Raw genomic sequence first — 115343 nt, forward strand, 5'->3', positions numbered from 1 at the left:
CCAGCGGCTCGCGAAACGGCCTCTCGTCCGCAACGGGGGTTCCAGGGGGTCGCCCCCTGGGGATTACAGCCTTTCGAGGATGGTCACGTTGGCCTGGCCGCCGCCCTCGCACATGGTCTGGAGGCCGTAGCGGCCGCCGGTGCGGTCCAGTTCGTGGAGGAGGGTGGTCATGAGGCGGGCGCCGGTGGCGCCGAGGGGGTGGCCGAGGGCGATGGCGCCGCCGTTGGGGTTGACCTTCGCCGGGTCGGCGCCGGTCTCCTTCAGCCAGGCGAGGACGACGGAGGCGAACGCCTCGTTGATCTCGACGGCGTCGATGTCGGCCATCGTCATGCCGGTCTTCTTGAACGCGTACGCGGTCGCGGGGATCGGCGCGGACAGCATCCGGATGGGGTCCTCGCCGCGCGCGGAGATGTGGTGGATGCGGGCGCGCGGGGTGAGGCCGTGGTCCTTGACGGCCTGCTCGGACGCGATGAGCAGCGCCGCGGAGCCGTCGGAGATCTGGGAGGAGACGGCCGCGGTGAGGCGCCCGCCGTCGACGAGGGTCTTCAGGCCGGCCATCTTCTCCCGGGTGGTGTCGCGGCGCGGGCCCTCGTCGGTGGCGACGCCCTCGTAGGGGGCGATCTCGCGTTCGAAGCGGCCCTCGTCGATGGCGCGGATGGCGCGCTGGTGCGACTCGTAGGCGAACCGCTCCATGTCCTCGCGGGACAGGTCCCAGTCGCGGGCGATCATCTCGGCGCCGTGGAACTGGGAGACCTCCTGGTCGCCGTAGCGGCGCGTCCAGCCCTTGGAGCCGGCGAAGGGGCCCTCGGTGAAGCCGAGCGGCGCGGCGGCGGTCATCGCGGACGCGATCGGGATCTGCGACATGTTCTGCACGCCGCCGGCCACGACGAGGTCGGACGTCCCGGACAGGACGGCCTGCGCGGCGAAGTGCACGGCCTGCTGGGAGGAGCCGCACTGCCGGTCGACGGTGACGCCGGGGACCTCCTCGGGCAGCCCGGCGGCGAGCCAGCAGGTGCGGGCGATGTCGCCGGCCTGCGGCCCGAGGGTGTCGACGCAGCCGAACACGACGTCCTCGACGGCGGACGGGTCGACCTTCGTGCGGTCCATCAGCGCGGTGAGGACGTGCGCGCCGAGGTCGGCGGGGTGCACGCCGGCGAGCCCTCCGTTGCGGCGCCCCACGGGGGCGCGGACCGCGTCGACGATGTATGCCTCGGCCATGGGGTCTTCTCCTTCGTACGGGGCCTAGCTCGCCTGGATGCCTTCGAGGAACATGGCGAGGTACTGCTTGGCGATGTCGTCGGCGGACAGCCGCCCGCCGTGCTGGTACCAGTTCGCCGCGAGCCACACGGTGTCGCGGACGAAGCGGTACACGAGGGTCCGGTCGAGGTCGGCGCGGAACGCGCCCTCCTTGACGCCCCGGTCGAGCAGGGACAGCCACATCTCCTCGAACCGGCGCTGCGAGTCGAGCAGGTACTGGAACCGCTCGCTGGTCGCGAGGTGCTTGGACTCGTTCTGGTAGAGGACGACGGCGGGCCGGTGCCGGTCTATCGAGCGGAACGACTCGACGACGAGGGCCTCCAGGGTGTCGCGGGCGCTGAGCCCGGCGTCCAGGACGCGGCCGTACCCGGCCCACATCTCGTCCAGGAAGGTCGACAGGATCTCGTCGGCCATCGCCTCCTTGGAGTCGAAGTGGTAGTAGAGGCTGCCGCCGAGGATCCCGGCCGCGTCGGCGACCTTCCGGACGGTGGTGGCGGAGTAGCCCTGGGAGGCGAACACCTCGGCGGCCGTGGCGAGCAGTTCGGCCCGCCGTTCCGCGCGGGCGGCGGCGGTGCCCTCGGCGTCGCGCCGTCGTGGACTCATCGTTCTCCTATGCGTGCTGGGAGGAGACGGAGACGACCTCGCCCGTCATGTACGAGGAGTAGTCGCTGGCCAGGAAGACGATAACGTTCGCCACCTCCCAGGGTTCCGCGTAGCGCCCGAACGCCTCGCCGCGCGTCAGCTCGTCCAGCAGTTCCTCGGAGGTCACCTTGACCAGGTGGGGGTGCATGGCGAGGGACGGGGACACGGCGTTGATCCGGACGCCGTGGTCGGCGGCCTCCAGCGCGGAGCAGCGGGTGAGCGCCATGACGCCGGCCTTGGCGGCGGCGTAGTGCGACTGCCCCTTCTGGGCCCGCCAGCCGATCACCGAGGCGTTGTTGACGATGACGCCGGAGCCCTGGTCGCGCATGAGGCGCAGGGCGGCGCGGGTGCAGCGCATGGTGCCGTTGAGGGTGATGTCGAGGACGCGCCCCCACTGCTCGTCGGTCATGTCGACGAGGTCGGCGGTCCCGCCGAGCCCGGCGTTGTTGACGGCGACGTCGACGCGTCCGAAGCGTTCGGCGGCGAGGCCGTAGAGGGCCTGCACCTGCTCCTCGGACGTGACGTCGCACGGCAGCGAGGCGACGCGGTCGGCGCCGAACTCCGTCGCCAGCTCCTGCACGGTGGCGGTGAGCCGCCGCTCGTGCGTGTCGGAGATCAGGACGCGGGCGCCCTCCTCCAGGCAGCGGCGGGCGGTGGCGCCGCCGATCCCGGCCCCGGCCGCCGCGGTGATCACGACGGCGCGGTCGTTGAGGAGGCCGTGCCCGGGGACGTAGGGGGGCGGGGTCATCCGCGCGCCTCTCTCGGGAGGCCGAGCACGCGCTCGGCGATGATGTTGCGCTGGATCTCGTTCGACCCGGCGTAGATCGTGTCGGAGCGGGAGAACAGGAACAGCCGCTGCCAGTCGTTCAGGTCGTAGGGTTCGCCGTCGGCGACCAGGCCGGCGGCGCCGAGGACGTCCATGGCCAGTTCGCCCAGTTCGCGGTGCCAGGTGCCCCAGACGAGCTTGGAGATGGACGACTCGGGGCCGGGCGCGCCGGCGGCGACGCCGGCCATGGTCCGCACGGCGTTCAGCCGCATGATCTCCAGGCCCAGGTACGACCTGGTCAGCCGGTCGCGCAGCAGCGGGTCGCCGAGGGCGCCGGTGCGCCGGGCGAGGTCGGCGACGCCCTCGAACTCGCGGGCGAACCCGACCTGCTGGCCGAGGGTCGCGACGCCGCGCTCGAAGCCGAGCGTCGCCATCGCGATCTTCCAGCCCTCGCCGGGCGCTCCGACGATGTTGCCGGCGCCGGTCCGGGCGCCGTCGAAGAACACCTCGTTGAACTCGGAGGTGCCGGTGAGCTGGATGATCGGCCGGATGTCCACGCCGTCCTGCCGCATCGGGACGAGCAGGTAGGACAGGCCCTTGTGCCGGGACGACCCGGGCTCGGTGCGGCAGACGACGAAGCACCAGTCCGATTCGAGGGCGAGGGACGTCCACACCTTCTGCCCGTCGACCGTCCAGTGGTCGCCGGCCAGTTCGGCGCGGGTCTGGACGTTCGCGAGGTCGGAGCCGGCGTTGGGCTCGGAGTAGCCCTGGCACCACAGCTCCTCGACCGCCACGATCGGCGGGAGGAAGCGGGCGCGCTGCTCGTCGGTGCCGAACGCGATGATCGTGGGGCCGAGCAGGTTCTCGCCGATGTGGTTGACGCGGGCGGGACCGTCGGCGAGGGCGTACTCCTCGTGGAAGATGACCTGCTGCTCGAGGGTGGCGCCGCGCCCGCCGTGCTCGCGCGGCCAGCCGACGCACGTCCAGCCGGCGGCGGCCATGTGCCGTTCCCAGGCCAGCCGTTCCTCGAACGCCTCGTGCTCGCGGCCCGGCCCGCCGAGCCCGCGGGCGTGCGCGAACTCGCCCGACAGGTTCTCCTGGAGCCAGTCGCGGACCTCGGCGCGGAACGCGCGGTCCTCCGGAGACTCGTTCTGCTTCACGCCGCGAACTCTACCAAACAGTTGTTAGAAAGAATCACCCCCCAGTGCGGGTTCGGCCGCCCGCTCGGCCTCCTGCTCGGCGGCCGGCGCGGGCGGGCGCTCCGGCACCTCCGGCGCCAGGTCCCGGTGGAGCAGGTCGAACAGCCGGTCCCAGCGGGCGAGGACGGCGTCCGGGTGGAACCGCAGCACGGAGGCGCGGGCCGCCGCGCCGAGGGCGCGGCGCTCCGCCGGATCCTCGATGAGCCGTTCCAGGGCGGCCGCGAACGCGACCGTGTCGCCGGGCCGGACGAGGACGCCGCCCCGGTCGTCCCCGAGGAGCGTCCGGACGCCCGGCGCGCAGTCGAACGCCACCGTCGGCAGCCCGTACGCCATCGCCTCCAGCACCGACATCGGGAAGCCCTCCGCGCGCGACGGCAGCGCGAAGACCGACGCCTCGACGAGCGCGTCCTCGACGTCGGCGACCACGCCCCGGAACTCCACCGAGGCGGATATCCCGGCGGCCCGCACGCGCAGCTCCTCCTCGTCCGGGCCGCTGCCGTAGACGTGGAGCCGCCACTCCGGATGGCGGGCGGAGATCCGCTCCCACGCCTCCAGCATCAGGTCCACGCCCTTCTCCTGCGACAGGCGGCCGACGCAGGCCACCACGGGAAGGTCCAGCGTGGGATGGACGGTCGGCGTGACGTGCAGCGGGTTCGGGATGTGGTCGACGTTGGTCATGCCGTCCCTCGCCCAGGCGTCGGCGTCCTCGGCGGTCAGCACCAGCATCCGGTCCGCGTCCGCGTAGTGCTCCTTGACCCGCCGGTACCGCGTCGACCTCCGGGTGGCCTTGTACGACTCGTGGCTCATCGCCACGACCCGCAGCCCGGACGTGTCGGCCAGCCGCACCCACTCCATCGCCCACACCTGAGCCACGATGACCACGGACCCCGGCCCGGCGGCGGCGAACAGCTCCGACAGCCGGGCGGCGCCGCGCCGCTGGGCCGCGGACCGCCGCATCTCCCGCGCGTGCGCCGCCGCGTTCAGGTGCTCCGCCGGCCTCCGCGGACGCCACGCCAGCACCGGCGCGCGCCAGTCGCGGTGCAGCACCTCGACGGCGTAGGACCCGTCGCGGCCGTGGTGGTAGGGCTCCGGCCCGCGGGTGATCCCGACGAGGGTGACGCGGTCGCCGCGTCCGGCCAGCAGCCGCGCCATGTGGTGCGCCCAGCGCTGGAGCCCGCCCATCTCGTCGGCGTTGTTGCACACGATGAAGACGTCACGCGGTGCGGCCATGCCTGCTCCCCCTGCGGCTCGGGCGTCTCGCCCCGTGGCCCGGCCCGGCGGCCGGGAAGTAGCGGTCCGCCACCGTGCGGGCGGCGGTCCCCCGGTCGTGCTCGCCGAAGCGCGCGGCGAACGCGCGGCGCCGGGCCGCGTGGGCGGCCTCCGCCGCGTCCAGCCCGGCCAGCGCCGCGACGAGTTCCTCCTCGCCGCGGGTGACCGGCCCGGGCCCGTGCAGCTCCAGGTCGAAGTAGCCGGTCGCGAGGTCCCGGCCGTCCGGGACGTGCAGGATGATCGGCCGGTCCAGCAGCGCGAAGTCGAACATGATCGAGGAGTGGTCGGTGATCAGCACGTCCGCGAGGAGCAGCAGCGGGGTGACGTCGGGCACCGCGCCGACGTCCCGCATGACCGCGCGGGCTCCGGGCGGGACGTTCGCCCGGCACAGGTAGTGCGGCCGGACGAGCAGCACGTACTCCCCGCCCAGCACCCGCTCGAACACCTCCGGGTCGATGGGCGGCTCCAGCAGCCTGACGGGCCGCCCCTTCGGCCCGGTGGCGAACGTCGGCGCGTACAGGACGGCGCGGCGCCCGCCGTCGAGGCCGAGCGACGCGCGGAGCGAGGCGACCTCGGCGGCCAGCTCCGGGTCGCCGTCCACCCCGTTGACCAGGGCGTCGTTGCGCGGGTAGCCGGCCGGGAGCAGCTCCGAGCGGACCCCGAGGCCGGCGCACAGCGTCTCGGCGTCGTGCGCGGAGCGCACCAGGAAGCAGTCGTAGCGCTCCACCATCCGGCGCAGCCGGGCCCTCTCGGCGGCGGGGCCGCTCTTGAGGCCCGGCTGGTCGAGGCCCATCAGCTTGAACGCCGAGCCGTGCCAGGTCTGGATATAGGTGGTCCCGGGGCGTTTGCGGAGGCCGTCGGGCAGGCCCTGGTTGTCGACCCAGTACTGGGCGCGGGCCAGCGCCAGGAAGTACCCCCACGAGCCGCGCCGGACGAGCCTGGCGTCGTCCGGGAACCCCTTCGGGGAGGACGCGTACGCCCACACCGCCGTCACCGGCCGGCGCGTCCTGCGCAGCTCCCGGTAGATGTACTTCGGGTTGTCCGAGTAGTGGCGGCCGAGGTGGCTCTCGAAGACCACCTGGCCGGCCCGGACGGGCAGCCGGCTCAGCACCCGGTTGAACACGGCGACCTTGGTCTCGCGGGCGGTCAGCCGCTTGCGGACGGACTTCTCCAGGCCCCGCGCGCGGCGCCAGGCGAGCCGTCCCGCCCGCGACCGGGCGGCGCCGAGCGCGGCGGCCCCGGCGAGCCGCGCCCACGGGTTCGCCGTCTCCAGCGCGAAGGCCAGGTGCCCGCCGCCCGTGACGTACGAGCGGAGCCGGTCGGCGGCGATCCGCGTCAGCCGGGGCCGGACGGGCAGCGCGACGCCCGCCAGCGGCGGCGATCCGCGTCCCTCGGCGAGGCGGGTGACCATGTCCTCGCCGTTCACCCGGACGCGGAGCCGGACGTCCCAGACGGGGTCGACGAACCCGATCGGCCTGATCCGGCGGACCGGGTCGAACTCCGCCCGCCACACCAGCCGGTCCCCCTCGTGCCGGACGGCGGCGCGGGCCCGCGCCGCGCGGGCGCGGCGGCGCCGGTCGCGGAACTCCAGGGTCGCGGCCAGCTCGGCGTCCGGGGGGATGCGGCCCAGCGGGTTGAGCACGGTCCCGGCCAGCAGCACGCGGTCGCCGCGCATCTCCAGCCGCGTCACCGTGTTCGCCGGGCGCAGGTCCTGCAGGGGCCGGACGTGGAAGCCGAGGCCCGTGACGTCCAGGACCCGGCGGCCCAGCGTGCCGCGCGGCCCGCCCGCGCCCCAGTAGACCCGCCCGTCCCGCTCCACCAGCCGCGCGCGCAGCTCGGGGCGTTCGGCGGTCCGGTACTCGGCGGCGGCGAGCGCCCCCGCGTGGTCGCCCTCGCGGATCAGGTACGCGGCGATCGCGGGCAGCGGGTTGGCCAGCTCGAACGCGCGCGGGTCCAGCTCGGCCAGGTAGCCGGCCGCCAGATCGAGGAAGCGGGCCCGGTGGCGCGGGTCGCGGTCGCGCAGCTCCCGCAGGTAGAGGACCAGGTCGTGGTTGACGAACTTGACGTCCTTGGCGCGCCGCAGGTCGTGCGCGCCGCGCAGCGCGAACAGCATGTCGATGCGCCGGTGGATCTCCAGCCGGTCGGCGAAGTTGGCCAGTTCGGCCCGCCGGTTGGAGATCGACGGCTCCGCCGCCCGCTGCCGGACGAGCCAGTTGTAGACGCGGTGCGGGATCACCGCGGTCCGCTCGGCCGCCAGGTACGCCTCGGCGGTGAACAGCAGGTCCTCGTAGTGCAGCCGTTCGACGAACCGCAGCCCGTGCTCCTCCAGGAAGCCGCGCCGGTACGCCTTGTTGGTCGAGAGGGTGTCGTAGAGGAGGCGGGGGTTCTCGCTCAGCGATTCGTAGACGGCGCTGCGCTGGTAGAGCCAGGGGTACCAGGGGCGGACGCGGCCCTTCGCGCCCCGGGGCAGGTCCAGGAAGATCCGGTCGCACAGCCCGGAGACCATGTCGGCGCCGGTGTCCTCGGCGGTGGCGAGCAGGTTGAGGCAGGCGTGCCGGTCCAGCAGGTCGTCGCTGTCGAGGAACATCACGTACCGGCCGGACGACGCCTCGATCCCGGTGTTGCGGGGGCGGCCGCAGCCGCCGGAGTTGGACGGCAGGCGGACGGCCCGGACCCGTCCCGGGTGCGCGGCCGCGAGCCGGTCGGCGGCCTCGCCGGTGCCGTCGGTGCTGGCGTCGTCGACGATCACGGTCTCGACGCCGCCCAGCGACTGCGCCAGCGACGAGGCGACGGCCCGGGGGAGCCGCCGGGCGTCGTTGTAGGCGATCACCACCACGCTGACATCCGGGCGCACCCGCATGGGCATCCCCCTTCGCCAGTTCCCCGGGGGCTGGGCGCGCCCCGGGCGCCGGTCGGACGCGTTGCGAGGGATTCCTATCCAGGAACGCCGCACTGAGGTCCAAGGGGGATCAAAGGCTGGTATTGCTTCGCATTACCCGCCTTCAGCGGATGCATGGGACACATCCCCCGAGGAGGCGCGGACACCGCCCCGGAAACGCCCGAAGGCGCCCGGCCGGAGCCGGGCGCCTTCAGGTCTTGCTCGTACGCGTCTTTACGCGTCGTGTCGTTGCCGGGAGGGATCAGGCGGCGTAGTCGGGGTAGCCGTAGCCCACGATCTCGGACTTGTCGCGGACCTTCTTCTGCACCTCGTCGTCGCTGTTGCCCTCGATGGTCTTCACGGTGCCGTCGCCGTTGTCCTTGACGACGAGGCCGACGTGGTCGATGTCACCGATGCCGCCCTTGTTGCCGCCCTGCCAGTCGAAGAACACGACGGCGCCCGGCTTGGCCTTCTGGCCCCAGCGGTCGGTCTTCTTGAACCAGCTGGCGTGCTGGACGGTGTAGGCGTCCCAGCCCATGTTCTTCACGCCGGTCTGGGCGCCGAGCCAGGAGACGAACATGTCGCACCACTGGGCGCCGTTGTACGCCTTGACCGAGAAGCCGCCGTCGCGCTGCGCGGTGGCCTTGGCGTGCGGGGTCGAGACGTACCAGTCGTGGAACTTGGTCTGCTTGCCCTTGCCCTCGCCGATGCCGACCTGCTTCTCGGCCAGCTTGATGACCTCGGTGGCCTGGACGGCGCGCGGCGGCACCTTGTAGCCGGCCTCGCCGGCCTGCTCGGCGGTCATGCCCGACGACGCCTTCGACGCGGTGCCCTGCTCGGCGACCGCCGCCGCGCGGGCCGGGGTCTCGGCCTCGGCGCGGCCACCGGCGAGGGGGTTGAGAACTGCGAGCCCGACGGCTCCCGCGACGACGGCGCTGACGGCGACGCCGACGGCCTTGTCCTCGGGCGAGAAGCGGTTGAGCGAAAGTCGATCGAAACGACCGGTCATGCAGGGAATCTCCTTGTCTTCCATGACGCCTACCGGGTTAGCTGACGGATTCGGGCATGGAAGTAGCCCTACGGCGCGACTCTCGGCGCGCCGATTCACCCCTGGAACATTGGGTCCCCGGCTCCGTCCGGTCGTCCGACCGGACGGACTCGGCCTCGCACCGCACAGGGCGGCGCAGACTATTCGGATTTATCTCAGCGACTGATCTCGATGAGGGGGCGCGCGTCTTCTGGCGCGCATCGCGTGCGGACACCGCTCCGCGATCCTCGGCCGTACGCGGTACGGCCGGCGGCAACGCATGGGGTGCGCTGCGTGATTCTGATAGAAGGTATCAACCCTCCCAGGAAAAGCAAATGAGCCACAAAACTCGGTCTTGCCCGCTCAAAGCCCTTCCAAGGATTCTTCAACACCGCCGGGCCCCCGTGTCTTCCCGATCTTCACCGGAGTGGGCCTCAGGCCCTTGCCTCGCGGTCTTACCGCGTGATGACCAAAGGGTAAAGAACCCCCGGGAGGGCGGCGGCCGGCACCCGTCGCGGGGCCGCGGGCAGGCCCTCGGCGGCCCTTCCCCGCGGTTCAGGTGAGTGCCGGATCACACTCCGCGGCCATCCGAGGGTGCGGGTGCGACAGGTCACTCGACGTGCAGCGCGAACAGCGTGGTGTCGTCCGCGGCCCGGTCGTGCTCCATGCGGGCGAGGACCTCGTCCAGCACCCGGTCCGGGCGCTCCGAGCAGTCCCGCAGGATCACGGTGAGCCGCTCGATGCGCTCGTCCAGGTCCGCGTCCCGGCGCTCCACCAGGCCGTCGGTGTAGAGGAACAACAGGTCCCCGGGGCTGAGCTCGGTGGTGATCGTCGTGTACTGCCAGCCGGGCATGGCGCCGAGCATCGGGTCGCGGACGACCTCCAGCGTCGTCGCATGGGTCCCCCTGACCAGGATCGGCGGCGGATGGCCCGCGCACGTCCACTCCAGCACCCGCCGGGACGGGTCGAAATGGGCGACGATCGCCGTCCCCGTCGCGGGCGGGTCCATGTTGCCGACCAGCTCGTTCAGCCAGCCCACCAGCCGTCCCGCCGGCTCCCCCGTGCAGGCGAGGCCGAGCAGCCCGTTCCGGGTCCGCGCCATCGCGGCGGCCGCCGGCAGCCCGTGCCCGGCGGCGTCCCCGATCGCGAACACGGCCCGCCCGTCCGGCATCACCCGCGTCGCGAACCAGTCCCCGCCGATGCGGGCGGTGCTCTCCGCCGCCAGGCTGCGGACCGCCATGCCGAGGCCCGGCAGCTGCTCCACCTCGTCCTCGTCCGGCAGGATCGCGCGGCGCAGCGTCACCGCCACCTTGCGCTCCTGCGCCGTCCGCGCCTGCTGCTTGAGCATCTGCCGCCGGGTCTCGGCCAGCGCCCGCTCCACCCCCCGCCGCCGGGTGATGTCCTGCGAGATGATGTTGATCGAGACCGGCAGCCCGGATTCGCCCAGCACCGGCTCGGCGAACACCCACAGGTGCCGCGGCGTCCCGTCCTGGCCGATCACGCGGTGCTCGGCCTCCACCGGCTCCCGCCGCGAGAACATCGTCTGGACGGCCTCCTCCATCAGCGGAAGGTCGTCGTCCGCCACGGCCTTCGGCAGGTCGTGCGGCATCTGCGGCACCTCGTCCGGGGTGAGGCCGTAGTTGGCCAGCATCTGCGGCGTCCAGTCCGCCTCCCCGGTCGCGAGGTCCCACTCGCCGAACCCGATCAGCGCCAGCCGCTCGACCCGCTCCATCCGCCGCGCGACCCTGTCCTCCGCCACGTGGTACCGCCACGTGACGCACACCCCGGTCGGCACCCGGACGCACCGCACGCTCATCCGGGACGAGCGGGACAGGCCGCGCTGGGCGGTGGAGTACGGGATCGAGTCGCGTTCCAGCCGGGTCCCCGCCTCCAGGACCCCGACGTACTCGTCGAAGAGCCCGCTGAGCACCGCGCCCGGATCCGTCCGCAGCAGCCGGAGGCCGGTCAGCTCCTCCTTGCCGCGCCCGAACATGTCCCGCGTCGCGCCGTTGGCGTCGGCGTAGAGGAAGTCCGCCACGTCGCCGGCGGCGTCCCTGACCGGCACGAGGTGGACGCAGGAGTCGAGCGTCCCGTCCAGCACCGCCCGCGCCACCGGGTCGTCCCCCATCCCGGCGAGGATCTCGGCGTCCCCCGCCGTGTCCTCGGCCGTCACCCGGGCCAGGACGTCCTCGGCCTCCGACAGCACGTCCTCGCGCTCGGTGGTGCGGCCCTCGGCCCGCGGCGCCCGGCGGCCCGCGAGCACGGCCCCCACCGGCCCGCTCCCGGCGTCCTTGACCAGCAGGGACGCCGCCTCGGCGAGATCGATGTCCAGGTCGCGCGCGAGCCAGATCAGGTGCTGCAGGGCCTCCCCCGGCGGGACGCCGAGCCGCCGGGCCAGCACGACCCGCGCCTCCGCCAGCATCGCGCGGTCATGCGCGGCGCCCCGGAGGTCCTCCGGGTCCGCGACGTGCACACCGGGCTGAATGCCTTCCGCTTCCGCCAACCCCGTCCCCCGTTCGGACTCACCTGCCCCTGGGAGAAAAAAGCTACATACGCCAGCGAAGGACTATTCGCCCACAACCCGGCAACACGCCAGGTCTTTGCCCGGGTTTTCCGTTCTCGTCCGAACTCCACCGCTTCCGCTGACCGTCTCTCGACGGAACCCTTCCACAACGAGTGATCCTCGTCACACCGTCCGGTAGACGTCCCTGGTCAGCGCCGTGATCCGCGCCGCCGCCGTGCGGAACGACGTGCCCGCCGACTGCAGCGTCAGCACTACGACGATCTTGTCGCCGACCACCCCGGTCGTGTGCAGGACGGGCCGCCCGATCCCCAGACCGGGCCCCCACGCCGCGGGCCGCACCCCGCCCCCGCACGGCTCCGCCGGCACGTCCCCGAACCCCGACCACCCCTGCTTGACGGCGCGCGGCCCCTTCACCGCCCGCGGAATCCCGAACGTCTGGTCGAACCCGTCCTTCCCGCACGGCGTCGACCTCCGCAGCTGCTCCATGACGAACTCCCCCGGCGCCGCCTCCAGCAGATACCGGTACGTCTTCACCACGTCCCTGGCACTGAGCGCCGTATACCCCCAGAACCCGGGCTTCTCCGCGGGCGGCGGCGCCGTCTCCGCCAGCCCCACCCTCCGCACCATCCGCTCGATGATCTTCCCCCGCCCGCCCCGCCGCCAGAACTCCGTCGCCGCCTGGTCGTCACTCGACCGCAGCATCGACGCCAGCGACGCCCGATCCGCCGCCGACGCCCGGTGCCGCTCCAGGTAGTCCACCGCGATGAGGATCTTCACCACCGACGCCGACCGGAACGTCCGCCGCGCCTCCCGCTCCAGGACGACCCGCCCCGCACCGCGATCGAACACCGCATAGGAGGCCAGAACCCCCGCAGGCACCCGCACGACCGGCGCCTTGGAAGCCTCCGTCGCCTTCGGCTCCCCCGGCTCAGGACTACCGCTCACCGTCCGCCCCTCTCCCGCACCGGAACCGCCGCCGCCCCCGCACCCGCACAGCAGCCCCACGCACAACACCCCGCCGAGCACCGCCCGCAAAGCCACCATCCGGCCTGCCTATCAAAGATCATCGGGCCCACAACCCGGTACGCACGACCCCGTGGACTGCGCTACAGTAATCAAGCCCGCTCAGCCGGGCACCGGGACGTAGCGCAGTTTGGTAGCGCACTTGACTGGGGGTCAAGGGGTCGTGGGTTCAAATCCCGCCGTCCCGACACAGAAATACCAGCTCAGAGGGGCTTCGGAGATCATTCCGAAGCCCTTTTTCGATCTTGAAGGTCGATGGGGAGCCAAAAGGGGAGCCACCGTCACCCGACCTACGCCGACTCGCCCGTACCGAACACCGTGTCGGCGACCCGCGCGCCGCGGGCCATCACCGGTCTGAGCTGGTGCCGGTACACCTGCCCGGTGACGGCCGGGGAGGAGTGCCCGCACAGATCGGCGATGGCCTCGATGGGCACTCCGCCGTCACTCATGATCGAGACGAACGAGTGACGCAACTCCCGCGGAGACCAGGACTCCCCGATCCCCGCCTTCCTGGTGATGAGCCGGAAACCCCGCCTGTCCCTGCCGAAAACCTCGTCCGCGCAGGTCAAGCGGCATGTTCGTACTCGTTGAGAATCCCTCCCAGCCGTTGCCTTCTTCGGATGTTCAAGTGGGCGATCTGGTTCGGTTCGGTGATCGCTGAAGGCAGCGGATTCAGCGGGCGTGCGTTGGCGATGCCCTGATGAGGCCGATGCTCGTTGTAGAAGGTCTCGAACTCACGGAGGGCATGGAGCAGGTGACGCTGGTTCCAGATCAGAGTCCGGTCGAGCAGTTCACGGCGGCAGGTCTGCACCCACCGCTCCATCACCGCGTTCATCCTCGGCATCCGAACCCCGGAAAGCACCACCCGGGTACCGGCATCGGCCAGGACCACGTCGAACAACTCAGGAAACTTGCCGTCCCGGTCGCGGATCAAGAACCGTGCCCGGCAGTCGGCATCCTCCAGATCCATGACCAGATTCCGCGCCGCTTGGCTCACCCACGCTGCGGTCGGGTGGCCGGTGGCGCCCAGAACCCGAATGCGGCGGGTGTGGTGCTCGATGACCGCCAGCACGTACATGCGGGCGCCAGTGAGAGTCACGGTCTCCAGGAAGTCACACGCCAGCAGCGCCTCGGCCTGCGAGCGCAGGAACCCGGCCCAGGATGTGGCGGAACGCTCAGGCGCCGGATCAACGCCGGCGTCCTTGAGGATCTCCCAGACAGTAGAAGGCGCCACCTTGACACCGAGCACCTGCAACTCGCCGTGCACCCGCCGATAGCCCCAGCTCGGGTTCTCCCGCACCAAGCGCAGAACCAGCAGCCGGATGGTGCGGACGGTCGGTGGACGGCCCGCCCGCTTGGGTCTGGAGCGAGCGGCGTGCCGACCGGCAATCAGGTCACGGTGCCAGCGCAGCACCGTGTCCGACCGCACCAGCAGCCGCGTCCGGCGCAGTGCACCGCGAGGCAGCCGGTTCAGCAGCGCCGCCAGCAGTGCCCGGTCCGGAGCGGTGAACCGCACCCGCGTCCCGGCCAGTTGGCGCTCCAACACGGCGACCTGATGCCGCAACACCAGAATCTCGGTGTCCTTCTCCTGATCGGTCATCGGGAGCAGTCGGAGGGCCGCGAAGGTGTTCGCCACGGTCAAGTAGGCCAATCGCAACAGCACAGCCACCCATCATCCCGCGGCAACCGCCTCGCCGCGGCCTGTCCTTGCGACTGATCAAGCCCCGTGTCGGAGCCCACCTCCTGCACGTCCCACCTGCACGGACGTAGTTTTCGGCAGGCACACGGTCCGCACCACGTACAGCACCGCGTCCACGATCTCGCGCCGCGCGTGCTTTTCCGGGCGGCCGCCGCTGCCGGCCGGCGGCAGCAGCGGCTCTACCAGCGCCCACTCGTCATCGGTCAGGTCCGAGGGGTAACACGACGTCCGAGCCATCGCCACACCCTGCACGAACCCGCGCACGACATCACGCAGCCACACCGACCGAGATCAACTTCTCAAACACGCACTGAGGCCGACCTGGGCCCCGGACACTTCCACCGACACCGGACCGCGCCCCGCCCGTTGGCACCGACAGCGGTTGAGCGGCTCGGCCGGGCAGAACTCATCGCGCAGCGGCCCATCACCGTGGCCGATGCGTATCGTTATCCAGTTAGCCATTCAAATCGAAGAACAAGGACGGGGAGCCCGAGGCTCACACTCGCTGAACGATCGGCTAATCCGCCGAACCCGCTCCAGTGTCGGCGTTCAGCACCGTTGCGGCCGGCCGAGTTGACGTGAGGGATGCGCCAACGACGACCTTGTCTGGGCCGCGCGGGTCTTGTCTCGCCGGCGTTTCCGGCGGCCGGTGTCGCGTCGACGGACCCGGTTGGTGCCGGGCACCAGCCGGCCCTGTCCCTGCCGAAAACCTCGTCCGTGCAGGTCAAGCGGCATGCTCGTATTCGTTGAGGGTTCCGCTCAGACGTTGCGTTCTTCGGACGTTCAGGTGGGCGATCCGGTCTGGTTCGGTGATCGGTGGAGGCAGTGGCTTCAACGGGCGGGCGTTGGCGATGCCCTGGTGGGGCCGATGCTCGTTGTAGAAGGTCTCGAACTCGCGGAGGGGGGAGCAGGTGCCCCATTGCACCACCGGCATGGAGCCGGCATCTGACGTGGGGCCGCCCGCCCTCCTGCGCGGGAGGGCGGGCGGCGGTGGTTCATCCGCCGGCGCGGACGAGTGGTGTGTCGACGAGGTGCTCGGCGAGGAACCACGCCTGCTTCTCTCCGAGGCGGATCACGTCGGAGACGATCAGGTCGTTGGTGCCGTCGTCGCCTTGCTCGGCGACGCGCCGGGCGGCGTCGTGGGCCTCGGCGAGCAGGATCTCGTGCTCTTCGAGCAGCCGGGACAGCATCGCCGGGACCTCCTCGACGCCGTCGGGCGGGCGGGGGATCGCGGTGATCTCGGCGGCATGGCGCGGGTCGCCGATCGCCACGCCGCCGAGCGTCTGCACCCGCTCGGCGACGGCGTCCACCACGGCGAGTTGCTCGTCGGCGTGCTGGTCCAGCAGCAGGTGGAGCTGGTGGAAGGTGTGCCCCCGGACGAGCCAGTGGTGCTTCTTGTAATGGGCGTAGAGGATCTGGGTGTCGGCGAGAAGGCGGTTGAGGCGCTGGCACGAGTACATGCGGGTCTCGTTGGAGAGTGCCAGCGGGAACTGCCGTACCGTGCCGAACGCCTGGATCTCCCGGCCGTGCTGGTGCAGCCACGGCTGGCTCATCGCGGTCCGCGTTTCGTTCGCGGTCATGTGGGGTTCCTTTCGCGTTACTTGTCGAGGAACGTCAGGAGCGCGTCGTTGACTTCGGCGGCGTGGGTCCAGCACAGGCCGTGCGGAGCCCCGTCGATCGCGACGTACCGGCTTCCGGCGATGGCCTCGTGGGTGGGCCGTCCGCACGCCTCGATCGGCAGGACCCGGTCGGCGGTGCCGTGCACGACCAGCACCGGGATGTCGATCTTCGGGAGGTCGGCCCGGAAGTCGGTGTGCCAGGTGGCGACGCAGGCGATCGTGCCGGTGTGCGACGCGCCCACCGCGGTGTTCCAGGCGTCGCGGACGGCCTCCTCGCTGATCCGCGTCCCGAGGTTCTCGTCGAGGTTGTAGAAGTTCTGGTTCCACTCGGTGAAGTAGGCCAGCCGGTCCCTGGTGAGGGCCGCGGCGATCTCGTCGAAGACCTCCTGGGGGACGCCGTCGGGCGTTTCGGGGGTCTTAAGGAGGTAGGGCGGGACGCCGCCGATGATGGCGGCACTGCGCACCCGGTCCGTCCCATAGGTGCCGAGGTAGCGGGCGACCTCGCCGCCGCCCATGGAATGGCCCGCGATGTCGAAGTCGCGGAGGTCGAGGGCCTCGACCAGCGCGGCCAGGTCGGCGGCGAACGTGTCGTAGTCGTATCCGATGGACGGCTGGCTGGACTGGCCGAAGCCGCGGCGGTCGTAGGTGATGACCCGGCGGCCGGCGTTGAGCAGGGCCCGCTCCTGCCGCTCCCAGGCCCGTCCGCTCAGCGGGAAGCCGTGGATGAGCACGACGGGCCGCCCGGTGCCGAGGTCGGTGTAATGGAGGCGGATGTCGGCGGTGTTCTCGTGTCCGACGGTGATGTACGGCATGGTCATTCCTTTCCAGTGCTGTTCTCGGAGAGGGCTCTCCGAGACGCGAAGGGCCAACGGCGGCCGATCGCGACGTGCAGGATGATCGAGGTCGACAGGGCGTTGAGTGAGGCGTGCTCCACCCAGTCGTCCGTGTCCGCATCCGTGAAATGGACGGTTGCGGCGATCGCGTCGAGGCCGGCCGCGAGGAGCGCCGCGGCGGCAGCCGTGAGGACGAGGAGCACGGGGCGTGCGGCGCGGCCCCGGATCCAGCCTTCGAACAGCATTCCGAACAGCAGCCCGGCGGCGGCGAAGCAGCCGGCGAGGGCGGCGATCCGCGTGGCGTCCAGCCCCAGCGCGTGCCCGGCTGCGAAGGTGAGGACGCCGCCGAGCACGGTCACGTGGGCGACGGTCAGGCGCGCCGCGGACCGGTTGATCAGCGAGTACGGCCAACCGCCCCAGACGACGTAGAAGAGCACCTGCCAGGCGCTGATCGAGATGAGCACCGCGCCGGCGCCGGCGCCGGACACCGGCCCGCCGTGCGCCGTCACGTCCGAGCCGGCCGGTGCGTCGATCCGGACGAGCGTGCGGGAGACGGCGAGCGCGATGGCCCAGGAGACGGCCACGGCGAGCAGCCCGGCGGGCAGGCGGGGCAGGCGGTGCAGTGGCCTGCCCTCGCCGACCAGCGTGAGCTGGAGCATCGCGACGAACGCCGCGCCGCCCAGGGTCAGGGTGGCCGGGAAGGTCGGCACGTGGCCCGGCCCCGGGTGCGGGTCGAACAGGCCGGCGAGGTCGAAGCCGCCGACGGCGGCCTGCCCGATCCCGGCCAGGACGACGGCGCCGGCGGCGATCAGCGCCGTGTCGGCCCATCCCGACCATGCGGGCCGCAGCCGTATCCCGGGCCGGCCGTTCCACCAGAACGCGACCATGACGACGAGCGGCAGCGATAAGGTGACGAGCGGTCCGATCACGAGGACCGAGCCGTCGCCGCCCGCGCCGATGGCGAGCGCCACCGCGATGGGGACGACGAGCACCAACCCGCGCAGACCGAGCGCGGGCTGCGCGGGCCGGGCGTCCCGGCATGGGCCGCCCCCGAGGGGCCCATGGCGGGACGGCTCGTCGCCGGACGCCGCCGGGCCGGGTTCCGTCGGATTGATGGACATCATCGCCGTCACTCGCCGTCCGCCGGGTCCATGACCGCCTCGGGTGTCATGGGCAGTGTGCGGATCCGGCGGCCGGTCGCGTGGAAGACGGCGTTGGCGATGGCCGCAGCGACGCCGACCTGGCCGATCTCGCCGACGCCCTTGGCGCCGAGCGGGCCGACCACGGCGTCGTCCACCTCGACGAAGTCGACGGTGACGTCCGGGGCGTCGGCGTTGACCGGGACGAGGTATTCGGCCAGGTTGTTCGCGGTCCAGCGGCCGTAGCGCGGGTCCATGCGGTTGCCCTCCAGGAGGGCCTGGCTCGTGCCCCAGAGCATGCCGCCCATCAGCTGGCTGCGGGCGAGGAGCGGGTTGAGCACGCGTCCGGGCGCGAACGCGCCGGCCAGCCGCCGGACCCGGACCAGGCCGAGCCGGGGATCCACCGCCACCTCGGCGAACTGGGCGCCGAAGGTCAGCAGCCCGTGCGGGGTGTCGAGCGGCGGCGGACGCCACGTGCCGGTCGCCTCGGCGTCGGACATGTGGTTGCGCGCGAGCAGGTCGCTATAGCCGTCGGCGGCGCCGGGACGCTCGGACGAGGTGAGGCGGCCCCCGGCCACGGTCACCGAGCCCGCGCCGACGCCGTGCAGTGGCGACCCCGGGTCGGCGACGGCCAGCGCCACGAGTTGCTCGCGCAACGCGGTGCCGGCGGCATGCACGGCGGAGCCGACCATGCCGGCGCCGGCGGAGCCGACCGCGGCCGAGCTGTTCGGCAGGTCGGTGTCGCCCGCTTCGAACCGCACGTCGCGCAGCGGCACGCCGAGCGCGTCCGCGCCGACCTGGGTGGCCATCGTCAGCACGCCGGTGCCGAATTCCTGCGTCGAGGTCTGCACGGTCGCGCTGCCGTCGGCGAGTATGCGGGCCCGGGCGCGCTGCGGCGGCATGAAGAACGCGATCGGGTAGGCGGCGGCCGCCATTCCGGTGCCGATCAGCCAGTCGCCGTCGCGCGTGGTGCGCGGTTCGGGGTCGCGGCGCGCCCAGCCGAACCGCTCGGCGCCGAGGCGCAGGCACTCGGCCAGCCCGTCGCTGGACCAGGGGTTGCCGTTCGGGTCGGCCGGCGCGCGGTTGCGCAGCCGCAGCTCGACCGGGTCGGTTCCGGTGGCCTGGGCGAGCTCGTCCATCGCCGTTTCGAGCACGTAGACTCCGAGAGTTTCGCCGGGGCCGCGGGTGAAGGTCGGGGTCATCGTGTTGCCCTTGATCAGGCTGTGGACTCCCAGATAGTCGTCGCACGCGTACAGCTGCGCGGAGACGCCGGTCGCGGGTTCGGCCCAGTCGTCGAACGGCGAGGTGATCGACAGTTTCTCGTGCCTGATCGCGGTCAGCCGGCCGTCCGCGGCGGCGCCGAGGACGATGCGCTGCTCCTGCTCCTCGCGGTGCCCGGTGGAGGCGAACGCCTGCGGCCGGGTGAGCATGAGCTTGACGGGCCGGCCGACGTGGCGGGCCGCGATCGCGGTCAGCGTCGTGTGCGGCCAGACCATCGCCTTGGAGCCGAATCCGCCGCCGACGAAGTGGGTGATGACCCGGACGTCCGCGATGGGCAGGCCGAGCAGTTCGGCCACGGTCTGCTGGGTGGCCCGGATCCCCATCGTCGATTCGTAGAGCGTCAGCTGCCCTTCCTCCCAGACTGCGACGGTCGACGGTGCCTCCAGCGCGTTGTGGTGGTTGGCCGCCATCTGGTAGGCGGCGTCGATCCGCACCTCGGCGCCCACCAGCGCGGCGTCGACGTCGCCGCGCTCGTTGCGGCCGGGCATCAGCCCGCCGAACAGCCGATCCGCCTCGTACGCCTGGTCGCGTCCCCGCTCGATCGTGGCGACGGGCGGTGCGGTCTCGTAGGAGAGGCGCACGAGGGACGCCGCGTGATGGGCCTGCTCGTACGACTCGGCGACGACGAGGGCCACCGGCTGCCCGGCGTAGTGGACGGCGTCGTCCTGCATCGGGAAGAAGGTCTCGCCGGGCGCCGCCCGGCCCACCAGCGACGGCAGCAGGGGCGGCTGTGCGGCGATCTTCGGCAGGTTCCGGTGGGTGAGCACGGCGAGGACGCCCTCGGCCGCCAGCGCGGCGGCCGTGTCGGCGGCGGTCACCCGGCCGCTCGCGATCGTCGCGCCGACGATCGCGAGATGGACCGTCCCGGGCGGTGTGATCTCGGCGGAGTAGCGGGCGGCACCGGTGACCTTCGCCGGGCCGTCCACCCTCGTAACCGGCGTTCCGACCGCGGTCATGGCCGTGCCCCCTTCAGGTTGCGGGACAGCGCGCGCACCATCGCGCGCCGCGCCAGTTCGATCTTGAACGCGTTGTGCTCGCGGGCGACGGCGTGCGCCAGTTCGGCGGACGCGGCCCGGCCGAACGCCGCCTCGTCCGCGGGGCCGCCGATGAGCGTCGCCTCCGCGCGCCGCGCCCGCCACGGCTTGGTGCCGACGCCGCCGAGGGCGAGGCGGGCGTCGGTGACGATGCCGTCGTCGGTTTCGAGCGCCGCCGCGACCGACACGAGGGCGAACTCGTACGACTGCCGGTCGCGGAACTTCAGGTAGGTCGAGCGCGCGGCGACCGGCGAACCGAGGAGGGCGATCCCCACGATCAGCTCGCCGGGCGCGATCGGCTGCTCGGTCTCCGGTGTCGTGCCCGGGAGCAGGAAGAAGTCGTCGGACGGGATCGCGCGCTCGCCGTCCGGCCCCATCGTCTGGATGACGGCGTCGAACGCCACGAGCGCCACCGCGACGTCGGAAGGGTGCGTGGCGATGCAGTGCTCGCTCGTGCCGAGGATCGCGTGCCCGCGGTTCCACCCTTCCAGGGCCGCGCAGCCCGAGCCGGGCTCGCGCTTGTTGCAGGGGGAGACGCCGTCGCGCAGGTAGGCGCAGCGGGTGCGCTGGCGCAGGTTCCCCCCGATGGACGCCATGTTGCGCAACTGCTCCGAGGCGCTGAGCAGCAGGGCCTGGGAGACGGCCGGGTAGCGCCGCGCCACACTCGGCGTGCGCGCCACGTCGCTCATCCTCGCGAGCGCGCCGATGAGCAGGCCGCCGCCGGGCCCGTCCTCGACGGCGGACAGCGGCAGGTCGTTGATGTCGACGAGGTGGCGGGTGCCGGACACGCCGGCCCGGATGAGGTCCACCTCGGTCGTCCCGCCGGCGAGGAACGCGCTGCCGGGACGCGCCGCCGCGAGGGCGATCGCGTCGTCGACGCCGGCGGCGCGGCAGTAGGTCAGCGGCCTCATGCGGCACCGTCCCGCAGGTCGCGGACCTCGCGGATCGCCGCGCGGATGTTCGGGTACGCGGCGCAGCGGCAGATGTTGCCGCTCATGAACTCGGCGATGTCCGCGTCGGTCGCGGCGTTGCCCTCCTCGATCAGCTTGATCGCCGACATGATCTGCCCGGGCGTGCAGTAGCCGCACTGGAAGGCGTCGTGCGAGATGAAGGCGCACTGCATGGGGTGCAGCTCGTCGCCGTCCGCCACCCCCTCGATCGTGACGATCTCGTGGCCGGCGGCGGCGATCGCCAGGGTCAGGCAGGCGAGCACCCGCCGCCCGTCGACCCACACCGTGCAGGCACCGCAGGTGCCCTGGTCGCAGCCCTTCTTGCTGCCGGTCAGGCCGAGCTGCTCGCGCAGCGCGTCGAGCAGGCTGGTGCGCGGCTCGAGCTCGACCAGGCGTCGGACACCGTTGACGTCGAGCGGTACCGGTACGGGACCCGGTCCCCGGACGTCGCGCCGGGATTCGATGGCGGTCATGACGGTTGCTCCTCTCGTGTTCGTGGACGATCGGTAGCGGTCAGCCGACGCGGAGGGCGAGGACGGCGATGTCGTCGCACTCGTCGGGACGGCCGAACCGGAGGGCGGCGCGTTCGACCAGCTCGGCGACGGCCGCCGGCGGGAATCCGCCGATCCGCCGCAGCAGCCGGCGGAGGCGGTCCTCGCCGTAGTACTCGCCGTCGCGGTGCGCCTCGGTGACGCCGTCGGTGTAGAGCAGCATCGTGTCGCCGGGCTGCAGGAGGACGTAGCGTTCGGCGAGCCGGGGGTCGGCGGTCACGCCGAGCACGGTCCCGCCCGCGCCGAGTTGGTGGACCGAGCCGTCGGCGCGCGCCACGAGCACCGGTGGGTGGCCCGCGGAGCACACGGCGGCGCGCACACCCCCGGGCCGCAGCCGCAGGTCGACGTAGACGGCGGTGAGGAAACGCTCCCGTTCCGCCATCTCGCTGAGCATCGCGGCGTTGAAGGTTCCGAGGACGTCACGGGGAGCGAGGTCGGAGCCGGCCGTCCGCCGGACGGCGCGGTGCGCCGCGGCGGCGATCGCGGCCGCTTCCGCGCCGTTGCCGCAGACGTCGCCGATCACCGCGGCCCATCCCCCGCCGGAGGCGGGGAAAACGTCGATGAAGTCACCGGACACGCCGTCGCGGGCGGGACGGCAGCGCCCGGCGGCGCGTATCCCCGGAACCCCGTCGCGCGGCCGGTTCAGGCACACGTCGATGAGGGCGGAAGGGCCCGGCGGGGACGACACCGGCGGGCGGAATGGCACCTGCCGGGACGGTGCCGGACGGGATTTCCCCACGTCGGGGCGGAGTCGGGCATCGGTACTGACGGACGACATGAGGCTCCTTGCGGTTCTGACGGCGAGCCGCCGGCTGTGGTTCGACGGTACGAAGGCGCCCCGGAAGCTAGCGTGCGTCACATGACGTAATCGCGAGCCATCAGCGAGGCGAGCTCGGTTCGCGACGCGACGCCGACCTTCGGGTAGATCCGGTAGAGGTGGGTGCTGATCGTCCGTGGTGACAGGAAGAGCCGGCCCGCGATCTCCCGGTTGGTCAGCCCTTCCGCGACCAGGCGGGCGACCTGGAGTTCCTGCGGGGTGAGCTGGTCGACCGTGTCGGACCGGCGGCGCCGGGTCTCCCCGGAGGCGCGCAGCTCGGCGTGCGCGCGGTCGGCCCAGGGCCGCGCGCCGAGAGCGCCGAACGTCTCGGCGGCGGCGCGCAGCACGGCCCGCGCGGCGGACGGGCGGGCGCGCCGCAGCCGGGTGCCGAGGGCCAGCTGGAGGCGGGCGCGTTCGAAGGGCCACTCGGTAAGGTCGGCGTCCAGCGCCGCGCGCAGCGCCCCCTCCTCCTCCGCGTCCGGTGCCAGCAGCGCCTTCGCGCAGTGCAGGTTCGCGCGCAGCAGCGGCGAGGCCCCGGTGGCGCCGATCGGTTCCAGTTCGCGGACGCGCGCCGCCACCCGGTCGCGGCGGTCGCAGTGCGCCCCGGCCTCGGCCATATGGACGAGCACCGAGAACCGGGCGTACGGGTGGTAGCCAGCCGCGGACGGCGTGAAGACGGCGTCGAGCTCGTCGTGGGCTTCGGCATGGCGCCCAGCGGCGAGCGCGGCCACGCCGCGGGCGATCCGGACCAGGCAGAGCAGGGGATGGGCGCCGTTCGCCAGGAGCGCGCGTTCGCATTCCCCGGTGATGGCGCGCACGGCCTCGCCGTCGCCGCGCAGGGCCTCCGCGTGCGCGCGGTTGAGCATGACGGGCACCACGAAGTTGAGCTGGCGGGTCTCGACGGCGAGCGCCTCGGCCTCGGCCGCCGCGGTGCGTCCGAGGAAGGCGTCGCCCCGCTGCACCGCCGACCATGTCTGATGGGCGAGTGCCCAGGTCAGCGAGACGAGGTTGCCCTCCCGGCGGTTCTGGGCCACCCCTTCGGCGGCCAGCCGCGCCGCCGCCCCGAGCGCGCCGACGCCGGTCGCGGCGGCGGTGAGGCCGGCGAGTTCCGTCCCGGTGAGGCCCGGCCGTTCCAGCAGGGCGTCCAGCCGCTCGACGACCACCGCGCCCCGTTCGACCGGCGCGGACAGGCCGAGGGTCGTGACGAGCCGCGGCGCCAGCGCTGGCAGGTCGAGGCGTTCGAGCAGCGCGACGATCTCGCCGCGCAGCCCGTCGTCGGGGTTGGAGAAGTACGTGCGCACCGCGATGCGGTCGAGGACCTCCAGCGCCCGCTCGTCGCGGCCGGACCGCCGCAGCCGTTCGGCGGCGGCGAGATGGCCGGGCAGCCGTGTGGCGCCCGACCAGACGCCGACCTCGATGTCCGACAGCCACTGCAGGACGACGCGGTCCTCGGCGGGCAGGTCGTCGGGGGCGATCGCGCGCAGCAGCCGTTCCACCTCGCCGCGGTCGGCGAGTTCCAGCCTCGCCTCCAGGGCCCGCAGCAGCAGGCTCGCCCGCCGGCCGCGGTTCCCGGTGAGCCGGGCGGCCTGCTCCCAGGTCCGTGCCGCCTCGCCGGACGCGCCGCGCCGGTGCAGCCGGACGGCGAGATCGTCCAGGTCGGCGGAGACGCGCTCGTCCGTGCCGACGGTGGCCGCCGCGCGGTGCCGCACCGCACGGTCGGGATCGGTGATCGCGCGGGCGAGCGCGGCGTGCGCCCGTTGCCGCCGGGACGGCCCGGCCTGCTGCTGGATCGCCGACCGGATCAGGGGATGGCGGAAACGGAGCTGGTAGGCGTCGTCCACGTCGACCAGGCGCGCCGCGACGGCCGGTTCCAGGTCCGCCACCTCAGGGCCGGGGGCCGACATGGTGCCGCCGGCCGCGAGGATCTCGTCGAGCCGGTCGCCTTCGTCGAGCGCGGCCACCAGGAGGAGTGCGCGGGTCGCGGCGGGCAGTTCCGCCACGGCGGCGGCGAAGGTGCGCTCCATCCGGGCCGTCAGCGGCAGCGCGGCCGGAAGCAGGCCCTTCTCGCCGATACGGGCCGCGGTCACCGCGAGTTCGGTGAGGGCCAGCGGGTTGCCGACGGCTTCGGCCAGCACCCGGGCGCGCAGCGGCGGCGCCAGGCCGGGCGCGCGCTCGTCCAGCAGCTGGGCGGCGGCGTCGTCCGGCAGCGGCTCCACCCGCAACTCGGTCACCGGCAGGCCGCCCAGCCGCGACTCGGTCTCGGCGCCGTCCCGCATCGCGAGGATCAGCAGCACCGGGTCCGCCGCCAGACGCCGCCCGACGAACGCCAGGGCCTCCCAGCTCGGCGCGTCCAGCCACTGCGCGTCGTCCACCAGGAGCAGCAGCGGCCCCTGTGCCGCCCGCGCGGTCGCCGCCGTGAGCAGGGCCAGGGCGAGCTGGAAGTGGTACCGCTCCCGGCCGCCGTCCGCCTGCGGCGGCACGGTGCCGCCGAGCAGGTCGAGCAGCGTGTGGGCGGCGGCGAAGGGAAGCCGGAACTCGGCCTGCACGGCGGTGAGGGAGACCGTCTCCATGCCCAGGCTCGCCGCCTCCTCCACGGCGGCGCCGAGCAGGGACGACTTGCCGATTCCCGCGCCGCCGCGCAGGACGAGCACCCCGTCCCCGTCGGGCGGGCCGTTGAGGAGCTTGCGCAGGGAGGCCAGTTCCGATTCGCGCCCGCGCAACCGCGAGATGATCGGCCCGGATTCGGAGAATGTCACGGTTCCATCCAGTTCGTTCCGACGACTCTCCGCCGGCCGACCGGCGGGACGGCGGCTATGCGGAACTACCGCCATGGTCGGATCGGAGCGCCTGGACTCGCATCGGTAAGTGCACAGTGCGACTGGCCAGCCTGTGGCCCGCGGCTAGCTAGCGCAGGGCGCGGTCGAGCTGGGTGCGCGAGGTGATACCGAGCTTTGTGAAGACTCTGCCCAGGTGGTACTGGACGGTCCGGGCGCTGATGAACAACCGGCTGGCGATCTCCGGGTTCGACAGCCCGTCGCGGGCCAGCCGGGCGATCTGCGCCTCCTGGGCGGTCAGCTCGCCCGTCGCCGGGACGGTGCGCTTGCGGGCGGTCTCGCCGGTGGCCAGCAGTTCGCGGCGGGCCCGTTCGGCGAACGCGTCCAGGCCCATCGCCTCCAGCATGTTCCCGGCGGTGCGCAGCTGCTCGCGCGCTTCGACGCGGCGCCGCCGCCGGCGCAGCCATTCGCCGTAGAGGAGGTGGGCGCGGGCCAGCTCCGAGCGCATCCGGGTGCGGCCGAGGCAGGTGATCGCCTCCGCGTACCGGCGCTCGGCGTCCGCGCCGTCGGTGAGCAGCGCGCCCGAACGCGCCTCGACCCCGAGCGCCCACGCGGTGCCGCTCGCGCCGGTCGTCCCGGCGAGCCGGTGGTAGGCGTCGGCCGCCGCCGCGCCGTCCCCGCTGCGGACGGCCGCCTCGATCAGCTCGACCGCGGCCCAGTTCGCGATGCCCAGGTCGCGCGGGTGCGCGGCGGCCCGCCGGGCCGAGGCCATCGCCTCGGAGTAGTGGCCGAGTCCGTTGTCGAGGATCGCGGCCGCCAGCTCGGCCGCGGCGATGCCGATCCCCTCGCCGCGCACCGCCGATTCCCTGGTGGCCGCCTCAACCAGGGCCCGGGTCCGCGCTTTATGCCCGCGCCGCGCCGCGAGGCCGACGGCGCCATAGGGCGTGAGGTTGCCCGCCGTCGCCTCGGCGTGGGCCTGGACCTCGTCCACCAGCGACGCCGCCGCGGCCAGGTCGCCGGTGGACAGGAGCAGCTGGGCGCGCATGCTGAGGGCACGGGGCAGCTCGCTGAGCGCGCCGGCCTCCCGGGCCAGCCGGACGTACCGGCCGGAGAGCGCGTCCCAGCGGTCGTCGTCCCACACCTGCAGCGCCGCGACGCACCCGAGCCACAGGCAGCGCAGTTCCTCGTCCGCGGACATGGCGGCGTCGAAGGCGTCCAGGGCCCGGCGCAGGATCGGCAGGCCCGCCGCGAAGCCTTCGGTGAAGTACGTCGCGAAGCCGTCCAGGAGCAGATCGGACGCGCTCGGGGACGCCGGCCGCGGCAACGCGAGCGCCGCACGGGCGACGTGCGGCGCGTCGCCGCCCGGCCGGGCCAGCCGGCCCGCGAACATCGCCGCGTTCAGCGCCTCCAGGTAGGTGGCCCGGGAAAGGGCGGCGTCGACCGGGCCGAGCCGCTCGGCGGCCTTCATGAGCAGGGGCGGCGCGTCGTCGCCGCGGCTGGCCATGAAGGCGAGCCGGGCCCTGAGCAGATCGGCCCGGGCGTGCTGGAGTTCGTCCAGCGGCCCGGCTTCCGCGACGGCCACCAGGTTGTGGGCCGCGTCGAAGGCGCCGACCTGGAACTTCGCGAGCGCCGCGGCCAGTGCCCGCCGGGCCCGGCGCGGCGGGTCGGGCGTCAGCGCCGCCGCGCGTTCCAGGAACGCCGCCGCGGCGGCGAGGCCGCCCCGTGCCCGTGCCCGGCCAGCGGAACGTTCCAGTTCCCCGGCGACCTCCTCGTCCGGGCCCGGCGCGGCCTGCGCCCGGTGCCAGGCACGGCGTTCGGGGCCGCGCAGCGGGTCCGTGGCCTCCGCGAGAGCGCGGTGGACGGCCTGCCGCTCCCCGGGCGCCGCCGACCGGTAGGCGACCGTGCGCACCAGCGGGTGGCGGAACCGCACCCGGGTTCCGAACTCGGCCAGCTCCGCCTCCGTCACGGGTACCGCGGCACCTGCGGCGATGTCGAGGCGCCCGGCCGCGCGCCACACCAGCGCCGCGTCTCCCGTCGGATCGGCGGCCGCCAGCAGCAGCAGGCGCCGGCTCGCCTCGGGGAGGGTGCCGATCCGCTCCCTGAAGATCGGCTCGGCGCCGCCCGGGAGCGGCGCGGCGCCGGGGAGGCCGAACCCGCCCGCCAGCCGCTCCCCCGTCAGCCACCGGGACAGCTCCAGCAGCGCCAGCGGATTGCCCCGCGTCTCGGCGATGATCTGGTCGCGGATCCTGGCGTCCAGCGGTCCGGACATCACCGACTCCAGCAAGGCCCGCGCGTCCTCCGCCCGCAGGCCGCCGATCGCCAGATCCGGTAGCCCCGCCAGGTGGTCGCCCAGGTCGCGGGTCGCGAACACCATGCCGATCGATTCCGCACCCAGCCGGCGCCCGGCCAACGACAGCGCCTGGACCGAGGCGTCATCGAGCCACTGCTGGTCGTCCACCAGGCACAGCAGCGGGCGCTCCGCGGCCACGTCCGACAGCAGGGCGAGGACCGCGAGACCGACCAGGGACAGGTCGGGCGGCGGCCCCGTCCGCATCCCGAACGCGCTCCTCAGGACGTCCCGCTGGGGTGGTGGAAGACCTTCGAGATGGTCCAGCATCGGCGCGCACAGCTGGTGCAGCCCGGCGAACGCCAGCTCCATCTCCGACTGGACACCCGACACGCGCGCGACACAGCAGCCGGACGCCCGCTCGGCCGTGTACTCCAGCAGCGCCGTCTTCCCGGAACCCGCCTCGCCATGGAGCACCAGCGCCCGGCTCTCGCCCGCACGGACGTCCTCGACGAGACGGTCGAGCGAGCCGCATTCGGCGCTATGGCCCACGAGCCGAACAGCGGGCCCGTTCGCCGGCGGTGTGCGCACACGCCGAGGCTATAACGCGCGCCCTTCGCGGGATCCACCGGTCATCCGGCGGGAACGGGATCGTGGTCGTTCGGCAGTGTGTGCCCGAGTTCGCCGCGGGAGTTGATGCCGAGCTTCGCGAACACCTTGCTCAGGTGGTACTGCACGGTACGCGCGCTGATGAACATCCGCGTGGCGATCTCCGGGTTGGACAGGCCGTCCCGGGCCAGGCGGGCGATCTGGACCTCCTGCGCGGTGAGCTTCCCGGCGCCGACGATCATGGTGCGCCGGCGGGCGGTCTCGCCGGTGGCCCGCAGCTCGCGCCCGGCCCGGTCGAGGAACGGGTCCATCCGCGCCCCTTCGAACATGGCGCAGGCGGTCCGCAGCTGGCCGCGCGCGTCACTCCGGCGGCGCTCGCGACGCAGCCACTCGCCGTAGAGCAGATGGGCGCGGGCCAGTTCCGAGCGGAAGCAGGTCGCGCTCAGCCGGTCGATCGCCTCCCGGTACAGCCGTTCGGCCTCGGCTCCCTCGCCGAGCAGCGCCCGTGAGCGCGCCTCCACGCCCAGGCCCCACCCGGTCCCGGACGGTCGCGTCAACTCGGTGAGCCGCTCGGCGGCGGCGGCGGCCCGTTCCGGACGGCCGCAGAGGACGGCCGCCTCGATCAGCTCGACCAGCGCCAGGCTGGCGAACGCGAGCTCTTCGGGATGATCGATGGCCAGCTCGGCCGACGCCAGGGCGTCCTCGTGCCGTCCGAGCCCGTTGCACATCATGGCGGCGGTGCAATGGGCGAGGCTCACCGCATATCCCTGCCCCCGCGCCTTCATGTCGCGCACATGCCGGTCGATCAGGCCGAGGGCCTCCTCGCTGCGGCCCTGCCACCCCGCCAGCGTCATCGTGCCGAGATCGGGCGCGTTGTTCGCCGTCGCCTCCCTGATCACGAGGATCTCGTCGGCGACCGCCGTGGCCGCCGCGAACTGCCCGGCGCGCAGCAAGGCCCCCAGCCGCTGGGTGAGCGCGAACGGCAGCAGCGAGAGCGCTCCCGCCGAGCGGGCCAGCTCGACCTGCCGGCCGGACAGCTCCAGCCAGCCCTCGCCGTCCCAGACGTCGATGGAGCACCGCGTGGCCGCGAACAGCCAGCGCAGTTGGTCACCGACGGGAAGATCCTCTTCACGGAACACACCGAGTGCCCGCCGCATGGCGGGCGCCCCGGCCGGATACCCGTCCGCGATCAGCGTCGCCATCGCATCGAGGAGCAGGTCGGGCGCCCGGGCGCCGTCCGCCCGCGCCCGCGCGGCGAGTGCCGCCCGCGCCACGTCCAGGCCCCCGACGGCGCTGCGGCGGTCGGCCACCGATAGCGCCGCCGTCAGCGCCTCAAGGTAGGTCTCCCGGGCCGGCCGGGCGTCCAGCTCCTCGAACCGCCGGGCGGCATCGAGCAGCAGCAGCGGAGCGTCACCGCTGCGCACGCTGAACGCCATCTGCCCCCGCGCCCGGCTGAGCCGCGCGCGGCCCAACTCGTCCAGCGGCCCCGTCTCCGCCATGGTCAGCAGCTCGGCCGCGGCGTCCGGCGCCCCGGCCTGATGCTTGGCCTCCCCCGCGGCGAGCGCCCGCACGGCGCGGCGCGCCGGGTCGGGAGTCAGCAGCACCGCGCGCTCCAGGAACGCGGCCGCCGCCGCCAGCCCGCCGCGGGCCTGGGCGCGCTCGGCCGACCGCTCCAGCTCGGCGGCGACGTCCTCGTCCGGGTCCGGGGCCGCCGCGGCCCGGTGCCAGGCGAGCCGGTCGGGATCGGCCGCGGGATCGGTCACCTCCGCCAGCGCGGCGTGGAACCGCCGCCGCTCGTCCGGCGCCGCCGACCAGTACGCCGCCGAACGCGCCAGCGGATGCCGGAACCGGACTCGCGCGCCGAGCCGCAGCAGGTCGGCCTGGACGGCCGGCTCCGCCGCCCGGACGGAGATGCCGAGGGCAGCGGCGGCGCGCCAGACCGGCAACGGGTCACCCGACGGCTCGGCCGCGGCCAGCCGCAGCAGCCGCCGCGACTCGGCGGGCAGGGCGTCCAGCCGGCGCCGGAAGCTCTCCTCGATCCGGCCGGACAGCGGCGCCGCGTCCAGCAGCCCGAACCCGCCGGCCAGCTGCTCGGGCGTCAGCCCCCGCGGCAGTTCGAGCAGGGCCAGCGGGTTCCCGCGGGTCTCGGCCACGAGGAGCTCCTTGACCCGCGCGTCCAGCGTCCCGACGAGCACCGACTCCAGCAGTTCCCGCGCGTCCGCCTCCCGCAGCCCGTCCACCACGAGTTCCGGCAGCCCGCTCAGCCCCTCGGCCGGCACCCGGGTCGCGAACACCAGCCCCACCGGATCGGCCGCCAGCCGCCGGGCGACGAAACCGAGGGTCTGCGCGGACTCGCCGTCCAGCCATTGGTAGTCGTCCACCAGGCAGATCAGCGGTTTCTGCCCGGCGGCCTCCGACAGCAGCCCCAGCACGGCCAGCCCGAGCAGGAACCGGTCCGGCGGCGGCCCTGAACTGATCCCGAACGTCGTCCGCAGCGCGTCACGCTGCGGTTCCGGCAGCGCCTCCAGATGGTCGAGCATCGGCGCGCACAGCTGGTGCAAACCCGCGAAGGCCAGCTCTATCTCCGACTGGACCCCGGCCACCCGCGCCACCCGGCATTCCGATGCCCGCCCGGTCAGGTATTCCAGCAGGACGGTCTTGCCCATCCCCGCTTCGCCGCGCAGCACCAGAACCTGACTGTGCCCCGCCCGAACCGTGTCGACGAGCCCGTCGAGCACACCCCGCTCGCTGAACCGGTCGATCATCCGCTCTGTGCTCTGCTCCGACCGAGAGACGTCCCCCACCAGCCCTCCAAGCGCCCGGCGACCGCTCACACGGGCCCCGCAGGGACACGGACGTGATGCGCGCACCATGTGCGCTCAACCTATCCGTGCACGGAGCTGGTGGGTGCAGGCGCTCCGTGTTTCACCTGCGAGCAGGACGGGCAGGGCCACACGGCTTTCGCCGAGCTATTAGTGGACGGCTCGTCCATATTATGGTTAATATGGACGCACCGTCCACATCCGTCATCAGGGGGCATATCGTGAGCAGCACCGACACCACCACCCGAGTCGCGATCGTGACGGGCGGTTCCGGCGGTATCGGCCGGGCCGTGGTCGACCGGCTGGCCGGCGACGGGTTCGCGGTCGCCGTCCACTACCTCGGCAACGCGCGGCGGGCGCAAGAGATCGTCGACGCGGTCACCGCCGTCGGCGGCCGGGCGATCGCGGTCGGCGGGGACGTCGCCGACGAGGTCGCGATGGCCGGGGTCTTCGACGCGGCAGAGGCCGAGTTCGGCGGGATCGACGTCGTCGTCAACACCGCGGGGATCATGATCCTCTCGCCGGTCGCGACCGTGGACCTGGCCGACCTGGACCGGATGCACCGCACCAACATCCGCGGTGCGTTCGTGGTCTCCCAGCTCGCCGCCAACAGGCTCCGCGGCGGCGGCGCGCTGATCAACGTCTCGACCAGCCAGACCCGGCTCCAGCACCCGACATACGCCCCGTACGCCGCCAGCAAGGCGGCGGTCGAAGCTCTGACGCTCGTCCTGGCCCGCGAGCTGCGCGGCAAGAACATCACCGTCAACGCGATCGCGCCGGGCCCGACCGCCACACCGCTCTTCCTGGAGGGCAAGGACGAGGAGACGATCAGCCGCCTCGCCCAGCTCCCACCGCTGGAGCACCTCGGCACCCCGGAGGACATCGCCGAGGTGGCCGCCTTCCTCGCCGGGCCGTCCCGCTGGATCAACGGCCAGGTCGTCTTCCCCAACGGCGGGATCGCCTGACCCGGCGCGCCGCATTTCGACCCCTCGGCCCCGAAAAACAGATCATCATGACCGAGAAGACCCGCACGTTTCCTCGACACGAATAGGAGTTACGATCATGACCGAGAACAATGTTCCCGAGGCGATCCGCGAGTTCGTCGAGGCCACCAACGACGGCGACACCGAACGGTTCGCCGCCGCCTTCACCGACGACGCCTACCTCAACGACTGGGGACGGGAATTCCACGGCCGGAGCGGCGTCCGCTCCTGGGACCGCACCGACAACATCGGCAAGCAATCGCACTTCGAGATCCTCGGCGTCGAGCCCGGTGACGCCCCGGACTCGTGGGTCGTCACCATGAAGGTCACCGGCAACGGCTTCAACGGCACCAGTCCGCTGGCCTTCGTCCTGCGGTACGGGCTGATCGCCGACCTGCGAATCAGCTGATGACGTCCCCGACACGGCCTCCCGCGAGCCGCGGACGCGGGCGTCGCCCCGCCGAGGAGGTGCGCGCCGACGTCCTCCGAACCGTCGGGGAACTCCTCCTGGGCGAGGGCAGCGCGGATCTCACCTTCGAGCGCGTCTCCCGCCAGGCCGGAGTGAGCAAGACGACCCTCTACAAATGGTGGCCGTCCAAGGGGGCACTCGCACTCGACGGCTATTTCCACGTCGTGGAGGAGACGCTCGCGTTCCCCGACACCGGCGACGTTCGCGCCGACCTCATCAGCCAACTCCACGCCTTCGGCAAACTCATGACCGCGACCCCCGGCGGCCGGGTGCTGACCGAACTGATCGGCCAATCCCAGACCGACGGGGACCTGTCCGTCGCCTTTCGCCGGCTGTATTCATCCCGCCGCCGCCGCCTCGCCGGCGAACGCCTCCAACGCGCGCAGGAACTCGGCCAGATCCGTCCCGAGGTCGACGTGCAGATCATCGTGGACCAGCTCTGGGGAGCCGTGTACCACCGGCTCCTCATCCCGGACGAACCCGTCACCGACCACTTCGTCGACGGACTGGTCTCCAACCTCCTCGACGGCGTCGCACCGACCCCGCGAACAGCCGAAGGAGACCGAAGGCAACGACTGAGCAGGTAGCTGTGGAGCGCCCCGGGTTGGGTGGAGGCCCTGATACCGGGAAAGGTGAGGGGCTGTGGCACCCCCGAGGGGGTACTCCCCTGAGCCGTGTGGACGCGGGGTCCGGATGGTCTTTGAGCTGCGTGAGCAGACGGGTGAGAGGACCGGGTCGATCGCCCGGGTGGCCGACCGGCTCGGGGTGCGTCGTGAGGCGTTGCGGGCCTGGATCCGGCAGGCCGAGGTCGATGGCGGGCTGCGTCGGGGGACCACGGCCGGCGATGCGCAAAGGATCGCCGAGCTGGAGCGTGGGAACCGTGAGTTGCGGCGGGCGGACGAGATCCTGAAGGCCGTCAGCGCGTATTTCGTCCGGGAACTCGGCCCGAAGCTGCCGTGCTAGTCGAGTTCATCGGTTTCCATCGGGAGCGGTTTCGGGTGGAGCCGGTCTGCGCTGTGCTGGAGTGTGCGCCGTCGATGTATTGGGCGGCGAGGAAACGCGAGGCCGAACCGTCGGCTCGTGCGGTGCGTGACGAATGGTTGAAGAAGGAGATCGTGCGGGTGTGGGAAGGTCCGGGCCGGCGGGTGTACGGGGCGCGGGAGGTGTGGACGCATCTGAATCGTGCAGGTGTTCAGGTCGCCCGGTGGACGGTGGAGCGGCTGATGCGCGAGTTGGGCATCGCCGGGGTGTGCGCGTCCCGTAAGCGGCCCCGGGCCACGGTGGCGGGCGCGGATCGGCTGGGTGACCTGCTGGAACGCGACTTCACCGCGGACGCCCCCAACAGGCGGTGGGTGGCTGACATCACCTATGTCGACACCGCCGCCGGGTGGGTGTGCGCAGCGTTCGTGCAGGGCTTGTTCTCCCGGGCCGTTGTGGGGTGGCAGGTCACCGATCACCTGGGCGCCGAACTGGCCTTGGACGCGCTGGAAATGGCGATCTGGTCGCGTGGCGGCATCGACGACGGCTTGGTCCATCACAGCGACAGGGGCGTGCAATATACGGCGATCCGGTACGCCGAGCGGCTGGATCAGATCGGCGCGGCCCGGTCGGTCGGCAGCAAGGGCGATTCCTTCGGCGACGCCGCCGCCGAGTCACTCAACAGCCTCTGCAAGAAGGAACTCATCGACTTCCATGGTGGCTGGGGAAAACATCATGGACGTGACGATCGCCACGATGGAATGGGTGGCGTGGTACAACACCGAAAGGATGCATTCCTACTGCGGGAACATCCCTCCGCGCGAGTACGAGGAAGCGTTCCACCGGTCCCGTGGCACAGCGGCCCGGGCCGGCTGAGAACCAACGATCTGAGCCTCCAACATCGCGGGGGCGGTCCAGACACCACTCTGCTCGCAGTCGCCGCCGTGATGCTGATGGCCATCGCCGGGCAGACCCTCGTGGAACGCTCCGACCTGCGGGGCGTCTTCCAGGCCGAGCCCGGGCACGCCATCCCGGCCACGTTCCCGGCGACGCTGCCCCGGCGGCCGCGGTGTTCACCGCCATGCTCCAACTGACCCTGGTCTGCGAGGATGGCCGCTGGCCGGCCTGGGCCGCTGTCCTCCGGCGTCGCCGCGCTCGTGCTCACCTGTGCGATCGGAGCCGGCGCGTATCTCCTGCTCGTCAACCACGACGCCGTTCCGGCCACAGAGCGGGCCACCGCCGGGCTGCGAAGCCCGGCGGCCCCGTCGCCGCTCCCGACTTCGGCTCGGCACGCACCGTGGTCGGTGCCTGGCAGGCAGTGATCTCCATTACCCTGCGCGGCTGGCCAGCCAACATCCTCGCCCGGCGTGCGCGCCGCGCCTGCTCGCGGGCAACGTCCTCGTCATCGCTCTGGTGCCCTCACCTGCATGGCCCTCCGCGAACTTGCCGGATGGTCGCCAGCGGCGATCAGCGCGGTCTGCGGTTGCGTGATCGGCGCCGTCCTCATCGTCGCCATGCTGTTCGAAGGCCGGCCCGCCCCCCACCTGCCTCCCATGCCCAGCCGCATCGCGATCCTCGCCCTCATCGCCCTGGTCGCACTCGCCCTCGACCGTGCCCTCACCGCCTACGCCGACGGCCCGCACTGGACGCGAGCCACCGCCGAAGACTGGGTCACCACCGCCGCGCTGAGCTTCACGGGGGGGTCCTGCCTTCGGCGATCTTGTTCTTTGTAGTAGATGTTGCCGAGGCTGCCGGGCATTCGGATCTAAGTGATGGCGATCGTGTGCAGCGCCGAGTTCAGTTACCGGTTCCCACTGCGGGACAGCCGGTGGCGTGCCCGATCGGCACTGGCGATCTTGATGGGGGCGACGCCGGCGTAGCTGGCGAAGGCGGCATTGCCGGGAAACTGACCGGGCTTCCCAGCCAGGCCGATGATGCGGATAGCAGTCACCATGTCCGCCGAACGGGGCAACATCACCGGTCCAGGTCTGGGTGGTGCGGTTCAGGCCATGTCGTCCTGAGTCATCCTTCGGGTTCGGCTCTGGGGTTGAAGGGCCAGCGGAGGCCGATGCCCACGTGCAGGATGATGCTGACGCTGATGAAGCTGAGTGCGGCGGTGGTGACCCAGTCGTCCGCGGTGGCCCTCGTCCAGGGCACGGTCCCCGCGTAGGCGGCCAGCGCGCGGTTGAGCACGAGCGCGACCAGCGCGCTGAGGGCGAGGGTGAGGGCGCGCTCCGGCATGGGACGGAGCCGGGTCGCCGGCCAGCACTCGAACAGCATGGCCACGACCAGGACGGCGCTGATGACGCAGCCGCACGCGGCGCTGATGGCCGCCGGACGCCACCCCGCCAGATCGCGGAGCGCCAGATAGGTGAGAGTCCCGAGGGCGATGACGAGGACGTTGCCGGCGACCAGGCGTGGCGTGCGCCGGACGATGGCGTTGACGGGCCAGCCGCGCAGGGCGATGAAGAAGACCGTCTGCCAGGCGCCCACCGCGGCGAGCGCCGATCCGAATTCGGGCGCGGCGACCGGGCCGCCGGGGTTGCGCAGCCCGGCGGCGGCCCGTTCGGCGGCCGGTACGGCATCGTGGTTGACGAACAGGAAGTAGGCGCCGACCCCGATCGCCCAGGAGAGCGCGAGCGCGGCGAGGCCCGAGGTGAGCCGCCCGAATCCCGCCAGCGGCCAGCGTTCGCACACCAGCGTCAACTGGAGCATGGCGGTGAACAGTACGGCCGCCAAGGGGAGCGTCGCGGGGAACGAGGTGGGAACGCCGGCGTCGGGATGGGCCTGGAAGATCCCCCGGAGGTCGGAACGCTCGACGACGGCCTGACCGGCGATGGTCAGCACCACGGCGGCGACGGCGACCAGAACGGTGTCGATCAGGCCCGTCCATGGCGCGGACAGCCGGGAGCCGGGCCAGTCGTGCCACCAGAACGCGATCATGGCGACGGCGGGCAGCCCGAAGGTGGCCAGTGGGCCGAGGACCAGCAGCGACGTCCGGACGCTGCCGGTACCCAGCGCGAGGGCCAGTGCCACGACCGCGGTGAGCAGGACACCGCCCAGCCCCGCCCAGGGCTGGGCGGTGAGACGCCCGCCGGTCCGCGCGTCCGCCGAGTGCGCGGGCCGGAGATGGCGCGGTGCGGTCAGCGACGGCCGTTCGGGAAGCGGTGACGCGGTGCCGCAGATGAGGGCGGCCGCCCGTGCCCGGCGAGGTGCGGTACCGGTCATGCGGGCAGGTGGGGCAGCAGGTGTTCGGCGGTGATCGGCAGTTCGCGGACGCGGTGGCCGGTGGCGTGGTGGACGGCGTTGGCGATCGCGGCGCCCGAGCCCACCTGGCCGATCTCGCCGACGCCCTTGACCCCGAGCGGGCCGGTGACACGGTCCTCGACCTCGATCAGTTCGATGTCGATCTCGGGTGCGTCGGCGTTGACGGGCACGAGGTAGTCGCCGAGGCCGGCGTTGGCCCAGCGGCCGAGGCCGGTGTCCATGCGGGTGCCTTCGAGCAGGGCCTGACTCATGCCCCAGAGCATGCCGCCCATGAGCTGGCTCCGGGCCGTCATCGGGTTGAGGACGCGGCCGGGCGCGAACGCCGCGGTCATGCGGCGGACCCGGACGATGCCGAGGTCGGCGTCGACCGCGACCTCGGCGAACTGGGCGCCGAACGTGAGCAGCCCGTACGGGGTGTCCAGCGGCGGCGGATCCCAGCTGCCGGTGGCTTCGGTGTCGTTCATGAGATGCCGCTCCATCAGGGCGCGGTAGCTCTCACCGGTGCCGTCGGCGACGGCCATCCGCCCGCCGGTGACCGTGATCTCGCCGGGGTCGGCGCCGTGCAGGGGCGACTCCGGGTCTCCTGCGGCCATGGCGATCATCTGGTCGCGTACCGCGGTGGCCGCGTTGTGCACGGCGGCGCTGACCATCATCGCGCCGTTGGAGCCCACGGGCGAGCCGGCGGTCGGCAGGTCGGTGTCGCCGTAGTCCAGGCGCACGTCGCGCAGGTCGATTCCGAGGCCGTCGGCGGCGACCTGGGTCAGGACGGTGGTCATGCCGGTCCCGAATTCCTGCGCGGCGGTGGACACGACGGCGGTGGCGTCGGAGTACAGGCGGGCGCGGGCCCGCTGGGTGCGCATGAAGAACGCGACCGGGTACGCGGCGGCGGCCATCCCGGTCCCGATCAGCCAGTTCCCCTCACGGCGGGCGCCGGGCGCCGGGTCGCGGCCGTCCCAGCCGAACCGCCGCGCGCCCCGCCGCAGGCATTCGTCCAGCCCGCTGCTGGACCAGGGGTGGCCGGTGTTCGGGTCGGCGCCGGTGAGGTTGCGCATCCGCAGTTCGACCGGGTCGATGCCGAGTTCGCGGGCGAGCTCGTCCATGGCGCATTCGAGGCTGAACACCCCGGCGGCCTCGCCCGGCCCGCGCGTGAACGTGGGCGTCATCGTGTTGCCGCGCACCAGGTGATGGACGCCCTCGAAGGCGGGGGCGGCGTACAGCTGGGACGAGGCGCCGAAGGCGGGTTCGGCCCAGTCGTCGAAGGGCGAGGTGACGGAGATCTTGTGGTGCCGGATCGCGGTGAGCGTGCCGTCGGCCCGAGCCCCGAGCCGGACGTGCTGCTCCTGCTCCTCGCGGTGCCCGCAGGAGGTGAACATCTGCTCGCGCGTGACCGTGAGCCGGACCGGACGCCGGACGTGCCGGGCCGCCAGCGCGGCGAGGGTCACGTGCGGCCAGACCATCGCCTTGGACCCGAACGCGCCGCCCACGAACCGGGTCAGCACCCGGACCTTCGACGGGGACATGCCGAGCAGGGCGGCGACGGTCAGCTGCACGGCCTTGATGCCCTGGCAGGAGTCGTACAGCGTCAGGCTGTCGCCCTCCCACACGGCGGTGGTGGTCAGCGGCTCCAGCGCGTTGTGGTGATTGGGGGCGAACCGGACCATGGTGTCGACGCGGAGGTCTCCGTCCGCCATCCCGTCCTCGATGTCGCCGCGGTGCAGCTGGGCCGGCATGAAGCCCCCGAAGATCTTCTCCGGTTCGTAGGCGTCCGCGCGGCCCTGCTCGATGACGGTGACGGACGGGGTCTCGGCGTACTCGACCTCGACCAGGGTGGCGGCGTACCGGGCCTGCTCCAGGCTGCCGGCCACGACGATCGCGACCGGCTGCCCCGCGTAGTGCACCACGTCGTCCTGCATGGGGAAGAACGTCTCGCCCGGTGCCGGCCCGCCCATCAGCGACGGGACGAGAGGCACGCGGGCGACCTCGGGCAGGTCGTGCCGGGTCAGGATCGCGGCGACTCCGTCGGCGCGTTCCGCCGCCGCCGTGTTGATCGAGGTGATCCGCCCGCTGGGCACCGCGGCGCCGACGATCTGCCCGTGGGCCAGGCCCGGCAGCGCGATCTCCCCCGAGTAGCGCGCCGTGCCGGTGACCTTCTCCCGGCCGTCGACCCGCGCTGCCCCCTGCCCGATGGATCCGCTCATCGGTCATCCCCGTTCGTGAGCATCGTCAGCGCCCTGACGATCGTCCGCTGCGCCAACTCGACCTTGAACGCGTTCATGGGCCGTGCGGTGGCCGCCGCCAGTTCCAGCGCGGCGGCCTCGGCGAAGGCGTCCCGCGAGGCGGGCCGGCCGAGCAGGCTCCGCTCGGCCGACCGCGCGCGCCACGGCTTGGTCGCGACGCCGCCGAGCGCCAGCCGGACGTCGGCGACGGCGCCGTCCCGGACGTCCACGGCCGCCGCGACGGAGGCGAGCGCGAACTCGTAGGACGCCCGGTCGCGGACCTTCAGGTACACCGACCGGCGCGCCACCGGAACCGGGGGGACCTCGATCGCCGTGATCAGCTCCCCGTGCTCCAGGGGATGCTCATGCTGCGGGGTCTCGCCCGGCAGCAGGAAGAAGTCGTCGATGGGGACGGCCCGCTCGCCTCCCGGGCCGCGCGTGCGCACCACCGCGTCGACGGCGACCAGCGCGACCGCGACGTCGGACGGATGCGTCGCGATGCACGCGCCGCTGGTGCCGAGCACGGCGTGCCCGCGGTGGAACCCGGTGACGGCGGCGCAACCGCTGCCGGGCTCGCGCTTGTTGCACGGCGAGACGGCATCGCGGAAGTAGCCGCACCGCACCCGCTGGCACAGGTTGCCGCCGATCGAGGCCATGTTCCGCAGTTGCGCGGAGGCGCCCAGCAGCAGCGCCTGCGCGACGAACGGGTACCTGTCCACCACCCCGGCCGCCCGCGCGACGTCGCTCATGCGCGCCAGCGCGCCGATGCGCAGGCCGCCGTCCGGCAGGTCCTCGACGCGGTTCAGCGGCAGGTCGTTGATGTCGACCAGCAGGTCCGGACGCAGCACGTTCTGGCGCACCAGGTCGACCTCGGTCGTGCCGCCGGCGAGGAACGCGCCGCCCGGATGCGCCCGGACCGTCGCGATCGCCGTGTCGACGTCGGCCGCCCGCGCGTAGTCGAACGGCCTCACCGTCCCGCACCGCCCGCCGCGTCGCGGACCTCGCGGATCGCGGCCCGGATGTTCGGGTAGGCCGCGCACCGGCAGATGTTCCCGCTCATCCACTCGGCGATCTCGTCGTCGGCGGCGTGCCCCTCGCCCAGCAGCGCGACCGCCGACATGATCTGCCCCGGCGTGCAAAAGCCGCACTGGAACGCGTCATGGGCGATGAACGCCTCCTGCATGGGGTGCAGGCGGTCGCCGTCCGCGACGCCCTCGATGGTGGTGACCTCGCGTCCCTCGCAGGTGATCGCGAGCGTCAGGCAGGCCAGCACCCGGCGGCCGTCCACCCACACCGTGCACGCGCCGCAGGCGCCCTGGTCACAGCCCTTCTTCGAACCGGTCAGCCCGAGATGCTCACGCAACGCGTCCAGCAGGCTCACCCGGGGCTCGATTCGCAGCTCGCGGACCTGCCCGTTGACGGTGAGCACGACCGCCCCGACCTCAGATCTGCCTGTCAGCGGCCGTGACTCGACGTCTATCCCCATGGGTGCGCTCCCTCAACGATCGGCGCTCGACTACCGTCCACGTCGGCACATACCCATCACGCATCCGCTCTCACAGCGACGTACTTGGTGGTGATGGCGTCGAGGGCGGCGACGGTGGAGGCGTCCCAGACGTGGGCGTCGGTGAGGTCGATGGTGACGTGGTCGGGGTCGCCTGCGTAGTCGAACTGGTAGACCAGGTCGTTGCTGGAGGCGAAGAACAGTTCGCCGGTCTGCCTCGGTGAGCCCGGTGCCGAAGATCACCGAGCACGCCGAACCGGGCGGCGTCAGCTGCACCACTCGGAAGTCCTCGCCGGTGCCGACGTCAGCGTCCTCGCGCCAGCCCAGCGCGGTGTAGAAGTCCTTGGCCCGGTCGGCGTCGGCGACGGGGAGCACGACGACCTCCAGCTTCATGTCCACGATGTCGTTCCCTTCCAGTGCGGCGCCGGTGGCCGGTCAGGCATCCATCGCAGCCGGGAGACCGAGCTCTGGGTTGCACACCCAGCGAGTCGCGTGTGTCAGGTCGTACGACAGTGACCACGCCATCGCGTCCCAGATTGCCCGACCGCCTCCTGATCCCGCCGGGAGACCAGCAGGTCAGGCCCCAAATTCGGAATCTGAAGCCCTACAGCACCAACGTGATTCGTCGGCCTCTGCCAAGGGAAGGCACATGACGAATCGGGCTCCCTTAGTGCTGTCGCCGATGGAGAGAGAGCCGCCGTAGACCTCGCAGATCTCGCGGGCAATCGGCAGCCCGAGCCCCGACCCTTGGGAATCGCGGTTACGTGACTCGGCGAGCCGGGCGAATCGCTCGAAGACGCGTTCCCGCTGGTCGGCGGGGACGCCATGGCCGTCGTCAAGGACTTCGAGGATTGCCATGCCGGCGTCCTGCCGGACGGTGACCTCGATGGCGGACTCGGCATGCCGCTCGGCATTGCTCAGCAGGCTGCTCAGCACCCGCGTCATCCGCACCGGATTCGCGCGGACGAGGACGCCGGGCTCCAGTCGGGCGTTGATCGGAGTAACGTCCGGCCGCCGGTCCACCTCCTGGCGTGCCAGTTCGGCGAGGTCGACCAGCTTCACCGGCTGCGGTGCACGCGAGTCCAGCCGGGACAGTTCCAGCAGGTCGATCACGATGTCGTTGAGCCGTTCGGTGTCGCGCAACGCCGAGCGGACCATCGGCCGCCACTCCTCGCCCGTTTCGTCCAGCGCCAGCTCCAGTTGCATGTGGAGCCCGGAGATCGGGTTGCGCAGGTCGTGCGAGGCGTCCGAAACGAATCTCCGTTCCCGGTTTGTCGCCTCCTCCAGCCGCTGCAGCGTCCGGTTAAGTTCTTCGCCGAGTGCCTGGATCTCCCCATGGGTCTGCGGGACGAACACCCGCTGATCCAGGTCAGTCCCGTCGAGATCCGCCAGTTGCCGGCGGATCCGGTGAATCGGGGTGAACGCCCTTCCGATCGTGTACCACGTCCACCACGCCACGAGGGCTATCAACGCCACCGCAAGCAGGGCCGACGCCAGCGGCAGCGCCCACACGCTTAGTAGCTTTGGGAGCGGAGCGGCCGCGACGATCATGACGCCCGGTCCCCAGGGTGACGAGCGCACCCGCCTGCCGGAGACCCACACACAGCGGGGAATGGACCTCGGGCAAGCTCTCCGGTGGACTATGAGATCGCCTGCGGCGATGTTGGACGCGGCCAGCGGGGTCTTTCCCCGGCCGGCGCCGCTGGCCGCCAGCACCTTGCGACCGTCCGCACTCACGATCTGCACGACCATGCGCGCCTCGCCGTGCCGGGGCGCGATCGCCGAGTCTGGCCCATCGCTGAGCATGTCGAACGCGATCCGCGCGGTGGTTTCTTGACCCTGGAGCGAGGCGCGGCTCTCGAGCCAGCCGCGCACGAGTACCATGCCGAGCACGACCGCCGCCGTCAGGAACACCGCCGCGACCGTGACGGACATGATCGTCGCGCGTCCCCGCACTGACCCGAACAGCCGATCGCGACGGTAGCGGATGCGCTCACGCCTTTCCATGCCTCACGAACTTCCCCCGCCGCGACCTGTTACACCATGTAATGGATCGCTACTTAACGTGAAAGACGTGAATGTCGGGGTGTCTATGGTCCGACTGAATGTCGCCCTCCGGGGTGACTGACTCCGACCGACTTCACCGCCTTCGCCCGCACCACCCCCAGCCCGCCCGCACCGAGCCGGAACTGGCCCTGACCACCAGCCCCTACCGCGGCGGTCTCGTCATTACGATCTCCGCGGAGCTTGTCCTACCGTTCAGGCGAGGGTATCTCCTGAGGGGTAAAAATGATCTTGGTGGGTAGATCAAGGACCGAGCAGATCAGCTATCGAATTCGGGGGATTCGAAGCTGGACCGCCCCGGCGATGTTGGAGGCTCAGATCGTTGGTTCTCAGCCGGCCCGGGCCGCTGTGCCACGGGACCGGTGGAACGCTTCCTCGTACTCGCGCGGGGGGATGTTCCCGCAGTAGGAATGCATCCTTTCGGTGTTGTACCACGCCACCCATTCCATCGTGGCGATCGTCACGTCCATGATGTTTCCCAGCCGCCATGGAAGTCGATGAGTTCCTTCTTGCAGAGGCTGTTGAGTGACTCGGCGGCGGCGTCGCCGAAGGAATCGCCCTTGCAGCTTCGGGTCGAGTTCGCTGGCCGTGGTCCCCCGACGCAGCCCGCCATCGACCTCGGCCTGCCGGATCCAGGTCCGCAACGCCTCACGACGCACCCCGAGCCGGTCGGCCACCCGGGCGATCGACCCGGTCCTCTCACCCGTCTGCTCCCGCAGCTCAAAGACCATCCGGACCCCGCGTCCACACAGCTCAGGGGAGTACCCCCTCGAGGGTGCCACAGCCCCTCACCTTTCCCGGTATCAGGGCCTCCACCCAACCCGGGGCGCTCCAGTTTCAGCAAAGTGCCAACAAAGTTTCGACATCGACTGGCGGAGAGATTTCGGTGACGCATTGCGGGCCTCGGCCCGCACAGCCCCATAGATGGGCCGACTGGCAATGGTAAAACCGCTGTGGCCGGACCTCACCGACCTCTATGCGTCACTGCTCGGGCCAGATTAGGGACATGAGGTGTCGGGCACAGGAGGGAGACATTCCACGGACTCGACCGGCATCGCATCGGTACCTGCGGTCGGCCCTGCGACCACATCGCCCGCAAGGAGGAGACGCTATGAGCACCATAACGGCCAAGGACGGCACCGAGATCTACTACAAGGACTGGGGTGAGGGTCCCGCCGTGACGTTCTCTCACGGCTGGCCGCTGAACTCCGACGCGTGGGACGGGCAGATGCTGTTCCTCCTGCAGCACGGTTTCCGCGTGGTCGCGCACGACCGGCGCGGTCATGGCCGGTCCAGCCAGGCAACCTCGGGAAACGACATGGACGGCTATGCCGACGATCTCGCAGCCGTGATCGAGTCGCTCGATCTTGATGATGTCAGCCTGATAGGCCATTCCACGGGCGGCGGCGAGGTCGCGCGCTACATCGGGCGTTACGGAACGGGGCGAGTCGCCAAGGCAGTCCTGATAGCTGCAGTGCCTCCGATCATGTTGAAGACCGAGGCCAATCCCGAAGGCCTGCCGATCGAAGTCTTTGATGGCCTACGCGAGTCCCTTGTCAAAGACCGCTCGCAGTTCTATCAGGATCTGGCCCTCCAATTCTACGGCGCCAACAGGCCCGGCGCCGATGTCTCACAAGGAATCCTCGACCAGTTCTGGCTCTGGAGCATGCAGTCCGGCCTCCTCAATGCCTACTACAGCATCAAGGCATTCTCGGAGACTGATTTCACCGAGGACCTCGCCAAGTTCGACGTTCCGACCCTGGTGCTGCACGGCGAGGACGACCAAATCGTCCCCGTCAATGACTCGGCGAGGAAGTCCGCCCAACTCATCAAGGGCGCGAAGGATATCTACTACCCGGGCGCCCCGCATGGCATAACCGCCACGCATCAGGACCAGGTCAACACCGAACTGCTGAACTTCCTGAAAGGCTGAGGCCTGTTCGCAGTTCGGATCAGTTGCTGCTGGTCACCATCGAGTGACTGCTCTCACCGGAGCGTGAGCGAGCGGCATCACCGGCGCATGCGCGGCGATGTCGGCCTGGACCTGGTCAGCGTGGACTTCACCACCTCCCGCGCGCATCACCACACCGCCGGATGGCCCTGGAACCGGAACGGCCCGAGGATCTGAAGCATGCCGCGGCCAAGGAAAAGGGGCTGCGCCAAAGTGGCGAACCCGACCCGTAAGCCACGCGACCCGATGACCGGCACGACCCTTAGCAGGATCCCTGGCAGCGGCGGCAACCGGATGCGCCGGCGCCGCAAGGCCCGGTTGAAAGCCGCCGACCTGGGCCGGTCCCAGGGCGGGCTGATGCGACGTCGGCAGGTGGAGTGAATGAGACGGAGTTGAGCGCCATCCGAAGTGCCGGTGCCGTGGCAGGCGATCACGCGGGGAGATGATCGCTTGGCGGGTGACCCGTAACCAGTGCTCCCATTCGGTGGGGCTGGACGGTGGATCGTCGGCGTACAGGCCCCGGCAGATCAGACATCGCTCGTCTTGCGCCCGGAGGAGACTCAAGGTGGCGCGGTTGATCCGGTGGAGGCGCACTACGGCGGCGCCGTTCGGCCCAGTAGGCGGTCAGGGCGGGGTCGTCCGGAGAGGCCGCGCCGTGGACCATCTGGTGTCGGATGATGTTCGTCCAGGCGAACTTCAGTGGGCAGGCGCCGCTGTGGCGGTCGCCGGACACCCATTGATCGCGCCTGGACTTGTTGAACTCGCCGGAGTACCGAGCGGTGACCCAGTGTTCCGGCTTGTTCGGGTGAGCCCGGGGAGCCCTTGTGTAAAGCAGCTTCCACATGTAGTCGTCCAGTCCGGTGAAGACCTCGCTGGCGACCGCACCCCGTAGTAGGCGGCCCAGCCCTGGATGGTGGGATTGAGCCTCTGCAACACCGCGGCGAGATGGCCCCGCGAAGGGACCGCACCTGGTACGCAGCCCGTTCCGGATCAGTCTGACGGCCTCGCGGCTCGGCTTGATCAGCAGTTTGCCGTGGTAGCTCCTCCGCATATCAGGATTGTGCGGCGGCACGACGGAGGTCATCGGGCGGGGTCTCGGCCTTTAGCTTGTTCAGGCGTCGGGGGCGGTGCGCGGGATGCCGAGCTTGGGCAGGTCGAGATGGAAGCTTTGTCCGCGACCGTCCATAGTGCCGTTGTAGACCAGGTCGGCTAGGTCGATGTCCAGGTTCTGGAGTTCCTCGACGAGCATGTGGGCGGCGGTTTTGGCGTGTGCGCTGTTTTCCATGGCGTTGGGGAGGCGGCGTTGCCATAGGGATTGTGCGGGCTCCCAGCCGCTGTCGGCTAGGCGGCTGGAGTCGGCGAGTTCGGGGTGGTGTACGTAGCCGGTGGCCTCGATGACGAGGTCCAAATCCTGGCTCCAGCACTGGACGAGCCGGTCGGGTTCGCGTGCCGACTCCAGGCGCAGGATGAACCTGCCGGGCAAGAACGGGGTGTCGTGGTTGAGGGCACGCAACGCCTCGTACAGGCGCTTTTGAACGTCGTCCCAGCTGGCGCCGCTGGTACGGGTGGGGGATACGGGTAGGTCGGATGGGGCGGAGGCGCGCCAGGAACCGCGGGAGTCGTCCCGCCCGGCTGCGTCAGCGTCCGCGTTGGTGTGGAGTAGTTCGAGGCTGACCTCTCCCCCGTCGTGCGAGTGGACGAGGAAGCTGGTGTCGGGACGCCGCCACAACATCCAGGGGCCGATATCGCCGCCCCAGAGAGTCGGCGGACCGAACTCCTGCTCCATGACCCACCAGGCGGCTCGGACGAGCCCGGCGGCGGTCGAGACGTTCTCGGCGGGCAGGTCGACGACGCGTACGTTCAGCGTGCCTACCTGATCGGGGGTGGAGGGATCGGCTATCACGGTGCCGTATCCGCCCCAGGGACCCTTCCGGGCGGCGAACCTGCGCAAGACCTCCCCCGCGACCTCCTCGGGCGGCTTGAGTTCCCAGCCCAGCGCGGAGGTGGCGCGCTCGAACTCCGGCAGGCTCCACCCGCCAAGGTCCAGCGCGGCGACCTGGTTCAGAAGCTTGCGGAAGGACTCGGCTTCGAGCCAGTTGCCGCGGGGGATCGTGTACTCCATCCGGCAAACAGTAACGATCTCGGCTACCGCCTGCCGCAGCCGGGGCGGGTTCTGGAGGGAGATGAAATCCATTCCCCATGCGGGATCTCCTCCGGCGAAAAGTGGTTCGCCGTCCGGTGATCGGCCGGTGAACTCCGATCCTGTTCCGCACCGGATGGCCAGGCGAAGGTCTATCTCGTCCTGGGCCAGGTCGGCGATCGACTGCGTGTCGTGGTCGTATTTGAAGGCGAACGTGTTAATGACGATTTCGTGGTCGTAGTAGTGGAGGAGTCGAGTCTCCGCTGGAGCCTGAAGGGCGTCGGCGGTGTGCTGATAGGCGTTGACGAACCTGCGGAGGCCCTGGTGGGTCAACGGCAAGTGGCGTACCGGAAACCCCTGTTCCGTTGAGAGGGAGACGAACCATCGATCGCCCGCCTCGTCATGGAGGAAGCCCATCGTGAGTAGGTCGCCGGCGCCGTCGTCGGCGCGAAAGTCGAGTTCGGCGATCGTCGCCGTACCGACGGGTGGCTCGGGGTCGTCCAGGCCGTCGACACGCGCGCGAAGCGCACGCAATGAGCTGAGCAGCCTGCCGCGTTCCTGAGTGGACTCGAAACGGCAGCCGGGCGCGAAGCCGACAGTCTGCGGACGCGCTCCGGTCAGGTCCTGCTGGAAGTCCACGTCCAGGTCGACGGCCAGCCACACGGCATCGTTCCGGAGCGGCGTGACCAGCACTGAGCCACTGACGTGACCGTCATCGAAGAACCGCGCCGCACCCTCGAAGGCTCCTCCCTTGAGCACGCTCAGGCAGGCCCCGATGAACCGCTGGACATCCTGTGACTGGACGGCTGCCCGCCAGACCGGCCAGAAATCGACGTACCACTCATTCCTGGGCACATCATGATAAAAACGCAGGCAGTAACCGCCTTCGCCTGCCCGGAACCCGTCGATCTCGGTGACAAGCACAGCGGTATCAGGGAGTTCCACCCTCCCATCCAACCAGCCTCCGGAGCCAATGGCCGGCCCCGCCCCCAGCCCCACGATGCAGTCCTTGGCCGGCCGCGCGCGGCTGCACGTCGCCTCGCCGGACGAGGCGGGCGATGACGTCCCCGCCGTCCGCATGGCCTTGGCCCGCGGGGAGTATCTGAAAGTCTGCAGACGAGGCGGTGATCATCCTCCAGTTGGGGAGTGTCCTGAAGATCGTGTGGGCGGGGTGGTGATCCGGAAGGCTGGGGCTGGCGCCCTGCCCGGGAAGGATCATCTGTGACCAACGGCGGCAAAGACGAGATCGCTGGCGGGCTGGATGTGCAGCCGGCCGCCGAACTCATCGACAAAGGCCAAGGCCGAGGGGTGTCGCTGGTCGGGCCGGATGGGCTTTGGCCGGGATCACCAAGACCGTGCTGCAGACCGCGCTCGAAGCCGAGATGACCGAACATCTGGGCTATGACCGGGGTGAACGTCCGGCCGAGCCGACCGGTGACCACCGCAATGGGACCTCGTCCAAGACGGTGGCCACCGAGATCGGGCCGGCCGGTGTCCAGGTACCCCCGGACCGGGCGGGCGAGTTCGGACCGCAGATCGTGCCCAAGCATGCCCGCCGGGTGGCGGGGTTCGATGACTCGATCATCTTGCTGTATGCCAAGGGCCTGACCACCGGGGAGATCCGCGCGCACCTGGCCGAGATCTACCAGGTCGAAGTGTCCAGAGATCTGATCTCCCGGGTGACCGACAAGGTCGTGGCCGAGATGGAGTCCTGGCGGGCCCGGCCCCTGGACAGCGTGTACCCGGTCGCGCTGATCGACGCCCTGAATGTCAAGATCCGCGAAGGGAACGTGGCCAACCGGCCGATCCACGTCGCCGTCGGGATCGACTGCCACGGTGAACGCGACGTGCTGGGCCCGTGGGTCGGCACCGGCGGCGAGGGCGCCAAGCACTGGATGACCGTGCTGGCCGAACTACGCAACCGCGGCGTCGTCGATGTGTGCATCGCCCCGGGCAAGGCCGTGGCCGCCAACTCCGGGAGGGCTCGAACCTGTGCAACCCCGGCCCATGTTCGCTCGGTGTTTGCTCGTATGTCGTGGAACGGGCTGGCAGAGGGCAGCACGAAGCGGGAACGAAGGCTGCTGAAAACCGTGCATATTGAGAGAGAGCGACAGGGCGCGACACATTGGCTAACGGAGCGACAGCGTTGGTAGCCGAGTTCTAATCCGATGGCCTATGGGCTCAGGTACAGCCAGACACAATCCACTTAACCCGACAAAATCTGACGGATATTTCATGAGTTCACCAGCCGCGCCCGAGCTATGGCGACAGTTATCGATTCAACTCAATCGGTGCGGTGGCGACTGCGGATCTTGTCGAAGGCGGCGAGGGCGGTGTCGTCGGCGTCGTCGAGGTGTGCAGGTAACGCTCGGCGGTGGAGATGGACCCGTGTCCGAGGCGCTCTTTGACGACCTGTAGGTCTGCGCCGCCGGCTAGGAGCCAGGATGCGTGGGCGTGGCGAAGGTCGTGGATGCGAACCTTGACGTCCAGGTTGGCCTTGTTGAGGGCGGGCTTCCAGATCCGGTTGCGGAACCAGTTGGCGGGGACGTGGCCGTCGGTCTCGCGTCGGCGGGGTTCGCGGGGGTTGTCCTTGCCGTCGGCGCGGCGGCGCGTTCGGTATTCGGCGAAGGCTCGTCGGCAGTGGTCGCAGCGGCACTTGGCGGCGTTGTAGGCGCTCAGCGTGCCGTGGCGATATCGGTGGCCCTTGGTGTTCTCTTCGGTCCAGCCGAGTACCTCGGGGTCGAGCGGGGCAGGTCGCTCCTCGTTCGCGACTTCCGGCTGGTAGACGAACAGGAGCCCGTCGGTGCCGAGGTTCTCGTCGATGATGTGGTCTTCGAGTCTGGCGACGATCTGGTCGCTGAGCTTGAAGCGGCGCCACTCTTTGTCTTTGGGGTAGTCCTTGATCAGGAAGCGTTTGCCCTCGGGGTGGAACTTCGGGTTGAGCTCCACTACGACGCGGCTGACCGTCAGGAGCCGGGAGCGGGTTTTCAGGTCACGGCCGCGGAGTTCGGTGAGTTCGCCCCAGCGCAGGCCGGTTTCGATGGCGGTTTCGACGAGGAGTTTGGAGTCGGCGTCCGGGAGGGCGTGGTAGAGGTCGTCGAACTGTTCGGGGCTGATGATTTCCAGTGGTTTCTCGGGGACGGTGGGGGTGCGGACTCCTTTACAGGGGTGGATGTAGGTCACCTGGTCGTTCAGGGCGGTGGTGAAGATGGCACTGAGGACGACCTTGTTGTAGCGGATGGTGGCGGCGGAGACGCCGTTCCTCTTCATCTGCCTGATCCAGGCGCGGACGTGTTCGGGAAGGATGTCCATCATCCGAATCGCGCCGAACTCGGGCATGACGTGCTTGTAGATCGAGTAGTGATAGCTCTGCATGGTGGTCGGCTCGACCTCGTGGTTGGGCAGCCAGGTCTCCTCGACGTACTTCTTGAAGGTCTGCCGGCCTCGTTTGAGGTTGAGGTCCCTGCCCTTACCGACCTCGGCCTCGGCGCGCTGCCAGGCCCTGTCGGCCTCCTTCTTGGAGGAGAAGGTCCCCGCCGAGGTGATCTTGCCTTTGAGGTCTTCGTAGCAGGCGGTGTAGCGCGGCTTGCCGTGGCGGTCGATGCGCTTGAACGCGGACCCCAACGTCACTCCCCCGAATGATCGTTTGTTAGTGGCTCGTTAGTGGACTCTGCCCCACCGGGCATCATCCAGGATGACTGCATGTCATGCAGTCTAGGCCTCTGACCTGCATATTCTCATGGATTCGACTGATCACAAAGAAGGCAGGATGAACGCTTTCAGGGCACGTGGGGGTCAAGGGGTCGTGGGTTCAAATCCCGCCGTCCCGACAAGAAGTACCAGCTCAGAGGGGCTTCGAAGATCATTCCGAAGCCCTTTTTCGATCTTGAAGGTCGCTGGGGAGCCAAAAGGGGAGCCACCGTCATCCGATCTGCGCCGACTCGCCCGTACCGAACACCGAGTCGGCCACTCGTGCGCCCTTGGTGATCACCGGCCGGAGTTGGTGCCGGTAGACCTGACCGGTGACGGCCGGGGAGGAGTGCCCGCACGGCTCGGCGATCGCCTCGATGGGCACCCCGCCGTCACTCATGATCGAGACGAACGAGTGACGCAGTTCCCGCGGAGACCAGGACTCCCCGATCCCCGCCATCTTGGTGATGAGCCGGAACGACCGCCGCACGTTCGCGGCGTCCAGCGGCCTCCCTGTCGTCGAGCAGAACACCAGCCCGCTGTCGCACCACGCCTTTCCCGCTCTGAGCCGCTGGGCGGCTTGGCGCGTGTGATGCCCGCGCAGAGCCGCCGCGGCGCGCAGCGGGAGTTCCAGCGTCCGGCGCGACGTGCCGGTCTTGGTGTCGCCGTGGCTCCGCACGGACCGCCATACGTCGATACGGAACTCCGGCGGGTAAGGCTTGGGCACGAGAACGATCTCCTCCACAAGATCACCGACCCCTACCTCCCCTAACATCCATGCCCGTCAAACGGGGGCAACATCATCGCTCAGCCCGGAGCGCCTCCGGCGTGCCGCCGTCCTGACAGAGCACGTCGTCCAGGATCGCGTCGCCCTGCGGCGGGGTCGGCGCCGACCCCGCGGTGCCTGCGAGCGACCTGCTGGGCGACCTGGCGGTGCTGGAGGGGGTGGTGTGGGACTCGACCGCCACAACACCCTCCGAAGATCGACAAAAGCGACCCGCGAAGACTGAAGCGGTCCATCATCCCAGGTCAAACCGCCAGCAAACGCGCCGAACCCTTAGCGCACGATCTCGCAGAGATGTTCCTCAACCCCCTACCCGGGCGGCTGGAGGAGGTTCGGGGACCCCTTCCGGGGCCGATACGTCGTACCGGCCCCGGAACGTGTTCTGGTCAGTTCTTGGTGCGGCGGTTGCGGTTGCGGGGGTTGGTGTCGTGGTCGGGGATGATCGTTTCGCGGGTGGTGTCGGCTTGGGCCTGGATGGTGGTCAGGACGGCGGCCGGGACGTGCTGGTTGCGGAAGTGGTCGACCATGCGGGTGAGGGTGGCGTCGGCGGCGGTGGTGTCGCCGGCTTTGGCGTGGATGGTGGCCAGGCGGCGCATGGCGGCGTTGAGGGTGATGTTGTTGAGGCCGCCGGGTCCGGTGGAGGCGTCGATGGCGGCGGTGAGCTGGGTGACGGCCTGTTTGGTGTCGGGCTGGCGGACGTGGAGGCGACCGTCTTGGATGTGCTGGTAGTGGCGGCCGGCGTTGGCGCCGTGGGCGAGGTTGGCGTAGACGGTCAGCGGGTGGTCGGGGAACCGGTCGGCCAGCTCGGACAGGGTCGCGTTGCCGGTCTGCAGGGCGGGCGAGTCCGAGCCGAGCAGGGCCATCAGGGTGCCGGTCTGGTCGTCCATGAGTAGTTCACCGGCGTCCTGGTCGTCGCCGGTGCGCGGCAGCCGGATCCGGATGGTCAGGTTGGGTGAGACCACGCGGGAGCCGTCGGGTGCGGTGTAGAGGGCGCGGACGGTGTAGAGGCCGGGGTCGGTGAAGTACTGGCCGTCGGCGCCCGAGCCCAGGTAGGCCGACTCGTACAGGGCGGGCGCCTCGGCGGTCAGCGTGGTCAGGGTGTCGTCGCTGTGCCCGTTGCACTGGCGGGCCAGCGGCCGGAACGGCCGGGTGATGCCGGAGGGGGCGGTGACGGCGACGGTGAGGTGTTCGCTCTTGGGCGACAGGTCGCGGTGCACGGTGACATCCCGGCCGTCGCGGGCGAGTTTGATCTCGACGGTGACCGGCTCGCCGTAGGCGAACGGCCGGGCCGACAGGGTGAGGGCCAGGCCGGAATCGTCTGTGATCGGGTCGTCCATCGCGGCCAGCGCCGGGTCCTGGGTGTTGTAGGCGGCGCTGCCCTGCGCGGCCCAGTTGGCCCCGCCGGGGATGATGTCGTAGCGGAAGGCGTGCCGCAGGTGGGCGAGCTCGTTGGCGGTGAAGGTGAACGGGAACCGGCTCCAGAAGACGTCCCAGCCGCTGCTGCCGTCCTCGGCCCTGTACAGGTTCCAGTACTGCATCCAGGACAGGTCGCCATACCCGTCCCTGGTGCCGAGCGGGGCCCCGGCAAGGTTCTTCTCCCACGAGTGCAGCAGGTTGAGGCAGTGGCCGAGCTCATGGACGTACAGGCCCAGGATGAAGTAGCCGGGGTTACCGTTGACCTGGTCGTAGAAGACGGCCATGCCCTGCCGCTGCTTGCCCTCGTTGACATCGAACATGATGCCCGTGTGGCCGTTGACGTGCTGGCTGGCCACGAACGCCCACAGCTTCCACTGCTCGCTCTCGGCGCGGCCGGAGAAGTTGTGGAGCATCGCGGTGTGCAGTTCGGAGTCCGACCACTTCAGGTCGCCGCCGGAGTCGGCGGTGCCGACCTCGTTGACCGTCCCTGCGGCGCGCAACTCGATGCCGGCCTCAGCGAAAGCAGAGGCGATGGTCAGTTCCCGGTCGACGTAGTCGGGCGGGCCCGCCACCGCATCGGTAGCGGTGTTGTAGGAGGCCAGCGCGGCCCGGTTGGCCATCGCGTCGATCTCCAGGTCGATGGTGCGCAGGTGCGCCGACTCGTACGGCAGATCGTAGGTGGGGACGTTGCCGTCGTCGAAGCGAAACTCCACCCGCAGGGCGGGGGCGGAGGAGGTCTGCGTCACCCGCGGAATGGTGATCTTGGCGGTGCAGCCCGTCCAAGCCGGTTTCCACTGCACCCTGCCGGTGGCGGTCACCTCGGTGGCCGAGGCGGCGATGACCGGCGCGCTGACGCGGAAGGAGTACAGGGGGCTCCGTGTCGCGCCGCTGATCTGGTCGATGTCGCCGCTGAACTGCCGCGTCGCGCCCAGGCCGTCCAGATCGACGCGCACGGTGACCGGGTTGGGTGCGGCCGAAGTGGCCCAGCGGCCCACGATCGGCTTGTACTGCGTGGTGTAGGGCGCGGGCAGCTTCGCCAGCTCGGGCATCAGCGTGGTGAGCGCGCCGGTCTTCTCCGGGCCGGTGTTCCAGTTGAACACGCACCCGTTGCCGCCCTTGATCAGCAGGCTGCGCTTGGCGCCCGACACGCTCGGCAGCGGCAGTACATGGTCGTAGTCGCGCAGCCACTCGGCCGGCAGCCTCGCCCAGCCCGCGGTGGGCTGCGCGCCCTCGTAGATCCGCACGTCCCGGGTGCATCCGGTCGCCCAGTCGATGGTGGCGACCCGGTCGCCCTTGAACACATACGTCCGCCACACCGCCGATTCCTCGATCGAGTCCATCAGCAGGGCGTCGACGTCCGACTTGTAGGCGGCGGGCAGCAGCGTGTTCCAGGTCGGGCCGCCTTTGGCGAGGGCCGTCCACGGGCCGTTGCTGACGAGCTTGTTGTCCCAGTGATACCAGCAGGCCTGGTCGCCCTTGAAGAACACCGTCTGCCAGCATCCGCCGACGGTCGGGAGCATCAGCATCCCGTCACACGCGCTCTTGAACGGCTCTGGGATCGCGTTCAGCTTCCCCGAGTCGAACCCGCCGATCAGGCCGTCGTACCTCAGGGCCGTTCCCAGGGTCGCCGCGACCTTGTCCCCCCGCACGAACATCCCCTGAAAATTCTCGGACGTCGGCAGAGCCGCCGCCGAACCGAACCCGGTGTTCTTGATCCGCATGAAGCCCACGATGAACCCCGCCTCGTTGCCGCGCCCGGCCCACATCTCAACGGGAGCCGGATCCGCCCACTGACCGTCGTCCGCCCCATCACCCCCGGTCAACACGTCATCAGCCACCACCAACCAGGGGAAACCGGATTAAGGCGCCCGAAAGCACCTACCAGTCGCGATCACAGGCCGCTTGCGGCCTGATACTCAAAGACGATCAGCAGGTCGCCGGGACCGGCACCGCCCGATCCAACGGCGGACTCTCCTCCGGTCCAACGACCGCGCCCACCCCACCTACCGCCCTCAACCAGTCCCGACCGGACAAACGCTGCCCCAGCACCGGGCCCCGTCGGCAGCCATCACCAGAACCCTCTTACCTCAGACCCTGACACCAACCTGCACCAGTGCGCCGGTGACCAGGTCTGGCCCCAGCCAGTTGGTCCACGCCATAACCCGACCGCCCGCAGCCCCACGAACAAACAGAAACCCGCGCCCAAAACGTCGGGATCTGAGAACCCGCCAGCGCGAGTTCGCCGCCCACAACCGTCGGGGGCGCTGCCCGGCCGCACGCACGACCTGACCGCCGCCCGCGTGTGGGGCATTCTGCGCGAGTTGGACAAGGCCGGGATCATCACGGCTGGCCGACAAGGGGTATCAAGACGCCGAGGCCTGCATCGTCGTCACCCCGTACAAGGGACGCAACAAGCCCGAGTCCCAGAAGCTGGCCAACCGCTCGCACGCCAGGCTCCGCGGACCCGGCGAACACGCAAACGCGCAGCTCAAGTCATGGAAGCTACTGCGCAAACTCCGCTGCAGCCCCGGCAAGGCCGGCCACCTCGTCAAGGCCGTCGCCGTCCTACAGACCTACGAAGCCACCCGAGGATGAAAAGGCTCAGTGTCAGTCCCACCGAAGGTGGGCCCCGCTAGGGTCGGGGGCCCATGAACACACGCGCCCGTGCCGTCCTCAGCGTCGTGTGCGTCGTCGTGCTCGGCGGGACCGCGGCGATCGCGCCCGTGCCGCTCGAACCGCAGGCCCGTCCAGTGGCGAAGCCGGCGCGGACCGCCGACTTCAACGGCGACGGCCGCACCGACCTCGTTCTGCCCATGGGCGGCGCGACGGTCGAGGGAATGTACGCCGCGGGGCTCGTGGCCGTGGTGTACGGCTCGGACCGGGGCCCGGACGTCCGCACCCGTGCGGTCTTCACCAGGGACAGCCTCGGTACTCCGGGTGCCGTGCGGGAGCGGGACTGGTTCGGGTACCGGGTCGCGCCGGGCGACTTCGACGGGGACGGCTACGCCGATCTGGCATTCCTGCAGTCGAGCAGGACCAGCACGCCGATCTCCATCCTGTACGGCGGGCCGCTGGGGCTGGGCGGCCGGCCGGTGACGCTGCGGACCCCTGAGGCCGTCGGTCTGGAGGACATGGCGGCAGGCGACTTCGACGGCGACGGAAGGTCGGATCTGGTCGCGGCCGACGACGCGCGGTTGTGGAGCTTCCGGGGCATCGGCGCGGCTCCGGTCGCCGGAACGCCGGCCGATCTCGGTATCGCCAGGCCCCGCGACGGTGAGGCGGAGGTCAGGCTGGTGGTGGCCGACTTCACCGGCGACGGACGCACCGACCTCGCGCTCAAAGTGACGGTCTTCGAGGCCGAGGACGACTTCGGGAAGTCTCACGGCGAGCTGCGGCTGGGCACCCCCGGCGGCCTGAGCGCCGAGACGGCCCGCTTCGACCGCGCCGGGACCTTCGCGGGCGATGTCGACGGCGACGGCAGAGCCGACCTGATCGCCGAGCCCGACGTCGACCGCGACAGCCCCACGGCGGCGCTCCGGAAGCCGTGGGCGGTCGTCTACCGCGGCACCCCGGCGGGCCTCGCCCCGCCGCGCGCCTTCGACGTTCCGCGCCCGCCCTCCGACACGGGGGCGTTCGCCGTCGGCGACGTGAACGGGGACGGCAGGGCCGACATCGCGTCCGGCGACCTCGATGAGCCGTCCGGCGGCGCGCCCCCCGGCGGCCACATCGACCTGCGGATCAGCGGCGACGGCACCGTCCCGGCGACGACGCGGCGGATCGACGCGTCATCGCCCGGCATGCCGTGGATCGGCACGGCCAGGGGACGGTTCGGCGACGGCGGCCCCCTCGCGGACCTGCGCATCTCCCTCGCCGATCTGAACGGCGATGGAAAGGCCGACCTGACGATCGGCGCACCGGCCGGCTGGCCGGACAGGAGCGGCGTGGTCTCCTGGCTGCCCAGCACCCCGGCCGGGCCCGCCACCAAGGGAGCCATCGCGTTCGGCTCCAGAACCCTGGACTTGGCGCAGGTGCCCGGGCTTGGAGACTACTTGGTCCCCTAGCCCGGCCGCGCAAGCACCGTGCGTCACAGCAGTGGGATGTCGGCCGGACGCGGCTCAGGGACGGAGCAGGCCGGTCCGCCAAGCCCATGCGGCGATCTCGACCCGGTTGCGGACGCCCAGCTTGTGCTGGACGCTCGCGACGTGCGTCTTGGCGGTGCCCGGCGTGATGGACAGCTCGGCGGCGATCTCCGCATTGGTGCGGCCCCGCGCGACGAGGGTCGCGACCTCCGCCTCGCGGGCGGTGAGACGCCCGTCGTCGGCGCGCGGGCGGGGCGGGGCGAAGCGGCGCAGCAGCCGGGTGGTGATCGAGGGGCTGATGAGCGCGTCGCCCGCCGCGGCCGCGCGGACGCCCTCCACCAGGAGCGCGGGGCCGGAGCGCTTCAGCAGGAAGCCGCAGGCGCCGTCGCGCAGGGCGGTGTGCACGTACTCGTCGAGGTCGAAGGTGGTGACGACGAGCACCCGGAGCGGGTCGGGCACATCGGGACCCGCCAGCAGCCGGGTGACCTCCAGGCCGTCCATGCGGGGCATCCGGATGTCGGCGAGGACGACGTCGGGACGCAGCCGCCGGGCCAGTTCGACGGCCGTGGCGCCGTCGGCGGCCTCCCCGACCACCCGCATGTCGGGCTGGGCGTCCAGGATGATGCGGTAGCCGCCACGGACGTCATCCTGGTCGTCGGCGATGACGATCCGAGTGGTCATGGCGGCGATCGTAGCGGGATCAGGGCGGTGACCCGCCAGCCCCGGTCGCCCGCGGGGCCGGCGCCGAAGTCGCCGCCGAGCGCTTCGACCCGCCCGGCGATCCCGGGCAGCCCGAGGCCGCTGCGGCGCCGTTCGCGGAGCGGGACCGTCCGTCCCGGACGGCCGTCGTCGGTGACGGCGACGCGCAGGGCGGGGCCGGTCGCGGTGACGGTGACGTCGACCGCGGTCGCGCCCGGGGCGTGCCGCCGGACGTTCGTCAGGGCCTCGACGACCAGCCTGTACGCCGTCGCCGAGACCTCGGGCGGCGGGGCGCCGGCGTCCATCGTCAGCCGGACCCGGGCCCCGCCCGACTCGCTGAAGCGGTCCACCAGCGCGGGCAGCTCGTCCAGGCCGTGCGGCCCGTCCCGGGGGCCGTCGGCGTGGAGCATGTGGACGGTGCGGTCCAGTGAGGCCATCGCGCGCGCCCCGGCCGCCTCGATCCGCCTGAGGGCCTCCGCGGTGTCACCGCCGATCTGGGCGGCCTGCGCCTGGACGATCATCCCGCCGACCTCGTGCGCGACGAAGTCGTGCAGGTCGCGCGCCAGGTCGAGGCGCTGCGCGCGGCGCGCCTCGGCCACCGACCGGGACCGCCGCGCGTCCAGGAATCGCAGGTACAGCCCGGTACCGGCGGCGGCCGCCGCGCCGAGACCGCAGAGCAGGCAGCCGAACAGCACGCCCCGCGGCCCGGCGGGCGGGACGACGTGCAGCGTCAGCCGCAGCGGCAGCGCGGTCACCGCGGCGGCGGACGCCGCGCCCGCGATCGCGGCGGGACGGGTCCCCGCGCGCCGTACCACCAGGTGGAGGAGCACCACCGCGACGGCCGTCTCGGCCAGCCACCAGCCGGCCGTCCGGTTGTCGGCCGGCCCGCGGTAGACCAGGGTCGCCGCCAGCGAGCCGGCCGCGGCCCCGCCCGCGATCGCGCCCGGCCGGGCGGCCGGAAAGGCGACCATCAGGACGAGGGCGGCGCCGGTCAGCCAGGCCGGAACGGTGATCAACGGTCCCACGCCCGGCGTGCCCGCGGCGGCGGCCAGCGCGAGCGCGGCGATCACCGCTCCGGCGGCGAGGGCGCGCGGGCGCCTCCGCCGAACGGCAGAGGCGCCCGCCGGGAAGATCTGCCGAACGGTCGATGCCCGGGCCGGGTCCTCGTCGCGAGGCTTGTCCACATGAACGATCACAAGCGAATCGTACGAACCGGGCTGGCCACGGCCGCGGTGGCCTGCCTCGCGGGGTGCGGTCTCACCGCCGAGGCGGCACTGGCGGGCGCGCCGTCGGCGGCCTCCGGGGCGCTGCTGCGCGCCGACACCGATCGCGATGGGCGGCTGTCGCCCGCCGACGACGCCCGTCGCGGGGCGTGGACCGCCGCCCGCGGGGCGATCATGCTGCCGAACCTGGACGACGACGCCTCCCGCTGCCCCACCGCAGGCGAGAACGGCGCGCGGCTCACGGACGCGGCGCTGGCGGCATGCAACGACGCGGCGGACGCGGTGGTGAACGGCGCGGCCGACGCCGCCGATCTGGCGCCGCTGGAGATCCCGGCGATGAAGGGCGCGTCCGGTTCCGCGCGGGCGACGCTGCGCCCCGACGCCCGGTCGCGGGACAAGGTGCGGATCTTCGTCCGGCGCGGCGGGCGCCTCACGGCACTCGGCGCGGACGGCGGGATCCGCCCGGACGAGCTGCGCCGGGGGGTGCGGCTCGCCGTCGAGGCGCGCGACGCCGTCCGCGACCCGGCCGCCTGGTCCGGGTTCAGCGACCTCACGCTGACGGTCACCGGCGGCGGCCGGACCCGGACCGACAGCGTCCGGCTGCGCGTGGCGCCGGTGCTCTTCCAGCACGACCTCCTGCCCCTGAACCGCGCGGTCGTGGCGAACCCCAGGGCTCCCGTGACGCTCGAGAAGGGGACCGCGCCCGACAAGCCCGTCAAGGGCCAGGAGGCGTACCGGCGCGACCTGCGGCGCGCTCTGGACGCCGAGGGGCTGCGCGAACCGTTCATCGAGTCCCCGGCCGGGGGCGACCAGTGGATGGGCGACATGTTCAAGGCCGGTTACGCGTCCATGCCGGGGCCGGGCGGCAGGGAGCACCGCATCGTGGTGAACCTCAGGTCCCCGGCCGTGACCCCCGACTTCCCGGCCCGCGACCGTCCGCTGCGGGACGCGTCCCGTCCGGTGTTCACCATGATGCGCGGGCCGGGCGTCGCGGGCCTCCAGCACTTCGACGGCACGGCGGTCGACCGTCCCGACGACAACCTGTACTACGGATCGGCCAGTTCGAGCGGCAACTTCGGGACGATCCCGCCGTACGGCAAGTACCGCACCGGCCGGATCGTGTACGGAGGCGAGGGCAAGTTCACTCCTGACACGGCGTTCACCCGGATGCTGGAGGCGCAGGGCTACCAGGACCCGATCGCCGTCGACACGAGCTGGCTCGGCGTCGGCCACATCGACGAGTTCCTCCACTTCGTGCCCAGGCCCGGAGGCAAGGGCTGGGCCATGGTCGTCGCGGATCCGCGGATGGGCATGGACCTTCTGACGAAGGTCGCCGGCAGCGGCGGCGGCGGGCAGCGCCTGGTCGAGGGCGTCGCCCCGTCCAACACGCAGTTCCTCGGCCTCACGGTCGCCCAGGCCCTCGCCAAGCCTGAACTGGTGGACGGCACCCGCATCGCGGCGGCGGGCGTCGACCGGGCGCTGCGGCAGTTCCGCGAGAAGGCAGGCATCACCGAACGCGACGTCATCCGCGTTCCGGCACTGTTCACCAAGCTCGACCTGCCCGGCGACTACCCGCGCAAGAACCTGACCGTCACGTACCTGCCGGACGCCGCCAACGGCATCAGCACGGGCACCGGCGGATATCTGGCCCCGGCCCAGCACGGGCCGCGGCAGGGCGGGCACGATGTGTTCCAGCGGGCCACCGAGCAGGCGCTGCGCGGGGCCGGCGTCCGCGTCCACTGGATCGAGGACTGGGACTACTCGCACTACGTCGGCACGGCCGGCGGCGACATCCACTGCGTCACCAACGTCCAGCGCGAACTGAGCGGCACCACGCCCTGGTGGCGTCCCGCTCGATGAGTCACGTCGCCTGATCTGCTCCACCTCGGGCGGGCTGAGGCCGGTGAAGTGCGGAAATCCTTGAACACCCATGGGGAGGGACGGAAGCAACGGACCGCGACCGGGTGACACCATGGTCCTATGGAAGTCGGCGGCCCTCGCGGTGACGGTCGGCGCGGTCCGGGCGAATGACGGCCTTCCGGAGCGACGGCTACGTCCGGCTGCGCGACTACGCGGTGATCGGGGACGGGCGGAGCGCCGCGCTCATCGCCGCCGACGGGTCGGTGGACTGGCTGGGAACGCCGGACCTGGACTCCCCCTCGGTGTTCGCCGCCGTCCTGGACCCCGCCCGAGGCGGCCGCTTCCTGCTGGAGCCCGAGGAGCCCTTCACGGTCACGCGCCGGTACCTGCCGGGGACGAACGTGCTGGAGACCACGTTCACCACCGGCCGCGGCAGCGTGCGGGTCACCGACTCGCTGACCCTGGAGGGCGACGGGACGCTGGGACCGATGCGGGAGTTGCAGCGGCGTCTCGACGGCGTGGCGGGGACCGTGCCGTTGCGCTGGAGCGTGCAGCCGCGGTTCGGCTACGGCGCCCGCCGTCCGCGGATCGCGAGGCGCGCCGGTGTGCCGGTGGCGGTGGCCGGCGGGGACGCGCTGGCGGTCTGCACCTGGGACGCGGGCGAGCCGCAGTGCGCCGACCGCGCGATCAGCGGCCGCCTTGAACTGGGGCAGGGGCGGCGGGCCCTGCTGGCGATGCCGTTCGCGCATCGGGAACCGCTCGTCCTGCCGACCCGTTCCGACTGCGATGCCCGGATGGAGCACACCGTCGCGGCCTGGCGCGGCTGGTCGCGGGAACGCTCGTACGAGGGCATGTGGCGGGACGCCGTGCTGCGCAGCGCACTGGCGCTCAAGCTCTTGATCTTCGCGCCCTCGGGGGCGATCGCCGCCGCGGCGACGACGTCGCTGCCGGAACACGTCGGAGGCGGACGCAACTGGGACTACCGCTTCTCCTGGGTCCGCGACTCGGTGTTCACCCTCGACGCGCTCCTGCGGCTGGGATGCCCCACCGAGGCGCATGCCTACTTCTGGTGGCTCATGCACGCCACGCAGCTCACGCATCCGCGCCTGCGGGTGCTCTACCGGCTCGACGGCGGCGGCGACGCCCCGGAACGGACACTCCCCTTTGAGGGGTATCGCGGTTCCCAGCCGGTGCGGACCGGAAACGCGGCGGGCGGCCAGGTCCAGCTGGACACCTACGGCGAGCTGCTTCAGACCGGCTGGCTGTACGCCGGTGCCGCCGGACGGCTGGACGCCGACCTCGCCCGGCGGCTGGCCGAGCTGGCCGACTTCGTCTGCGCCGCCTGGCGGGACCGCGACTCGGGGATCTGGGAGGTCCGCAGCGCGCCCCTGCACTTCACGCACTCGAAGATGATGTGCTGGGTGGCGCTCGACCGGGCCGTCGACCTGTGCGAGCGCGGGCTGATCCGGGACCGCGGTTCGGCCCGCTGGCGGCTCGCCCGCGACCAGGTGCGCGACTTCGTCGAGACGCGCTGCTTCTCCTCCCGCCGCCGCTGCTACACGCGCTCCGCCGGCAGCTCGGAGCTGGACGCCGCCGTCCTGCTCGGCCTTCTGCACGGCTACGCGCGTCCCGGCGATCCCCGCATGCGCGCCACGGTCGACACCATCGGACGGGAGTTGCGGCACGGCCCGTTCGTCGACAGGTACTCCGGCGAGGACGGGCTGGGCGGCGCCGAAGGCGCGTTCCTGGCGTGTTCCTTCTGGCTGGCCGAGTGCCTCGCCCGCACCGGGCGCCGCGACCGGGCCATCGCGCTGATGGACGACCTGATCGGGCTGGCCAACGATGTCGGCCTGTACAGCGAGGAGATCGATCCGGACACCGGCGCCTTCCTGGGGAACCTGCCCCAGGGACTGAGCCACCTGGCGTTGATCAGTGCCGCGTGCGCCATCGGCTCGGGCGGCGAGGGGACGGGCGGGTGAACCCCTGGGGAACCGCCGCGGGCGCCTTCGTCGGCACGCTGGTGCTGACCACCGTTCTGCGGACCGCCAGCGAGTTCAGGCTCACCCGCATGGACCTCCCGTTCCTGCTCGGTACCGCCGTGACCGCGAACCGGGCCCGCGCCAAGGCGATCGGCTACCTCATGCACTTCGCCGGCGGGGAGTTGTTCGCGTTCGTCTACTACGCCGTCTTCCTCGCCATCGGCCACGCCGGCTGGTGGCTCGGGGCCCTCTTCGGCCTCCTGCACGGACTGTTCGCCGGTACCGCGCTGGTGAACGTCCTGCTGCCGTTGGTCCATCCGCGGATGGGCAGCCCGCTGACCAGTGCTCCCAAGGTCGCCCTGCTGGAACCCCCAGGCTTCCTGATGCTTAACTATGGGCCCGGCACGCCGCTGGTCACCGTCCTCGCCCACGTGGGCTTCGGAGCCATTGTCGGAGGTTTCACCTCGCTCGACCCCCGTGGATGAGCCGTACCATAATCCTCGTTGGAGACGTGAGAACGATGGACCCGCGACGCATTGAGCTCAACCGGCGACACAGCCGGGAGATGGGTGCGCTGTTCGCAAAGTTCCTCGATGCCCATCCGGACGTCGAATCCGAAGTCCACGGAGCCGAGATGACCCCGGACCAGGACGCCGCCTGGGGCGACTTCAGCGCCGAACTTCTTCGTCGTCACCAGGCCGAGCGAGCGGCACTCGCAACCGAGATCGAAGCCGAGCAGCGCGGCCCGTCCGCCGGCTGATCAAGCACGGCGCCCGAGCACCCCGGCCCCAGTGCTTTCCACCTGCGCGGAGGTGGAAAGCAACGCCGCATAGCGATCACCACGTCTGAAGCGACACGGAGCCCCAGGCCAAAGCCGGAATCCGGATATCGAAGCCCCACAGGTGTCATCGACACGGTCGATCACGGACATGACGCGTGGTTCTCCCTCAGAAGAATGTGGGTGCTCACTTTCCACACTTGGAGAGATACCTCCTCGTTCACTGCGCTAAGCCATGATCGGGGTCGACTTGAGGTGGCGGCCACGGGGCGCGGGGTCCACAAGGACGCCGCCGTCGACGACGACTCGGCCGCCGACCAGCACCGTTTTCGGGCGGCCTGTGATGGTCATGCCCTCGTACGGCGTGTAGTCGGTCGCCATATGCAGGGCACCTGTGGTGACCTGCCATTCGGCGGCCGGGTCCCAGATGGCGATGTCCGCGTCCGCGCCCGGCAGCAGCGTCCCTTTACGGGGGTAGAGGCCGTTCGTGCGCGCGGGGTTCGCGGCGGTGAGCTCGACGAAGCGCGTCACCGGCAGTCCGCGCCGGACGACGTACTCCGAGAAGATCACCGGGAGTCGGGTCTCGACGCCGGGCAGGCCGTTGGGCATGGCGCGTACGTCTCCGCTGCGCGACTCCTTCTGTGCCGTGTCGTAGCAGCAGTGGTCGCTGCCGATCGTGGTGACCTCACCGGTGAACAGGTGGCGTCCGAGAGCACGCACCTGGTCGGCGGGACGCAGCGGCGGGCAGCACACGAAGCGTTCGGGACGGTCGCCCACGTAGGCGGAGTCGTCCAGGACGAGGTGGTGCGCGACCGCCTCGCTGTAGGCGCGGACGCCGCGGCGACGGGCGGCGGCGACGAGTTCGACCGCCTCGGCGGTGGACTGGTGCACGAAGTAGACGGCCGCGTCCACCGACTCGGCGATTGCGAGGATCTCCGCGACCGAGGCGGTCTCGGCGAGGCCCGGGCGGGTGTCGGCCATGTGGGACGCGCCGATCCGGCCGGCGTCTGCGCAGCGCTGCTGGGCGTCGCCGATGATGTGGTCGGCCTCGCAGTGGATGACGACCATGCCGCCGAGCACGGCGAGGGTCTTCATGGTCCGCAGGACGGTGTCCTCGTCGGCCATGGTCTCGCCGCGGTAGGTGGTGAACATCTTGACCGTGGCGATCCCGTCCGCGACGAGTGAGGCGAGCTGGTCGGGCACCGTGTCGTCCCACTCGACGACCGGGCCCGGGAACTGGGCGAACTCGCCATGGACCTGCTCCTCCAGCAACTGGAGCGCGACCGCGGCAAAGCGCCCTCCACCCGGAACGGCCGCACCTACCGCGTCGGCGCCCAGCTCATCCAGCGCGGCTCCTGCGCCCCGCCCCGAGACCGCCAGGAATCCGGAGACCCGGCACCTGCCTAAGGCTCCAGACCGGATTGGCAGCGTCGCTCCGGTAACGCGTCAAAGCCCCACCGAACGGTCCCCTCTCCGTTCCGTCTGCGCCGGCACCAATCCGACGTGGCACGCCGCCACCTCACCCCGGGCTACGACCGCCCGCCCTACGACATCCGCCTCTGGGGCTCCGCCCTCACCCTGCAAGACCTCCTCGACGTCCTCAGCAACGCCGGAGCCGAGGCGGATAGCGGCTTTGTGGCCGAGTTGGCCGGAATTCAGGCCGACCCGCTAGCGCCCTTGACTCAGCCGGGCATGGTCGCGGCCACCAACGGGTGCCGGGTGTTGTGGTTGGTCGCTGCGGCGCCGATGCCGATCTGCTCCGTCGCGGTACGGCCCGCCGGCGCGTAGCACCCGATCTGGGGCAGCGCCGCCGTCATGCCGATCCCTTCCGCGCCTGGGCGCGCTGTCTGTCGATGAACCGCGTGGTCAGCCTGTTGACGAACGTCGGCGAGAGCCGGCCGACGCGCCACGCGAGCCGCGCACGGCGCGGCTCCACGACCATTGCCTCGTTCGCCTCGACGGCCGCCAGGACCCGCCGGGCGAGCACGCCCGCATCGAGCGGGCGCTTGATCCCCTGCCCGTCGAGGTAGAAGTCGCGGCCGCGGTAGGGGCCGATCTCGCCCTTGTCGAGGATCGGGGTGTCCACGGCCGCCGGGCAGACAACGGTGACGCCGACGCCGTGCGCGGCGGCCTCGGTCCGCAGCGCGAGGGACAGCCCGACGACGGCATGCTTGGTGGCGACGTACGACGTCATCAGGCCCGCGGCCATGAGACCGCCCATCGAGGCCGTGTTGACGATGTGCCCGCCGCGCTGGCGGACCATCTGCGGATACGCCGCGTGCACACCATGCACGACGCCACGGATGTTGACGTCGATGATCGTGTTCCACTGGTCCAGCGTCAGGTCCTCCGTGTCGCCGAAATAGGTGATGCCCGCGTTGTTGAACATCAGGTCGATCCGTCCGTGCGCCTCCACGACCTCGTCGACGACCTGCCGCACCTGGGCCGCTTGCGTCACGTCGACGGCCGCCGCACGTGCCGATCCCGGTCCGGCGAGGCCGGCGACGGTCTTCTGTGCGGCGCCCAGGTCGAGGTCCGTGCACACCACGTCGGCGCCTGCACCGACAAGTGCCGCGGTGAGCGAGGCTCCGATGCCCGAGCCGCCGCCCGTGACGATCGCGGATCTGCTCGCGAGGCTCATCCGAACGCCTTCTCCACGAGTCCGGCGAGATCGGGGTAGCGCATCAGGTGGGCACCGCCGTTGATGTCAAGGGTCTCGCCGGTGATCCACGCCGCGTCGTCCGACAGCAGGTAGCGCACGGATGCGGCGATCTCCTCCGGGCTTCCCGGTCGGCCGAGCGGCGTGTTGGCGACGTACTCGTCCTTGACCCCGGGGATGTCCATCGCCGGGGCCGTCAGCGGCGTGACGACCAGTCCGGGCGCCACTGCGTTGACGCGCACACGGCGCGGCGCGAGCTCGAGCGCGGCGACCTCCGTGAGTGCCACGAGGCCCGCCTTCGCGGCGCAGTAGGCAGCCAGGCCGGTGCCGGGCTGGCGAGCGTTGAGAGAGGTCAGCGACACCAGCGCGCCTCCGCCGGCGACCCGGGGTCCGGCGTGCTTGAGCACGAGGAACGCGCCGGTGAGGCAGACGTCGACGATCCGGCGCCATTCTGCGGCGTCGTGGTCGACGACTCGCGAGAGCGTGCTCGTGCCGGCGCAGTTGACCACGCCGTGGAAGCGCCCGTGCTCGGCGACGACGCCCTCGAAGAGCGCCTCCACTCCTCCCTCGTCGGTCACGTCGACCTCGACGTCGGCGGCCGTGCCGGGGAGGTCGGCGACCACCACGACGTCGCCCTGCGACCGCAGCAGCGCGGCCGTCGCCGCTCCGAGGCCGGACCCGCCCCCGACCACCACGACCGTGCGCTGCTCACTCATCCGCCACCATCCTGACGCTCGTCGGTATCTGTTGACACGTGTCAATTGCAGTCCTAACGTGACGGGCGTCACGTCAGGTTGTCAAGCAGATGCCGGGGAGTAGCCGATGAGTGGTCCGACGGTCGCCGTGATCGGCGCCGGCATCAGTGGGCTGACGATGAGCAAGATGCTGGAGGACTACGGGCTGGAGTACGCCACGTTCGAGTCCTCGGACCGCGTCGGCGGCAACTGGGCCTTCGGCAACCCCAACGGGCACAGCAGCGCCTACCGCTCGCTGCACATCGACACCTCGAAGCACCAGCTGTCCTTCAAGGACTTCCCGATGCCCGAGGAGTATCCCGACTTCCCGCACCACACCCAGATCAAGGACTACCTCGACGGCTACGCCGACGCGTTCGACATCCGGCGCCGGATCGAGTTCGAGAACGGCGTCGTGCACGCCGAGCGGCACCCCGACGGCGGCTGGCTGCTGGAGACCGAGCGCACCGGCGTACGTCGCTTCGACGTGCTCCTGGTGGCCAACGGCCACCACTGGGACCCGCGCTTCGCCGACAAGCCGGGAGAGTTCACCGGCCTGACGATGCACTCGCACGCCTACATCGACCCGCGGACGCCGTACGACCTGACAGGCAAGCGGATCCTGATCATCGGGCTGGGCAACAGCGCCGCCGACATCGCGGTCGAGCTCTCCAGCAAGACACTCGGCAACGAGGTCGTCATCTCGACGCGGTCCAGTGCGTGGATCGTGCCGAAGTACTTCGCCGGAACGCCGGCCGACAAGTACTACAAGACCTCCCCGCACATCCCGTTCGCGTGGCAGCGCAAGTTCATGCAGGTGATGCAGCCGCTGACCGCCGGCCGCCCGACCGACTACGGCCTGCCCGAGCCCAACCACAAGTTCTTCGAGGCGCACCCGACGCAGTCGGTCGAGCTGCCGCTGCGGCTCGGCTCCGGCGACCTGCGGGCCAAGGGCGACATCGAGCGCTGGGACGGTCCTACCGTGCACTTCGCCGACGGCACCGCCGAGGACTTCGACGTCGTCGTCCACGCCACCGGCTACAACATCACCTTCCCGTTCTTCGACCCCGACTTCCTCAGCGCGCCCGAGAACCGCATCCGCCTCTACAAGCGGATCTTCAAGCCGGGCATGGACGACGTCGCGTTCATCGGGTTCGCCCAGGCGACGCCGACGCTGTTCCCGTTCGTCGAGTGCCAGACCCGGCTGGTCGCGGCCTGGCTCGTCGGCCGCTACGCGCCGCCGCCGGTCGCCGAGATGGAGCGGGTGATCGACGAGGACCAGCAGAAGTACACCGCCCACATGGTGCAGCGGCCGCGGCACACCCAGCAGCTCGACTACTTCCTCTACGAGCACGACCTGCGCACCCGCGAGATCCCCGCGGGCATGGAGCGAGCTGGGCGGCGGCAGGCGCGGCGGCCCGTGGAGGCGCGCCCGTGAGCGAGGAGCGCGCCTGGGCGCGGCTGGTCGACCGCCGCAGTGTCAACCGCGGCGACCAGCGCCGCTCGGCCCTGCTCCAGGCCCTCGACGACCTGCTGCGCGAGAAGACCCTCGACCAGGTCAACGTCGCGGAGATCTCGCGGCGGGCCGGCGTCACCCGCTCGGCGTTCTACTTCTACTTCGAGAGCAAGGCCGCCGCGGTGCTCGCCCTGATGGCCGACCTGTACGACGCCGCGTCGGACGCGACCGACCTGCTGGTCAAGGCGGAGGGCGATCCCGGCGAGCGGATCCGGCAGGTCCTCGACTCGCTCTTCGACTCCGTCGACGCCTCGCCGCACACCTACCGCGCCCTGCTCGAAGCGAGGGCCGCGAACCCGCAGGTCCGGGAGGGCTGGGACGCGGGCCGCGCCGAGTTCGCGGGCATGGTCGCGGAGATGATCGAGCGGGAGCGGGCTGCCGGGCACGCGACCGACGGCCCGGACGCGGCGGGCCTGGCCGCCGTACTCCTCGACCTGAACGACCACGCCCTCGAGCGCCATGCGCTCGGCGGTGAGCCGCCGCGCGAGCAGCGCGTCGACGCGCTCACGCACGTCTGGATGACCAGCGTCTACGGAGGCATCGCATGACCACCTTCGACTTCACCTCGGCCGGTGTGCGCTGCGCCGCCACGCATCACGCCGGCGCGGACGGTGCGCCCGTCGTGGTGCTCGGCCACGGCCTCGCCGGCACCCAGGACTCCGGCCTCCAGCCGTTCGCCGAGGCGTTCGCGGCGGCGGGCTTCCACGCCGTCACCTTCGACTACCGCGGCTTCGGCGCGAGCGATGCCGGCGACGGTGGTCCGCGCCAGTGCGTGTCCGTCGCCGACCAGGTCGCCGACTGGCACGCCGCCGTCGGGGCAGCGAAGCGCCTTCCGGGCGTCGACGCCGAACGGGTCGTCCTCTGGGGCATCTCGCTCGCGGGCGGCCACGTCGTCTCCGTCGCCGCCGCGCGTGACGACGTCGCGGCGGTCGTCTCCGCGGTGCCGCTCGTGGACGGGCTCGCCGCCGCGCGGCTCGCCGCGAAGCACCACCGCCCGGCCCAGCTGCTCGCCTCCACCGGCCGCGGCATCGCTTCGGCCCTGCGACGCAAGGCCGGCCGCGCGCCGACGATGATCCCGGTCGTGGCTCGTCCCGGGGAGCCCGGCGCGCTGACCCTGCCCGGCGCCTACGAGGACTACCTCGCGCTCGCGGGCCCGACCTGGCGCAACGAGATCGCCGCCGACGTCGTGATGGAGCTCGGCGGCCGGACGCCCGCCAAGGACGCGAAGTCGCTGCGGGCCCCGTGGCTGGTGCAGATCTGCGACTTCGACAGGAGCGCGCCGCCGTACGCCGCGGCGAAGGCGGCCTTCGCCGGTCGCGCCGAAGTGCGGCACTACCCCGGCGACCACTTCGACCTCTTCGCCGGCAAGCCCTTCCACGAGGCCGCCACCCGCCACGTCGTGGCGTTCCTGAGCCGCCGCCTGGCTGTTCCCTCCGCCGCCATCTCGCCCACCGCGGCCGCGTCGGAGCCGTCCCGTGTCTGACACCGTCCAGGCCCTCCTCCTCCAGCATGCCGAGCGGGACACGCCCGGGCTGAAGTACGGCGACCAGGTGTGGAGCTGGCGCGACTACCTCGGCGAGAGCGCCGCGCGTGCGCACGCGCTGCACGCGATGGCCGACCCAGGCCGGCCGGTCCACGTCGGCGTGCTGATGGAGAACAGCCCCGAGATGGCGATGGCGATCGCGGCGGGTGCGCTCGGCGGGCACGTGACCGTCGGCATCAACACCATCCGGCGCGGCGAGAGTCTCGCGGCCGACGTACGCCGGGCCGACTGCCAGATCCTGCTGACCGATCATCAGCACCTGGCCCTGCTCGGCGGGCTCGACCTCGGTGGCGCGACGGTGGTCGACACCGACGACGTCGACTGGCCCGAGCGGGTGGCCGACGCGCCGCGTGGAACCGCCGGGTTCCCGACGGTCGACGCGATGGACACCTTCATGCTGATCTTCACCTCCGGCACCAGCGGGGAGCCGAAGGCCGTGCGGGTCGCCAACTTCATGGCGGTGATGTCGGGGGCGACGCTCGCCGACAAGTTCGACCTGACGACCGAGGACATCGTCTATTCCTCGATGCCCATGTTCCACAGCAACGCCATCCTCGCCGGATACGCCGTGCACGCCCACGCCGGTGCCGCTCTGGCGCCGGCCAAGTTCAGCGCAAGCCGGTTCCTCAGCGACCTGCGCCACTATGATGCGACCTACCTCAACTACGTCGGCAAGCCGCTCGCCTACCTGCTCGCGACGCCGGAACAGCCCGACGACCGGGACAACCCACTACGTGTCGCGTTCGGCAACGAGGCGAGCGACCGCGACATCGAGGAGTTCGCCCGTCGCTTCGACTGCACCGTGTGGGACGGCTTCGGCTCCACCGAGACCGCGGTCATCATCACCCGCACTGACGACACGCCGGCCGGCTCCATCGGGCAGCCGTTCGACGGCGTCGCCGTCTACGACCGCGACACCCGCACCGAGTGCCCGCGCGCCGTCTTCGACGACCTGGGCCGGGTGACCAACCTGGACGAGGCGGTCGGCGAGCTGGTCAACACCACCGGGGCCGGGTTCTTCGCCGGCTACTACAACGACGATCAGGCGACCTCCGAGCGGCTCGACGGGGGCATGTACTGGTCCGGCGATCTCGCCTATCGGGACGAAGCAGGCTTCGTGTACCTGGCGGGTCGCACCGACGACTGGCTGCGCGTCGACGGCGAGAACCTCGCGGCGGCGCCGATCGAGCGGGTGCTGCTGCGCAACGACGCGATCAGCCAGGCCGCGGTGTACGGCATACCCGACGCCGACGCCCCGGGCGACCGGCTCATGTGCGCGCTGGTGCTGCGCGACGGCGCGACCCTCACGCCCGTCGATCTCCAGGAGTTCCTGAATGCCCAGCCGGACCTGTCGCCGAAGGCATGGCCGAAGTTCGTCCGGATCGCCACCGACCTGCCGAGTACGGCGACGAACAAGGTTCTCAAGCGCGAGCTCCGGGCCCAGGGCACCGAGACCACGGACACGCTATTCGCGCGGAGCGAGCGGGACCACGTCTACCGCCCTGAGCCCTAGGGTCTGTTTCCTGGATCTCCTGAGGTGATCAGGATGTTGGGTTCAGGCTGTTCAGTGAGCCTTTTTCAGCGGCAGATTCGGGGGCGCCGATCACAGCGTGATCGCGGACGGCGCGGGCGGTGCCGGACGTCAAGAAACCCCTGGTAGGACGGTTGGTCTCTCACAACGCCCCGTCCCCACCCGTCAACGAGACCGTCGACCTGCTCGCCGCCCGATCGCCCAGACTCGGCGCGGCGCCGGCCAGAGCGGTCAAGGACGGGCTGCCGTACCTGGTGCCGGACGGCACCTTGATCTCGATCGACAGGGTCGCCGCCAACCGGCCCCACTACTCGGTACAGGCTCGCCGACTGCCAGTGACGGATCGATGGGGTCGCCTCGGCCTGCCCCATCACGCGACGCCGCTCTTTCCTCGTTCTCGCCCTCATCGGAAATGGACAGGGTGGGTGTTTCGGGCTTGAATGCTTGTTGATCAGGTCGGCCCGCTACCAGCGCACGAGGCCGTTTCGTCCAGGGGTCGGTGAGTGGATGCGCGGCGGATGACATCGGATGCTCGGCCGGTCGCAGGGCGTACGTCCTCACCGATTCTGGTGGGACGCGAGGAGGAACTGGAGCGGCTGGCGGCGGTCATGGCGCACGCCCCGGCGGTCACGGTCATCGTGGGCGAGGCGGGCATCGGCAAGTCCCGCCTGGTCGGAGAGCTGGCGGGGCGACCCGAGGTGCGCGGCCGGCAGTGGCTGACGGGCGCCTGCGCGCCGATCCGCGAGCCGTTCCCGCTGGGGTCGATCGTGGAGGCGCTGCGCGGCACCGCGGAGCATCTGACCGGCGCCGCGCTGTCCCCGGTCGCCGGGACGTTGCGCGGGCTGCTGCCCGAGCTGGCCGGTGTGCTGCCGCCGGCTCCGGAATCGCTGGACGAGCGGGCGGCCGAGCAGCACCGGATGTTCCGTGGGCTGGTGGAGCTGCTCGCCGCCCTGGGCGATGCGGTGCTGATCGTCGAGGACGTGCACTGGGCGGACGAGCGGACCGTGGAGTTCCTCGCCTACCTGCTGGCGGCGCCGCCGGGCGGGCTGTCGGTCGTGCTCACCTACCGGGCGGAGGACGCGCGCCCGGAGGTACGGGCGCTGGCCGGGCGTGCGGCGGCCGTGGTGGCCCGGGACCGGATCGTGCTGCGTCCGCTGGACGTCCCCGACACCCGTACGCTCGCCGAGGCCATCCTGGGCACCGACCAGCCGATCTCCGACGAGCTCGCCGCCTATCTGTGCGAACGCGCCGGAGGGCTGCCGCTGGCGGTACAGGAGCTGCTCGCGCTGCTGCGCGAACGCGGCACGCTGGCGTGGCGGCGGGGCCGGTGGGCGCGCAGGGCCGTCGACGAACTGGACGTACCGGCCGGGGTGCGCGACTCAGTGCTGGAACGGGCCGCGCGGATGTCTCCGGCCGCGCAGGCGGTGGCCGAGGCGGCGGCGGTGCTGCGGGTCGCGACGCCGGTCCCGGTCCTCGCCGAGGTCTGCCGGGCGGCGCAGCCGCCGGCCGGGCTGGACGAGGCGGTCGCGGCGGGGATGCTCGCCGAGCAGAGCGGCGGGTTCGGCTTCCGGCACGTGCTCGCCGCGGAGGCCGTGTACGCGGGGATACCCGCCTCCCGGCGCGCCGGCCTGCACGCGCGGGCGGCTGACGCGGTGGGCGCCCTGGACCCCGTACCGCTCGGCCGCCTCGCCCACCACCTGCGGGAGGCCGGGAGGCTGGCGGAATGGGCGGAGGCCGCCGACCGCGCCGCCGGGCGGGCGAGCGAGCTGGGCGACCACGCCGAGGCCGCCCGGCTGCTGGAGGAGGTGCTGCGGCACGCGCGCCTCGAACCGGCCCGCCGGACGGAGATGACGATCAGGCTCGGCTGGGCGGCCGACGAGGTCCTGAACGTCCCCGAGATCACCGACCTGATCGCGCGTGCGCTGGAGCAGGATCCGCCCCCGCGGGCCCGCGGCGAGCTGCGGCTCCTGCTCGGCCTGCACCTCGACACCACCGGGATGGAACAGGAGCGCAAGTGCCGGGCCTTCACCGAGTCGGTGGCGGATCTGGACGACCGCCCGGAGCTCGCGGCCTGGGCGATGATCGCACTGGGCCTTCCGACGGAGCCGCACACGACCCGGCCGGCCGAGCGCGTCGCCTGGCTGGACCGCGCCCAGCAGGTCGTTCCCGCGATCGGGAGCGCCCCCCAGCGGCTGTTCGTCCTCGGCAAGGTGGCGATGGGGCTGGCGCTGATGGGCGACGCGCGCTGGTCGGGGATCGCCGAACGGATCCGCGCGGAGGCGCCGGGCGCGTCCGCCGCCCATCCACGGGTGGCGGGCGCCTGCTGGTCGGCCGGGTCCGGGGCCTGCCACAGCGGGCACCACGAGACCGCGCGTTCGCTGCTCACCACGGCGCTGCTGATCAGCACGGACGTCGACGCCCTCCACCCGCTGGCCTTCCGCAGCCGTGCCGTGCTCCTCACCGCCGATTACCAGATGGGGAACTGGGACGGGCTGCGGGAGTCGATCCCCCGCGTGCTCGACGGACTCGTCGGGTTGTACGAGCAGTTGTTCGCCGACACGGTGGCGGCCTGCCTGCTCCTTCCGGCGGGCGAACTGGACGAGGCGCGCGACCGGCTGCGCGAGCTGGCCGACCGGTGCATGCCGGTGGACGGTGGGAACCTCGCCCTCCTGACGACCGCGCGGCTGCGGCTGGCCACCGCGCGCGGTGAGGCGGCGGACGCCGTGGCCGAGGTGGCCGGGGCCGTCACCACGTGGGAGTCGCGGGGGATGTGGCCGGTGGGGGCGCGGGCGCTGCCCGCGCTGGTCGAGGCGATGCTGGCGGCCGGACGCCCGGACGACGCGGCGGGCGTCCTGCGCCGGTACGAGTCCCGGCTGCGCGGCCTCGACGCGCCGCTGGCCCCGGCCGTCCTCCCGCACGCCCGCGGCCTGCTCGCCGAGGCGGCCGGCGATCACGCCGCGGCGGCGACCCGCCTCATCGACGCGGCGCTGGCCTACGATCGGCTTCCCGCGCCGTACGAGGCGGCCCAGGCGCGTGAGCGCGCCGCCGCCGCGCTCCACGCCCGGGGAGACGAGGCGTCGCGCGCTCGGGCGGCGGACGTGCTCGGTGCGGCGGTCGGCGGGTACGAGAATCTCGGCGCGCACTGGGACCTGGAGCGGGCCGCGCGGCTCGCCCGGCGGCTGGGGCTGCCCGAGCCGGCGGCCCGTGCCCGGCGCGGCCCGCGCGGGTACGGGGACGTGCTGTCGCCGCGCGAGCGCGAGGTCGCCGGGCTGGCCGCCACCGGGATGAGCAACAAGGACATCGCGCGGGAGCTGTTCCTCTCGCCGAAGACCGTGGAGAAGCACGTGGCCGCCGCCCTGCGCAAGCTCGGCCTGACGTCCCGCGCCGCGCTCGGGACCCGCCTGGAGCACCACCCGTAGCGGTTTCGGCCGCCCGGCGGGCGGCGGGGAATGGGTGATCTCCCCCATGGCCGCCGCATCCGGCGGCCGCGACGCTTGCCGCATGCGAAAGATCTCCCAGCGCGATGTGCACGCCGGTGACCCGGCGAGCGAGGAGGACGGCGTCCTCGATCCGACGCCCACCGGGCCCGAGCACGCACCGGAGGAGCCGGAGAGGCCGGAGGAGCCCGTCAGTCCGCCGGACGACGACGACGGCTGGATGGACGCCTGACCCGCCGCGCGGGAGACGCATTGCGAACACCGGGAGGTGTTGTGTCCAGATCCCCCATCACCGAGGCGCTGACGCGGATATGCCGGCGCGGGCGCCCCGTCCGCCTCGCCGCGGCCGGCGTGGTGATCGCGCTGACCGCGGGCGCCGGTTCCGCGGCGGCTTCGGCCGGGCCGCCGAAGGACCCGGTCCCCGCCATCGCCGCCCCCCGGCCGCCGTCGGCCGCGCTGACGCCGGTCAAGCGGGCGAAGACGTCCAGCCACACCGTCACGCTGCCGACCGGTGACCGGTTCCGGGTGGTGGTCGGCCCGGACGGCGCCCAGACCGCGGACCCGGTGGCACGGAAGGGAACGGGGGGCGCGTTCACCCGGTTCGTGTTCCGGGGCGACACGTACGTGATCCCGGCCGCGGCGGCGCCGTACCTGGGCACGACCCTCGACTGGACGCTGTTCGACGTCGGCTACCTGGTACGGGCCAAGCTCGATGACGCGCACACCGCGAGCCTGCCGGTGCGGGTCACGGCCACGCGGGCGACCGCGGAGGCCCTGCCCGCCACCAGCGTGACCTCCGGCTCCGGCCGGGCCGCCAAGGCCGAGATCACTAAGAGGGACGCCGGCGGCCTCGGCAGGCTGCTGGCGAAGCGCTGGCATGACGGCACGCTCTCCGGCGTCGACCGGATCGAGTTGGCCGCGCCGGCCGGCACGCCCAAGCCCCCGGCCGCCCCGACGACGGCGGCCACGACCGCCGCGAAGGGCACCCGGTTCCACACCCTGACCGTCGGCGGCATCGACCGCGACGGCAAGCCCGGCGTGGCGATCGGGTTCGTCCACAACGTCGACGACGGAAGCCTGTTCTCCGCGGGTCTGGCCTGGCCCGGTGAGGGCAAGAAGGCGTTCGTCGTACCGGAGGGCACCTACAGCGTCGAACTGGCCATCTTCGGCGCGCCGAGGAACGACGTCATGTCGTCGGGGTCGTTCGTCGCCCAGCCGGAGGTGAAGGTCGCCCGCGACACGACCGTCACGCTCGACGCCCGTACCGCCGTGCCGTACCGGGCGAACCTGGAGTCCCCGCCGAGCCCGGACATGTCCCGGATCGACCTGTTCACCTACCTGCGCACGAGCGCGGCCGGGGACCGGACCGGAATCGCGCCGTCCAGCCCGCTCGGCGCCCTGACGATGGGGCTCATCTCCTGGCCGGCCAACAAGAACTCCGGGCTGTACGCCGCGCCGACCAAGGCGGTGACCAAGGGCCGCTTCGACTTCACGCCGATGACCACGATGACCGCGGGCAACCCGTCGAGTCTCGGCTCGGACTCGACCTACGAACTGGTGTTCCCGGCCGCGGGCACGGTCCCGGCGTCGCTGACGTACACGGTGAAGGCGGCGGACCTGACCACGGTCCACGCGTCGCTGTACGACTCGGTGTCCGATGACGCCTCGCCGGGACCGCTCAACCGGTTCCACCGGGTGTACCTGCCGTCGGGATGGTCCCAGTTCGGCTACGGCGACCTGCCGGCGGCCGGCGACCGTACCGACTACATCTACAGCAGCAGCCCAGACCAGGTGGTGTGGCAGAGCATCGTCGGGCCCGACCGGGGCGAGCGGCTGGAGGGGCGGCGCATGACGGTCCGGCCCGGCCAGGTGATCAACGAGGAGTGGAACAAGGGGCCGGATGTGCCGTCGCCCGCCGCGACGTACGTCCAGCGGGCGCAGCCCGGCTTCCTGGACAGTTCCGACACCCAGGTGGACCGTCCGTTCCTGCAGGTGTGCGGGATGTGCCGGCAGGGCGACCTCGGCATGGCCTACATCCAGACGGCCGGCGACTCGGATCCGCTGCACTTCACCGAGCAGAGCACGGACAAGTCCGTGCTGGAGTTCTACCGCAACGGCACGCTGGCCTACACGGACCGGCAGTCGGCCTTCGGCCCGGCCCCGCTGGGGCTGCCGATGCTGCCGGGCCCCGCCGACTACCGGCTGACCTGGACCTTCTCCCACGAGGCCACGTCGTACTCGCCGAGCAGCACCGACTGGAGATTCCGCTCGGCGGCGAGCGACCCGGCCGCGCCGCTTCCGAAGGACGTGCAGTGCGTGGACACCACGCGCGGGTGCTCGTTCCTGCCGCTGCTGTTCGTCAACTACGACCTCGCGCTGGACCACGGCTCCCGCGCGCCCGCCGGCAAGCCGTTCGACGTCGCCTTCCGGGTGTCCCACCAGGAGCACCAGGCGGCGCCGGCCGGGGTCGCGGCCACCGTCGAGGTCTCCTACGACAACGGCGGCACCTGGTCCGCGCCCAAGGACGCGGAGCGCAGGGCGGACGGCACGTACGCCGCGTCGATCACCCATCCCGAGTACACCGACGCCGGCCGGTGGGTGTCGCTGCGGGTCAAGGCGCACGACGCCGACGGCAGCACCGTGACACAGACCAATATCCGCGCCTACCGGCTCACGAGCTGACCGGGGAGGACAGCATGGGCACACGAGGAAGAAGACGAGCGCACCGGTTCATCGCACCCGCCGCCGCCCTGACGGCGCTGCTCACCGCACTCGCCCCCGCGGCCTCGGCGACCACCGCCGAGGTGGCCACCCGGCTCCACGTCCAGGCGACCACCGGGGGCCCGGTGAGCCCGGCCGCCGGGAACTCCGGGCCGTTCACCGCCGCCGACCTGCAGGAGGCCTACCGCCTGCCGTCCGATCGGCTCGGCGGGCAGACCATCGCGATCGTGGTGCCCTACGACAACACCGGCGCCGAGTCCGACCTACGGCAGTACCGGGCGGGCAGCGGCATGCACGCCTGCGACGCCGAGTTCGCCTGCTTCAAGAAGATCAACCAGCGCGGCGGCGACACCCTGCCCCCACCGATACAGAACTGGGCGCTGAACGGCGTCGTCGGTCTGGAGATGGCCTCGGCGGCCTGCCCGAACTGCAAACTGCTCCTCATCGAGGCCGACGACGAGTCGATCGCCAGCATGGGCGCGGCCGTCGACCAGGCGGCCGCCCAGGGCGCCGACGCGGTCGCCGTCATGTGGGGGTACGACGAGTTCGACGGCCAGTCGGCGTACGCGGCGCACTTCGACCATCCGGGAATGCCGATCACCGCGGCGTCCGGTTCGGGTTTCAACACCGGCGGGCGCGCCGTGGTGCCGGCGGCGTACCCGAGCGTGATCGCGGTGGGCGGCACCGAGCTGTGGCGGGACCCGGCCACGGCGCGGGGCTGGCAGGAGACGGCATGGCGTGACACCGGATCCGGCTGCTCGCTGTACGAGCCCCGTCCCCGCTGGCAGGGCAAGGGCGACTGCGGACGCCGGCGCACGCTGGCCGACGTCTCCTCCGTCGCCGCCCAGCAGACCCCGGTGCAGATCTACAGCAACCTGACGGGAGGCTGGGCCTCGGCCTCCGGCACGCCGGTGGCGGCGGCGTTCATCGCGGGCGTGTACGGCCTGGCCGGGAACACCTCCACGGCCCCGGCGGGAAAGCGCCTCTACGCCGCGAAGTCGACGTACCTGTTCGACATCACCACGGGCGCCAACGGCACCTGCGCGGGCAGCAATGTCTGCACCGCCGCCCCCCACTACGACGGGCCCAGCGGCATGGGCACCCCCAACGGCACCGGCGCGTTCTAGGAGACTCGATGCTGAACGAACCCTCCGCCAGACGGGCACGGCGATCGGCCCTGGTCGCCGCCCTGCTCAGCCCCCTCATCACTGCCGGCGTCGGCGCGCCCGCGAGCGCTGGGCCCGCCTGCACCCCCTCCTGGACCGTGCAGCAGGCCCCCGGGACCGACGCCGTGGCGACCGACGTCGATGTCGTCTCCGGCGACGACGTCCGCTTCACCCAGCAGCGTCCCTTCGCCGGAAGCCAGATGCTGCGCTGGGACGGCACGGCGTTGAGCGAGAGCGGCCCGCAGGTACCGATGCCCCCGAGAACCACGACCACCTTCGAGGTGCGAAACGGCTCCTATGCTCCCGGTGGCGGCAGCGGCTGGGCCGTCGTCAAGATGCGGAGCGGCTTCGCTCCGGACGGCGCGAACCTGATGGCCCGCTGGGACGGCGCCCGGTGGGCGCTGGCCCCGGGGCCGGTCTCCGCGAAGCCGGACCAGGGCTCCGGGAACGTGGTCGACGTCGCCTCGCTCGCCGCCGACCAGGCATGGTCGGTGGGAGACGTCCAGACGGCCGGAGCCCTGACCGCCCGCTGGGACGGCACGCAGTGGACGGCCGTCGACAACCCTGCCGCCGACCGGCCGTACGCGACGCTCGCGTCCGTCCGCGCGCTCTCGGCCACCGACGTCTGGGCGGTCGGGCAGCAGAGGGATCCCGGCACCGGGACCGTCGGGCCGCTGGTCCTGCATTACGACGGCACCGCCTGGAAGGAGGTCACCGTACCGGCCCCCAACGGGCCGGACGTCGTCCTGCAGACCGTCACCACCACCGGGCCGGACGACGTGTGGATCGCCGGGCTCGCCGGAAAGCTCTCCGACACCGACAGCTACACGCCGCTGCTCCTGCACTGGGACGGGCAGGCGTGGAAGTCCCGGCCCGCACCGCCCAAGGGCGTGCACGGCGGGCAGATCGAACGCCTGTACGTCGCGGGCCCCGGCGATCTGTGGGCCACGGTGGCGTACTGGGGTACCGGAATGGTCCGCCTGATGCACGGCGACGGCACGTCCTGGCAGGAGGTCAAGCCGCAGGGCAGCGCGCCGGACGGCTACGAGTTCCAGTTCAACGGCGTGGACGGCACCGGCCCGAACGACGTGTGGGCCGTCGGCACCACCGCCTCCACCGTTCCCTCTCAGCTCCCCGGCCATGATCTCGTGCACAACCGGCGGCTGATCGCCCATCTGTCCTGCGGGGGTAAGTGACGATGCGGATCACACGTATGGTCACCGGTGCGGTCGCGGCCTCCGCGTGCCTCCTGGCGCTGGCGCCCGCCGCCCCGGCCCCGGCCGCGCCGGCCCCGGCGGCGACCGTCACCACCACGAAACCGGCCCCGAAGCCGACGCAGAAGCCGAAGATCGCTCGTGCGGTCCTGGAGAGGTATGCGAAGACCGGCCGCTCCGACGTCTGGGTCCGCCTGGCCGCGCACCGCGACGTCGCACCGCTGAAGAAGATCAAGGACCGGCGGGCCCGGGGCCAGCAGGTGGTCGACGACCTCAAGTCGACCGCGCGAGGCTCACAAGGAGCGGTCACGGCCCTGCTGGACGCCAAGGGCCTGAAGTACGAGACGTTCTGGGCCACCAACGCGATCTACGTACGGAACGCGCCCGAGGCGGTCGTCCGCTCGATCACGCGGATGGCCGAGGTCGAGGAGATCCGCGCCCCCCGGACGTACGCGATGCCCAAGCCGGTGGCCACCCGGCCGTCCGGCATCGCCGCGCAGGGTGTGGAGTGGGGCCTGTCCAACATCAAGGCCGACCAGGTGTGGGAGCAGAACGGGCAGCGCGGCCAGGGCATCGTGGTCGCCAGCGTCGACACCGGCGTGCAGTACGACCACCCGGCCCTTGTCCGGCAGTACCGAGGCAACAACGGCGACGGCACGTTCTCCCACGGCTACAACTGGTTCGATCCGACCGGGACCTGCGCGGATCCGGGCCCGTGCGACGGCGCCGGGCACGGCACCCACACGATGGGCACCATGACGGGCGACGACGGCCAGGGCAACCAGATCGGCGTGGCCCCGGGAGCCAAGTGGATCGCCGCCAAGGGGTGCGCGACCGACAACTGCTCGGACGTGGACCTGCTGGCGGCCAGCCAGTGGATGCTCGCCCCCACCGACGCGTCGGGGAGCAACCCCGACGTGTCGAAACGGCCGGACATCGTGAACAACTCCTGGGGTTCGCAGCCCAGCAACGACCCGCTGATGGAGGACGTCCAGCTCGCCTGGGCGGCCTCGGGGATCATGGGCGTGTGGGCCAACGGCAACGACGGCCCGAACTGCGAGACCTCCGGGGCGCCGGGCAGCCGCACCATCAACTACTCCGTCGGCGCGTACGGCAGCGACAACAGGATCGCGGGTTTCTCCAGCCGGGGTCCCGGACAGGACGGTGAGATCAAGCCGAACATCTCCGCGCCCGGCGTGAACATCCGCTCGTCGGCGCCCGGCAGCGGGTACGCACTGCTCAGCGGCACGTCGATGGCGACCCCGCACGTGGCGGGCGCGATCGCGCTGCTGTGGTCGGTCCGCCCGGAGTACGCCCGCGACATCGCCGGCACCCGCGCCCTGCTGGACCTGACCGCCATCGACACCGCCGACGCCCAGTGCGGCGGCACGGCGGCGGACAACCCCGTCTACGGCGAAGGCCGCCTGGACGCGCTCGCCCTCGTGACGGCGGGCGAGAAGGGCACCAGCGGGCTGACCGGAACCGTCACCGACGCCGCCACCGGCCAGGTCGTCCCCGGCGCGGAGGTCGGCATCACCGGCCCGCTGAACCGCACCCTCACCGTCGGCGCCGACGGGAGGTACTCCGCCACCCTGCTCGCGGGCGACTACCAGGTGACGGCGAAGGCGTTCGGCTACCAGCCGAAGGCCCAGGCCGTCACTGTCGCCAAGGACACCGACCTCACCCTCGACATCGCCCTGGCCCCGACCGAGCGGGTGAACCTGACCGGCACCGTCACCGACGGCTCCGGACTGGGCAAGGCCCTCGCCGCGAAGGTCACCGCCGGCGACGGCAACGGCCACGCCTGGACCACCACGACCGACCCGGCGACCGGGGCGTACACGCTTCCGCTGCTGCCCTCGTCCAGCTACACCCTCACCTACACGTCCACCGAAACCGGCTACGACCCGGCCACCCGGCAGCTCACCCTCGGCGAGGCCGGCCAGACCCTGGACGTCAAGCTCGTCGTCGGCCTCGCCTGTACCGCCGGCGGCTACCAGGTGACCCGTGACGGCCCCACCCAGCCGTTCGACGGGACGAGGCGGCCGAAGGGCTGGACGGTGACCAACGTCGACCCCGGGATCCCCGGTCTGTCGTACAAACCGGGCTGGGAGTCCACCGACGCGGGCCTGCGCGGCAACCACACCGGCGGCGACGGCGGCTTCGCCATCGTCGACTCCCTCAACTCCGGCAAGGGACACATCCAGGACACCTACCTGACCAGCCCGTCCTTCAACCTGACCGGACGCGCGAACGCCACCATCGAGTTCGCCCAAGACCTGCAAGCCGCCGTCAACCAGACCACCTCGGTCGGCCTCAGCACCGACGGCGGACGGACCTGGCAGACGGTCTGGACGGCCAAGGGCTTCCCAGGCGCCGCGGGCCCGGCCACCCAGGTCGTCCCGATCCCGCAGGCCGCCGGCAAGACGAACGTGACGTACCGGCTGCACTACGAGGGCCAGCGCTCCGGCTGGTGGGCCGTCGACAACGCCTTCATCGGCGACCGCACCTGCACCCCCGTCAATCCCTGACCCCTCCCCCTGGGAAAGCGCCGCGCCGGAGTACCACTCCTCCGGCGCGGCGCCGTACCCGGCCGCGATCGGTCTGTCGACGGAACGGATTCACTGACACCTCACCGTGCCGAGCGCCGGGGCATCGTGGATCGTGATGGTCTTGGCGGTCATGGTCACGGCCGGGCACGTCGCCGTCATCACGGCGCGGAGCCGTTGGCAGAGGGACTCGGGCCCGTCCTCGGATCCGGGTACGAGCCCGCTGCCGTCATGAAATGCACGCATTGACACTCACCCAGGTCAGCGCAGGTGTCCAGGGTGCTGGGCGAACGCTCTCGGAGGCCCTTGGCTGTCCGGCCCCGTGCTCGGGCGGTTAGGAAGGGCGGCGGCGTATGCCCTCGGGGGTGAAGGCGAGACTCGTTTCGAAGGCCTGGCCGCTGGAGCGGACGGCGAGCAGGACGGGTTCCCGGTAGAGCGGTGGCCAGCTGGATTCGGCGTCGGGTTCGGTGCCGTTCCAGAGGTGGAAGGAGATCATCGGGTCCGTAGGCGACCCACTCGTGTAGCTCAGGGTTTTGCCGTAGAGCGGGTTGGTTCCGCCGAGGTGGATCGAGGGCGGGCCGAAGGTCTCGAGGACATCGGACAGACTTCGATCGTGCGCCGTCCACCGGCGGTGTTCGATGGCGAGGGAGGAGTACTCCGCTGCCGTGAGTGTCCGGTCGATCTTGAGCCAGCCCTGTGCTCGGGCGTACTCGGCGTAGACCGATGCGACGCCTGATTCGTAGTGGCCGGGGATCACGAGTGCGAAAGCGCCGGTCACACCCCGGGACGTCCAGGCCCCATGCTCTTCGAGCCATCGAGGAAGCCCAGCCCCGTCCCTGCGCACTGCGTACTCGAGATGGTCAAGGACCATGCGGATGGCCGTCTCGCCGCCGTACATGCCGGGTCTGCGCAGCGCCAGGTTGAGCTGGTCAACGAGGTAGTCGCGGATCTCCGCGGCTGGACGAAGATTCCGGGGATTCGACATCGACGCAGTCTCCCCTGGACAGCAGGAGAAACGAGAACCGGAGCGTGATGCGGGCTCAGGTCTGGTCTATGGCCAACTCGGCGATCTGGATCAGCCGGGCGACGTACGGCGCGGCGCTTTCAGGCACCAAGGGGAGAACAGCGGCGAGTTCTGCCGCGCAGTCGTTGAGGATCTGCCGCCGTCGGGAATCCAGCCTGCCCTGGCCGGACAAGTAGGTGGTGACGCAACCGGCAACGTAGGAGTCGAGTGCGGGAACCGATTCTCCGCTGGGCGCATCAATCCATCGCAGCCCGTCGGGAAAGAGCTCGTTCATGTGGTCCGCCCACAGGGCCTGATTTACCAGATGTTGCCTGCGTCGTCGTAACTGTAGGTGGCGTCGCGGGCGTAGCCGTCGATGCCCTCGCGGCCGACGGTGGCGCGGGTATGGCGGCGGGTGGAGGTCGTGGATATGGGTCTCGAAGACGTCGAGGATCAACCCTGGCGGGCATGTGGAGGGCGATGTGAAATTCGAGGCGGACTCGCTGGCCGACGTCCTCGTGCGCCTGCGGCGCGCGCAGGGGCAGCTCGGCGGCGTCATCCAGATGATCGAGAACGAACGGGACTGCAAAGAAGTGATCGCCCAGCTCGCGGCGGTCTCACGGGCGCTGGACCGTGCCGGATTCAAGATCATCGCGACCGGGCTGGAGAAGTGCGTCCAGGAGGGCACGTGTCCCGAACAGGCCCGACTTGACCGTGCCCAACTGGAGAAGCTCTTCCTGAGCCTCGCCTGACCCGGCCGCGCCGTCGCGCCGGCCCAGTGGCCAGGTGGAGGACGGCACCCGGCAGCACGCGCGGCGACGGGTTCGCCGCCCGTCCAGCCGGTGGGGCGGGCGGCGATGTGGCGCGGTCTCGGTTCTGTCGGCGGTGTTCAGCTCGCCCACACCAGGAGGCGGCCAGGTGCCGCCGGGAGGTAGCGATCAGCCGGTCGTAGACTTGCTCAACGTCGCCGCCTTGCCTCCACGGGGCCTGGTTCAGCTTGGCGACCTGCGCCTTTCGGCGGTCACGCCGACCTGAAGGGCAGCCTGCTCCTTCGCCGTCCCTGGGCTGGCAGCGGATCGTACTCGGCCTTGCAGTCCGCCGAGGCGAACTGCCCGGCGCTCTTGCCCTCGATGGGATCGCCGATCCATCCCGGTCGAACAGCGTGCTCGCGGCGGCAGGTCTGCACCCACCGCTCCATCACCGCGTTCGTCCTCGGCAACCGCACCCCGGTCAGCACCACCCGGATACCCGCATCGGCCAAGACGGCGTCGAACAAGTCGGGGAACCTGCCGTCGCGGTCGCGGATCAGGAACCGCGCCCGGCAGCCGGCGTCCTCCAGGCCCGGCGCCACTGCCTGCCAGGGACTACGTCTCTCACCTGCACAGACGTAGTTTCCGGCAAGCACAGGACCTCGTTGCCCAGGTTGGTCGTCGCTCGCCGCACGTCAGCGTCGCGCTCCTGGATGGAACGGGATGGAACGGGGTGGAACGCCTTTGGTATGAGCGGTGGCCGCCCGGCGACCGCCGGACATCGCTCCAAGGAGGGCGCGATGAGATCCATGCGGAGTTCACGGAGACGGTGCAGGTCGGCGGTGATGGCCGTCGATGACCCGGCCTGGATCGGGGAGATCTCGCAGGAGGGCCGGCCATGACCGGTGAGGCGACCGAAACCTGGCTTCAGCCGGTGCGCCCGGTCCTGGATCCCACGGACCAGGTCGACTGGGACCGGCTGGCGGCCCTGGAGACCGAACTGGACGAGGTGCTCGCCGTCCACCCTGTCGACCTGCCGGACGGACCCGAGCGCTCGCGCCGGCTCATGGCCGTCCGGCTGGCGATGGTGGAACGCGGTTTCCTGGACTCCATGACCTCGCCTCTGTTCGGGGTCCTCGCGCAGTTCGTCTGCGGCTACCGGGACGTCGACCTGCGGGACGCGGTGACGCTCGGGTACGGCAGGCTGATCGCCCGGCACGGACGCCCCGCGCTCCGCGAGCGCTGGGGACCGCGCCTGGCGGCCGGCGCGCTCGTGGGCGTCGCCATCACCGAGCCGCACGGCGGTTCCCGGCCGGCCGCCGCGCGGACCCGCGCCACGCCCGGCCCGGACGGGACGTGGCTGGTCAGCGGCCGCAAGACGTGGATCAGCCGGCTCGACGAGGCTTCGGTGTTCGTGGTGTTCTTCCAGGCCCCGGAGGGCGGCCTGGCCGCGGCGGCGATCGACGCCGCCGACCCGGGCCTGTACCGCGAGCCCGTGTCGCCGGCGGGCCTGGCCGGGTGGACGTGGGGGGTCCTGGACCTGGACGCCGTGCCCGTCCACCCCGACCGCGACGTCCTGCGCGGCCACGGAATGTCCCTGCTGCGCAGGCACTTCACCGCCTACCGGCCGCTGGTGACCGCCACGGCGCTCGGCGCGGCGGCGGCCGTGTTCGACGCGGCCAGCACCCATCTCAGGTACCGGAAGAGCAGCGGGGACCTGCCCCGACTGCGCGACTCCGCACTGGTGACACTCGGCCGGACGCACGCCCAGCTGACGACCGCGCTGCTGGGCACCGCCGTCGCCGCGCAGCTGTCGCACGCCGAGGCCGACCGGGCCGAGCAGTGGGGCTGGGAGATGAAGGCGCACGGCGTCGATACCGCCTGCCAGGCCGCCGCCGAGCTCGCGCAGCTGCTCGGGGCCTCGGGATACCGGGCCGACTCGCCGGTCGCCAAGGCCCGCCGCGACCTGGGCGCGCTGCAGTTCGCCGACGGCATCCACGACTCCCTCTACCGCAGTTCCGGTAAGCGCCACACGACTCCGCAGCCGGCGGTGACCGAACCCCCGCTGCGGCCCCTGGCCAGGTCGGCGTGACCGCACCCGGCCCGCAGGCGCGCCGGGCTCCCCGCACGCCCGGCGCGGCCGCTTCCGCACCACCGAAGGAGACCAAGAGCACCATGCATCAGTTCCTCAACCTCAAGAAGTCCGTGCGCATCAGTACCGAGTTCTGGGACGTCACAGAGAAGGCGGGGCTGTTCGGCGTCACGGTGGACGGGATCGGCGACGGCAGGCACCGCGTGCTCGCCGACGGCCACGAGTTCGTCAACATGTCGTCCTACTCCTATCTCGGCCTCGACACCCACCCGGGGCTCGTCCGGGCCGCGGCCGACGCCGTGCTCGCCCAGGGGGCCCTCAACTCATCGGCCTCGCGCCTGAGGCTCCATTTCGGCGTGCTGCAGGACGCCGAGGCCGCGCTGTCGGACCTGTTCGACGTCGAGGCGATCACGGTCAACTCCTGTGCCCTCGCGGCCTGGACGAGCCTGCCGTTGGTGGCCTCGGGCCTGCTCACCGACGGCGTCCCGCCGCTGATGGTGTTCGACAAGAACGCCCACTTCTGCATGAACGCGATGAAGCCGAGCGTGGCCGACGAGGCGGAGATCGTCACGATCCGGCACAACGACGTCGAGGCGCTGGAGGACCTGTGCCGGCGGCACCGGCAGGTCGCGTACGTGGCCGACGGCGTGTACAGCACCGGCGGCGCGGCCCCGATCGCCGAGCTGCTGCGCCTGCAGGAGCGGTACGGCCTGTTCCTGTTCTTCGACGAGGCGCACAGCACCTCCACCGTCGGGCGGAACGGGCGCGGCGTGGTGCTGGAGACGATGGGCGGGTTCAACGACCGCACCCTGATCATCACCTCGCTGAACAAGGGGTTCGGCGCGTCCGGCGGCGCGGTCCTCCTCGGCCGCCGCGGCGCACGGGAGTGGGTCGACATCGCGCTGCGCAGCGCCGCCCCGCTGATGTGGTCGCAGCGGATCAACACCGCGGGACTCGGCGCCGTGCTCGCCTCGGCCGAGCTGCACCGGAGCGCCGAGCTGACCGGGTTGCAGGACCGGCTGCGGGCCAACATCGACCTTTTCGACGGCCTGGTCGACACCGCCGAGCGCGGCGACGGGCTGCCGATCCGGTTCGTGCGGGTCGGCTCCGAGGCGGGGACCGTCGAGCTGGCGCAGGACCTGATGCGCGCCGGCTACTTCGTCTCACCGATCTTCTTCCCGGTCATCGGCCGGGGCCGGGCGGGCCTGCGCGTGATGCTGCGCTCGAACATGACGGCCGGGGAGATCGAGGGGTTCTGCGGGCTGGTCAACAGCCTGGGGCGGCGCGAGCCGGCCGGGGCGGGGGCGGCGTGATGAAGCCGACCCTGCTGTTCGTCGCCGGCGCCCGCGCCCTCCCCTTCAGCGTGAACATGGCCGAGGCGGTGCTCGCGCAGACCGCCGCGCGCGGGATCCGCACGATCGTCACCACCACCGCGCCCGTCCTGGCGGCCACGCCCTCGATCGTCGCCGCGGCAGAGGAGGCCTCGGTCGTGGGCTACACCGATCCGCGGGAGAACGCGGAGTGGGCGCGGCGGCGCGTCGCGGCCGGTGAGCGCATCGCGGCGGTGTTCGCGCTGCTGGAGATGGCCCAGGTCGCGGCGGCCGAGACGGCGGCGGCCATCGGCGTGCCGGGCAACCCGCCCGAGGTGATCCGCCGGATCCGCACCAAGGACGCCTGCCGGACGGCGCTGGCCGCGGCGGGGTTCGCCCAGCCCGCCGTGCGGCTGTGCGCGAACGCGGCCGACGCGGAGGACTTCATGCGGGACGCCCCGGGTCCGTGGATCGTCAAGCCGCGCGACGCCATGGGCAGCATCGGGGTGAGCCTGGTCTCCTCGGCCGCCGACCTGCCCGGGGCGCTGGCGCTGCTGCCGGACGCGGGCACGTTCCTGATCGAGGAGTTCGTGACCGGGACGGAGTTCAGCATCGAGGGGGTCTTCCTGGACGGCCGGCCGCATTTCCTGGCCGTGACCACGAAGGAGAAGACCTCGCCGCCGCTCTTCGTCGAGACCGCGCACGCCGTGCCCGCGGACCTGCCCGAGCCCCGGTGTGCGGAGATCGAGGAGGTGGTGTCCGCCGCGCTTCTCACCCTGGGTCTGCGCGTCGGGGCCTTCCACGTCGAGTTCTGGCTGACGCCGGGCGGCGTCGTGCTCGGCGAGGTGCACGGCCGCCTCGGCGGCGACTGGCTCTACCTGATGCTCGAGTACGCCATCCCCGGTCTCGAGGTCTTCGGGCTGGTCATCGACGACATGCTCGGCCTGCCGCGCGCACCCGGCCCGTCCCGGCCCACCCGCGGAGCGGCGATGCGTTTCCTGACTCCGCCGCCGGGCACCCTCGTGGCGGTCGAGGGATGGGATGAGGTCCGCGCCCATCCGGCGGTGCTGCACGCGGAACTCCTGATCGGCCACGGGGCGGAGATCCCCCCGGTGCGCAGTTCCCGCGACCGGGCCGCGGTCATCGTCACCGGTGCGGAGACCTCCGCGCGGGCGCGCGAGATCGCCGAGGAACTCGCGCTGTCGGTCCGGTTCGTGACCGCGGCCGGCGGGGCCGGGCCCGGGGAGTCGGCGGCCTGATGATCCCCGGTGTCGGCGCGCGCCGATGGGCCGCGGGAGTACTCCCGAAGGGCGGCCGTCCCGCCCGCCTCCTCGCGTTCGCCACGCTGGTGAGCACGGTCGGCTACGGCGTCTACCTCACCGCCGGGGTGCTGTACTTCACCCGGGCGGTGCACCTGCCCGCGGCCCAGGTGGGGATGGGGCTGACCCTCGCGGGGGCGGTGTCGCTGGCGGCCGGGATCCCGTTCGGTCACCTGGCCGACCGGAAGGGCGCCCGCTCGGTGTACGCGCTGACGCTGGGGTTGGGCGCGGTGTCCATGGCGGGCCTGTGCCTGGCGCGCGGCTTCTGGACGTTCCTGCTGTTCGCGAGCCTCGGCGCCGCCGCGCAGTCGGCGGGCCAGGCTGCGCGCGGCCCGCTGGTGCAGGAGTACGGCGGGGAGCGGCCCGCCGAGTTCCGCGGGTACCTGCGCTCGGTCACCAACGTCGGGATCTCGGTGGGCGCGCTGCTGGCGGGCTGGGGCGTCGCCGTCGACACCCGGCACGCGTACGTGCTGCTGCTCGCGGGCAGCGCCGTGTCGTACGCGGCGTCGGCGCTGGTCGTGCTGTTCCTGCCGTACCTGACGCCGGTGCCGCGAGACGCCGGGCGGCGATGGGCGGCGCTGCGGGACCGCCCCTATCTCGTCCTGACCGTGCTGGACGGCGTGATGGCGATCCAGTACCGGGTGCTGACCGCGGCCGTGCCGCTGTGGCTGGTGAACCGGATCCTGGCGCCGAAGTGGTCGGTGACGGTGGTGATGCTGATCAACACCGTCATCGTCGTCCTCTTCCAAGTCCGGGCGAGCCGCGGTATCACCGCCCCCGCCCTCGGCGGCCGCGCGCTGCGCCGCGCGGGCTTCGCCTTCCTGGTCGCCGCCGCGCTGCTGTCGCTCATGGCGGGCGCCCCTATGTGGATCGCCATGCTGCTGCTGCCGATCGCGGTGATCATCCACACGGTCGGCGAGATCTGGCAGGCCGCGGCCGGCTTCGAACTGTCCTTCGCGCTGGCCCCGCGGCACGCCGTCGGCCAGTACCAGGGCCTGTTCGGCATGGGCCTCGGCCTGGGGATCACGCTCGGCCCCGCCCTGCTCATCACCCTGTGCGTCGAATGGGGAGTGCCGGGATGGTGGCTCGTCGGCGGCCTGTTCGCCCTGACCGGCCTGGCCGTGCCCCCGGTCGTCCGCTGGGCGGAACGCGACCGTCCGCACCTGCGGGCCCGGACGGGAGACCTCGAGCCGACCACGTCGTAGCACCGCCGCGTCCGTTAGTCGGCCGTTCAGTCCAGCTGATGGGCTGATACAGCCGGGGTCCGTCCCGCCCGACTCAAGAGCCGCCTCCTGAACTTCGACCAACTCGCCGCCCTGCAGATCCCCGACGTCACCGAGCGACTCCGCCGCCGCGATCCCGGCTGCGGACCAGGCGCACCCTGACCCACCAAGCCCTGCATGACCGGTGTGCGGTTGAGCTCCACCCGCGTGCCCGCTCACCTGCACGGATGCAGTTCTCGGCAAGCGCAACGTCCGTCGGACAGCTGAGGCGGCCACCTGCGGCCAGTGGTTGAAGGCTCATGCACTGAACCGGCGAGGCATGCTCCGCGTGTAGAGGATGCACGCGCTCGGCATCGGTCAGAGAACCCCCGCACGACCGAGGGCCGGCTACCGCGCTGCTCACGGCCGTGACGGCCGACGACGACCTGGGGGTGCACGGGCCTGTGACGACTTCACGGGAACTGGGCGTGGCTCCGGCCACGCGGGGTGACGACGCCATCGAGTTATCGCTGGCGGCCGGGGAGCGCGCCCTGCTCGACGAGGGGGACCTGCGGACGAGCCGGATCCGGTTCGACGCGGCCTACCGCGAGGCGGAGCGCCGGGGCGACGGGCAGGGGATGGCGCGGGCGGCGTTGGGCCTCGGCGGGCTGTGGGTGCACGAGCACCGCATGGCGGCCGTCGCGGGGATGGTGCGCGCCCGGCAGCGCACCGCCCTGTCGCTGATCGACCCGCGGTCCTCCCTGGCCCTGCGGCTGCGAGTCAGGCTGGCGGCCGAGAAGGACTACGCGACCGGCCGGCACGCCTCGATCATGGCCCTGGTGGCGGAGGCCAGGCGGGCCGGCCACCCGGTACCGCTGGCCGAGGCGCTGAGCCTCGCCCACCACTGCGTCCTCGGCTCCGAGCACGCGCCGCTGCGGCTCGAACTCGCCAGGGAGCTGATCGGCGAGGCGTCCAGGACCGGCCGCCGCGCCGACCTGCTGATGGGGCTGCTCTGGCATGTCGTCGACCTGTTCGGCAGCGCCGACCCGCATGCCGAGCGCAGCATGCGGGAACTGCGCGATCTGCTCGCCCGGCGGTCCCATCTCGCCGCCGGGGTCGTCCTCGACTCGCTCGAAGTGATGCTCAACATCAGACGGGGCCGGTTCGAGGAGGCCGAGGCGCTGGCCGGCGCCTGCGCCGAGCGCGGGGAGGCGACGGGCGACGCCTCCGCGACGGGCTGGTACGCGGCGCAGATCGGCACGATCCGGTGGTACCAGGGCCGCATCGCCGAGTGCCTCCCGGCGCTGACGGACCTGGTGGACTCCCCGGTGCTCAGCCCCCTGGACAACGCCTGCTACGCGGGCCTCGCGATCGCCGCCGCCCACTCCGGCGACCGGCGGCTGGCGGCGGGGACGCTGGCCCGGCTGCGCGGCCGGGTGCGGGATGGAGCACCGCGCTCCAACACCTGGCTGTTCGCGATGTACGGGGTCGTCGAGGTCGCGCATCTCCTCGGAGACGCCGAGGCCGCGTCCCAAGCGTACGAACTGCTGAGCCCGTTCGCGGGACTACCGACGATCCTGGGCCTCGGCGGAGCGTGCCTGGGCTCGGTGCACCACTCCCTGGGAGTGGCCTCGCTGACCGCCGGTGACGCGGACACCGCCGTGGGGCATCTGGTCAAGGCGGTCGACGGCAACCTGGCGCTGTGGCACTGGCCGGCCGTGGTCCTGTCCCGGACGCGCCTGGGCGAGGCGCTCACTCTCCGGGACGGACCGCGGAGCGAGGCCGCGCGGGCGTCGCTGGACCTGGCGGCGCAGGAGGCGGCGCAGCTGGGCATGCCGGTCCCCGCCGAGGCGTCCCGCCGACCGGCGGGCGCGGGCCGCTCCGGCGACCGGGCCCCGGTACTCGTGTGCGAACGCCAGGGCAGGCAATGGCGCGTCGCGCTGGGCTCCCGCACCGCGCTGGTGGGGGACAGCGTGGGCATGCGGCACCTGGCCACCCTGATCGGCAACCCCGGGCAGGAGATACCGGCGATCACCCTGGCAATGGGGCCGGCGGCTTCCTCGGGCGACGCCGCGCGCGCCCAGCCGGTCCTGGACGACGAGGCCAAGCGCAGCTACAAGCGGCGGCTCTCGGAGCTGGAGGCCGAGATCGAGGAACTCGAGTCGGCGAACCAGTTCGAGCGCGCCGCCGCCGTCGGCGCCGAACGCGACTGGCTGATCGCCGAACTCGCGTCCGCTTCGGGCCTCGGCGGCCGGACGCGGCGCTTCGTCGGCAGCGAGGAACGGGCCCGTATCGCCGTCGGGAAGGCCATCCGGCGCGTCGTGCAGCGCGTCACCGACGCCGACGCGGGCATCGGCGCCGAACTGCGCGCCACCGTGCAGACCGGGCTCCTCTGCTCATACCACCCCAAATAACACCCCCTGCGCAATGCGCAGCCTGCGCAGCCGTGCTCGACTGCCTGGACGTCGAACGCGCGCTGCACCAGGTCCGCCTCGGTGGGCTCGTCGACCGGGTCGCGGCGGCCCTTGCGCCGGTAGATCCCCTGGATGCCGGCCTCGCGCATGAGCCGCTCGACCCGCACAGCCCGCAGGAATTTCGACGATACATGGTGATGTTCTCAAAAGTCAGGGCAGGTGACAGCCCTTCGAGGCAAGGCCATCGACTGATGCCCTATCGGGCACGTCGATTGTGAATGAGTCCGCGATGGTCATTCGAGTAGCGCCAGGAGTCGCGTCCTCGTCATGGTCCAGTAGCGGTCCAATGCCTGGGGGCTCTCTCCGTGGGTGATCTGGAGCATCGCGAGACCCCGGATGGTCGCCAGTGCGAGGACCAGGTTGTCGATGAAGTTCGGGCGCTGGGCGAACTCACCGAGCGCCCCGGTGACGGCGTCAGCGATGGAGATGGCCACCTCACGTTCGAGGTGGTACATGACCTTGCGCAGATCAGGGTCGGTCCGCGCGGCGACCCAGATTTCCAGAGCCGCGTAGAAGTACGGGCCCTGGTGGGCCTCCCACAACATGTTGAGGGCGACCTCGAGTGAGGTCGGCCCCTTGTCGAAGAACTCTCTGGCGGCGTTCACGCGGCGTTCGGCCAAGTACGCGAACGCGCCTTGGAAGAGCTCGGCCCGCGTGCGGAAGTACAACGGCTGAGCACCCCTGGAGACGTTGGCCAGCTCGGCGACGCGTCCTGTCGTGGTCTTCGCGTAGCCGTAGGTGACCAGGCACTCGATCGTCGCTTCAAGCAGTGCGGTCCGGGTCGCGTCCCTGCGCTGCTCCTGAGTCCGGTGGCCGGCGCGTCCGGAAGTACCCGAAGGTGTAGATATCTGCACTTCTGCATGTTACCTTCCGCGTCATGCCGACCCCCTCGCGATCCATCGCCACTCGGCTGGAGGTGATCGCGGCGGTGCTCGTCGTGTTCACGCTGCTGGCCGGGGCGCTCTCGCCCAGCGCTCTCGCCTCTCCCGGGACGAGCAACAGCAAGCACATCACGGTCATGGAGACGACCTTTCCGTTGAAACACGCGGCCATCGCGGACGATTGGCTACCCGGCTACACCGGTCCGCCCCGCGCCAAGGTGGCGTTCCCCGCGGGCTACAACCCGAACAGGAAATACCCCCTGCTGGTCCTGCTCGCCGGCGTGACCAGCGACTACAGCTTCTGGGCGGCACCGAGGCTGGGCGACATCGCGCGCACGGCGGCCGGGCTCGACGCGATCGTCGTGATGCCCGAGGGTGCCAGCGGTTGGTACACCGACTGGTGGAACGGCGGGGCCCGAGGGAACCCGTCATGGGAGACCTACATTCTCGACGACGTCATCCCTCAGGTGATGAAGCGTTACCCCATCCGCCCCGAACGCCGGTGGCACGCCCTCGCCGGGATCTCCATGGGAGGTCTCGGGACGGCTTACCTGGGCGGGCGCCTCCCGGGCTTCTTCGGCTCGATCGCCGTCATGTCGGGACTGGCCGACCTCCATCTGGCCCCGGCCCAGGGTTCCCTCCTTTCGTTCATCTCCGCGAACGCGGCGAAGGCTCCCTACGACCCGCTCGCCGTCTACGGGCCCGAGAACGGCCCGTACTCCAGGGGCCACGACCCGATGAAGCTCGTATCGAACCTCCGGCACACCCGGATCTTCATGACGACCGGGAACGGTGAAGCGCTCACCCCCGACGACACGTTCCTCGACCAGATCGCCGAAGGGCTGATCATCCGGACGGCGATGGACAACTACGCGCGTGCGCTCAGAGACGCCGGCATCGACATCACCTATCGGACGCACAGCGGCGCCCACACCTTCACGAACTTCCGGCGGGAACTGCGGGCGGCGATCGCTTGGGGCCTGTTCGGCCCCGTCGCCGAACGCCCGGCGAAGTGGGTCAACAGCACGGTCGCCCGCTCCGGCAGCCTCTGGGGCCTGCGCTACCGGTTCACGAGCGCGCCGACCCGGGTCACCCGGTTCAGCCGCAAGGGCGACGTCCTGAAGATCAGCTCGGCCGGAACGAGCGTCAGGCTCACGACGCCCGCGGGATGCTCGATCCGCACCCCCACCCCGGCGACCGTCCGGCTCAGCCGGGCCGCCTGCCGCGCAGGCTAGCCGTGGCCCCGCGACACCGGACCTTCGGGTGAGTACCGCGCACCTGTGCGGGGCTCACCGGACCGTGCCCATCGAACTCGTCCACCACGCGATCAGGTTGGGCGCCGAAATCGGCCGGGACATCCCCGCGATGCTCGAGGCCGCACGGGTTCCCGAGTGCCTGCTGGGACGGGATCGGTCCCGGGTGACCGAGGACCAGGTCATTCGCATGGTGCGGGAACTCTGGCGAAGATCGGGCGACGAGATGTTCGGCCTGTCGCCCGTCCCCCTGGCCAGAGGGAGTTTCCGGCTTCTGTGCTACAGCCTGATCTACGCACCGGACCTTCACGCAGCCGCGAACCGGCTGGAATCCCTCCAGGAGGCGCTGCCCGCGCTACCGGTGATCCGGCTCCTGGCCGACGGCCCGTACGCGGAGGTCCAGGTCGAGGTTCCTGACAGGTACGACCCGTCGGGCGTCGCGTCCCCGATGGCCCTCGCGGTCGTCCACCGAGTCGCGAGCTGGCTGATCGGGCGTCCGATCCCGCTGGTCGAGGTCACGTTGCCGGGCACGCGGAGGATGAGCGCCGAGATCAACCGGGTGGTCTTCGGCGTCGACGTCTGCTTCAACGTGGATCCGCCGAAGTTCAGGTTCCCGCGCGAGCTGCTGAAAGCGCCGATCGTACGGACGCCCGCCGAGGTCGACGAGTTCGTGGCGACCTCCCCCGCCGGCCTGATACGTCGGCCCGGCCTGTCGGTCGGCACCGGCGAACAGGTCCGCCGGATCATCGCCGACGGCCTGCGCACCCGGCGACGGGTCGGCTCCGACGAGATCGCCCGGCGGCTGGCGTTCAGTCCTCAGACGCTCCGGCGCAAGCTCGCAGGCGAGGGCACCTGCATCCGGCGGCTGCGCGAGGACCTGCTGCGCGATACGGCGATCGCGAGCCTCGTCGACGAGGCCGAGACGGTGGCGGAGCTCGCCGAACGCCTCGGCTTCTCCGAGCAGAGCTCCTTCACCCGGGCTTTCCGACGCTGGACCGGCAGCAGCCCCCATGCCTACCGCCGCCGCACGCCGACGGAGCTGCGGTCCTGAACACCCCCGGAACCGGGGATGCGACAGCAGCGGACGGGCCGGCCGACGTCCCCGACAGGCTCCGCTCATCGGTAGAAACCCCAAGTGCGCAGCAGATCGACGAACGCTCGGTCCCACACACCGAAGGTGTGCACCCCGCAGCCGGGACGCCGCTCCGTCAGGTCCACGCCGGCACCGCGCAGCCTCTTCGCATAGGCAGTCGTCTGAAGACGAACAGCGGACTCGAGGACGATGTCGACAGGAAGCGTTGGGGTTCGCCGGTCCTGGCTGCACGGCACGCCGTTGCCCGATGACAGGTACACGCGGGTCCTCTTCAACCTGCGCACGAGGTCGGCCGGGTTCGTCGCCTTCGCGTAGGCACCGTTGACCGGTCCCCATATGTCTGTGCTGGTCGCGATGCCGGTTCCGCCGTTGACCAGCACCATGAGCGGCAGGCCGAACATCATGTCGAGCCCCCGGGTGTTGGGCATGGCGGGAGAGAGCGCCGCGACCGATCCGAAGTAGCCAGGCCGAAAAGACGCGTAGCGCAACGCTCCTTGAGCACCCATGGAGATCCCCGCGATCGCGTGCCAACGACGCTCGGGACGGATCCGGAACCGACGCTCGATCAGTGGGAGCAGGTGGTCGAGGTGGTAGCTGGCCCACTGAGGGCCGGTCATGCCACCGCCGGCCCGCCAGTCCGAGTACATCCCGTACAACCCACCGTCCGGCATGACGATGACCGCCTGGGTGTCGAGAAGGTATTTCTTCACATACCCGAGGAAGTCGTCGTACTCGCCGGCCATGCCGTGCAGCAGCCAGAGAACCGGATAGGACTTCGCGCGATGCCGGTCGTAACCGGCAGGGAGAACGACGTTGACCTTGAGGTTGCGGGGCGCGTCACTGATGGCGCCGCCCTGTGAGCCCGTGTCGACCAGCTTGCTTGGAACATCGAGCGTCACCAGGCGCCGCCCTGGCACGGGGCCTTCCGTCGCACTCGCCGACACGCCCGGCGACGCCGAGCAGGCGACCGCGGCAACGCAGGCGAGCAAGGTCTTCATCAGTCTCATGCCAGACAAAACTAACGATCACGCGACCCGTCGAGAAGGACCCATCTGCTCAACTGATTTGCCTGAATCGCTCGCCGGCTCGCGCCCCTCCCCTGACGGGCCACGAGCCGGCAGGCCCGTCCTGGCAGCGCCCGCCGCACCGTCGCGGGACGCCTGTGAGCCACAGCGCCGATCAGCGCGACCCGAAGCCGGTGGTCGTCAAGCGCAGGGTCAGGACCCCTGGTTGTGCCGGACGGTGGGTTCGGTGTGCTCGGGACGCCGGGCGAGCGCCTCGGCGGAGCCGAGGCGCCAGGGGACGCTGGTGACCATGACGCCCGGCCGGAAGAACAGCCGTGCCGTGAGCCGCAGCGCGCTCTGGTTGTGCAGGAGTTGCTCCCACCAGTGGCCGACGACGTATTCGGGGATGAACACGCAGACCACGTCGCGGGGGCTCCTGCGGCGGATCCGGCCGACGTAGTCGAGGACGGGCCCGGTGATGTCCCGGTACGGGGAGTCCAGGACGGTCAGCGGCACGGGAACGCCGTAGCGGGCCCACTCCTCTTCGAGCTTCTCGGTCTCCCCCGCCGACGTGCGGACGGTCACCGCGGCGAGGGTGAACGGACGGGTCGCGCGGGCGAAGGCGAGGGCGCGCAGGGTGGGGGTGTGCAGCTTGGAGACCAGCACGACCGCGTGCACGCGGCTCGGCAGCGAGACGGCCTCCTCGGACGGCGCCAGCTCGACGGCGACCCGCTCATAGTGGCCGTGGATGGCCTTCATCGTCATGAAGACGAGGGGCATCGCGATGACGACGATCCAGGCGCCGTGGGTGAACTTGGTGACCAGGACGACGACCAGCACCGCCGCGGTGAGGAACGCGCCGACCGCGTTGATCAGGCGGGCGCGGTGCAGCCGGGCGCGGTGCCGCCGGACGGTCCGCGGCGCGGTTTCGCCGACCGGCACGGTTTCGCCGACCGGCGCGGACTCCTGCCTGAGGAGCGCCGTCCAGTGCCGCACCATGCCGGTCTGGCTGAGGGTGAAGGAGACGAAGACACCGATGATGTAGAGCTGGATGAGGCGGGTGGTGCTGGCGTCGAACGCCCAGATCAAACCGCTGGCGAGGACGGCGAGGATCACGATGCCGTTGCTGAAGACCAGCCGGTCGCCGCGGCGGGAGAACTGCTTGGGCAGGAAACCGTCCTGGCCGAGGATGGAGGCGAGGATCGGGAAGCCGTTGTAGGCGGTGTTGGCCGCCAGCACCAGGATCGCGGCCGTGAACCCGGCGACAAGGTAGAACAGCAGGGACCCGGAGCCGGAGACCGCCGCGGCGATCTGGATGATCACCGTCTTCTGCTCGTAGCCGGCGGGCGCGCCGGCCAGCAGCCGGGGGTCGCCCGCGATCCGCACGTGCGAGGCCAGGGCGAGCCCGGTGATCCCGGCGAAGATCGTGATGGTCAGCGCACCCATGATCGTCAGGGTGGCGGCGGCGTTCGCGCTCTTGGGCGGCTTGAAGTTGGGGACGCCGTTGCTGACCGCCTCGACCCCGGTGAGCGCCGTGCATCCCTGGGAGAACGCGCGCAGGAGCAGCGCGACCGCCAGCAGGCCGGTCGTGCCGTGCGAGGACTCGATGCCGAAGTGCGCGGACTCGGCCTGCGGCGTGTCACCGGCCGCCACCCGCCCGACGCCCCACAGGATCAAGATGCCCACCGCGGCGACGAACCCGTAGGTCGGGATCGCGAAGACCGTCCCGGCCTCCCTGACCCCGCGCAGGTTCATGACCGCCAGCAGCACGACCAGGCCGACGCAGACCTGCACCGAGTACGGCGCCATGGCCGGCATCGCCGACGCGAGGTTGGCGACCCCGGCGGCCACCGACACCGCCACGGTCAGCACGTAGTCGACCAGCAGGGCGCTGGCGGCGACCAGCGCGGCGTTGACGCCCAGGTTCTCCCGGCTGACGACGTAGGCACCGCCGCCGTTGGGATAGCCGTAGCAGGTCTGCCGGTAGGACAGCACGACGACGGTCAGCAGCAGGATGACCGCGGCGGCGATCCACGGCATGAGATGGATCAGCGCCACCCCGCCCAGGCTGAGCGCGAGGAGGATCTCCTCAGTGGCGTAGGCGTTGGACGACAGGGGGTCGCTGCAGAACACCGGCAGCGCGAACTTCTTGGGCAGCAGCGTCTGGCCGAGTTGCCCGCTGCGTAGCGGCCGGCCGAGCAGGAACCGCTTCGGAAGGCTCATCCCGCGTCGGCGGACCGACGCGTCCCCGCCCTGCGTAGCTCGAGCACCGCGAAACCGAGCAGCACCACAACGGCCGCGCCTTCCAGGGCGAGCGCCAGCACGATGCCGGACCGGTAGCCGTACTCATGGAACCCGAACAGGCTGGCCTGCTCGCTGATCAGCAGCCCGATGATCGTGCCCAGCACGAAACCGGCCGCCCCCAGCGCCACCAGCGCGAGCGGCGCACGGCCGAACACGGGCACCGACCGGACACCGGGCAGCGACCGCAGCGGGCTCGCCAGGACGAGCCCCAGCACCACCGCCCCGACGAAGTTGAGGCCGAACAGCGGGCCGATGACCGGGATGACCCGGTAATGGTTGGCCAGGTACTCGTACAGATGGACGGCGCCGATGCCGAACAGCAGCAGCACGCCCAGGTAGCGCAGCACATGGCGCAAGGCGATCACCCGCCCAGGCCCAGGGAGCCGCCGCTCACTCCGCTCTCGACCTGCTGGCCCTGGGGTGAGACGGCGTACCATTCGGCGCCGAACTGGGTGAGCGCCTGGCCTCGGACGTCACCGCGTCCGGTATCGGCTTGGTAGTAGTACAGCGGATGGCCCGCGTAGACGAGCTGGCGAGGCCCCTCGGAGCGGGCGATCGTGGTGATCTGGGACCGCTGGGCGGCGCCGCCCGCCGCGGGCGGGCCCTGGGAGGTCGCCGGTGGCCAGATGGCGGCGCAGGCCCCGCTGCAACTCGACTGGTTCGGCAGGTCGGCGACGAACAAGTAGAGGGTGCGGCCCCTCCCGTCCACCAGGATCTGCCCGAGCGACGGCACCCGCTCCGTGCGGATCTCCGCCCGGCCGGGGTGCAGCGAGTTCGTCGCCATCGCGCAGCCGGCGACCACCGTCACCGCGACGGCGACAAGCGCGCCGCGGAGCGCGGCCGTCCACCGACGGCGCATGTCAGTAGCCGCCGCCCTTCGGCACGGTCTTGTTGCCGGACGCCGACAGCACGTACCACTTGGCGCCGAACTGGTTCAGGCCCTCACCCTTCGCGCTGCCGGGAGTGGTGCCGTCCGGCGCGTAGTAGTAGACGGGATGCCCGGCATAGGTGACCTGCATCGAGCCATCGGGTCGTTTGGTCTCGCCCAGTTTCGCCGCGTTCGCCCCCGGACCGGCCTGCGGCTTCGCCGATGTGGCGACCGGCGGCCACACCGCCGCGCACGACCCAGTGCAGGACGACATGCCGCCCTTGTCCTTCTCGAACAGGTAGACCGTCCGGCCTTGGCCGTCGGTCAGGACCGGCCCCAGGTTCCCCACGGTCGCCGTCTTGATCATGCCGCCGGTGCCGGCCGGGGAAGACCCGGACGGCGCCCCGTACGCAGGAGAGGACGTGGACGCCGCCCGAGTGCCCGGCGACTTGTCCGCCGCTCCGCCGCCGCACCCGGCGACCGCCAGCATGGCCGCCGCCGCGACGACCGGCACCCCTGTGATCACCGATGTCCGCCGCCGGCGCCGCACCTCCTGCGGAACCCGGACGGCCGCTCGGACCAGATCGGCCAACTGCGCCTCGAGCATTCGCAACCCCCTTCGAAACACCAACCGGTGAGCCGATATCCCATGCCCCGCCGCCACATACCCGTCCGAGCGACCCGCGAACTGCCAGATCCCAGCCGTGACCTGCTCTTTTCCCAACTTCAAGACCCGCTCAGGCTGACGGGGACGCAGGTACCGACACCGTCATGTCCCGAACAGCTAAGTCAAGGATTCTCCAGAGGGCGTGTCGGCTGTGCGCTGAAGCCTGACTTGGCGTTCGGTGTCGGTGAATCCGAGTGACCGGTAGATCCTGATCGCCTCGGCAGCCGGATCTGCGACGATCACGAGTGTGCGGGCTCCATTGGCCATGGCCTCCACTCCGGCGAGGTGGACGAGCGACGAGGCCAGGCCGCGTCGTCGGAAGGCGGGATGCGTCTCGACGTGCTGGTAGCGGGCGAGTCCCCGGCCGTCGAGGACGACACCCAGGCCGGCGCGCATCTCACCGTCCACGAACGCGCCGAACCAGGTGGTGTCGCCCGCCTCGCACAACCGTCGATCCTCGGCGAGTTTCGCCATCCGGAACGCGGTGTGCTCCTCCGACGGCGGCGACTCATCGCACGCGTGCCGCAGTCGGGCTGCCTGCTCCCAGTCGCCTTCGGTCAGCGCGCGCAGGTCGGCTTGTGCCGGCCTTGCGGGGGCTTGAAGAGAGGAGGCCGTGAGGACCGTGTCGGTCTCGACGCTGATCCCGAGCCGCGCCCACCTTGCGTGCCGGCCCGCCTCACCCTCGGTCCCATCCACCCCGATTGCCAGGTGGGACGCCTCCGGAAACTCCGCCGCGAACAGGGCAGGAGCCTCCGCAAGCGCGTCGGGCGCGACGAGCACGAAGTTGCCCCACCAGAAGGACGGGTTGGCGGGCGTCCGGACCACCTGGTGAGACGGGCGGTCCTGGATGACCGAGCCGGCCAGCCGGCGAAGCAACAGATCAGTGCGAAAAGCGAGAGATCGGACCTTCACCCGGCGATCCTAAGACCGGTTCTGGTCCTTGAGATTTCGTCCCCTCCGCAACCGCGTCAACAGCACCGCTCCATGCCCTGACACCGTCTCACTGCACGGTCTGTTTCCGCCGTCCGGTTGCACCCCATGGACGCTTCCCGGCTGCGCGGGTCACGGGGCGATGACGCATGCGGCCAGTTCGCGCGCGACGGCTCCGTGGTCGGCGCCGGGGCGGGTCGCCCCGGCGGCGAGGATGCCGTCGATGAGGAGCAAGAGCTGGTCGGCGCCGCGTTCGGGCCGTGGGTGCCCGAGCGCGACCAGTTCGCGCTCCAGGAGGTCGTGCACGTGCCGCCGGTAGTCGCGGGTGATCTCGTGCGCGGGGTGGTCAGGGTCGGTCAGGGCGAGGTCGGCGGCCAGGTAGCGACAGCCGTGGAACCCGGGCGTCGCAGTGATCTCACCGAGCCAGTCGAACACGGCCAGCAGACGCTCGCGCGGGTTGTCGCCGGCGGCGTCCATGGTGCGCCGGTAGGCGGCGGCGTCGTCGGCGGCGGCGGATCTGAGGACTTCGACGATCAGGCCGTCCTTGCCGCCGAAGTGCTCGTACAGCGATCGTCTGGCCACGTTCGCCGCCTTGAGCAGCGCGTCCACGCCGATGTTCACGCCCTGGCTGTAGATCAGCTGGTGAGCGGCTTCCAGTAGTCGCTCTCGCGGGCCCGGTTGTGTGCGAACGCTCATGAAGGCCAGGCTCCCATCGATTGACAAGTAGATCAACCGGTCGATATACAAGTGTAGACCGATCGATCTATCTACATCTGGAGGGGTTATGTCTTTCCGTTCCACCGCCGAGGTCATCGACCGCTTCAACCGCGCCTTCGTCGAAGGCGACCGCGACCTGCTCACAGACCTGGTCGCCGAGGACTGCGTGATGGAGTCCGTCCAGCCGGCCCCCACCGGGGAGCGCGTCACAGGCCGCCGGGCCTGCCTGGACTGGTGGAGCGCGCTCGTGGACGACAGCACCAGCCAGTTCGAGCCGCAGGAGGTCGTCGTCGCGGGAGAACGGGCGACGATCCGCTGGAACTACCGCTACGGCCCCGGTCCCGCGGACTGGGTCAGCGGAGTGAACCTCATGCACGTGCGCGACGGCCAGATCATCGAGGCTCTCGGCTACAGCAAGACCGCCGGCGAAGTCCCGCTGGCCACCGACGGCTGAAGGCCGGGATCCCCTCAAGCGCAGCTACCACGTCAACAGCGGGGCCGGGATCGCCGGTCTGTCGATCAAGGATCATCCCGACCTCCGGCCCGGTCCCGGACAGACGCTCGTCGCGGTGCGCGCCGCGTCCCTCGGCTACCGCGAGCTGATGATCCTGCGCGGCGACTACGTGCTCCCGGTGAAACCCGATGTGGTGCCGGTCTCCGATGGGGCCGGCGAGGTCGTCGCGGTCGGCCCCGGGCGTCCGTACTGCGAAAGTCGGCGATCGGGTCACGGCCACCCTGTTCCCGAGCCGGCAGGACGGCCCCTTCGGCCTCCAGCACCTGCCGCAGCTGGGCGGCTCCCTACCGTGCGGAGTTCCGGGGCCAGGTGGATGCGGCGGCCGGGACGTCCGAGATAGGTCCAGCCCTGTCCGCGGTCGACGTAGAAGTCGAGGTCAGCTGAGACCGTCCTGAGCACCGGGGCGCGGCAGGCGTCTAGCCGATGGCCGGAACCGCCGTCCAGCTGCGGCCGCCGGGCTTGGCGACCAGTCCGCGTTCGCGGAGACCAGGGTCGGGGCCGCGCCGGCGTTCGTACGGCCTCCTCCCGGGATCGAAACCGGCGTCCACAGCTTGCGGCCGGTCTTCACGTCCCATGTCTCGAGGCGATCCTCCAGTGGCCGCCCGTTCGTTCCGAAGACCCGTCCGGCCGCGTATCCCTCCGCGGACAGCTCTCGGGGACGTACAACCTCACGCTCGTCCTCGAAGGCACGGCGGGCGCTTCCTGGAACCGCCAGGAGGCCGAGTACCGGCCCTTTGACGGGCGTCGGAGCGCTGCTGGCCGGGTTCCTCACCGGCCTGAGCGCCGACACCGCCGGCTACCGGGCCGGCGACGGCCCCCGGCTCGGCGCCGTCCTGGCCGACCTCGCCTCAGCCCTGTTCGCCCACACTCTCGACGCCGACCGCGGCCTCTCCCCCGAGCGCACCGCCGGACTCTGACGCTGAGCATCCGCGCCTTCATCAACCGGAATCTGCAGAACCCGAACCTGACTCCGCAAACCGCGGCTGCCGCGCACCAAATCTCCACCAGTCACCTCTACCGCCTATTCCAAAACGAGGACGTCACCGTCGGGGCGCTGATCCGCCGCCAGCGCCTGGAACGCGCCCGCCAGGACTTGGCCGACCCGGCGCAGCGCGAGATTCCCGTTCGCGACCTCGCCGCCCGCTGGGGATTCACCCACCATTCGGCCTTCACCCGGGCCTTTCGCAACGCCTACGGCACCTCGCCCAGCGACTACCGCGAGGCGATGCGTCAGCCGAGGTAGCGACCGCCGGTGAGCGCGGAATGGGTCTCGTCCAGCAGCATGAGCATTTCTTCTCGGGACTCGGCGAGAAACGTCCGCTCCACCGCGGTGAGGGCGCGTCCGTCCGTCAGCCAGGCGATGACGTCGCGGTAGCTCGCGGTCTCCTTTTCCCAGAAAGGGTTTCCCAGTTCGGGTCTGGACGTCCGCCACGTCACCCCCGTCGTGACGAACTCGTGCAGATTGCGGATCGCGCCGGTCGAGTCGAGCCGTCCCCACCGGCCGAGGAACGGCACGAGATCGATGCCGGTGAGCCCCAGGCTGCACAGCACCGCGCCGATGTCGGGCCAGGCGTCTTCGTCGTCGACCTTGGTCTCCCACCACCGGGTCAGGAAGGCCCTGACGGCGGCGCGCTCGGGATCGGGCCACTCCGTCCACCCGCCGCTGCCGAGTTTGCTGAACACGATCTCCGGATCGGGCCAATCGAACTCGTTCTCCGCGGCGAGTTCGAGCAGCCGAGGAAGGAAGTACCGGAACTCCGGGACGCCGCCCCACAGGATGAGCGCCTCCGTCGCGTACCGCCGGAGGACGTCCGCGCTGAGGCCCCGCACCGGCCCGTCGAGCAGCGGCCGGTCTTCGTCGGGGTCCACGCAATGCGCGCAGCCTTCCACTTTCAGCGGCCGCGGAACCCGTCCGAACACCTCGTAGAGCCTTTCGATCTCCCCGCTCATGCGCTCGGCCACGGTTGGGAGTCTAAAACGCTATGACGCAAATCATGCGCGGAGCGTACGGCGGAACGGCTCCGGCGCGGGCGGTCGGGGAATGACGTGAGTCAGGTCTTGGCGCGCTGCTGCTTGAGGCGGAGTTCCTCCCTGCGGACTTCGGCCTGGACGGCTTGCTCGCGTTCCAGCCAGTCGGGCCTTTCGGCCTTCAGGTCCTCGATCTCGGCCGTGGTGAGGGGGCCCGTGATGTCGGCGCGGGCCAGACCTGAGATGGAGATGCGGAGCCTGGCGGCGACGACCTGGCGGGGGTGGGGGCCCTCACGGCGCAGGTCCGCCAGCCATGAGGGCGGGTCGGCTTGGAGCGCGTTCAGTTCGTCCCGGGAGACGGGACCTTCCTGGAACTCGGCGGGTGCTGCCGACAGCAGGATGCCCAGCTTCTTGGCCGCGGTCGCGGACTTCATGGTCTGCGAGGTCTTTGCTCTGGACGTGCCCATGCCCTCAAGGGTAGCCAGCGGAAGGGAACTGCCTGGACGTGACTAGGGTGGCGGAGTGACAGATGGTGAGTTCCGGCTGGCCTACGTGCCGGGGGTGACGCCCGGGAAGTGGGCCGGGGTCTGGGCCGAGCGGGTCCGCGAGGTGCCGCTTCGCCTCCTGCAGATGCCGGCGGCCGAGGTCGTCCCCCTGCTGCGGAGCGGTGGCGTGGACGCGACGTTCGTACGCCTGCCCGTCGACCGCGAGGCCCTCCACGTGATCCCGCTGTACCGGGAGACGACCGTGGTCGTGGTGCCGAAGGATCACGCGTTGGCCGCAGTGGAGGAGGTGGAACTCGCCGATCTCGCCGACGAGGACGTGTTCGAGCCGCTCGACGACGTCTTGACCTGGGAGGACCGCCCCGGGCAGCCTGCCTTCACCCGTCCTGAGAGCACCGCCGGCGCGATCGAGCTGGTGGCGTCGGGAGCCGGCGTCCTGCTGCTTCCGCAGTCTCTGGCCCGCCTGCACCACCGCAAAGACCTCACCTACCGAACCGTGACCGACGCTCCTCAGTCCCAGATCGGCCTGGCCTGGCTCGAGGCCGAGACGACCGACCTCATGGAGGAGCTGATCGGCATCGTCCGCGGCCGGACACCCAACAGCTCCCGTGGCCGCAATACCCAGCCGCAGCCCACCCGCAAGAAGCCACCGCAACAACAGCGCCCCGCCCCCAGGCACCGCCGCCAGAAGCGCCGCCGGAAGTGACGAGAGTCGCGCTCGCCGACGCCACCCCGCCGTCCGACGTCAGCTCGGCGGCGGGGTGGCGGCTGGGATTGTCGGCGTAGCGGCGTCGGGGATTCGGACGGCGATCACGGCGATGTCGTCCGTCCCGGTGGTGGGCAGGTCGTCCAGGAGGGCGTCGCACAGCCGCTCCAGGGGCAGGTGTGCGAGCGTGGAGACCTGGCGGCGAAGCCGGTCCAGGCCCCGGTCCAGGTGCTCGCCGGGATGCTCGACGAGGCCGTCGGTGTACAGCAGCAGGGTGGAGCCGGGCGGGAGCGGTTCGGTCGCGCTGTGGTAGGCATCGAAAGGCAAGCCGAGTAGGGGGTTGGCCGCCTCTTCGAGGAAGCGGCCGTCGCCGTCGGCGGTGATCAGGAGCGGCGGCGGGTGCCCGGCCACGGCGTAGTTGAACTGCCATCGGCCGGGTTCGGGTTCCTCGACGCGGGCCAGTACGCAGGTGGCCGTCGCCTCGGGCGCCACCGTTTCCATGGCGCTGTTCAGGCGGCGCAGGATCTCGCCGGGCGGGGCGAGGCGGTCGGCGGTCAGCACTCGCAGCATGTTGCGGAGCTGGCTCATCTCGACGGCGGCGGCCAGGTCGTGGCCCGCCACGTCGCCGATGGCCACCACGGTCGCGCCGTCGGGCAAGACGAACGAGTCGTACCAGTCGCCTCCCACTTCGGCCGCCGCGGGGCTGGCCAGGTAGCGGGCGACGATCTTCAGGTCGTCGAGGTCGGGAGGGTCGGCGAGCAGGCCGTGCTGCAGGGCCAGGGCGACCTCCTGCGTCCGGTGGAACCGGACGGCGCCGCTCAGCGCGTCGTGGGTGTGCTCGAAGATCTGCCGCATGAGGGCGACCTCCTCGGGGCTCATCGGGTCGCGGTCGCCGCGCCTTGCGGCGGTGACCGCCGCCGCCACGGCGCCGTCGACGACCACCGGCATCAGCACGACGCTGGTGGCGCCGGACTCGGCCAGCCAGGCGGCAGTGCCCGCGGGCAGCAGGTCGGCCGGCGGCCTGCCCGGCGGGAAGGTGCGCTGCAGCGGGCGGCGCCGCTTCAGCGCGCGGGCGAACCCGCTGTCGGGAGCGAACCGCTCCTCACCGGTGGACGGCTGCCATCCCAGGCCCCCGCTCGCGGCGGTGGCGACGCGCCGCACGGTGATCGGAGCGCCCGCGGGACGGTCGCCGAGATCGGGGATCAGGTGCACGCCGCACCCGTCGGCGAGCGCGGGGACCAGCACCCCGACGAGGGCGACGAACATCTCGGTCAGTTCGGTCTGCTCGGCCCCGGCCGCGGCGGCCCGGGCGAGCAGATCGCGGCGCTCCCGCTCCCGCCACTGCCGCTCCACGTCGAAGCAGGTGCCGATCCATTCGGCCACGACGCCGTCCTCGACCACCGGCGCGGACCGCACCTCGAAGTGCCGGTACTCGCCGTCGCGTGTGCGGACCCGGTAGACGTGGTGCCACGGGCGGACCTCCCGGCGCGTCCGGTCCCACGACCGCGACGTGGGTTCGCGGTCATCGGGGTGCAGCGCCTGCATCCAGCCGTCGCCGACGAACTCCTCCCGGCTCTGCCCGGTGATCCGCCCCCAGCCGCCGCTCGACTCGATCACCTTGCCGGCCGCATCCGTCACCCACACGACCTGCGCGTTGATCCACACCAGGCTCTCGAACCGGCGCCGCAACCGCTTCTGCTCCTCCGTCGCCCGGTCCGCCCGCCGGACCGCGGCGACCTGCTCGGTGACGTCGACCGCGACCACCAGCACCCCGGGCCGCTCGTGGGTGAACCGCGAGAGGCTGAAGGAGAAGTACCGCTCCTCGGCGGCAGCCGGCTTCACCGGCGCCTCGACCACGGTCGCCGGCTCACCGGTGGCCAGCACGCGATCGAACAGCTCGCCGTAGTCCTGCTGCGCCGCGACACCGAACGCCTCCCCGATCGGCTCGCCGAGCGGACGGTCGCCGACGAACGCCCGGTAGGCGAGATTGGTGTACACGAGACGGTGGTCCGGCCCGATCGTCAACGCGACCGCGACCGGCGCCGGATCGAAGGCCTCCAGCGCAAGCCACCCCATGCCCTGTGCGCCCGCACCGCCCATCCCCCAGTCCCCCAAGTCCCCCGGTCATCCGGGCCCCACCGATCCCGCGCACCCATGGTCCCTATACCTCACCCGATCGCGGCACAACGATGCACGTCTCAGCCAACAAGGTGGTCGCCACCGGCCACCGAGCCCTCCGCCTGCCGCGATCCGCGTTGCTGGGGCACTGCCGACGTTGCCGGCGATCCATCTGGCCGCCCTCGCAACCGCAGTCCACACCGCCGCACCACGGGGCCGCAAAAGGTGAAGCGTTCCATTGTTCCCGACGGGAATACGCGTATACGGGCCTGCGTAGGGGACGCCCAAGTTGCACCCGGCCGGCGACTGCCCTCGAACCGCACTGCGCGTCCTGAGCGCTGCCCCCACCGGTAGGGACGCGGCCTGCCGGATTGGAGCGGACTGGGTTGCCGGTTCCGCTGCCCTCGGTGTCCTCGACGCGTTGGTAGGCCACCCCTGTTGTCGGCTATCCGCGTCGTGGGAGGCCGACCCGTGAGGGCCTGCCTCCCATCACAGCGAGATGCTCAGTGCTTCGCGGCGCTCCAGAATCGGTAGGAGTGTTCGTTGACGAAGTCGGCGCGCTTCCAGGCCCCGCGGGTCAGGGACTGGACGTGCCAGCCGGCCTGGCCGCGCCGGTCGCTCAGCCGGGGCCAGGCGGCCTCGCCGCCGCCGCTGGGGTCTCCGGTGGCGGCGAAGCGGACCCAGGCTCCGATCATCCGGTCGCCGAGGGCGGCCTGCTCATCGGTCAGCTTCTCGAACAGGGACAGGTCGAACATGTACGTCAGTTCGGCCATGTGCTGGGACGCGGCGGGGAAGCTCGGCTTGGGGGAGCCCGTGTACCAGGGGGTGTCCTGCTCGGCGAACTCGTACATCCGGGTCGGGGTCCAGCGGGACAGCGCGCGGGCGGTGTCCAGGACCGGCGCCGACCAGGTCGCGTCGGTCCTCACCTTCGCCAGCGTCCGTCCGGCGGACGGGCCGAGCGGGTAGCGCTTCAGCACGGCGTCGGCCTTCGCGCGGAACTGCTCCCGGACGGCCGGCTCGTACGCCTCGGCGGCCATGGGCTTCCCGGTCGCCAGTTCCTGGCCGAGGATCATGCCGTTCTCCTCGTCGTGGTTGACGCCGACGAGGACGGGCACCCGGTTGAACCGGCCCGTGCGGAGGGCCTCGTCGACCGGGAGCGGCAGCGCCGGCGTGCCGCTGACCGGGCGCGGCTCCCGGGTCGACCCGTACTTCTCCAGCAGATCGTCGATGTCGGTCCTGCGCAGGCAGGACGCCACGTCGGCGGCGGTGTCGCAGCCCAGCTCGCGGATCACCGTCTCGCTGTCGGCGATCGCCTCCGCCCGGGTGCGGGAGGCGTTGCCCGGCGTACTGCACGGCGCGCTCTGCGCGATCGCCCGCTGGAACAGGCCCGCCGACGCCGGCGAGGCGAGGTGCCCGCAGACGCTGAAGCCGCTGCCCGACTGGCCCATGATCGTCACATTGCGCGGGTCGCCGCCGAACGCCCCGATGTTCTGGCGCACCCAGCGCAGCGCGGCGCGCTGGTCGTCCAGCGCCAGGCTGCCCGACTCCTTCAGGGACGGGTGGGTCAGGAAGCTGGTGACGCCCAGCCGGTAGTTCATCGACACCACGACGGCGCCGCCCGCGGCGAGCCGGTTGGGTCCGTACAGGTCGCCCATCCCGAACATCATGCTGCCGCCGTGGATCCACACGATCACCGGCAGCCTCCCGCGCTCGCCGGCCGGCGCGGTCACGTTGACGCTGAGGCAGTCCTCGTCGGTGCTGGGCTTGCCGATCGGGTACCCGGGCGGCTGGGCGCACACCTTGCCGGGCTCGGTCGCGTCCCGCACACCCTTCCACGCGGGCGCCGGGCGCGGAGCGGCGAAGCGGGCCGCCGTGGCGTACGGGATGCCCTGGAAGGTCCGGAGGCCGTCGGCGGCGGTACCCCGGACCACGCCCTTGTCGGTGCGGACGGTGACGCCGGCCTTGACGGCGGCCACCGAATCGGCGGTCGAGGCGGGGACGGCCTGGGACGCCAGCAGCGCCGCCGCTCCCACCGCCACCGCTCCGCCCGCGGTCCCCGTGGCCCATCTCATCTTCTTGCGCATGCTCGGTGCTCACCCTTCGTTCCACGGTCTCCAGGAAGATGCACGGCACGGACCGTGCACTTCTGATGGCGCTCATCGTGCCGAGACCCTCCGGGCTTTGTCAACACGGCACGTGCCGTTCAGTAGAGTGACGGCCATGACTGATCAGCGAGCCGCCCGCGCCGCCGACCGAACCGAGACGATCATGAGGACCGCGCTCGACCTGGCCCGCGAGGCCGGCTACGCGAAGCTCAGCATCGAGGCCGTCGCGGCCCGGGCCGGCGTCAGCAAACACACCATCTACCGCCGCTGGCCCTCCAGGGGCCTGCTGTTCCTGGACGCGGTGCTCAGCCTCAACAACGCGGGCCTGGACCACCCCGACACCGGCGACATCGTCGCCGACCTGCGCGAGGTGATGACCACGGCCGCCGACCTCCTCGGCCGTCCTCCGTGGGGCCCCCTGTACCGGGACCTCATCGGCGAGGCCCAGCACGATCCCCAGGTCGCCGACGCGCTCAACCAGCGCTTCATCCAGCCCCAGACCGCGGACACCCTGGCCCGCCTCAACACCGCCAAAGACCAGGGACAGATCGCGCCCGACTTCGACCTGGACCTGGCCATGGAGATCCTCTCCGGCCCTCTGTACTTCCGCTTGCTGATCACCGGGGAACCCGTGACGCACGCCTACATCGAACGAGTCCTCCACGCCGTCTTCACCGGGATGACCCCCAGGCCATAACACCCGCCAGGGGAATGGCGCGCACACCGAGGCCCGTCACCCGCCCGACCACCACCGCCGCTGGCCACTGGCAGGACCACGCGCGGGTCACGGGATTCCTGCGAAGGTGACCGGCAATCGGGTTCCCAGTTCGGCTCGACGCAACGCTCGACGGTTGGATGCGGCTTGACCTTTGCAACCCCGAAAGCCGAGTAAAACCGTCTGGGGCGGCAATACCGGAAGACACTCCCCCCGGAGGTGCGCATGGTCTGGCTCGGGCTTGTCTTCGTCATTGCAGGCACCGTGCCTGCACTCACGATGGACGGCGACCTCGGCGGTGCTGACGCCACAATGGTGGGAGCCGTCGTCATGGCCGTCGGCGCGGTGCTGTTGGTCGCGGGCATCCTACGGCTGCGGAAACGCCGTCGCGTCGGGCCGCCCGGGACGGCCGTGCAGTCCTACTACCGGACTTCCACCGGCAAGATCGCCGCGATGGTGATCGCCGTGATCTACATCGTCTCTCCGATCGACCTGATCCCGGACGTCTTCCTGCCGATCGGGATCGTCGACGACGCCACCGCTCTCACGTGGTTGCTCTTCGCGCTCGGCCAGGAGTACACACGGCGGTCTCGATCAGCGCGCGAAAGCCGCTGACGACGCGGGAGAATCGTTGCCTGGGCTGCTCGATGCCGGCAAGGCCAGCCTAGTTCGCCCGTGCCGTCCACCGAAGGGTGAGGCTTCGGTCGCTGAGTGAGGCAGGCTTTCCACGTGAACCGCCGATACGACTATGTGGGGCCTGCTGAGATCCGCGATGACGTCCGCCCTGACAATGGCGGACGGCCGATCACCTCACTCGATGACCTGGCTGCCTGGCTGAACGGGCAGCGGCAGGCCGAGCGCGAGGATCCTTTCACGTTCGTCATCGACGTCGACGAGACTCTCCGTGTCGCCCCGCAACGCAGCGAACATGTCGCCTGCGCGGGAGGCGGCCCGGTCCTGAGTGCCGGTGAGATCCTGCGGCCGTCCGCGGACAGGCCGCTGCCGCGAACCCTGAGCCCCTTCCGGGTGGGCTTCGACGCCCGGCCCCGCGCCGGACGAGGAGGCGATGAAGGATGACCGGGCACACCCGTCCCCCGGCGGCGGTGACCGGGGCGTCCAGCGGGTGCCTACGGGCGCGTAGTCGGCCTCCGCCGGGCAGGGGCGGGAGCCCTGGCCGCTCCCTTTACCCTGGACCGATCGGGTGACATGTGGGGGCATGTCCACGTTCCCTGGAGAGACATGTTCTACCTTGTCGGCACGACGGGCTTCCCGAACTACGGGGACGAACTCATCGCGGCCATGTGGTTGCGTCATCTGGCGGAGACGGCGCCGGAGACGGAGGTCTGGCTGGACTGCCCGAGCCCGGGATCGGCGCAGGTGCTGCTGGGCGGTATCCATCCCAAGAGCCGGTTCACCGACACGTTCTGGCGGCTGTGCTGGGAGGCGCCGGGGGACGAGCCGTGGGAGGTCGCGCGCTGGGTTCGCCAGGCGATGCACAACCCGTCGATGGCGTGCCGGTGGGCGGCCGGTATCGAACTCGCCGCGCAGGCGCAGGTGGTGCACATCATCGGCGGCGGCTACATCAATCGCGTTTGGCCCAAGCACTACGGCCTGCCCGCCGCCGCCGTGGCGGCGGTGCAGAGGTCCGGTGGACGGGCGGTGATGACCGGGCAGGGGCTGTGGCCGGTGGCCGACCACACGACGGCGTTGGTGCGCGACCTGGCCGCGCACTTCGAACTGGTCGACGTGCGTGACGAGCCGTCCGCGCGCCTGGTCGGGGACGTGACGGCGGTGAGCCACACCGGCGACGACATGTTCTTCGGTATCGGCCCGCACCTGTACCGGCGGCCCGAGGAGCCGCTCCGCGAGGTGATGCTGTGCCTCCAGTCCGATCTGCTGGACGTGCCGCGTCCCGCCCTCGCGTCGTTCGTGGCCGGGACGCTGCGCGCCTGGGACGTGACCCCTGACCGGCTCGGAATCGTGGAGGGCATCCCGGGCGCGGACCGGTCGGTCTTCGACCTCATCGAGCCCGAGCTGCCCGGTGCGCGGTTCTACCCCTTCGCGGGCGTGTGGAGGCACGGCCTTCCGGCCGGCCCCGGCCAGGTCTGGATCTCCACGCGGTTCCACATGCACCTGCTGGCCGCTGCGGCGGGAGCGGACGGTGTGGCGGTGGCGGTCAACGCCGACTACTACTCGACCAAGCACCGGTCGCTGATCGAACGGGGCAGCGGCTGGACCCTCGCGGACGACCTGCAAGCGGTGGAACGTCCCAGCCGAGGCGGGTTCGGGGCGCCGGTGCTGCGGTCCCTGCGGGAGGCCAAGGCCGCAGTGGCAGCGAAGATCTACTCGTGAGCGGCGCGCAGCATTACGACGTATCGGGGATCGCTCATTCTGAGCTCAGGCCGATACTCCGTAGTTGAGCGTGGCCCACGGTCAGGGTCGTGCTGCGCGCCGCACCTGAGTAGGCCGGCCGCAACAGCACAACCCGCCCGTCGCTTATTTGCCTGGGCCCGTCAGATGAGCAGCAGGGTCTTCCCTACGGCGGTGCGATTCTCGATCGCGGCGTGCGCGTCGGCGGCGCGTTCCAACGGGAAGGTCTGCCCGATGACCGGCCGGACGAGCCCGGAGGCGGCCTGGGCCATCATCTGCTCCGCCCACCGCACCACGTTCGGCCCGAAGTCGAAGAGCTGCTCGATGCCGATCACGTCCACCCCTTTGGACCGCGCCTCCGCGGAGTCGACGAGCGTGACGTCACCGCTGGAGGCTCCGTGCACCGAGAACCGGCCGCCGCGGGCCGTCACCTCGAATGCTGCGCGCCCTATCTGTCCGCCGACGCCGTCGAACACCACGTCCGGCCCCGCGCCGCCGGTCGCTTCGAGCACCCGCTTGGTCCAGCCCGGTTCGGAGTAGTCGACCGCGGCGTCGGCGCCCAGTTCCCGGATCAGGTCGAGCTTGCGCGCTCCGCGGGCGGCTCCGACGACCCGGGCGCCCGCCGCACGGGCGAGCTGCACCAGCAGGCTGCCGACGCCGCCGGCGGCCGCTTCGACCAGCACCCAGTCACCGGGTCCGATCCCGGCTCTCTCGGTCAGGCCCTGCGCGGTGCTGCCGTCGCTGTGCAGGGCGATGGCATCCGGCAGGCCCAGACCGTCCGGCACCGGGAACAGATCCCCGACCTCGGCTGCGGCACGCTCGGCGAACCCGCCGGTCTCCCCGGTGCCGGCGATGACGCGGCGCCCGAGCCAGGCCGGATCCACCCCCGCCCCGACCGAGCTCACACGACCGGCCACCAGACCGCCGGGCACGTACGGCAACGGCGGTCTGGCATGCCACTTGTCGACGCCGCGCCGGATCTGCGTCTCGACGAACGTCATGCCCGCGACCGCCACGTCGACCACGACCTGGCCCGCTCCGGCCACCGGATCCGGCGCCTCACCTGGCACCAGCACATCCGGACCCCCGAACCGCGTTGCCTGGACCACCCGCACACCGACCACCCCTCACCCGTTCACTTACAAGGACTTCGAGCATGCGCCCTCAACCGAACTTGAGGTCAAGGCGCCAGCCCGACCAGCGGCAACCCGCACCCGTCACTGAATCCGCGGACAGCCGTCATCGCCGAGGACGACCACGGCCCTCCGCTCCCGGACGCGTCCCGGCCGTCAGGCAGAGGTCCGGTTCTGGGATCTCACCCGGGCCGTGAAAGCCTCGATGGCGTCGACGAGCGCCTCGAAGCGGAACGAGTGGTACAGGTCGAAGGCGTGGTTCCCGCCGCGCAGTTCGGCGTAGACGACGGGGGCGGACGAGGTCTCGCGCAGCCGCTCGGCGAAGTGCCGGGCGTCGGCCACGGGCACCAGCGGGTCCAGGTCGCCGTGGGCCACGAAGAACGGCGGTGCGTCCGCGGTGATGCGGGCCAGCGGCGACGACTCGGGCCCCTGGCCGAAGTAGGGCCCGTACCAGCCGTTCAGGTAGACGGCGCCCGTCACGGAGGTGTCGGCGTCCTCGAAGCCCGGCTGGAAGGCGGGGTCGTTGGGGGTGAGCGCGGCCAGCGCCGCCATGTGCCCGCCCGCCGAGCTTCCCGCGACGAACAGCGTCGACGGGTCGGCGCCGTACTCGTGGGCGTGCTCGCGCACCCAGGCGATGATCTTCTTGAGGTCGATCAGGTGGTCGGGGTGCTGGAACTCGGGGCGCAGCCGGTAGTTGGCGCTGACGCACACCCACCCTTGCGAGGCGAGGTGGTAGAGCAGGGCAAGCGACTGGCTGTTCTTGTGGCCGCTGTCGTAGTGGCCGCCGTGCAGGTGGATCATGACGGGCGCGCCTTGCGGGCGGGAGCGGTGGTGGTAGAGGTCGAGCAGGTTGCGGCGGCCGGCGTCGCCGTAGGCGAGGTTGGCCGCGCGCCGGACGTCCATCCGGCGCTTGAGGATCGGCAGGAACAGGATGCGGGCCACCGGCGGCCGGCGCCGCAGTCCGCCGGCGAGGTCGGCGTCGAGGGCGGCGCGCCATCCGGCGCCCAGCCCCTCGTCCATGGCGTGTTCGATCCTCTTCCGGTCCCCGAGTCCGCGACGGGCGATGACGGCGAGCCCGGGAGTGGTGGCGGCGGCCAGGCCGACGACCGCCCAGCCGCCCGCCGAGTCGATGTCGCCCTGGGCGAACGCCAGCGCCGTCGGGAGCAGCAGCAGCCAGAAGAACGCCGCGAACGGC

At 71.5% G+C, this 115343-nt stretch carries 99 protein-coding genes, 1 tRNA gene, 3 pseudogenes and 1 riboswitch (1 of these 104 only partly in view); of the genes and pseudogenes, 46 read left to right on the forward strand and 57 right to left on the reverse strand.

Annotated elements, in window-relative coordinates:
• Positions 1 to 63: 63 nt before the first annotated feature.
• The 9 genes from ACA511_RS14145 to ACA511_RS14185 form a co-directional block, all read right to left on the reverse strand.
• Positions 64 to 1218: an acetyl-CoA C-acetyltransferase gene (locus ACA511_RS14145; RefSeq protein ID WP_375024742.1), complete on the reverse strand. Its 1155-nt coding sequence runs from the start codon at positions 1216 to 1218 to the stop codon at positions 64 to 66.
• 24 nt (positions 1219 to 1242) lie between these two features.
• Entirely contained in the window at positions 1243 to 1860 is a 618-nt protein-coding gene (locus ACA511_RS14150; protein ID WP_375024743.1) for a TetR family transcriptional regulator, read from the reverse strand.
• Between the two features lie 7 nt (positions 1861 to 1867).
• Positions 1868 to 2647: an SDR family oxidoreductase gene (locus tag ACA511_RS14155; protein ID WP_375024744.1), complete on the reverse strand. Its 780-nt coding sequence runs from the start codon at positions 2645 to 2647 to the stop codon at positions 1868 to 1870.
• Complete coding sequence (locus tag ACA511_RS14160) at positions 2644 to 3825, reverse strand: acyl-CoA dehydrogenase family protein (RefSeq protein ID WP_375024745.1); 1182 nt, start codon at positions 3823 to 3825, stop codon at positions 2644 to 2646. The genes ACA511_RS14155 and ACA511_RS14160 overlap by 4 nt, the downstream gene beginning before the upstream one ends.
• Positions 3826 to 3849: 24 nt before the next feature.
• Positions 3850 to 5094, reverse strand: coding sequence for a glycosyltransferase (locus tag ACA511_RS14165; protein ID WP_375024746.1), 1245 nt, complete (start codon positions 5092 to 5094; stop codon positions 3850 to 3852).
• Positions 5078 to 7993 (reverse strand): CDP-glycerol glycerophosphotransferase family protein, encoded by a 2916-nt coding sequence (locus tag ACA511_RS14170; protein WP_375024747.1) that lies wholly within the window; start codon positions 7991 to 7993, stop codon positions 5078 to 5080. The genes ACA511_RS14165 and ACA511_RS14170 overlap by 17 nt, the downstream gene beginning before the upstream one ends.
• A 280-nt stretch (positions 7994 to 8273) precedes the next feature.
• The gene (locus tag ACA511_RS14175; RefSeq protein ID WP_375024748.1) at positions 8274 to 9020 is read right to left on the reverse strand and encodes a CHAP domain-containing protein; all 747 of its coding nucleotides are present in this window, start codon (positions 9018 to 9020) and stop codon (positions 8274 to 8276) included.
• 11 nt (positions 9021 to 9031) lie between these two features.
• A riboswitch (cyclic di-AMP (ydaO/yuaA leader) is annotated at positions 9032 to 9185 on the reverse strand.
• 463 nt (positions 9186 to 9648) lie between these two features.
• Positions 9649 to 11511 (reverse strand): PP2C family protein-serine/threonine phosphatase, encoded by a 1863-nt coding sequence (locus ACA511_RS14180; protein ID WP_375024749.1) that lies wholly within the window; start codon positions 11509 to 11511, stop codon positions 9649 to 9651.
• 213 nt (positions 11512 to 11724) lie between these two features.
• Positions 11725 to 12507: a hypothetical protein gene (locus ACA511_RS14185; RefSeq protein WP_375024750.1), complete on the reverse strand. Its 783-nt coding sequence runs from the start codon at positions 12505 to 12507 to the stop codon at positions 11725 to 11727.
• Positions 12508 to 12699: 192 nt separating this feature from the next.
• On the opposite strand from ACA511_RS14185, the gene ACA511_RS14190 reads away from it, so the two are divergent.
• Positions 12700 to 12773 (forward strand) — tRNA-Pro (locus tag ACA511_RS14190).
• Between the two features lie 102 nt (positions 12774 to 12875).
• On the opposite strand, the gene ACA511_RS14195 is transcribed toward ACA511_RS14190, so the two are convergent.
• From ACA511_RS14195 to ACA511_RS14260, 14 genes and pseudogenes are all read right to left on the reverse strand, one after another.
• Entirely contained in the window at positions 12876 to 13154 is a 279-nt protein-coding gene (locus ACA511_RS14195) for a tyrosine-type recombinase/integrase (protein ID WP_375024751.1), read from the reverse strand.
• Positions 13151 to 14254 carry an integrase core domain-containing protein gene (locus ACA511_RS14200; RefSeq protein ID WP_375024752.1) on the reverse strand — a complete coding sequence of 368 codons (1104 nt, stop codon included), beginning with the start codon at positions 14252 to 14254 and terminating at the stop codon, positions 13151 to 13153. The genes ACA511_RS14195 and ACA511_RS14200 overlap by 4 nt, the downstream gene beginning before the upstream one ends.
• Before the next feature lie 111 nt (positions 14255 to 14365).
• Positions 14366 to 14521: pseudogene (locus ACA511_RS14205) on the reverse strand (transposase); the annotation flags it as partial.
• A gap of 487 nt (positions 14522 to 15008) precedes the next feature.
• The gene (locus ACA511_RS14210; protein ID WP_375024753.1) at positions 15009 to 15218 is read right to left on the reverse strand and encodes a hypothetical protein; all 210 of its coding nucleotides are present in this window, start codon (positions 15216 to 15218) and stop codon (positions 15009 to 15011) included.
• A 61-nt stretch (positions 15219 to 15279) separates the two neighbouring features.
• Positions 15280 to 15864 (reverse strand): Dps family protein, encoded by a 585-nt coding sequence (locus tag ACA511_RS14215; protein ID WP_375024754.1) that lies wholly within the window; start codon positions 15862 to 15864, stop codon positions 15280 to 15282.
• A 17-nt stretch (positions 15865 to 15881) separates the two neighbouring features.
• The gene (locus tag ACA511_RS14220; RefSeq protein WP_375024755.1) at positions 15882 to 16715 is read right to left on the reverse strand and encodes an alpha/beta fold hydrolase; all 834 of its coding nucleotides are present in this window, start codon (positions 16713 to 16715) and stop codon (positions 15882 to 15884) included.
• Positions 16716 to 16717: 2 nt separating this feature from the next.
• Complete coding sequence (locus ACA511_RS14225; protein WP_375024756.1) at positions 16718 to 17857, reverse strand: hypothetical protein; 1140 nt, start codon at positions 17855 to 17857, stop codon at positions 16718 to 16720.
• 8 nt (positions 17858 to 17865) lie between these two features.
• Entirely contained in the window at positions 17866 to 20112 is a 2247-nt protein-coding gene (locus tag ACA511_RS14230; RefSeq protein ID WP_375024757.1) for a xanthine dehydrogenase family protein molybdopterin-binding subunit, read from the reverse strand.
• Positions 20109 to 21101 carry an FAD binding domain-containing protein gene (locus ACA511_RS14235; RefSeq protein WP_375024758.1) on the reverse strand — a complete coding sequence of 331 codons (993 nt, stop codon included), beginning with the start codon at positions 21099 to 21101 and terminating at the stop codon, positions 20109 to 20111. The genes ACA511_RS14230 and ACA511_RS14235 overlap by 4 nt, the downstream gene beginning before the upstream one ends.
• Positions 21098 to 21613, reverse strand: coding sequence for a (2Fe-2S)-binding protein (locus ACA511_RS14240; protein ID WP_375024759.1), 516 nt, complete (start codon positions 21611 to 21613; stop codon positions 21098 to 21100). The genes ACA511_RS14235 and ACA511_RS14240 overlap by 4 nt, the downstream gene beginning before the upstream one ends.
• Positions 21614 to 21653: 40 nt before the next feature.
• Complete coding sequence (locus ACA511_RS14245) at positions 21654 to 22397, reverse strand: PP2C family protein-serine/threonine phosphatase (protein ID WP_375024760.1); 744 nt, start codon at positions 22395 to 22397, stop codon at positions 21654 to 21656.
• A 149-nt stretch (positions 22398 to 22546) separates the two neighbouring features.
• Entirely contained in the window at positions 22547 to 25264 is a 2718-nt protein-coding gene (locus tag ACA511_RS14250; RefSeq protein ID WP_375024761.1) for a LuxR C-terminal-related transcriptional regulator, read from the reverse strand.
• A gap of 148 nt (positions 25265 to 25412) precedes the next feature.
• On the reverse strand, positions 25413 to 28160 hold the full coding sequence (locus ACA511_RS14255; protein WP_375024762.1) for an AAA family ATPase: 2748 nt from the start codon (positions 28158 to 28160) through the stop codon (positions 25413 to 25415).
• A gap of 41 nt (positions 28161 to 28201) precedes the next feature.
• A complete protein-coding gene (locus tag ACA511_RS14260; RefSeq protein ID WP_375024763.1) occupies positions 28202 to 30982 on the reverse strand; it encodes an AAA family ATPase in 2781 nt (926 codons plus the stop codon).
• Positions 30983 to 31182: 200 nt separating this feature from the next.
• On the opposite strand from ACA511_RS14260, the gene ACA511_RS14265 reads away from it, so the two are divergent.
• The 6 genes from ACA511_RS14265 (at position 31183) to ACA511_RS14290 (ending at position 35163) form a co-directional block, all read left to right on the forward strand.
• The gene (locus ACA511_RS14265; RefSeq protein ID WP_375024764.1) at positions 31183 to 31965 is read left to right on the forward strand and encodes an SDR family oxidoreductase; all 783 of its coding nucleotides are present in this window, start codon (positions 31183 to 31185) and stop codon (positions 31963 to 31965) included.
• Between the two features lie 97 nt (positions 31966 to 32062).
• A complete protein-coding gene (locus ACA511_RS14270) occupies positions 32063 to 32392 on the forward strand; it encodes a nuclear transport factor 2 family protein (RefSeq protein ID WP_375024765.1) in 330 nt (109 codons plus the stop codon).
• Positions 32393 to 32451: 59 nt separating this feature from the next.
• On the forward strand, positions 32452 to 33039 hold the full coding sequence (locus tag ACA511_RS14275) for a TetR/AcrR family transcriptional regulator C-terminal ligand-binding domain-containing protein (protein ID WP_375024766.1): 588 nt from the start codon (positions 32452 to 32454) through the stop codon (positions 33037 to 33039).
• A gap of 106 nt (positions 33040 to 33145) precedes the next feature.
• Positions 33146 to 33415 carry a transposase gene (locus ACA511_RS14280; RefSeq protein WP_375024767.1) on the forward strand — a complete coding sequence of 90 codons (270 nt, stop codon included), beginning with the start codon at positions 33146 to 33148 and terminating at the stop codon, positions 33413 to 33415.
• Positions 33409 to 34524: an IS3 family transposase gene (locus ACA511_RS14285; protein ID WP_375024768.1), complete on the forward strand. Its 1116-nt coding sequence runs from the start codon at positions 33409 to 33411 to the stop codon at positions 34522 to 34524. The genes ACA511_RS14280 and ACA511_RS14285 overlap by 7 nt, the downstream gene beginning before the upstream one ends.
• Before the next feature lie 333 nt (positions 34525 to 34857).
• Complete coding sequence (locus ACA511_RS14290) at positions 34858 to 35163, forward strand: hypothetical protein (RefSeq protein ID WP_375024769.1); 306 nt, start codon at positions 34858 to 34860, stop codon at positions 35161 to 35163.
• 68 nt (positions 35164 to 35231) lie between these two features.
• Here ACA511_RS14290 and ACA511_RS14295 read toward each other — a convergent pair whose 3' ends face one another.
• The 8 genes from ACA511_RS14295 to ACA511_RS14330 form a co-directional block, all read right to left on the reverse strand.
• A complete protein-coding gene (locus ACA511_RS14295) occupies positions 35232 to 35405 on the reverse strand; it encodes a transposase (RefSeq protein WP_375024770.1) in 174 nt (57 codons plus the stop codon).
• Positions 35406 to 35452: 47 nt separating this feature from the next.
• Positions 35453 to 36658, reverse strand: coding sequence for a hypothetical protein (locus tag ACA511_RS14300; protein ID WP_375024771.1), 1206 nt, complete (start codon positions 36656 to 36658; stop codon positions 35453 to 35455).
• Positions 36655 to 38895, reverse strand: coding sequence for a xanthine dehydrogenase family protein molybdopterin-binding subunit (locus ACA511_RS14305; RefSeq protein WP_375024772.1), 2241 nt, complete (start codon positions 38893 to 38895; stop codon positions 36655 to 36657). The genes ACA511_RS14300 and ACA511_RS14305 overlap by 4 nt, the downstream gene beginning before the upstream one ends.
• On the reverse strand, positions 38892 to 39884 hold the full coding sequence (locus tag ACA511_RS14310) for an FAD binding domain-containing protein (protein ID WP_375024773.1): 993 nt from the start codon (positions 39882 to 39884) through the stop codon (positions 38892 to 38894). The genes ACA511_RS14305 and ACA511_RS14310 overlap by 4 nt, the downstream gene beginning before the upstream one ends.
• Positions 39881 to 40399 (reverse strand): (2Fe-2S)-binding protein, encoded by a 519-nt coding sequence (locus tag ACA511_RS14315; RefSeq protein WP_375024774.1) that lies wholly within the window; start codon positions 40397 to 40399, stop codon positions 39881 to 39883. Before ACA511_RS14315 ends, ACA511_RS14310 begins: the two co-directional genes overlap by 4 nt.
• Positions 40400 to 40429: 30 nt before the next feature.
• Positions 40430 to 40810, reverse strand: a complete 381-nt coding sequence (locus tag ACA511_RS14320; RefSeq protein ID WP_375025585.1) for a VOC family protein — start codon at positions 40808 to 40810, stop codon at positions 40430 to 40432.
• 183 nt (positions 40811 to 40993) lie between these two features.
• A complete protein-coding gene (locus ACA511_RS14325) occupies positions 40994 to 42424 on the reverse strand; it encodes an ATP-binding protein (RefSeq protein ID WP_375024775.1) in 1431 nt (476 codons plus the stop codon).
• A 386-nt stretch (positions 42425 to 42810) separates the two neighbouring features.
• Positions 42811 to 43212 (reverse strand): hypothetical protein, encoded by a 402-nt coding sequence (locus tag ACA511_RS14330; RefSeq protein WP_375024776.1) that lies wholly within the window; start codon positions 43210 to 43212, stop codon positions 42811 to 42813.
• A 380-nt stretch (positions 43213 to 43592) separates the two neighbouring features.
• Here ACA511_RS14330 and ACA511_RS14335 point away from each other — a divergent pair, with 380 nt between their 5' ends.
• Together ACA511_RS14335 and ACA511_RS14340 are read left to right on the forward strand one after the other, a co-directional pair.
• Entirely contained in the window at positions 43593 to 44414 is an 822-nt protein-coding gene (locus tag ACA511_RS14335; RefSeq protein WP_375024777.1) for an alpha/beta fold hydrolase, read from the forward strand.
• Between the two features lie 63 nt (positions 44415 to 44477).
• Positions 44478 to 44609: a hypothetical protein gene (locus ACA511_RS14340; RefSeq protein WP_375024778.1), complete on the forward strand. Its 132-nt coding sequence runs from the start codon at positions 44478 to 44480 to the stop codon at positions 44607 to 44609.
• A 934-nt stretch (positions 44610 to 45543) separates the two neighbouring features.
• Here the strand turns inward: ACA511_RS14340 and ACA511_RS14345 are convergent.
• Positions 45544 to 47517: a hypothetical protein gene (locus ACA511_RS14345; protein WP_375024779.1), complete on the reverse strand. Its 1974-nt coding sequence runs from the start codon at positions 47515 to 47517 to the stop codon at positions 45544 to 45546.
• A 389-nt stretch (positions 47518 to 47906) separates the two neighbouring features.
• Between ACA511_RS14345 and ACA511_RS14350 the strand changes: the two genes are divergently transcribed.
• Positions 47907 to 48725: a transposase gene (locus ACA511_RS14350; RefSeq protein ID WP_375024780.1), complete on the forward strand. Its 819-nt coding sequence runs from the start codon at positions 47907 to 47909 to the stop codon at positions 48723 to 48725.
• A gap of 118 nt (positions 48726 to 48843) precedes the next feature.
• On the opposite strand, the gene ACA511_RS14355 is transcribed toward ACA511_RS14350, so the two are convergent.
• From ACA511_RS14355 to ACA511_RS14365, 3 genes are all read right to left on the reverse strand, one after another.
• Positions 48844 to 50196 (reverse strand): tyrosine-type recombinase/integrase, encoded by a 1353-nt coding sequence (locus ACA511_RS14355; RefSeq protein WP_375024781.1) that lies wholly within the window; start codon positions 50194 to 50196, stop codon positions 48844 to 48846.
• Between the two features lie 298 nt (positions 50197 to 50494).
• Positions 50495 to 50989 (reverse strand): tyrosine recombinase XerC, encoded by a 495-nt coding sequence (xerC, locus tag ACA511_RS14360; protein ID WP_375024782.1) that lies wholly within the window; start codon positions 50987 to 50989, stop codon positions 50495 to 50497.
• Positions 50990 to 51432: 443 nt separating this feature from the next.
• A complete protein-coding gene (locus tag ACA511_RS14365) occupies positions 51433 to 54183 on the reverse strand; it encodes a tol-pal system YbgF family protein (protein WP_375024783.1) in 2751 nt (916 codons plus the stop codon).
• A 534-nt stretch (positions 54184 to 54717) separates the two neighbouring features.
• Here ACA511_RS14365 and ACA511_RS14370 point away from each other — a divergent pair.
• Positions 54718 to 55057 (forward strand): annotated as a pseudogene (locus ACA511_RS14370) (transposase family protein); the annotation flags it as partial.
• A gap of 53 nt (positions 55058 to 55110) precedes the next feature.
• Positions 55111 to 56523 (forward strand): FG-GAP and VCBS repeat-containing protein, encoded by a 1413-nt coding sequence (locus ACA511_RS14375; RefSeq protein WP_375024784.1) that lies wholly within the window; start codon positions 55111 to 55113, stop codon positions 56521 to 56523.
• A gap of 54 nt (positions 56524 to 56577) precedes the next feature.
• Here ACA511_RS14375 and ACA511_RS14380 read toward each other — a convergent pair whose 3' ends face one another.
• Complete coding sequence (locus tag ACA511_RS14380) at positions 56578 to 57222, reverse strand: response regulator (protein WP_375024785.1); 645 nt, start codon at positions 57220 to 57222, stop codon at positions 56578 to 56580.
• Positions 57219 to 58424, reverse strand: a complete 1206-nt coding sequence (locus ACA511_RS14385; RefSeq protein WP_375024786.1) for a sensor histidine kinase — start codon at positions 58422 to 58424, stop codon at positions 57219 to 57221. Before ACA511_RS14385 ends, ACA511_RS14380 begins: the two co-directional genes overlap by 4 nt.
• Here ACA511_RS14385 and ACA511_RS14390 point away from each other — a divergent pair, their 5' ends adjacent.
• The 4 genes from ACA511_RS14390 (at position 58425) to ACA511_RS14405 (ending at position 63062) form a co-directional block, all read left to right on the forward strand.
• The gene (locus ACA511_RS14390; RefSeq protein ID WP_375024787.1) at positions 58425 to 60323 is read left to right on the forward strand and encodes a protein-arginine deiminase family protein; all 1899 of its coding nucleotides are present in this window, start codon (positions 58425 to 58427) and stop codon (positions 60321 to 60323) included.
• Between the two features lie 167 nt (positions 60324 to 60490).
• A complete protein-coding gene (locus ACA511_RS14395) occupies positions 60491 to 62302 on the forward strand; it encodes a glycoside hydrolase family 15 protein (protein ID WP_375024788.1) in 1812 nt (603 codons plus the stop codon).
• Positions 62299 to 62787, forward strand: coding sequence for a hypothetical protein (locus tag ACA511_RS14400; protein WP_375024789.1), 489 nt, complete (start codon positions 62299 to 62301; stop codon positions 62785 to 62787). Before ACA511_RS14395 ends, ACA511_RS14400 begins: the two co-directional genes overlap by 4 nt.
• Positions 62788 to 62822: 35 nt before the next feature.
• Positions 62823 to 63062: a hypothetical protein gene (locus tag ACA511_RS14405; protein ID WP_375024790.1), complete on the forward strand. Its 240-nt coding sequence runs from the start codon at positions 62823 to 62825 to the stop codon at positions 63060 to 63062.
• Between the two features lie 246 nt (positions 63063 to 63308).
• On the opposite strand, the gene ACA511_RS14410 is transcribed toward ACA511_RS14405, so the two are convergent.
• Complete coding sequence (locus ACA511_RS14410; RefSeq protein WP_375024791.1) at positions 63309 to 64352, reverse strand: amidohydrolase family protein; 1044 nt, start codon at positions 64350 to 64352, stop codon at positions 63309 to 63311.
• A gap of 231 nt (positions 64353 to 64583) precedes the next feature.
• On the opposite strand from ACA511_RS14410, the gene ACA511_RS14415 reads away from it, so the two are divergent.
• The gene (locus tag ACA511_RS14415; RefSeq protein ID WP_375024792.1) at positions 64584 to 64868 is read left to right on the forward strand and encodes a hypothetical protein; all 285 of its coding nucleotides are present in this window, start codon (positions 64584 to 64586) and stop codon (positions 64866 to 64868) included.
• A gap of 25 nt (positions 64869 to 64893) precedes the next feature.
• Here ACA511_RS14415 and ACA511_RS14420 read toward each other — a convergent pair whose 3' ends face one another.
• Both ACA511_RS14420 and ACA511_RS14425 read right to left on the reverse strand, forming a co-directional pair.
• On the reverse strand, positions 64894 to 65721 hold the full coding sequence (locus tag ACA511_RS14420; RefSeq protein WP_375024793.1) for an SDR family NAD(P)-dependent oxidoreductase: 828 nt from the start codon (positions 65719 to 65721) through the stop codon (positions 64894 to 64896).
• Positions 65718 to 66455 (reverse strand): SDR family oxidoreductase, encoded by a 738-nt coding sequence (locus tag ACA511_RS14425; RefSeq protein ID WP_375024794.1) that lies wholly within the window; start codon positions 66453 to 66455, stop codon positions 65718 to 65720. Before ACA511_RS14425 ends, ACA511_RS14420 begins: the two co-directional genes overlap by 4 nt.
• 106 nt (positions 66456 to 66561) lie before the next feature.
• On the opposite strand from ACA511_RS14425, the gene ACA511_RS14430 reads away from it, so the two are divergent.
• The 11 genes and pseudogenes from ACA511_RS14430 to ACA511_RS14480 all read left to right on the forward strand — a co-directional run bounded on the left by ACA511_RS14430 (position 66562) and on the right by ACA511_RS14480 (position 82132).
• A complete protein-coding gene (locus tag ACA511_RS14430) occupies positions 66562 to 67911 on the forward strand; it encodes a flavin-containing monooxygenase (protein WP_375024795.1) in 1350 nt (449 codons plus the stop codon).
• Positions 67908 to 68537, forward strand: coding sequence for a TetR/AcrR family transcriptional regulator (locus tag ACA511_RS14435; protein ID WP_375024796.1), 630 nt, complete (start codon positions 67908 to 67910; stop codon positions 68535 to 68537). The genes ACA511_RS14430 and ACA511_RS14435 overlap by 4 nt, the downstream gene beginning before the upstream one ends.
• Positions 68534 to 69472, forward strand: a complete 939-nt coding sequence (locus tag ACA511_RS14440; RefSeq protein ID WP_375024797.1) for an alpha/beta fold hydrolase — start codon at positions 68534 to 68536, stop codon at positions 69470 to 69472. Before ACA511_RS14435 ends, ACA511_RS14440 begins: the two co-directional genes overlap by 4 nt.
• Positions 69465 to 71045, forward strand: a complete 1581-nt coding sequence (gene fadD1, locus ACA511_RS14445) for a fatty-acid--CoA ligase FadD1 (protein WP_375024798.1) — start codon at positions 69465 to 69467, stop codon at positions 71043 to 71045. The genes ACA511_RS14440 and fadD1 overlap by 8 nt, the downstream gene beginning before the upstream one ends.
• 182 nt (positions 71046 to 71227) lie before the next feature.
• Positions 71228 to 71377, forward strand: a pseudogene (locus ACA511_RS14450) (IS5/IS1182 family transposase); the annotation flags it as partial.
• A 255-nt stretch (positions 71378 to 71632) separates the two neighbouring features.
• Positions 71633 to 74482, forward strand: coding sequence for an AAA family ATPase (locus ACA511_RS14455; RefSeq protein ID WP_375024799.1), 2850 nt, complete (start codon positions 71633 to 71635; stop codon positions 74480 to 74482).
• 82 nt (positions 74483 to 74564) lie between these two features.
• Positions 74565 to 74732, forward strand: coding sequence for a hypothetical protein (locus ACA511_RS14460; RefSeq protein ID WP_375024800.1), 168 nt, complete (start codon positions 74565 to 74567; stop codon positions 74730 to 74732).
• A gap of 41 nt (positions 74733 to 74773) precedes the next feature.
• Positions 74774 to 77182 (forward strand): hypothetical protein, encoded by a 2409-nt coding sequence (locus ACA511_RS14465; RefSeq protein WP_375024801.1) that lies wholly within the window; start codon positions 74774 to 74776, stop codon positions 77180 to 77182.
• A 14-nt stretch (positions 77183 to 77196) separates the two neighbouring features.
• Positions 77197 to 78348, forward strand: coding sequence for a hypothetical protein (locus tag ACA511_RS14470; protein WP_375024802.1), 1152 nt, complete (start codon positions 77197 to 77199; stop codon positions 78346 to 78348).
• Positions 78349 to 78356: 8 nt separating this feature from the next.
• A complete protein-coding gene (locus tag ACA511_RS14475; protein ID WP_375024803.1) occupies positions 78357 to 79583 on the forward strand; it encodes a hypothetical protein in 1227 nt (408 codons plus the stop codon).
• Between the two features lie 2 nt (positions 79584 to 79585).
• Complete coding sequence (locus ACA511_RS14480; protein ID WP_375024804.1) at positions 79586 to 82132, forward strand: S8 family serine peptidase; 2547 nt, start codon at positions 79586 to 79588, stop codon at positions 82130 to 82132.
• A gap of 352 nt (positions 82133 to 82484) precedes the next feature.
• Here the strand turns inward: ACA511_RS14480 and ACA511_RS14485 are convergent, their stop codons facing one another.
• Both ACA511_RS14485 and ACA511_RS14490 read right to left on the reverse strand, forming a co-directional pair.
• The gene (locus ACA511_RS14485) at positions 82485 to 83135 is read right to left on the reverse strand and encodes a hypothetical protein (RefSeq protein ID WP_375024805.1); all 651 of its coding nucleotides are present in this window, start codon (positions 83133 to 83135) and stop codon (positions 82485 to 82487) included.
• Between the two features lie 55 nt (positions 83136 to 83190).
• Positions 83191 to 83448, reverse strand: coding sequence for a hypothetical protein (locus tag ACA511_RS14490; protein WP_375024806.1), 258 nt, complete (start codon positions 83446 to 83448; stop codon positions 83191 to 83193).
• Between the two features lie 187 nt (positions 83449 to 83635).
• On the opposite strand from ACA511_RS14490, the gene ACA511_RS14495 reads away from it, so the two are divergent.
• The gene (locus tag ACA511_RS14495; protein WP_375024807.1) at positions 83636 to 83905 is read left to right on the forward strand and encodes a metal-sensitive transcriptional regulator; all 270 of its coding nucleotides are present in this window, start codon (positions 83636 to 83638) and stop codon (positions 83903 to 83905) included.
• Positions 83906 to 84174: 269 nt separating this feature from the next.
• Here the strand turns inward: ACA511_RS14495 and ACA511_RS14500 are convergent, their stop codons facing one another.
• Complete coding sequence (locus ACA511_RS14500; RefSeq protein WP_375024808.1) at positions 84175 to 84504, reverse strand: hypothetical protein; 330 nt, start codon at positions 84502 to 84504, stop codon at positions 84175 to 84177.
• A 296-nt stretch (positions 84505 to 84800) separates the two neighbouring features.
• Between ACA511_RS14500 and ACA511_RS14505 the strand changes: the two genes are divergently transcribed.
• The 6 genes from ACA511_RS14505 (at position 84801) to ACA511_RS14530 (ending at position 92517) form a co-directional block, all read left to right on the forward strand.
• Positions 84801 to 85994 (forward strand): acyl-CoA dehydrogenase family protein, encoded by a 1194-nt coding sequence (locus ACA511_RS14505; protein WP_375024809.1) that lies wholly within the window; start codon positions 84801 to 84803, stop codon positions 85992 to 85994.
• Between the two features lie 83 nt (positions 85995 to 86077).
• Entirely contained in the window at positions 86078 to 87307 is a 1230-nt protein-coding gene (locus ACA511_RS14510; protein ID WP_375024810.1) for an aminotransferase class I/II-fold pyridoxal phosphate-dependent enzyme, read from the forward strand.
• A complete protein-coding gene (locus tag ACA511_RS14515; protein ID WP_375024811.1) occupies positions 87307 to 88563 on the forward strand; it encodes an ATP-grasp domain-containing protein in 1257 nt (418 codons plus the stop codon). Before ACA511_RS14510 ends, ACA511_RS14515 begins: the two co-directional genes overlap by 1 nt.
• Entirely contained in the window at positions 88563 to 89828 is a 1266-nt protein-coding gene (locus ACA511_RS14520) for an MFS transporter (RefSeq protein ID WP_375024812.1), read from the forward strand. The genes ACA511_RS14515 and ACA511_RS14520 overlap by 1 nt, the downstream gene beginning before the upstream one ends.
• Positions 89829 to 90289: 461 nt before the next feature.
• On the forward strand, positions 90290 to 92239 hold the full coding sequence (locus ACA511_RS14525; protein WP_375024813.1) for a hypothetical protein: 1950 nt from the start codon (positions 90290 to 90292) through the stop codon (positions 92237 to 92239).
• 32 nt (positions 92240 to 92271) lie between these two features.
• Positions 92272 to 92517 (forward strand): hypothetical protein, encoded by a 246-nt coding sequence (locus ACA511_RS14530; protein WP_375024814.1) that lies wholly within the window; start codon positions 92272 to 92274, stop codon positions 92515 to 92517.
• A gap of 15 nt (positions 92518 to 92532) precedes the next feature.
• Here ACA511_RS14530 and ACA511_RS14535 read toward each other — a convergent pair whose 3' ends face one another.
• Positions 92533 to 93153, reverse strand: a complete 621-nt coding sequence (locus ACA511_RS14535) for a TetR/AcrR family transcriptional regulator (RefSeq protein ID WP_375024815.1) — start codon at positions 93151 to 93153, stop codon at positions 92533 to 92535.
• 23 nt (positions 93154 to 93176) lie between these two features.
• On the opposite strand from ACA511_RS14535, the gene ACA511_RS14540 reads away from it, so the two are divergent.
• The gene (locus ACA511_RS14540) at positions 93177 to 94415 is read left to right on the forward strand and encodes an alpha/beta hydrolase (RefSeq protein WP_375024816.1); all 1239 of its coding nucleotides are present in this window, start codon (positions 93177 to 93179) and stop codon (positions 94413 to 94415) included.
• A gap of 28 nt (positions 94416 to 94443) precedes the next feature.
• Positions 94444 to 95484: an AraC family transcriptional regulator ligand-binding domain-containing protein gene (locus ACA511_RS14545; protein ID WP_375024817.1), complete on the forward strand. Its 1041-nt coding sequence runs from the start codon at positions 94444 to 94446 to the stop codon at positions 95482 to 95484.
• Positions 95485 to 95549: 65 nt separating this feature from the next.
• Here ACA511_RS14545 and ACA511_RS14550 read toward each other — a convergent pair whose 3' ends face one another.
• The 7 genes from ACA511_RS14550 to ACA511_RS14580 all read right to left on the reverse strand — a co-directional run bounded on the left by ACA511_RS14550 (position 95550) and on the right by ACA511_RS14580 (position 101995).
• Positions 95550 to 96524 (reverse strand): alpha/beta hydrolase, encoded by a 975-nt coding sequence (locus ACA511_RS14550; protein WP_375024818.1) that lies wholly within the window; start codon positions 96522 to 96524, stop codon positions 95550 to 95552.
• A gap of 219 nt (positions 96525 to 96743) precedes the next feature.
• Complete coding sequence (locus tag ACA511_RS14555; RefSeq protein ID WP_375024819.1) at positions 96744 to 98753, reverse strand: APC family permease; 2010 nt, start codon at positions 98751 to 98753, stop codon at positions 96744 to 96746.
• On the reverse strand, positions 98750 to 99199 hold the full coding sequence (locus tag ACA511_RS14560) for a hypothetical protein (protein WP_375024820.1): 450 nt from the start codon (positions 99197 to 99199) through the stop codon (positions 98750 to 98752). Before ACA511_RS14560 ends, ACA511_RS14555 begins: the two co-directional genes overlap by 4 nt.
• A complete protein-coding gene (locus ACA511_RS14565) occupies positions 99196 to 99693 on the reverse strand; it encodes a hypothetical protein (protein WP_375024821.1) in 498 nt (165 codons plus the stop codon). Before ACA511_RS14565 ends, ACA511_RS14560 begins: the two co-directional genes overlap by 4 nt.
• A 1-nt stretch (position 99694) precedes the next feature.
• Positions 99695 to 100309 (reverse strand): hypothetical protein, encoded by a 615-nt coding sequence (locus ACA511_RS14570; protein ID WP_375024822.1) that lies wholly within the window; start codon positions 100307 to 100309, stop codon positions 99695 to 99697.
• Between the two features lie 177 nt (positions 100310 to 100486).
• A complete protein-coding gene (locus ACA511_RS14575; RefSeq protein WP_375024823.1) occupies positions 100487 to 101281 on the reverse strand; it encodes a GNAT family N-acetyltransferase in 795 nt (264 codons plus the stop codon).
• 150 nt (positions 101282 to 101431) lie between these two features.
• A complete protein-coding gene (locus ACA511_RS14580) occupies positions 101432 to 101995 on the reverse strand; it encodes a TetR/AcrR family transcriptional regulator (RefSeq protein ID WP_375024824.1) in 564 nt (187 codons plus the stop codon).
• An 88-nt stretch (positions 101996 to 102083) separates the two neighbouring features.
• Here ACA511_RS14580 and ACA511_RS14585 point away from each other — a divergent pair, with 88 nt between their 5' ends.
• The 4 genes from ACA511_RS14585 to ACA511_RS14600 all read left to right on the forward strand — a co-directional run bounded on the left by ACA511_RS14585 (position 102084) and on the right by ACA511_RS14600 (position 103773).
• Complete coding sequence (locus ACA511_RS14585; protein ID WP_375024825.1) at positions 102084 to 102470, forward strand: nuclear transport factor 2 family protein; 387 nt, start codon at positions 102084 to 102086, stop codon at positions 102468 to 102470.
• A 148-nt stretch (positions 102471 to 102618) separates the two neighbouring features.
• Positions 102619 to 102870, forward strand: a complete 252-nt coding sequence (locus tag ACA511_RS14590) for a hypothetical protein (protein ID WP_375025586.1) — start codon at positions 102619 to 102621, stop codon at positions 102868 to 102870.
• Between the two features lie 394 nt (positions 102871 to 103264).
• A complete protein-coding gene (locus ACA511_RS14595) occupies positions 103265 to 103447 on the forward strand; it encodes a hypothetical protein (protein ID WP_375024826.1) in 183 nt (60 codons plus the stop codon).
• 80 nt (positions 103448 to 103527) lie between these two features.
• On the forward strand, positions 103528 to 103773 hold the full coding sequence (locus tag ACA511_RS14600) for a helix-turn-helix transcriptional regulator (RefSeq protein WP_375025587.1): 246 nt from the start codon (positions 103528 to 103530) through the stop codon (positions 103771 to 103773).
• Here ACA511_RS14600 and ACA511_RS14605 read toward each other — a convergent pair.
• The gene (locus ACA511_RS14605; protein WP_375024827.1) at positions 103761 to 104492 is read right to left on the reverse strand and encodes a hypothetical protein; all 732 of its coding nucleotides are present in this window, start codon (positions 104490 to 104492) and stop codon (positions 103761 to 103763) included. The two genes, ACA511_RS14600 and ACA511_RS14605, sit on opposite strands and share 13 nt — an antisense overlap.
• An 89-nt stretch (positions 104493 to 104581) precedes the next feature.
• Positions 104582 to 104965, reverse strand: a complete 384-nt coding sequence (locus ACA511_RS14610; protein ID WP_375024828.1) for a DUF5997 family protein — start codon at positions 104963 to 104965, stop codon at positions 104582 to 104584.
• Positions 104966 to 105020: 55 nt separating this feature from the next.
• Here ACA511_RS14610 and ACA511_RS14615 point away from each other — a divergent pair, with 55 nt between their 5' ends.
• Positions 105021 to 105707 (forward strand): LysR family substrate-binding domain-containing protein, encoded by a 687-nt coding sequence (locus ACA511_RS14615; protein WP_375024829.1) that lies wholly within the window; start codon positions 105021 to 105023, stop codon positions 105705 to 105707.
• A 39-nt stretch (positions 105708 to 105746) separates the two neighbouring features.
• Here ACA511_RS14615 and ACA511_RS14620 read toward each other — a convergent pair whose 3' ends face one another.
• Complete coding sequence (locus tag ACA511_RS14620; RefSeq protein ID WP_375024830.1) at positions 105747 to 107807, reverse strand: SpoIIE family protein phosphatase; 2061 nt, start codon at positions 107805 to 107807, stop codon at positions 105747 to 105749.
• Between the two features lie 521 nt (positions 107808 to 108328).
• On the reverse strand, positions 108329 to 109909 hold the full coding sequence (locus tag ACA511_RS14625; RefSeq protein WP_375024831.1) for a carboxylesterase/lipase family protein: 1581 nt from the start codon (positions 109907 to 109909) through the stop codon (positions 108329 to 108331).
• 136 nt (positions 109910 to 110045) lie between these two features.
• On the opposite strand from ACA511_RS14625, the gene ACA511_RS14630 reads away from it, so the two are divergent.
• From ACA511_RS14630 to ACA511_RS14645, 4 genes are all read left to right on the forward strand, one after another.
• Positions 110046 to 110627, forward strand: a complete 582-nt coding sequence (locus tag ACA511_RS14630; protein WP_375024832.1) for a TetR/AcrR family transcriptional regulator — start codon at positions 110046 to 110048, stop codon at positions 110625 to 110627.
• 243 nt (positions 110628 to 110870) lie between these two features.
• Positions 110871 to 111260 (forward strand): YkvA family protein, encoded by a 390-nt coding sequence (locus ACA511_RS14635; protein ID WP_375024833.1) that lies wholly within the window; start codon positions 110871 to 110873, stop codon positions 111258 to 111260.
• Positions 111261 to 111374: 114 nt separating this feature from the next.
• Positions 111375 to 111722, forward strand: a complete 348-nt coding sequence (locus tag ACA511_RS14640; RefSeq protein WP_375024834.1) for a hypothetical protein — start codon at positions 111375 to 111377, stop codon at positions 111720 to 111722.
• Between the two features lie 162 nt (positions 111723 to 111884).
• Positions 111885 to 112997: a polysaccharide pyruvyl transferase family protein gene (locus tag ACA511_RS14645; protein WP_375024835.1), complete on the forward strand. Its 1113-nt coding sequence runs from the start codon at positions 111885 to 111887 to the stop codon at positions 112995 to 112997.
• Positions 112998 to 113158: 161 nt separating this feature from the next.
• Here the strand turns inward: ACA511_RS14645 and ACA511_RS14650 are convergent, their stop codons facing one another.
• Together ACA511_RS14650 and ACA511_RS14655 are read right to left on the reverse strand one after the other, a co-directional pair.
• A complete protein-coding gene (locus ACA511_RS14650) occupies positions 113159 to 114085 on the reverse strand; it encodes a zinc-binding dehydrogenase (protein ID WP_375024836.1) in 927 nt (308 codons plus the stop codon).
• A 219-nt stretch (positions 114086 to 114304) separates the two neighbouring features.
• Positions 114305 to 115343: the 3' portion of an alpha/beta hydrolase gene (locus ACA511_RS14655; protein ID WP_375024837.1), read on the reverse strand. It continues 128 nt past the right edge of the window; only the last 1039 of its 1167 coding nucleotides appear in the window; its start codon lies off the right edge, out of view; it ends in the stop codon at positions 114305 to 114307.

The sequence above is a fragment of the Actinomadura sp. GTD37 genome, from assembly GCF_041951365.1.
Lineage (GTDB): Bacteria > Actinomycetota > Actinomycetes > Streptosporangiales > Streptosporangiaceae > Spirillospora.

Coding starts and splice junctions, on each gene's coding strand:
- ACA511_RS14555 (WP_375024819.1), bottom strand. CDS start 98,753: ATGAGCCTTCCGAAGCGGTTCCTGCTCGGCCGGCCGCTACGCAGCGGG.
- ACA511_RS14330 (WP_375024776.1), bottom strand. CDS start 43,212: ATGGTCTTTGAGCTGCGGGAGCAGACGGGTGAGAGGACCGGGTCGATC.
- ACA511_RS14485 (WP_375024805.1), bottom strand. CDS start 83,135: ATGTCGAATCCCCGGAATCTTCGTCCAGCCGCGGAGATCCGCGACTAC.
- ACA511_RS14325 (WP_375024775.1), bottom strand. CDS start 42,424: ATGGAAAGGCGTGAGCGCATCCGCTACCGTCGCGATCGGCTGTTCGGG.
- ACA511_RS14620 (WP_375024830.1), bottom strand. CDS start 107,807: ATGGGCGGTGCGGGCGCACAGGGCATGGGGTGGCTTGCGCTGGAGGCC.
- ACA511_RS14470 (WP_375024802.1), top strand. CDS start 77,197: ATGGGCACACGAGGAAGAAGACGAGCGCACCGGTTCATCGCACCCGCC.
- ACA511_RS14280 (WP_375024767.1), top strand. CDS start 33,146: ATGGTCTTTGAGCTGCGTGAGCAGACGGGTGAGAGGACCGGGTCGATC.
- ACA511_RS14420 (WP_375024793.1), bottom strand. CDS start 65,721: ATGAGCCTCGCGAGCAGATCCGCGATCGTCACGGGCGGCGGCTCGGGC.
- ACA511_RS14270 (WP_375024765.1), top strand. CDS start 32,063: ATGACCGAGAACAATGTTCCCGAGGCGATCCGCGAGTTCGTCGAGGCC.
- ACA511_RS14380 (WP_375024785.1), bottom strand. CDS start 57,222: ATGACCACTCGGATCGTCATCGCCGACGACCAGGATGACGTCCGTGGC.
- ACA511_RS14315 (WP_375024774.1), bottom strand. CDS start 40,399: ATGGGGATAGACGTCGAGTCACGGCCGCTGACAGGCAGATCTGAGGTC.
- ACA511_RS14475 (WP_375024803.1), top strand. CDS start 78,357: ATGCTGAACGAACCCTCCGCCAGACGGGCACGGCGATCGGCCCTGGTC.
- ACA511_RS14235 (WP_375024758.1), bottom strand. CDS start 21,101: ATGAGGCCGCTGACCTACTGCCGCGCCGCCGGCGTCGACGACGCGATC.
- ACA511_RS14460 (WP_375024800.1), top strand. CDS start 74,565: ATGCGAAAGATCTCCCAGCGCGATGTGCACGCCGGTGACCCGGCGAGC.
- ACA511_RS14290 (WP_375024769.1), top strand. CDS start 34,858: ATGGCCCTCCGCGAACTTGCCGGATGGTCGCCAGCGGCGATCAGCGCG.
- ACA511_RS14585 (WP_375024825.1), top strand. CDS start 102,084: ATGTCTTTCCGTTCCACCGCCGAGGTCATCGACCGCTTCAACCGCGCC.
- ACA511_RS14430 (WP_375024795.1), top strand. CDS start 66,562: ATGAGTGGTCCGACGGTCGCCGTGATCGGCGCCGGCATCAGTGGGCTG.
- ACA511_RS14335 (WP_375024777.1), top strand. CDS start 43,593: ATGAGCACCATAACGGCCAAGGACGGCACCGAGATCTACTACAAGGAC.
- ACA511_RS14225 (WP_375024756.1), bottom strand. CDS start 17,857: ATGTCCATCAATCCGACGGAACCCGGCCCGGCGGCGTCCGGCGACGAG.
- ACA511_RS14215 (WP_375024754.1), bottom strand. CDS start 15,864: ATGACCGCGAACGAAACGCGGACCGCGATGAGCCAGCCGTGGCTGCAC.
- ACA511_RS14150 (WP_375024743.1), bottom strand. CDS start 1,860: ATGAGTCCACGACGGCGCGACGCCGAGGGCACCGCCGCCGCCCGCGCG.
- ACA511_RS14240 (WP_375024759.1), bottom strand. CDS start 21,613: ATGACCGCCATCGAATCCCGGCGCGACGTCCGGGGACCGGGTCCCGTA.
- ACA511_RS14170 (WP_375024747.1), bottom strand. CDS start 7,993: ATGCGGGTGCGCCCGGATGTCAGCGTGGTGGTGATCGCCTACAACGAC.
- ACA511_RS14630 (WP_375024832.1), top strand. CDS start 110,046: ATGACTGATCAGCGAGCCGCCCGCGCCGCCGACCGAACCGAGACGATC.
- ACA511_RS14395 (WP_375024788.1), top strand. CDS start 60,491: ATGACGGCCTTCCGGAGCGACGGCTACGTCCGGCTGCGCGACTACGCG.
- ACA511_RS14580 (WP_375024824.1), bottom strand. CDS start 101,995: ATGAGCGTTCGCACACAACCGGGCCCGCGAGAGCGACTACTGGAAGCC.
- ACA511_RS14645 (WP_375024835.1), top strand. CDS start 111,885: ATGTTCTACCTTGTCGGCACGACGGGCTTCCCGAACTACGGGGACGAA.
- ACA511_RS14515 (WP_375024811.1), top strand. CDS start 87,307: ATGAAGCCGACCCTGCTGTTCGTCGCCGGCGCCCGCGCCCTCCCCTTC.
- ACA511_RS14505 (WP_375024809.1), top strand. CDS start 84,801: ATGACCGGTGAGGCGACCGAAACCTGGCTTCAGCCGGTGCGCCCGGTC.
- ACA511_RS14625 (WP_375024831.1), bottom strand. CDS start 109,909: ATGCGCAAGAAGATGAGATGGGCCACGGGGACCGCGGGCGGAGCGGTG.
- ACA511_RS14405 (WP_375024790.1), top strand. CDS start 62,823: ATGGACCCGCGACGCATTGAGCTCAACCGGCGACACAGCCGGGAGATG.
- ACA511_RS14320 (WP_375025585.1), bottom strand. CDS start 40,810: ATGAAGCTGGAGGTCGTCGTGCTCCCCGTCGCCGACGCCGACCGGGCC.
- ACA511_RS14230 (WP_375024757.1), bottom strand. CDS start 20,112: ATGACCGCGGTCGGAACGCCGGTTACGAGGGTGGACGGCCCGGCGAAG.
- ACA511_RS14480 (WP_375024804.1), top strand. CDS start 79,586: ATGCGGATCACACGTATGGTCACCGGTGCGGTCGCGGCCTCCGCGTGC.
- ACA511_RS14295 (WP_375024770.1), bottom strand. CDS start 35,405: ATGTTGCCCCGTTCGGCGGACATGGTGACTGCTATCCGCATCATCGGC.
- ACA511_RS14540 (WP_375024816.1), top strand. CDS start 93,177: ATGCCGACCCCCTCGCGATCCATCGCCACTCGGCTGGAGGTGATCGCG.
- ACA511_RS14635 (WP_375024833.1), top strand. CDS start 110,871: ATGGTCTGGCTCGGGCTTGTCTTCGTCATTGCAGGCACCGTGCCTGCA.
- ACA511_RS14165 (WP_375024746.1), bottom strand. CDS start 5,094: ATGGCCGCACCGCGTGACGTCTTCATCGTGTGCAACAACGCCGACGAG.
- ACA511_RS14300 (WP_375024771.1), bottom strand. CDS start 36,658: ATGACCGGTACCGCACCTCGCCGGGCACGGGCGGCCGCCCTCATCTGC.
- ACA511_RS14390 (WP_375024787.1), top strand. CDS start 58,425: ATGAACGATCACAAGCGAATCGTACGAACCGGGCTGGCCACGGCCGCG.
- ACA511_RS14145 (WP_375024742.1), bottom strand. CDS start 1,218: ATGGCCGAGGCATACATCGTCGACGCGGTCCGCGCCCCCGTGGGGCGC.
- ACA511_RS14490 (WP_375024806.1), bottom strand. CDS start 83,448: ATGAACGAGCTCTTTCCCGACGGGCTGCGATGGATTGATGCGCCCAGC.
- ACA511_RS14520 (WP_375024812.1), top strand. CDS start 88,563: ATGATCCCCGGTGTCGGCGCGCGCCGATGGGCCGCGGGAGTACTCCCG.
- ACA511_RS14265 (WP_375024764.1), top strand. CDS start 31,183: ATGGACGCACCGTCCACATCCGTCATCAGGGGGCATATCGTGAGCAGC.
- ACA511_RS14365 (WP_375024783.1), bottom strand. CDS start 54,183: ATGCGGATCAAGAACACCGGGTTCGGTTCGGCGGCGGCTCTGCCGACG.
- ACA511_RS14425 (WP_375024794.1), bottom strand. CDS start 66,455: ATGAGTGAGCAGCGCACGGTCGTGGTGGTCGGGGGCGGGTCCGGCCTC.
- ACA511_RS14550 (WP_375024818.1), bottom strand. CDS start 96,524: ATGAAGACCTTGCTCGCCTGCGTTGCCGCGGTCGCCTGCTCGGCGTCG.
- ACA511_RS14220 (WP_375024755.1), bottom strand. CDS start 16,715: ATGCCGTACATCACCGTCGGACACGAGAACACCGCCGACATCCGCCTC.
- ACA511_RS14175 (WP_375024748.1), bottom strand. CDS start 9,020: ATGACCGGTCGTTTCGATCGACTTTCGCTCAACCGCTTCTCGCCCGAG.
- ACA511_RS14510 (WP_375024810.1), top strand. CDS start 86,078: ATGCATCAGTTCCTCAACCTCAAGAAGTCCGTGCGCATCAGTACCGAG.
- ACA511_RS14440 (WP_375024797.1), top strand. CDS start 68,534: ATGACCACCTTCGACTTCACCTCGGCCGGTGTGCGCTGCGCCGCCACG.
- ACA511_RS14210 (WP_375024753.1), bottom strand. CDS start 15,218: ATGCCGGTGGTGCAATGGGGCACCTGCTCCCCCCTCCGCGAGTTCGAG.
- ACA511_RS14565 (WP_375024821.1), bottom strand. CDS start 99,693: ATGCGCCGTCGGTGGACGGCCGCGCTCCGCGGCGCGCTTGTCGCCGTC.
- ACA511_RS14305 (WP_375024772.1), bottom strand. CDS start 38,895: ATGAGCGGATCCATCGGGCAGGGGGCAGCGCGGGTCGACGGCCGGGAG.
- ACA511_RS14570 (WP_375024822.1), bottom strand. CDS start 100,309: ATGCTCGAGGCGCAGTTGGCCGATCTGGTCCGAGCGGCCGTCCGGGTT.
- ACA511_RS14590 (WP_375025586.1), top strand. CDS start 102,619: ATGATCCTGCGCGGCGACTACGTGCTCCCGGTGAAACCCGATGTGGTG.
- ACA511_RS14155 (WP_375024744.1), bottom strand. CDS start 2,647: ATGACCCCGCCCCCCTACGTCCCCGGGCACGGCCTCCTCAACGACCGC.
- ACA511_RS14610 (WP_375024828.1), bottom strand. CDS start 104,965: ATGGGCACGTCCAGAGCAAAGACCTCGCAGACCATGAAGTCCGCGACC.
- ACA511_RS14375 (WP_375024784.1), top strand. CDS start 55,111: ATGAACACACGCGCCCGTGCCGTCCTCAGCGTCGTGTGCGTCGTCGTG.